Below are 115343 nucleotides of genomic sequence, written 5' to 3'. Positions count from 1 at the left end.
CGACCTCGGCGGGCTCATCGCCGGGCTGTCCAACGACCGGCAGGCGATCTTCGACTCGGTGTCGGCGATGAACGACCTCGCCGGGACGACGTCCGACCTGCTGAAGGACGGCCGGCCGGACATCAAGAACGACATCTCGGGCCTGAACCAGCTCGCCGCGACGCTGGCCGACAACCGCGGCGTCCTCGACAAGGGCCTGCAGCGGACGCCGTCCCGGCTGCGCGGCCTGATCAACATCTCGTCCTACGGCTCCTGGTTCAACATGTACATCTGCGGTCTCGACGCCCGCGTGCGGCTGCCCGGCGGACCGGTGTACCAGACGCCCGCGATCATGAACGAGAACGCGAGGTGCAAGTGATGAGGGTTCCGTTCCGGGCGCGCAATCCCGTCCCCATCGCCGCCGCCGGGTTCGCGGTCATCGTCGCGGCGCTGCTGCTGGCGATGAACCTGAAGAACATCCCGTTCGTCACCGGCGGCAAGACCCACACGGCGTCGTTCGCCGAGGCGGCCGGGCTGAAGTCCGGCGAGGAGGTGCGGATCGCGGGCGTGAAGGTCGGCCAGGTCACCGCGCTCGACCTCGCGGGCGACCACGTCAAGGTCACCTTCCGGGTGGACGACGGCGTGAAGCTCGGCTCGCTGACCCGCGCCGAGATCAAGATCAAGACGATGCTCGGCCAGCACTACCTGTCCCTGGACCCGCGCGGCGGCGGCACCCTCGGCCGCAACATCCCGCGGGACCGGACGGCGACGCCGTTCGAGGTCGTCCCGGCGATCAGCGAGCTGGGCCAGCGCGTCGGCAAGATCGACACGCAGCAGGTGGCGAAGTCGTTCAACACGCTGTCGGAGACGTTCCAGAACTCCCCGGAGGAGATCAAGGCGTCCCTGCAGGGGCTGCGGCGGCTGTCGAACACGGTCGCGTCCCGCGACGACCAGCTCCACGAGCTGGCCGGACGCGCCAAGGACGTCTCCGGGCTCCTCGCCGACCGCAACCAGGACCTCAGCAAGCTCATCGCCGACAGCAACAGGGTGATGCAGGCCGTCCAGGCCCGCCGGGACGTGATCCACCAGCTCCTGGTGAACACCGTCCTGTTCTCCCAGCAGGTCAACGGGCTGATCAACGACAACAACGCCCAGCTCCGGCCGATGCTCGACAACCTGCAGAAGGTCAGCGCGGTCCTGCTGAAGAACCAGGACAACCTGGACAAGACGCTGCAGTACTTCGCGCCGTACGTCCGGCAGTTCACCGACGTCACGGGCACCGGCCGCTGGTTCGACAGCTACATCCAGAACCTGCTGCCCATCCCCGCGTCGATCAAGGACCCCGCGCCCCAGCAGAACGGCGGCGGCACCCGGGGACCCGTCCCGTCCGGCAACCAGCAGTCCGGCAACAAGGACAACCCGTTGCCGTTCCTCCCGTAGCAGGCAGGTCATTCCAGTGCGCAACTCAGCGACCATTCTCCGCGTCGGGGCCGGCGTCCTCGTCCTCGCGGTGCTGGCGGCCGTCCTGGTGGTACTGCTGCGCGAGCCGAAGCAGCGGCACCTGACGGCGTACTTCACCAGCACCGTCGGCCTCTACAAGGGCGCCGACGTCCGGATCCTCGGCATCTCGGTCGGCCGCGTCACCGGCGTCAAGCCGACCGGCGACGCCGTCCGCGTCGACCTCGAGTACGACGCCAAGTACAAGGTCCCGGCGAACGCCCAGGCGGTCATCGTCAACCAGACCCTGGTGTCGGACCGGTACGTCCAGATCACGCCCGTCTACAAGGGCGGCGCGGTCCTCGCCGACAACACGACGCTGCCGGTCAGCCGCACCGTCGTCCCGGTCGAGGTGGACGAGGTCACCGGCAGCCTCAGCGACCTCAGCAAGGCGCTCGGCCCCGAGGGCGCCAACCAGGACGGGTCGCTGTCGCGGCTGCTCCAGGTCGGCGCGAACAACCTCAGCGGCCAGGGCACCGACATCCGGCAGACGATCTCCGACACCGCCAAGATGCTCGACACCTTCAGCGCCGACCGCGGCGACATCGCAAAGACGATCCAGAACCTGCGGATCATCACCGACGCGATGAAGGCCAGCGACGGGCAGATCAAGGAGTTCAACACCCGGCTGAACGGCGTGTCCGCGCAGCTCGCGGGGGAGAAGGAGGAGCTGAGCGCGGCGCTGAACACGCTCGGCCCGACGCTCCGGAACGTCCAGAGGTTCGTCAAGGACAACCGGAACGACCTGTCCACGAGCGTCCGGCAGCTCGCCCAGATCACCGGCGTGCTGGTGAAGGAGAAGGGCGCGCTCACCGAGGCCCTCACCGCCGCGCCCCTCGCCATCAACAACCTCGCCCGCGCCTACGACCCGATCAGCGGCACCATCCACACCCGCGACAACTTCAAGCAGTTCGACAACCTCGCGGACTGGATCTGCTCCCTCGCCTACTCGGTCGGCACCCCGCCCAAGCAGTGCCTGGACTTCGTGACCCCCTACAACGGCATCGGCAAGGCCCTCGCGGGCTTCAGCCTCGACCTGTCCTGGATCACGGCCCTCACCACGCACTACGACCCGGTGCCGATCCCGCCCGACGCCTACGGCCCGAACGGCAAGAAGGCGACGAGCCAGGTCCGCAAGCCCCGCGACATCAACGCCCTTCTCCCCGGAGGTGGCCAGTGATCCGGCGCGCGACCAGGCTCGGCGTCCTCGCCGCGGGGACGGCGGCGGCCCTGTCCGGCTGCGGGTTCAACGGCGTGTCCTCACTGCCGCTGCCCGGCGGGCCGGGACTCGGCGACCACCCGATCACCGTCAAGATCGAGTTCGCGAACGTGCTGGACCTCGTCCCGCAGTCGGTGGTCAAGGTCAACGACGTGTCGGTCGGCAAGGTGTCCAAGGTGCAGCTCGCGGGCGGGGAGGGCGGCTGGCACGCGCTGGTCACCGTCCGGATCCGCAAGGACGCCGACCTGCCCGACAACGCCGTCGCGTCCGTCGACCAGACCAGCCTCCTCGGCGAGAAGTTCGTGTCGCTGTCGCCGCCACCCAACGAGCAGCCGAGCACGAACCGGCTGTCGACCGGCGACCTCATCCCGCTCGCGCGCACGTCGCGCGGCACCGAGGTCGAAGAGGTCCTGTCGGCGATGTCGCTGCTGCTCAACGGCGGCGGCATCGAGCAGGTCTCCACGATCACCCACGAGCTGACCGCCGCGATGAACGGGCGCGAGTCCACGATCAAATCCGTCCTCGGCCGGGTCGACACGTTCGTCGGGACGCTCGACCGCAACCGCGCCGCGATCACCCGCGCGCTCGACAGCATCGACCGGCTCTCGGGCAAGCTGTCGGACGAGCGCGCCACGATCCGCGACACGATCGACAAGACCGGGCCGGCGCTGACCGTCCTCAACCAGAACCGCGCGGACCTCACCAAGATGCTCACCGCACTGGACAAGCTCAGCCGGACGACCACGAACGTGATCAACCGGTCGCGGGACGACCTGCTCGCCAACCTCAAGGACCTGGACGTCACCGTCCGGAACCTCAACAAGGCGGGCGACAAGCTGCCCAAGAACCTCGAAGCACTGATCAACTTCCCGTTCCCGACGACGTTCGGGAACGTCGTCAAGGGCGACTACGGCAACGTCAAGCTCACGATCGACCTGGACTTCGACTCGATCTCCCGGAACCTCCTCGGCGGCACCGACCTGGACCCCGCGCTCGGCGGCAAGCAGATGGCCTCCCAGCTCAAGGTCCCGAACGTGTCGCTGCCGCAGTCGCCGGTCGGCGCGCTGCCGGACGCGCCCGCCACCGGCCCGGGGGCCGCGCCGACACCGTCGGCCACCCCGACGACCAGCCCGTCCCCGACCGGTAAGACGGGCAAGCCCCGCGCCGCCGGACGCGGCGACGTCGGCAGCCTGATGATGGGGGGCCTGTCGTGATCCTCAAGCGCGGCGTCAAGTTCCAGTTGCTCGTCTTCGCCGTCATCACGATCGTGGGCGTCTCGATCGTGGCCGTGAAGTACATCGGCTTCGGACGCGACCTGCTCGGCAAGCAGTACACCGCCTACGTCGACCTCACCGACTCCGGCGGCGTGTTCACCAACGCCGAGGTCACCTACCGGGGCGTCCCGGTCGGACGGGTCGGGCCGATCGAGCTGACCCGGGACGGCATCCGCGTCAAGCTCGTCCTGCAGCGGCAGAAGGGCCGGGAGATCCCCCGCGAGGGGCTGCGCGCGATCGTCGCGAACCGGTCCGCGATCGGCGAGCAGTACATCGACCTCCAGCCGTCGGTCGCGCTCCGCAAGGGCGTCCCGACGCTGGACCGGGGCAGGCCGTACACGATCCCGAAGGAGAACACGGCGCTGCCCGTCTCGACCGCCGACCTGCTGCGGAACGTGAACCAGCTCGTCAGCTCCGTCGACCCCAAGAACCTCGGGACGATCGTGGACGAGCTGGACAAGGCGTTCGCCGGCTCCGCCACCGACCTCCAGAAGATCCTGGACGACACCGACCGCCTCATCGACACGGCGAACCAGGCGTACCCGGACACCAAGAAGCTGCTGGAGAACGGCCGGACCGTCCTCGACACCCAGCGCAGCGAGGGCGCCAACATCGAGGGCTTCGCCAAGAACCTCAACACGCTCACGGCCGCGCTGCGCAAGGACGACCCGTCCCTGCGGAGCACGATCGACGCCGTCCCGGGCGCGGTGTCCCAGACCGACAAGCTGATCAGCGGCCTGGACCCGACGCTGCCGGTCCTGCTCGCCAACCTGACGACGACGGGCCAGATCATCGCGTCCCGCGCCAACGGCCTGCGGTCGCTGCTGATCCTCTACCCGGTGACGCTGGCGGGCGCGTCGACCGTCATGCCGGGCGACGGCACCCAGCACATGGGCCTGGAGCTGAACTTCAACTCGCCGCCCGTCTGCGAGAAGGGCTACACGGCCAAGCGGCGCTGGCCGCAGGACACCTCGGTGCGCGAGCCCGACCTCAAGGCCGGCTGCAAGGCCCCGAAGAGTTCGCAGACCGACGTGCGCGGCCCCCGCAACATCCCGCAGGACGCCCTGCTGCCCTACCCGAACGTCCCCGCCGGGGCCACCGACGGCGCCGGATTCCCGGCGGGCGGCGCCACCGGCGGGACGAAGAAGGCGACCGGCAACAAGGCCGCGACCTCGGCGAACACGGACGGAACGGTCGCGTTCGCCGGGTACGATCCGACCACCGGAACGGCCTACGGGCCGGACGGCACGCGCTACACGATGCCCCGCACCGCCGGGGTCCGCGAGCTGGGGGAGGAGGCCTCATGGAAGTGGCTGCTGGTAGGGCCGCTCAGCCAGTCCTGACCGCGCGCCTCGCGACCATCGGGGTCCTGATCCTCGTGGCCGCCGCGCTCGGGGTGTACGCCGCGGTCGTCGGGCTGCGCGTGAAAGACGGCAGCGACGCCGGGACGCAGCGAGACCGCGCCGTCCAGGCGGCCCGGCAGCTCGGGGTCAACCTCAACACGCTGGACTACCAGAACGGCCAGCGGGACGTCGACCGCATCGTCGCCGGGACGACCGGCAAGCTGAAGGACCAGCTCGGCGGCCAGGCCAAGGCGCTCTTGGACCGGCTCACCCAGACCAAGGCCCGGACGACGGTCAGCGACCCGCAGGCCGCGGTCGTCTCGATCGACGACGACTCCGCCGAGATCATGGTGTCGATGAACACCACCGTCACCAACGAGAAGGTCAAGAACGCCGCCCCCCAGTACTGGCGGGTGCTGATGGACCTCGACCGGCACGGTGACCGCTGGCTCGTGTCGAACCTGGAGTTGGTTCCATGACGACGCTTCGGCGGGGCAAGCGCTCCGGGAAGGACGACGAGGGCACGGCCGTCGAGGAGACGCCGGAGGAGACCGTGGCGGACGAGACGCCCGAGAGCGCCCGCGCGCGGCGGGCCGCCGAGCGCGCCCGCGAGGCCGCGCGCGTGGCGGAACTCGCGGAGGAGGCCGCCGAGCGGGCGCGCGAGGCCGCGCGCCTGGCGCAGGTCGCCGCCGAGGCCGCCGGCCGGGTCGACGAGGACGACCCGCTGGACGACGACGCCCCGGACGCCGCCGACGCTGCGACGGCCGACCCGAAGGCCGCTGAGACCGCCCCGGCCGTCGCGTCCGATGACGAGCCCGCCGCGGCGGACGCCGCCGAGACCGGGACGCCGGACGGGCAGGCCGCCGCCGCGACGGTCGTGGAGACCGACGCCGACGAGAAGGCCGAAGTGGGCGTGCAGCCCGCCGCCGAGGCCGACGACGCGAAGTCCGACGAGAAGTCAGCCGCGACCGGCGTGGGCGCGAAGGCCGACGCCGATCCGGCGGTCGAGACCGGCGACGCCGAGGGCAAAGACGCGTCCGCCGAGGACGAGACGGCGAGCGCCCCGGCCAAGGTCAAGTTCGAGCACGGCAAGTCTTCCGTCAAGAAGACGGACGCCGCGCCGGGCTTCCTCGCGCGCGTGTCGTCGTGGAGCCCGCAGATCATCGCCGCGCTGACCGTCGTCATCGTGGCGCTGGCCGTCGCGAGCGTCGTGCTGACCATGAAGGACCGGGACCAGAAGGCGACCGAGCAGGGCACCCGGGACGCGACGGTCGCGGCGTCGCGGGTCGCGCAGGCCGTCTCGTCGTACGACTACCGGACGCTCAAGGACGACTTCAAGGCCGCGTCCCAGCTCACCACCGGCACGCTGCGCACCCAGTTCGACAAGTTCGCCCAGCAGCTCACGACGATGGCGACGGAGCAGCAGGCCGTCTCCACCACGACGGTGCTGAAGTCCGGCGCGCTGACGACGGGGGCGGACAAGGTGGAGGTCCTCGTCTACGCCAACCGCAACACGACGACCAAGAACGACAAGCAGCGGCGGCTCCCGGAGCCGCTGCGGATCCGGATCACGATGGAGAAGAAGGGCGGCCACTGGCTGGCGTCCAAGCTCGTCGTCCTGTGAGACGGACCCGCTGAGCGGTCCGCGCGTCCGAAGCGGCCGTCCCCGTCGGGGGCGGTCGCTTCACACGTTCCCGGGCGATACCGGGCAGTGGCGGAAGGGCCCGTAAACTATGGCCTTCCTCACTGCAGGTCAGGGCCTGAAAAGTCCAAGTCCGCTCTTGACTAGCGGCGCGGGAGAAGCGATGCTCGCAGGCAACGTGATGCATACTGCGGTGCTGTACTTGCAAGCGGTGTAGCGGTCGGCTACACTGCTCCTTTGCGCTGCCCTCTGACTTTCCCCGTGTGAGAGCAACCCTGCCTGCGCCCGCTTTGGAGCTTTCGTCGGCAGTCTCGCGGCCGGGGACGTCTGGCGTGCGTGTCGTCACCCGCGAGCCCTCGGAAGGACCACTCTTGGCAGCCTCGCGCAACGCCTCGAATACCGCAACCGGTCCGAACCGCGTCTCCTTCGCGCGCATCAAGGAGCCGCTCGAAGTCCCGGACCTCCTTGCTCTACAGACCAACTCATTCGACTGGCTGCTGGGCAACGAGAAGTGGAAGGCCCGGGTCGAGGCGGCCCAGGCGGCAGGAAGCAGAAGCGTCCCGACCCAGTCCGGCCTCGAAGAGATCTTCGAGGAGATCAGTCCCATCGAGGACTTCTCCGGGACCATGTCCCTGTCGTTCCGGGACCACCGCTTCGAGCCGCCCAAGTACTCCGTCGAGGAGTGCAAGGACAAGGACATGACCTACTCCGCCCCGATGTTCGTCACGGCGGAGTTCATCAACAACACCACCGGTGAGATCAAGAGCCAGACGGTGTTCATGGGCGACTTCCCGCTCATGACCAACAAGGGCACTTTCATCATCAACGGCACCGAGCGGGTGGTCGTCTCCCAGCTCGTCCGGTCGCCGGGCGTCTACTTCGACCGCGCGCTCGACAAGGCCAGCGACAAGGACATCTACGGCTGCAAGGTCATCCCCAGCCGTGGCGCCTGGCTCGAGTTCGAGATCGACAAGCGCGACAACGTCGGCGTGCGCATCGACCGCAAGCGCAAGCAGCCCGTCACGGTGCTGCTGAAGGCGCTCGGCTGGGACGAGGCGCGGATCCGCGAGCGCTTCGGCAACTACGAGTCGATCAACGTCACGCTGGAGAAGGACCACACCTCCGGCCAGGACGACGCGCTGCTCGACATCTACCGCAAGCTGCGGCCGGGCGAGCCGCCGACGCGCGAGTCGGCCCAGACGCTCCTGGAGAACCTGTACTTCAACCCGAAGCGCTACGACCTCGCCAAGGTCGGCCGCTACAAGGTGAACAAGAAGCTCGGGCTCGACCTGGACATGAACCAGGGCACGCTCACCGAGGACGACATCGTCGCCACGATCGAGTACCTCGTCCGGCTGCACGCCGGCGAGGAGGAGGGCACGGTCGGCGCCAACCCCGTGCCGATCGAGGTCGACGACATCGACCACTTCGGCAACCGGCGGCTGCGCACGGTCGGCGAGCTGATCCAGAACCAGGTCCGCCTCGGCCTGGCCCGGATGGAGCGCGTCGTCCGCGAGCGGATGACCACCCAGGACGTCGAGGCGATCACGCCGCAGACCCTGATCAACATCCGGCCGGTCGTGGCGTCCATCAAGGAGTTCTTCGGCACCAGCCAGCTCTCCCAGTTCATGGACCAGACCAACCCGCTGGCGGGCCTGACCCACAAGCGCCGCCTGTCGGCGCTCGGGCCGGGCGGTCTGTCGCGTGAGCGCGCGGGCATGGAGGTCCGGGACGTCCACCCGTCGCACTACGGCCGCATGTGCCCGATCGAGACGCCCGAAGGCCCGAACATCGGCCTGATCGGCTCGCTCGCCGCGTTCGGCCGCGTCAACCCGTTCGGGTTCGTGGAGACGCCGTACCGCAAGGTCGTCGAGGGCCGGGTCACCGAGCAGGTGGACTACCTGACCGCCGACGAGGAGGACCGCTACACCATCGCGCAGGCCAACTCGCTCATGAACGAGGACGGCACGTTCGCCGAGTCCAAGGTCCTCGCCCGCAAGAAGGGCGGCGAGGTCGAGCTGGTCCCCCCGGCGGAGATCCAGTACATGGACGTGTCGGCGCGGCAGATGACCTCGGTCGCCACCGCGATGATCCCGTTCCTGGAGCACGACGACGCCAACCGCGCGCTGATGGGCTCCAACATGCAGCGCCAGTCCGTCCCGCTGCTGCGCAGCGAGGCGCCGCTGGTCGGCACCGGCATGGAGTACCGCGCCGCCGTGGACGCCGGCGACGTCATCGTCGCCGAGAAGGCGGGCGTGGTCGAGGAGGTCTCGGCCGACTACGTGACCGTCATGAACGACGACGGCACCCGGACGACGTACCGGGTCGCGAAGTTCAAGCGGTCCAACCAGGGCACGTGCTTCAACCAGAAGCCGATCGTGGACGAGGGCCAGCGCGTCGAGACCGGCCAGGTCGTCGCCGACGGCCCGTGCACCGACCACGGCGAGATGGCGCTCGGCAAGAACCTGCTCGTGGCGTTCATGCCGTGGGAGGGCCACAACTACGAGGACGCCATCATCCTCAGCCAGCGCCTGGTGCAGGACGACGTCCTCTCCTCGATCCACATCGAGGAGCACGAGGTCGACGCCCGCGACACCAAGCTCGGCCCCGAGGAGATCACCCGGGACATCCCGAACGTCTCCGAGGAGGTCCTGGCGGACCTGGACGAGCGCGGGATCATCCGGATCGGCGCGGACGTCCGTCCGGGCGACATCCTGGTCGGCAAGGTCACCCCGAAGGGCGAGACCGAGCTGACCCCCGAGGAGCGGCTGCTGCGCGCGATCTTCGGTGAGAAGGCGCGCGAGGTTCGCGACACGTCGCTGAAGGTGCCGCACGGCGAGCAGGGCAAGGTCATCGGCGTCCGGGTGTTCTCCCGCGAGGAGGGCGACGAACTGCCCCCCGGCGTCAACGAGCTGGTCCGCGTCTACGTGGCGCAGAAGCGCAAGATCACCGACGGCGACAAGCTCGCCGGACGGCACGGCAACAAGGGCGTCATCTCCAAGGTGCTGCCGGTCGAGGACATGCCGTTCCTGGAGGACGGCACCCCGGTCGACATCGTCTTGAACCCGCTCGGCGTGCCCGGCCGCATGAACGTCGGCCAGGTCCTGGAGACGCACCTCGGCTGGGTCGCCTCGCGCGGCTGGAAGGTCGAGGGCGACGACGCCGACTGGAAGCGCCAGCTCAAGGAGCTCGGCGTGGACGAGGCCCCGCCGTGGACGAACACCGCGACGCCGGTGTTCGACGGTGCCCGCGAGAACGACGTCACCGGCCTGATCTCCAGCACCCTGCCCAACCGCGACGGCAACCGCATGGTCGGCCCCGGCGGCAAGGCGCGGCTGTTCGACGGCCGTACCGGCGAGCCGTACAAGGACCCGATCTCGGTCGGCTACATCTACATCCTGAAGCTGCTCCACCTGGTGGACGACAAGATCCACGCCCGGTCCACCGGCCCGTACTCCATGATCACCCAGCAGCCGCTCGGCGGTAAGGCCCAGTTCGGCGGCCAGCGCTTCGGTGAGATGGAGGTGTGGGCGCTGGAGGCGTACGGCGCGGCCTACGCCCTCCAGGAGCTGCTCACCATCAAGTCCGACGACGTCCTCGGTCGCGTCAAGGTGTACGAGGCGATCGTCAAGGGCGAGAACATCCCCGAGCCCGGGATTCCCGAGTCCTTCAAGGTGCTCATCAAGGAGATGCAGTCGCTGTGCCTCAACGTCGAGGTGCTCTCCAGCGACGGCATGTCGATCGAGATGCGCGACACCGACGAGGACGTCTTCCGCGCGGCGGAGGAGCTCGGCATCGACCTGTCTCGGCGCCCGAACGAGGGTGCGTTGAGCGTCGACGAGGTCTGATCAACATCAAGGGGAATCACGTTGCTTGACGTCAACTTCTTCGACGAGCTTCGCATCGGCCTCGCGACCGCCGACGACATCCGCCAGTGGTCGCACGGCGAGGTGAAGAAGCCGGAGACGATCAACTACCGGACCCTCAAGCCGGAGAAGGACGGGCTCTTCTGCGAGAAGATCTTCGGCCCGACCCGCGACTGGGAGTGCTACTGCGGCAAGTACAAGCGCGTCCGGTTCAAGGGCATCATCTGTGAGCGCTGCGGCGTCGAGGTGACCCGGGCCAAGGTGCGCCGTGAGCGGATGGGCCACATCGAGCTGGCCGCGCCGGTCACGCACATCTGGTACTTCAAGGGCGTCCCGTCGCGCCTGGGGTACCTGCTGGACCTCGCCCCGAAGGATCTCGAGAAGATCATCTACTTCGCGGCGTACATGATCACCAGCGTGGACGCGGAGCGGCGCGACCGTGACCTGCCCACGCTGGAGGCGCACATCTCGGTGGAGCGCCAGCAGATCGAGCAGGCCCGCGACGCGCAGGTCGAGGCCCGCCAGCAGAAGCTGGAGGGCGACCTCGCCGAGCTGGAGGAGGCCGGCGCCAAGGCCGACCAGAAGCGCAAGGTGCGCGACGGCGCCGAGCGCGAGATGAAGCAGCTCCGCGACCGTGCCCAGCGCGAGCTGGACCGCCTCGACGAGGTGTGGAGCCGCTTCAAGAACCTCAAGGTCCAGGACCTGGAGGGCGACGAGCTGCTGTACCGCGAGATGCGGGACCGGTTCGGCAAGTACTTCGAGGGCGGGATGGGCGCCGCCGCCATCCAGGCGCGGCTCCAGAACTTCGACCTCGACGCCGAGGCCGAGAAGCTCCGCGAGATCATCCGCACCGGCAAGGGGCAGAAGAAGGCCCGCGCGCTGAAGCGGCTCAAGGTCGTCTCGGCGTTCCTCAACACGCGCAACAGCCCGCTCGGCATGGTGCTGGACTGCATCCCGGTCATCCCGCCGGACCTGCGCCCGATGGTGCAGCTCGACGGCGGCCGGTTCGCGACGTCCGACCTCAACGACCTGTACCGCCGGGTCATCAACCGCAACAACCGCCTCAAGCGTCTGCTCGACCTCGGCGCGCCCGAGATCATCGTGAACAACGAGAAGCGGATGCTGCAGGAGGCCGTGGACGCGCTGTTCGACAACGGCCGTCGCGGACGTCCGGTCACCGGGCCGGGCAACCGCCCGCTGAAGTCGTTGTCGGACATGCTGAAGGGCAAGCAGGGCCGGTTCCGCCAGAACCTGCTCGGCAAGCGCGTCGACTACTCCGGCCGGTCGGTCATCGTCGTCGGCCCGCAGCTCAAGCTGCACCAGTGCGGCCTGCCCAAGCAGATGGCGCTGGAGCTGTTCAAGCCGTTCGTGATGAAGCGCCTGGTCGACCTGAACCACGCGCAGAACATCAAGAGCGCCAAGCGGATGGTCGAACGCGCCCGTCCGGTGGTGTGGGACGTGCTGGAAGAGGTCATCACCGAGCACCCGGTGCTGCTGAACCGCGCGCCGACCCTGCACCGTCTCGGCATCCAGGCGTTCGAGCCGCAGCTCGTCGAGGGCAAGGCCATCCAGATCCACCCGCTCGTCTGCACGGCGTTCAACGCCGACTTCGACGGCGACCAGATGGCCGTCCACCTGCCGCTGTCGGCGGAGGCGCAGGCCGAGGCGCGGATCCTGATGCTGTCCACCAACAACATCCTGAAGCCGTCGGACGGCAAGCCCGTCACCATGCCCACCCAGGACATGGTCATCGGCCTGTACTGGCTGACGACGCAGAAGGACGGCGCCACGGGCGAGGGCCGCGCGTTCGGCTCGATCTCCGAGGCGATCATGGCCTACGACCGTGACGAGCTCACGATGCAGGCCACGATCCAGATCCGGCTCAAGGACGTCCCGCCGCCGCGCGAGTGGACGGCGCCCGAGGGCTACGAGCCCGGACAGCCCTACCGGCTGGAGACGACGCTGGGCCGCGCGCTGTTCAACGAGACGCTGCCCGCCGACTTCCCGTTCGTGAACGCCGAGGTCGGCAAGAAGCAGCTCTCGGCGATCGTCAACGAGCTGGCCGAGACCTACCCCAAGGTCGAGGTCGCGAACGCGCTGGACGCCCTGAAGGCGGTCGGGTTCCACTGGGCCACGCGGTCCGGTGTGACGATCTCCATCGAGGACGTGGTGACCCCGCCGAACAAGCAGGAGATCCTCACCTCGTACGAGATGCGCGCGGACAAGGTGCAGCGCGAGTTCAACCGCGGTCTGATCACCGACGACGAGCGCAAGCAGGAGCTCATCGGGATCTGGAACGACGCCACGCGCGACGTCGCGATGGACATGGAGAAGGCGTTCCCGAAGGCCAACCCGATCTGGATGATGATCCAGTCGGGCGCCCGCGGCAACCCGCTCCAGCTCCGCCAGATCGCCGGTATGCGCGGCCTGGTGTCCAACCCCAAGGGCGAGACGATCCCGCGGCCGATCAAGTCCTCGTTCCGCGAGGGCCTGTCGGTGGTCGAGTACTTCATCTCGACGCACGGCGCCCGCAAGGGCCTGGCCGACACCGCGCTGCGCACCGCCGACTCGGGTTACCTGACCCGTCGTCTGGTGGACGTCGCGCAGGACGTCATCGTCCGCGAGGAGGACTGCGGCACCGACCGCACGATCCCCTTCGAGGTCGCCGAGCGCGCCCCGGACGGCTCGCTGGTCAAGCTCGCCACGAGCGAGACCAGCCTGGTCGGCCGGACGATCGCCGAGGACGTCGAGGTCGACGGGACGGTCCTGTTCCCGGCCGACACCGACCTGTCCGACACGGTCGTGGAGCGCCTGGTCGCGGCGGGCGTGGAGAAGGTCCGCACCCGCAGCGCCCTGGTCTGCGAGGCCAAGATCGGTGTCTGCGCCGCCTGCTACGGCCGTTCGCTGGCCACCGGCAAGCGCGTGGACGTCGGCGAGGCGGTCGGCATCATCGCCGCCCAGTCGATCGGCGAGCCGGGCACGCAGCTCACGATGCGCACCTTCCACACCGGCGGTGTGGCCGGTGGCGACATCACGCACGGTCTGCCCCGTGTGACCGAGCTGTTCGAGGCCCGGATCCCGAAGGGCGTCGCACCGATCTCCGAGGTCGCCGGCCGCGTCAAGATCGACGAGACCGAGAAGACCCGCAAGATCGTCATCGTTCCGGACGACGGCTCCGAAGAGGTCGCCTACCCGGTGCCGATGCGGTCGCGGCTGGAGGAGGGCGTCCGCGAGGGAGCCCACGTCGACGTCGGCCAGCAGCTCATCCGCGGCGCGCAGAACCCGCACGAGGTGCTCCGGATCCTCGGCCCCCGCGCGGTGCAGCTCCACCTCGTCCAGGAGGTGCAGGAGGTCTACCGCTCGCAGGGCGTGTCGATCCACGACAAGCACATCGAGATCATCGTGCGGCAGATGCTCAAGCGCGTGAACATCCTGGAGTCGGGCGACACCGACCTGCTGCCCGGCGACCTCGTGGAGCGTCCCCTCTTCGAGGAGACCAACCGCGGCGTCGTCGCCGAGGGCGGGGTGCCGGCGGCGGGCCGTCCGGTCCTGATGGGCATCACCAAGGCGTCCCTGGCGACGGAGTCGTGGCTGTCGGCCGCCTCCTTCCAGGAGACGACGCGGGTGCTCACCGAGGCCGCGATGCACGCCAAGAGCGACCCGCTGCTGGGCCTCAAGGAGAACGTCATCATCGGCAAGCTCATCCCGGCCGGTACCGGCATGCCGCAGTACCGCAACGTCCGGGTCGAGCCGACCGAGGAGGCGAAGGCCGCGGTCTACTCCGTCGGGTCCTACGACGACGGCGCCGAGTACGCCTTCGGGCAGGGCTCCGGCGAGGCCGTCCCGCTGGAGGAGTACGACTTCGGTCAGTACAACCGCTAGCCCCTGAGGGTGCGGGCTTTCGCACCGTCGCACGAGGCCCCTCCCGGCGCACCGCCGGGAGGGGCCTCGTCGTGTTCCCAGGCGGCGAGGACGGAGCTGAGCGCGGCAGCGCCGTCCAGGAGGGCGCGGGAGCGGCCCGCGACGTCGGCGCTCCGCGCGTCGAGCGCCCGGGCGAGGTCCTCGGGCCGCCGCCCCTGCCGCAGCGCGGGGACGAGGGCGCGCAGGGCGGGCACGCGGTACCCCGCCGTGCGCAACTGGTGGACGATCCGCGCGTCCCGCACCTGGGCGGGCGTGTAGCGCCGGGCGCCCCGCCCGGGATCGCGGTCGGGGACGACGAGCCCCTCCGCGTCCCAGTGCCGCAGCGTCGAGGCGCGCACGCCGAGCGCGCCGGCGAGTTCGGAGACGCTCATGGCGTCCGCTGCCCGGACGTCGGCGAGGGGCTCGCCGGAGATCGCCCCGGCCGCCTCCCGGGCCCGCGCGATCCGGTTCCGCTCCGCGTGGAGCCGGGCGTGCGCCGCGTCCAGGAGCGCGAGCGCCCGCGCGGGGGACCGGTGGACGGCACGGACGATCTCCTTCGCCTCCACCGGCCCCGTCCCCGCCGCGAGCGCCCGGTAGGCCAGCGCCGACCGCGCGTGGACCTCGCGGTAGACGCGGTGGCCCGCGTCGGTCCGCTCCGCGGGCGGCAGGACGCCGTCCCGTTCGAGGTTGCGCACCTGCTGGACGGAGCACCCGGCGTGCCGGGCGACGTCGGCCGTCCGCAGACCCCCCGATTTGAGGCTTTCCACGCCGGAACCCCTTGTCGCGCGCGCCCAAGTCTCCACAAGCACCTGAATGCAACGCTAGAGCACATGACCATGGACGAGATCATCGAGTTCGTCGCCGGCCTCGACGGCGTCCTGACCGTCCGCCCGGCCCCCGGCGACGGTTCCCCCGAGATCAGTTGGGGCGACACGTTCTTCTACTACGCCCCGGACGGCGTCGTCCCGCGCGCCCAGCCATTCGCGACGATCGTCACCAAGGACTATCCGGGCGACGACACGTCGGGCCTGGACCGCCCGGACGCCTTCCGGGTCAACATCGCCGCGGGCGAACAGGAGTTCGCCCGGTGGACGGCCCACGACCCGCACCCACCGGCCGACGACACCGTGACACCCCACCCCGTCTACGGCACCGCCAACTGGCTGGCAGTCACGAACCCCGGCCCGAACGCCGACCCAGCGGTACGCGACCTGCTGCGCACAGCACACCGTCTCGCCCGCACCCGCCGCACCCGCCGCGCCGCCCTGTGACCTGAACCATCGTTCGGGGAGGAGGTCGGGCTGATCGAGCGTCGCTGGTGGTCGGCGGACGAACCGCGGCGGTGCCGCGCCAAGCTCCTGCCCGCCCGCACTGCTGGACGACTACGCGGTCGTATGAGGGCGTTGTGTGAACTGGTTTCGGGTTGGGGCTGAACCGTCTGGGGTTGGGCTGCGTCTATAGAGTTGGTGAATTTGCGCAATACCGAACCTGCGGGGCAGGCTTAAGGCACGCGCAAACAGCCCCGGAACGGCGCGAAGGAGCCCGACGATGACCGAGCAGGACGGCACGCAGGGTCCGCCGTCGCCCGAGGACCCGGAAACGCCGCGGACCGAGGGCGGCGAACCCGGCGGGCGGCAGGCGCCCGAACCCGCGCTGCGCCCGATGGGCGACCGGACGGTCGTCTTCGGCGCGCCGCAGCTCGGCGGCACCGCGGGCGGCCCGCCGGCGCCTCCCGCGCCGCAGGCTCCCGGCGCCGCGCCGCGTGCGCCCGAGCCGCCGCAGCGGCCCGCCTACCAGCCGCCGCAGGCCCCGCCGGCGGCGCCGCCCACGATGATCGAGTCCATTCCGGTCGTCGGCCAGCAGCCGCCCGCGCCCGGTTACGGGCAGCCCGAGCCCTCCTACGGGGACGACGCCACGCAGGAGCAGAGCATCCCGCAGCAGCCCCCGTTCGGCGGGCCGCCGCAGCAGCCCGGCTACCCGCCGCAGGCGCCCGGGTACGGGCAGCCGCCGTCGCCGTTCGACGGGCCGCAGCAGCAGCCCTACGGGGCCCCGGAGCCCCCGGCCGCCGAGCCGCCCGCGTCCGGCGACCCCGTCGCCGAGCGGACGATGATCGTCCCGGGTCCGGGCGCCGCCGCGCCCGAGCCGCAGCGGCCCCCCGTGGACGACCAGGCCACGCTGCACTGGTCGCCGGGTCCGGACGTTCCCGTCGCGCAGGGGCACGAGCGCCGCCCCCAGGCGCCGCAGCCCGCGCCCGGCGAGTCCGGGGGAGACCACGAGCGCACGATGATGGTGCCGCCGCCCGAGTCCGGGTTCGGCGCGCCGCCCGTCGCCGCGCAGGACGAGCAGCCGTTCGGCGCCCCGGCCCGTCCGGCGGACGACGCGCAGCCCACGCAGGCGTTCGACCCGTCCGCCCCGGGCGGCGACACGGGGCCGTCCGCCGAGGCGACCCGCATGGACGTCGGGCAGCAGCAGTGGGGCGCGCCCGCGCAGAACCAGCAGAGCCCGTACGGGCAGCAGCAGGGCCAGTTCGGTCAGCAGGCCCCGTACGGCCAGCCGGAGCAGCAGGGCTACGCGCAGCAGCAGCCGTACGGCCAGAGCCCCTACGGACAGCAGCAGGGGCAGCAGCCGGGCCAGCCGGGCCAGCCGGGCCAGCAGTACGGCGGGCAGCAGCAGGGCTACCCCGGCCAGTACGGGGACCAGCAGCAGCAGTTCCCCGGCCAGTTCCCGCAGGGCCAGCAGCCGCCGTACGGCCAGCAGGCCCCCGGCGCCCCCGCCGCGTACGGGCAGCAGCAGGGCTACCCCGGCGGTGACGAGCCCAAGAGCAACAAGACGCTCTACCTCGTCGTCGGCGGCATCGCGGCCCTCATCGTGATCATCCTGGTGGCGGTCGTCGCGTTCCTCTGACCCCACCGCGACCACATCGACGCCTGCGCGATCCGCAGAGATCGCGCGGGCGTCGGCGTGTCCGGGTTACACTGGTATCCAGACTCGTCTGGGCGGCCATGGGGTTGCGCGCAAGGGTGCCGCTGCGGTAGTGCGGCGTTCGCTTTGACCTTTCGCGGAGTGGTAGGTAGTCTCTGTCCCTGTGCCCGCTGCGTGCGGGTCGTCCGCGTGCGCTCAGGCAAGGTTGTTCGACCAGGTCCAAGGGCCGCGCATCACTCCCCGGCTTGATCTGGCCCCGTGCGGGCCGGGCGGTCACGTGTGGGTCCCCGCGGGAAACGCGTTCCAAGACGCGGAAGCGGAGCGACACGCCCGACCGCGTGGGTCGGAGAGGTCGGGAAACCGGCAGGTCACAGCCTCGGTACGAGGTGGTGATGACGGACTTCGCGTGAGCGGAGTTCAGGCAGAACACAGACTTACCGGCTCGGTACGAGGGAAGACGGAGACGCGGTGCCCACGATCCAGCAGCTGGTCCGAAAGGGCCGCCAGGACAAGGTGACCAAGAACAAGACGCCTGCGCTGAAGGGCAGTCCCCAGCGCCGGGGTGTCTGCACGCGCGTCTACACGACGACGCCCAAGAAGCCGAACTCCGCGCTTCGCAAGGTCGCCCGTGTCCGGCTGACCAGCGGGATCGAGGTCACGGCCTACATCCCCGGCGTCGGGCACAACCTGCAGGAGCACTCGATCGTGCTCGTGCGCGGCGGCCGAGTGAAGGACCTCCCGGGCGTTCGGTACAAGATCATTCGCGGTTCGCTGGACACGCAGGGCGTCCGGAACCGCAAGCAGGCGCGCAGCCGCTACGGCGCCAAGAAGGAGAAGAGCTAATGCCGCGCAAGGGATCACCTGGCAAGCGCCCGCTGATCGCTGACCCGGTGTACAACTCGCCGCTGGTCACCGCGCTGATCAACAAGGTGCTGCTGGACGGCAAGCGGTCCATCGCCCAGGGCATCGTGTACGAGGCCCTGGAGGGCGCTCGCGAGAAGACCGGCAACGACCCGGTCGTCACGCTGAAGCGCGCGCTGGACAACGTCAAGCCGACCATCGAGGTCAAGAGCCGCCGCGTCGGCGGCGCGACCTACCAGGTCCCGGTGGAGGTGCGGCCCGCGCGCAGCACCACGCTGGCCCTGCGCTGGCTGGTGCTCTACGCCCGGCAGCGTCGCGAGAAGACCATGATGGAGCGGCTCATGAACGAGCTGCTCGACGCCAGCAACGGCCTCGGCGCGTCGGTGAAGAAGCGCGAGGACACGCACAAGATGGCGGAGTCGAACAAGGCGTTCGCCCACTACCGCTGGTAACCCCGGCACGAACACGAGGGACGCGAGGACGAAAGTGGCTACCAAAACCGGTGTGGACCTGGCCAAGGTCCGCAACATCGGGATCATGGCCCATATCGACGCGGGCAAGACCACGACGACTGAGCGCATCCTGTACTACACCGGGATGAGCTACAAGATCGGCGAGGTGCACGACGGTGCGGCCACGACCGACTGGATGGAGCAGGAGCAGGAGCGGGGGATCACCATCACCTCCGCCGCCGTCACCTGCAAGTGGCCCGTCGAGGCCGTCGAGCACACCATCAACATCATCGACACCCCGGGCCACGTCGACTTCACCGTCGAGGTGGAGCGCTCGCTGCGCGTCCTGGACGGTGCCGTCGCGGTGTTCGACGGTGTGGCCGGCGTCGAGCCGCAGTCCGAGACCGTGTGGCGCCAGGCCGACCGCTACGAAGTCCCGCGTATCTGCTTCGTGAACAAGCTGGACCGGACCGGCGCCGACTTCATGCGCTGCGTCGACATGATCCGCACGCGGCTCTACGCCACGCCGCTGGTCATGCAGCTCCCGATCGGGGCCGAGTCGGACTTCCAGGGCGTCATCGACCTCGTGTCGATGAAGGCGCTCGTGTGGAACGCCGAGGCGAAGCTCGGCGAGATGTACGACAAGGTCGACATCCCCGCCGACTACGCCGACCAGGCCGCCGAGTGGCGCGACAAGCTGATCGAGACCCTCGGCGAGAACGACGACGAGGTCATGGAGGCCTACCTGGAGGGCGCCGAGCTCTCCGAGGAGCAGATCCACGTCGCCGTCCGCCGCGCGACCCTCGCCGCGAGCCTCACCCCGGTGTTCTGCGGCACCGCGTTCAAGAACAAGGGCGTGCAGCCCCTGCTGGACGCGATCGTCCGCTACCTGCCGTCGCCGCTGGACGTCGAGGCCATCGTCGGCCACGCCGTCCGCGACGAGGAGCAGGCGATCTCGCGCAAGCCGAGCGAGGACGAGCCGTTCTCCGCGCTGGCGTTCAAGATCGCGAGCGACCCGCACCTGGGCAAGCTCACGTTCATCCGCGTCTACTCCGGCGTCCTGGAGGCCGGCACCTCGGTGCTGAACTCCATCAAGGAGCGCAAGGAGCGGATCGGCAAGATCTACCGGATGCACGCCAACAAGCGCGAGGAGATCACGCACGTCGGCGCCGGTGACATCGTCGCGGTGATGGGCCTCAAGCAGACCACCACCGGTGAGACGCTGTGCGACGAGAAGGACCCCATCGTCCTCGAGTCGATGAACTTCCCGGCGCCGGTGATCGACGTCGCGATCGAGCCGAAGACCAAGGCCGACCAGCAGAAGCTCGGCACCGCGATCCAGCGGCTGGCCGAAGAGGACCCGTCCTTCCGGGTCGCCACGGACGAGGAGACCGGTCAGACGGTCATCTCGGGCATGGGCGAGCTCCACCTGGAGATCCTCGTCGACCGGATGAAGCGCGAGTTCAAGGTCGACGCGAACGTGGGTCGCCCGCAGGTGGCCTACCGCGAGTCGATCACGAAGAAGGTCGAGAAGGTCGAGTACACCCACAAGAAGCAGACGGGTGGCTCGGGCCAGTTCGGCCGCGTGATCATCAACCTCGAGCCGCTCGGCGGCGGGTCCGACGCCTACGAGTTCGAGAACAAGGTGACCGGTGGCCGCATCCCCCGGGAGTACATCCCGTCGGTGGACGCGGGCTGCCAGGAGGCCGCGCAGTTCGGCGTCCTCGCCGGCTACCCGCTGGTCGGCGTCAAGGTCACCCTGCTGGACGGCGCCTACCACGAGGTCGACTCGTCGGAAATGGCGTTCAAGGTCGCCGGATCCATGGCGTTCAAGGAGGCTGCCCGCCGGGCCGCCCCCGCGCTGCTGGAGCCGATGATGGCCGTCGAGGTCACGACGCCCGAGGACAACATGGGCGACGTGATCGGCGACCTCAACAGCCGGCGCGGTCAGGTTCAGTCCATGGACGAGCTGCACGGAATGCGCATCGTCAAGGCACTGGTGCCCCTGTCCGAGATGTTCGGCTACGTGGGTGATCTGCGCAGCAAGACCCAGGGCCGGGCTGTGTTCACCATGCAGTTCGACTCCTATGCGGAGGTTCCGGGGAACGTCGCGCAGGAGATCATCGCCAAGGCGCGGGGCGAGTAGCTCCCGGCCTAGTCACAGATCACCAGGCAGCACACATCGAAGCGGCCGGCTTGGACCGGCCGAGGATCGCATCAAGGAGCAACAGTGGCGAAGGCCAAGTTCGAGCGGACCAAGCCGCACGTGAACATCGGCACCATCGGTCACATCGACCACGGTAAGACCACTCTTACCGCGGCGATCACCAAGGTGCTGCACGACGCGCACCCCGACATCAACCCCTTCACGCCGTTCGAGGACATCGACAAGGCGCCGGAGGAGCGCGAGCGCGGTATCACGATCTCGATCGCGCACGTCGAGTACCAGACCGAGTCGCGTCACTACGCTCACGTCGACTGCCCGGGTCACGCCGACTACATCAAGAACATGATCACCGGTGCGGCGCAGATGGACGGCGCCATCCTGGTGGTCGCGGCGACCGACGGCCCGATGCCGCAGACGAAGGAGCACGTGCTGCTCGCTCGCCAGGTCGGCGTCCCCTACATCGTCGTCGCGCTGAACAAGTGCGACATGGTGGACGACGAGGAGATCCTGGAGCTCGTCGAGCTCGAGGTCCGCGAGCTGCTCTCGGAGTACGAGTTCCCGGGCGACGACGTGCCGGTCGTGCGCGTCTCGGCGTTCCAGGCGCTCCAGGGCGACGAGAAGTGGGGCCAGTCGATCCTCGAGCTGATGGCCGCGGTGGACGAGAACGTCCCCGAGCCCGTCCGCGACACCGACAAGCCGTTCCTGATGCCGATCGAGGACGTCTTCTCGATCACCGGCCGCGGCACCGTCGTGACCGGCCGCATCGAGCGCGGCGTGGTCAACGTCAACGAGGAAGTCGAGATCATCGGCATCAAGGACACCGCGGCCAAGACCACGGTCACCGGTGTCGAGATGTTCCGCAAGCTGCTCGACCAGGGCCAGGCCGGTGACAACGTCGGCCTGCTGCTGCGCGGCATCAAGCGCGAGGACGTCGAGCGCGGCCAGTGCGTCATCAAGCCGGGCACGAACACCCCGCACACCTCGTTCGAGGCGCAGGTCTACATCCTGTCCAAGGACGAGGGCGGGCGCCACACGCCGTTCTTCAACAACTACCGTCCGCAGTTCTACTTCCGGACGACGGACGTCACCGGCGTGGTGAACCTTCCCGAGGGCGTCGAGATGGTCATGCCGGGCGACAACACCGAGATGAACGTCGAGCTCATCCAGCCCGTCGCCATGGAAGAGGGCCTGAAGTTCGCCATCCGTGAGGGTGGCCGGACGGTCGGCGCGGGCCGCGTCACCAAGATCAACAAGTAACACCCTCGTCGGACGCGGCGGTCCGGCCGCGCGTGAGCAGGCCGGACCGCCGCGGCACGACCCCAGCAAACACAGCGGCACTACCAGCAAAGGACACCGAGGCCCTCATGGCGGGACAGAAGATCCGCATCCGGCTCAAGGCCTACGACCACGAGGTCATCGACACCTCCGCGAAGAAGATCGTTGAGACGGTGACGCGGACGGGCGCCAAGGTCGCGGGCCCGGTGCCGCTGCCGACCGAGAAGAACGTGTACTGCGTCATCCGCTCGCCGCACAAGTACAAGGACTCGCGCGAGCACTTCGAGATGCGCACGCACAAGCGGTTGATCGACATCATCGACCCGACGCCCAAGACGGTCGATTCGCTGATGCGTCTCGACCTTCCGGCCGGCGTTGACATCGAGATCAAGCTCTAAGGGACGCACCGACAATGAGTACGCAGAGGAAGGGCGTCCTGGGCGAGAAGCTCGGCATGACCCAGGTCTTCGACGATGAGGGCCGGATCGTTCCGGTGACCGTCGTCCAGGCCGGGCCGTGTGTCGTCACCCAGATCCGTACGCAGGAGACGGACGGCTACACGGCCGTCCAGATCGGCTACGGGCAGATCGACCCCCGCAAGGTGAACAAGCCGCGCAAGGGTCACTTCGAGAAGGCGGGCGTGACTCCGCGCCGCTACCTCACCGAACTGCGACTGGACGACACCACCGAGTACGAACTCGGCCAGGAGATCACCGCCGGCGTCTTCGAGACCGGTCAGCGCATCGACGTGACCGGCACCAGCAAGGGCAAGGGCACCGCGGGCGTCATGAAGCGCCACGGCTTCAAGGGCCTCGGCGCGTCGCACGGCACCCAGCGCAAGCACCGCTCGCCGGGTTCCATCGGCGGCTGCGCGACCCCCGGCCGCGTCTTCAAGGGCCTGCGGATGGCCGGTCGTCACGGCAACGCGCGCACGACCGTGCAGAACCTGACGGTCCACGCCATCGACACCGAGAAGAACCTGCTGCTCATCAAGGGTGCGGTTCCCGGTCCGAACGGCGGCCTCGTCCTCGTCCGCGACGCAGTGAAGGGGACGGGCAAGTGACCACCAAGATCGAGATCGAACTGCCCGCGGAGATCTTCGGCGCGCAGACCAGCGTCCCGCTGATCCACCAGGTCGTCGTGGCCCAGCAGGCCGCGGCCCGCCAGGGCACGCACTCGACCAAGACCCGCGGCGAGGTCTCCGGCGGCGGCAAGAAGCCCTACCGGCAGAAGGGCACCGGCCGCGCCCGCCAGGGCTCGACCCGCGCGCCGCAGTTCGCCGGCGGCGGCGTCGTCCACGGCCCGCAGCCGCGCGACTACTCGCAGCGGACGCCCAAGAAGATGAAGGCCGCCGCCCTGCGGGGCGCGCTGTCCGACCGTGCGCGCAACGGCCTGGTGCACGTCGTGGACGGCCTCGTCGAGGGCACGACGCCGAAGACGAAGGCCGCGGTGACCGCGCTGCGCGGCATCACCGACGCCCGGCGCGTCCTGGTCGTCGTCGACCGCGAGGACGAGGTCACCTGGAAGAGCCTGCGCAACGAGCCGTCGGTGCACCTGCTCGTGTCCGACCAGCTCAACACCTACGACGTGATGGTGAACGACGCCGTCGTCTTCACGCAGAAGGCGTACGACGAGTTCATCGCGCGCGCGACGAAGAAGTAAGGCGGGTCACCATGGCCAAGATCGCCGACCCGCGCGACATCATTCTCGCGCCGGTCGTCTCGGAGAAGAGCTACGGGCTGCTGGACGAGGGCAAGTACACCTTCCTCGTCCGTCCCGACGCCAACAAGACGCAGATCAAGCAGGCCGTCGAGGCCATCTTCAGCGTCAAGGTGGCGGGGGTCAACACGCTCAACCGTCCGGGCAAGCGCAAGCGGACCCGGTTCGGTTACGGCAAGCGCAAGGACACCAAGCGCGCCATCGTGAGCCTGGCCGAGGGCGAGCAGCCGATCGACATCTTCGGCGGCGGGGCCTGACGGCCCGCACGACCGAAGAGCGAAATAAGGGATGAACGAAAAAGATGGGCATCCGTAAGTACAAGCCGACGACTCCGGGTCGTCGCGGGTCCAGCGTGGCCGACTTCGTGGAGGTCACGCGCCGCGAGCCCGAGAAGTCGCTGCTGCGTCCTCTTCCGAAGAAGGGCGGCCGCAACAACCACGGCCGCATCACCACCCGGCACCAGGGCGGCGGGCACAAGCGCGCCTACCGGCTGATCGACTTCCGTCGCCACGACAAGGACGGCGTCCCGGCGAAGGTCGCGCACATCGAGTACGACCCGAACCGCACGGCTCGCATCGCGCTGCTGCACTACGCGGACGGCGAGAAGCGCTACATCCTCGCGCCGCACGGCCTCAAGCAGGGCGACCGCGTGGAGAACGGTCCGGGCAGCGACATCAAGCCCGGCAACTGCCTCCCGCTGCGCAACATCCCGACGGGTACGGTCGTCCACGCGATCGAGCTGCGTCCCGGCGGCGGCGCCAAGATCGCCCGCAGCGCGGGCGCGGGCGTCCAGCTCCTCGCCAAGGAGGGCAAGTACGCCACGCTGCGCATGCCGTCCGGCGAGATGCGCATGGTGGACGTCCGGTGCCGCGCCACGGTCGGCGAGGTGGGCAACGCCGAGCAGTCGAACATCAACTGGGGCAAGGCCGGCCGCATGCGGTGGAAGGGCAAGCGCCCGACCGTCCGCGGTGTCGCCATGAACCCGATCGACCACCCGCACGGCGGTGGTGAGGGCAAGACCTCCGGTGGTCGCCACCCGGTCAACCCCAACGGCAAGAAGGAAGGCCGTACTCGCCAGGCGAACAAGGCCAGCGACCGGCTCATCGTCCGTCGGCGCAGCAAGAAGAAGCGGTAGGAGTCGCCAGTCATGCCACGTAGCCTCAAGAAGGGCCCCTTCGTGGACGACCACCTTCAGAAGAAGGTGGACGCCCAGAACGAGAAGGGCACCAAGAACGTCATCAAGACGTGGTCCCGGCGCTCCATGATCGTCCCGGACATGATCGGGCACACGATCGCCGTGCACGACGGGCGCAAGCACGTCCCGGTGTTCGTCACCGACGCGATGGTGGGGCACAAGCTCGGCGAGTTCGCGCCGACCCGCACGTTCCGCAGCCACGTCAAGGAAGACCGTCGCAGCCGTCGCGGCTGAGCGGGCAGTAGATCGTAGGAGAGAGGGAAGCGATGGAAGCCAGGGCCCAGGCGCGGTTCATCCGCGTCACGCCCAGGAAGGCCCGCCGCGTGGTGGACCTCATCCGCGGCCTGCCCGCCGCTGAGGCCCAGGCGGTGCTGCGGTTCGCCCCCCAGGCTGCGAGCGAGCCGGTGGGCAAGGTGCTGGCGAGTGCCATCGCCAACGCCGAGCACAACTTCAAGCTCGAGACCGGCACGCTCGTCGTGAGCCGTGCGTGGGTGGACGAGGGGCCGACGCTCAAGCGTTTCCGCCCCCGCGCCCAGGGCCGGGCTTACCGCATCAACAAGCGGACCAGCCACATCACCGTGGTGGTCGAGTCGCGTGAAGAAGCGGCGGCCGGCGGCAAGAAGACGAGGAGGACCCGCTAGTGGGTCAGAAGATCAACCCGCACGGGTTCCGGCTCGGCATCACCACCGACCACAAGAGCGTGTGGTTCGCCGAGAAGCTCTACAAGGACTACGTCAAGGAAGACGTCCAGATCCGGCGCATGCTGCAGAAGGGCATGGACCGGGCGGGCATCTCCAAGGTCGAGATCGAGCGCACCCGGGACCGTGTCGAGGTCAACATCCACACGGCGCGTCCGGGCATCGTCATCGGCCGGCGCGGCGCGGAGGCCGAGCGCCTGCGCGGCGACCTTGAGAAGCTGACCGCCAAGCAGGTCCGGCTGAACATCCTCGAGGTCAAGAACCCCGAGATCGACGCGCAGCTCGTCGCGCAGGGCGTGGCCGAGCAGCTCTCCAGCCGCGTGGCGTTCCGTCGCGCGATGCGCAAGGCGATCCAGTCCGCGATGAAGTCCGGCGCCAAGGGCATCAAGGTCCAGTGCGGCGGCCGTCTCGGCGGCGCCGAGATGTCGCGGTCGGAGTTCTACCGCGAGGGCCAGGTCCCGCTGCACACGCTGCGCGCCGACATCGACTACGGCTTCTACGAGGCCCGGACGACGTTCGGCCGCATCGGCGTGAAGGTCTGGATCTACAAGGGCGAGGCCGCGCCGACGCGCGCCGAGCGCGAGGCCAAGGCCGCGCAGCAGCGCGCCGCGGGCGGCGGCGGCCGTGACCGCGACCGTCGCGGTGGCGGCGGCGGCGGTGGTGGCGGCGAGCGCCGTGGCGGCGGTGGCCGTGGCGGCCGCGGTGGCCGTGGCGGCGAGCGCGGCGGCGCCCCGCGTCAGCAGAGTTCCGAGCAGCAGGCTCCCGCCTCGGCTGAGGCCGGTGCTCCCGCTGCGAGTGGTGAGGGGAGCTGAATAACCGATGCTGATCCCTCGTAAGGTCAAGCACCGCAAGCAGCACCACCCGAAGCGCCGGGGGATGGCCAAGGGCGGTACGAAGGTCACGTTCGGCGAGTACGGCATTCAGGCCGTCGAGCCGGCGTACGTCACGAACCGGCAGATCGAGGCCGCTCGTATCGCGATGACCCGGCACATCAAGCGTGGCGGCAAGGTGTGGATCAACATCTTCCCGGACCGTCCGCTGACCAAGAAGCCCGCCGAGACCCGCATGGGTTCCGGTAAGGGCTCGGTCGAGTGGTGGGTGGCGAACATCAAGCCGGGCCGCGTTCTCTTCGAGATCTCGTACCCGAACGAGCAGGTCGCGCGTGAGGCGCTCACCCGCGCCATCCACAAGCTCCCGATGAAGTGCAAGATCGTGAAGCGGGAGGTGGAGGCCTGATGTCTAAGGGTCTGATCGCCGACGAGCTGCGGAGCGAGCCCCAGGACGTTCTGGTCACGAAGCTCAAGGAGGCGAAGGAGGAGCTGTTCAACCTCCGCTTCCAGGCCGCGACCGGCCAGTTGGAAAGCCACGGGCGGCTGCGTACGGTGAAGCGCGAGATCGCCCGCATCTACACCGTGATGCGCGAGCGCGAGCTCGGCATCGTCACGGTGGCCGAGGACGCCGCGGAGGGCGAGAGCGATGACTGAGCAGCCGGCCGAGCAGCGGACCACCCGCAAGGTGCTCGAAGGCATTGTGGTGAGCGACAAGATGGACAAGACCGTGGTCGTGTCCGTCGAGGACCGCATCACGCACCGTCGGTACCACAAGGTGATCCGTCGGACGACGAAGTACAAGGCGCACGACGAGAACAACGAGTACGGCGTCGGCGACCGCGTTCGCCTCATGGAGACCCGTCCGCTGTCGGCGACCAAGCGCTGGCGCGTGACGGAGCTGCTGGAGAAGGCGAAGTAGGTCGCGCACCGGGCCGCGAGGCCCTTCGCGGGGCGTCCCCCCGCAGTCCACAGAACGGTTCCACCAGGCTCCGTGGCGACACGGAGAACCGGTGTGACGAACAGGAGTCAACGTGATCCAGCAGGAGTCGCGACTCAAGGTCGCCGACAACACGGGTGCGAAGGAGATCCTCTGCATCCGCGTTCTCGGCGGCTCGGGTCGGCGCTACGCGGGAGTCGGCGACGTCATCGTCGCGACGGTGAAGGACGCCCTTCCCGGCGCTGGCGTCAAGAAGGGTGACGTCGTCAAGGCGGTCGTCGTGCGCACCCGTAAGGAGCGCCGGCGCCCGGACGGCTCCTACATCCGCTTCGACGAGAACGCGGCCGTCCTCATCAAGGACGGCGGCGACCCGCGCGGCACCCGCATCTTCGGCCCGGTCGGCCGTGAGCTGCGCGACAAGAAGTTCATGCGCATCGTCTCGCTCGCGCCGGAGGTGCTGTGATGAAGATCCGCAAGGGCGACGAGGTCATCGTCATCGCCGGCAAGGACAAGGGCAAGACGGGCAAGGTCCTGCGCGTCGACCTGCGTCGCGAGCGCGTCGTGGTCGAGGGCGCGAACCTCATCACCAAGAACATCAAGGCCGACGCGCAGCGAGCCGGCAAGGAGAGCGGCCGCGTGACCGTCGAGGCGCCGCTTCACGTCAGCAACGTGGCCCTGGTCGAGGACGGCAAGCCCGTCCGCGTCGGGTACCGCTTCAACGACGACGGCACCAAGGTCCGGATCTCGCGCCGCAGTGGCAAGGAGATCTGAGATGACCGAAACCGCGACCGAGCGGCCCGTGCCGCAGCCGAGGCTCAAGCTCCGCTACCGCGAGGAGATCGCGAAGGCGATGCAGGAGCAGTTCGGCTACGCCAACGTGATGCAGATCCCCGGCCTGACCAAGATCGTGGTCAACATGGGGGTCGGCGAGGCGGCCAGGGACGCCAAGCTGATCGAGGGCGCCGTCCGCGACCTGACCCTGATCACGGGTCAGAAGCCGATGGTCAACCGCGCGAAGAAGTCCATCGCCCAGTTCAAGCTCCGCGAGGGCATGCCGATCGGCTGCCACGTGACGCTGCGCGGCGACCGGATGTGGGAGTTCCTGGACCGTCTGCTGTCCACGGCGCTGCCCCGCATCCGTGACTTCCGCGGCCTGTCGCCGAAGCAGTTCGACGGCAACGGGAACTACACGTTCGGGCTGACCGAGCAGGTCATGTTCCACGAGGTGGACCCGGACAAGGTCGACCGTCAGCGCGGCATGGACATCACCGTGGTGACGACGGCGAAGACCAACGACGAGGGCCGGGCGCTGCTGAAGCTCCTCGGCTTCCCGTTCAAGGAGAACTGAGCATGGCGAAGAAGTCGCTGATCGCCAAGGCGGCCCGGAAGCCCAAGTTCGGCGTGCGCGCGTACACTCGGTGCTCGCGCTGCGGACGTCCGCGCTCCGTCTACCGGAAGTTCGGCCTGTGCCGTGTCTGCTTCCGTGAGATGGCGCACCGGGGCGAGCTGCCCGGCATCACCAAGTCGAGCTGGTAGTCCGCTGGCCCCCGCGTTCCCGGGGGCCGCGGCTCCGGCCAGGAAATGACCGACCGGGCGCCTGACGAAGGCGTCCATGACCGCGCCACAGGTCCGGAACGGAAACCGTGGCGAGGGAGGGCCAGCAGGCCATGACGATGACCGACCCGATCGCAGACATGCTGACGCGTCTGCGCAACGCTAACTCGGCGTACCACGACTCGGTCGCGATGCCGTACTCGAAGATCAAGGCGCACATCGCCGAGATCCTCCAGCAGGAGGGCTACATCTCGGGATGGAGCGTGGAGGACGCCGAGGTCGGTAAGAAGCTTCTGATCGACCTGAAGTTCGGGCCGACGCGAGAGCGTTCGATCGCGGGCATCAAGCGCGTTTCCAAGCCCGGTCTGCGGGTCTACGCGAAGAAGGACAACCTGCCTAGGGTCCTCGGGGGACTGGGCGTCGCGATCATCTCGACGTCGTCCGGCCTCATGACGGACCGGCAGGCCGGCAAGCGCGGCGTGGGCGGCGAAGTCCTCGCCTACGTCTGGTAGAGGGGAGGGTCAAGACATGTCTCGCATTGGACGTCTCCCCGTGGCCGTGCCCGGCGGCGTCGAGGTGAAGATCGACGGCCGCGAGGTCTCCGTGAAGGGGCCGAAGGGCGCGCTGTCGCACACCGTCGCCGAGCCGATCGCGGTCGCGCTGGAGGACGGTCAGGTCACCGTGTCCCGGCCGAACGACGTCAACACCGTCCGGGCCCTGCACGGGCTCACCCGGTCCCTGATCGCCAACATGGTGGTCGGCGTGACCGAGGGGTACAAGAAGACCCTGGTCATCCAGGGCGTCGGTTACCGCGTGGTGGCCAAGGGCAAGAACCTCGAGTTCTCGCTCGGCTACAGCCACCCGATCCCGTTCGAGGCGCCGGAGGGCATCACCTTCACGGTCGAGCGGCCGACCCAGCTCACTGTCGAGGGAATCGACAAGCAGCTCGTCGGCGAGATCGCCGCGCGGATCCGGAAGTTGCGCAAGCCCGACCCGTACAAGGGCAAGGGCGTGCGTTACGAGGGCGAGCAGATCCGTCGCAAGGTCGGAAAGGCTGGTAAGTAGTCATGGCAGGCACGAAGGCCCTGGCCGCCAAGCCCACGTCGGCGCGGACCAAGTCCCGCAAGCGGCGTCACCTGCGGGTCCGCAAGAAGGTCGTCGGCACCGCCGCGCGTCCTCGCCTCGTCGTGACGCGTTCGACCAAGCACGTGTTCGTCCAGGTCATCGACGACAGCGTCGGCCACACGGTCGCGTGGGCGTCGACGATGGAGGCGGACCTGCGCAACGACGCCGGCGACAAGACCGCCAAGTCCCGCAAGGTCGGCGAGCTCGTCGCCGCGCGGGCCAAGGAGGCCGGGGTGACGGCCGTCGTGTTCGACCGCGGCGGCAACAAGTACCACGGGCGCGTCGCCGCCGTCGCCGACGGTGCGCGCGAGGGGGGCCTGGAGCTTTGACGGCCCCGACGACGAACGAGAAGAGGAACCACTGATGGCAGCGCAGAGGCGCGGCGGCGGTCAGGGTGGCGACCGTCGCGACCGCCGCGACGACCGCCGCGGTGGCGCCGACAAGGGTCAGTCGTACATCGAGAAGGTCGTGGCGATCAACCGTGTCGCCAAGGTCGTCAAGGGCGGTCGTCGCTTCAGCTTCACCGCCCTGGTGATCGTCGGTGACGGCAACGGCACGGTCGGCGTCGGCTACGGCAAGGCCAAGGAGGTGCCCGCGGCGATCGCCAAGGGCGTCGAGGAGGCCAAGAAGCACTTCTTCAAGGTGCCGCGCATCCAGGGCACGATCCCGCACACCGTCCAGGGGGAGGCCGCGGCGGGCGTCGTCCTGCTGCGTCCGGCCAGCCCCGGTACCGGTGTCATCGCGGGCGGCCCGGTGCGCGCGGTCCTGGAGTGCGCCGGCATCCACGACGTGCTGAGCAAGTCGCTCGGCACCGACAACGCGATCAACATCGTCCACGCGACCGTCGCGGGCCTCAAGGCGCTGAAGCGCCCGGAGGAGATCGCGGCCAAGCGCGGCCTGCCGATCGAGGACGTGGCCCCCGCCGCGATGCTGCGGGCGCGCGCCGCCGGCAGCGAGCCTCGGGCGGAGGTCGCGGGCTGATGGCGAAGCTGAAGATCACGCAGACCAAGTCCGTGATCAGTGAGAAGCAGAACCAGCGTGACACGCTGCGCACCCTCGGCCTGAAGAAGATCGGGCAGAGCGTGGTCCGCGAGGACCGTCCCGAGGTGCTCGGCATGATCCGGACGGTGAACCACCTGGTCGCCGTCGAGGAGGTCGACTGACATGGCGAACGACGCCACCGAAGGCGGCCCGCTGAAGGTGCACCACCTTCGTCCGGCCCCCGGCGCCAACCGCGCGAAGACCCGCAAGGGCCGCGGCGAGGCGTCCAAGGGCAAGACCTCGGGTCGCGGCACCAAGGGCACCAAGGCGCGCAGCACCGTCCCCGTCGGGTTCGAGGGCGGCCAGATGCCGCTGATCCGCCGGGTTCCGAAGCTCAAGGGCTTCAAGAACCCGAACCGGGTCGAGTTCCAGGTCGTGAACCTGGACAAGCTCGCCGAGCTGTACCCGCAGGGCGGCGAGGTCACGGCGGAGGACCTGGCGGCGAAGGGCGCGGTGCGCCGGAACCGTCCGGTCAAGATCCTCGGCACCGGTGAGATCTCGGTCGCCGTGCAGGTGAAGGTGCACGCCTTCTCCGGCTCGGCCAAGGAGAAGATCACCGCCGCCGGAGGATCCGCCGACGAGCTGTAAGAAATCGCTCACGTGAGGCCAGGGCCGTGCTCACCGTGTGCCAGGGACCACCGGGTCCGTGCGCGCGGGGGTGCGGCCCTGGTCACACTCGCTGCTAGAGTCGCAGCGGCGGGGGCGGCCCTCCGTCGTCTCCCCGACGTCCACTTGATCTGAAACCGGCCCCACGGCTGTCATGGATTCGTCAGTCGCGCAGGAGGAATGGTGCTGACCGCGTTCGCTCGGGCTTTCCGTACGCCTGACCTGCGTAAGAAAATCTTGTTCACGCTCGCGATGATCGTCGTGTACCGGATCGGCGCGATGCTCCCTGCTCCGGGCGTGAACACCAAGGTGCTGGCGGACACCGCCGACGCGGCCAAGTCGCAGAGCCAGCTCTACGGCCTTGTCGACCTGTTCAGCGGCGGCGCGCTGCTCAAGCTGTCGATCTTCGCTCTCGGTATCTACCCGTACATCACCGCGAGCATCATCCTGCAGCTCCTGACGGTCGTGATTCCGCGCCTGGAGGCCCTCAAGAAGGAGGGCCAGGCCGGGACGACGAAGATCACCCAGTACACGCGGTACCTGACGGTCGGGCTGGCGATCCTGCAGTCGACGGGCATCGTCGCGATGGCGAGCACCGGGCAGCTCTTCCAGGGCATCTCCGGCGCCGACAGCGTCCTCTACAAGACGGACGTCTTCACGATCATCACGATCGTGGTCTGCATGACGGCCGGCACCGCGGTGATCATGTGGCTCGGCGAGCTGGTGACCGACCGCGGCGTCGGCAACGGCATGTCGATCCTGATCTTCACGCAGGTCGTCGCGGTGTTCCCGCAGCAGTTCTGGAGCATCTACCAGCAGAAGGGCGGCTTCGTCTTCGCGATGGTCGTGATCGTCGGTCTGGCGATCATGACGGGCGTCGTGTTCGTGGAGCAGGCGCAGCGGCGCATTCCCGTCCAGTACGCCAAGCGGATGGTCGGGCGGCGGATGTACGGCGGGACGTCCACCTACATCCCGCTGAAGGTCAACCAGGCGGGCATCATCCCCGTGATCTTCGCCTCCTCGCTGCTCTACCTGCCGCTGCTGGCGACCCAGCTCTGGCCGAACACCAAGTGGCTCCAGGACCTCAAGCCGTACCTGGACCAGGGGAATCCCTGGCACATGGCCGTGTTCTTCGTCTTCATCATCTTCTTCACGTACTTCTATGTGGCCATCACGTTCAACCCCACTGAAGTCGCCGACAACATGAAGAAGTATGGTGGGTTCATCCCAGGCATCCGTCCGGGCCGGCCGACCGCCGAGTACCTCGACTATGTGCTGACCCGGATCACCACACCCGGTGCGCTGTACCTGGGGCTCGTCGCACTGATTCCGATGGTCGCGTTCGCACTGTTGAAGGCGACCCAGGACTTCCCCTTCGGCGGGACGAGCATTCTCATCATCGTCGGCGTCGGACTGGATACCGTGAAGCAGATCGAATCTCAGCTCCAGCAGCGCAACTACGAGGGCTTCCTCCGGTAGATGCGCATCGTTCTGGTGGGCCCCCCGGGTGCGGGCAAGGGGACACAGGCCCAGTTCATCGCAGGTCATCTGTCGGTCCCGAAGATCTCGACGGGTGACATCTTCCGCGCGAACGTGAGCGAGGGCACCGACCTCGGCCGCCGGGCCAAGGAGTACATGGACCGCGGCGACCTCGTCCCCGACGAGGTGACGATCGCGATGGTCCGGGACCGGCTCGGCGAGCCCGACGCGCGGAACGGCTTCCTGCTGGACGGCTTCCCCCGGAACGTCCCGCAGGCCGAGACGCTGAAGAAGATGCTCGCCGAGTGGGACGTCCGGCTGGACGTCGTCCTCGAACTGGTGGTGGACGAGGACGAGGTCGTCCGGCGGCTGTCGGGCCGGCGCACCTGCGTGTCCTGCCAGAAGATCTGGCACGTCGACTTCGACGACAAGCGCGACGACGTCTGCGACGACTGCGGCGGGCACCTGTTCCAGCGCGAGGACGACAAGGAAGAGGTCGTCCGGCACCGGCTGGAGGTCTACCAGCGCGAGACGGCTCCGCTGGTGCAGTTCTACGGCGGCGAGGGGATCCTCGTCCGGATCGAGGCGACCGGCACGGTCGAGGAGGTCACCCGGCGCGCGCTGACCGCGCTGGAGTCCCCCGCGGCGTGAGACGGCACGCGGCCCGCCGGGGGTTCCCGGCGCGGCCCGCCGCCGGTCCAGGGGGAGGGGAATGATGTTCAAACGGCGCAGGCCGGCGATCCAGGTGAAGACCGCCGAGCAGGTCGAGCTGATGCGCGCGGCGGGGCTGCTCGTCGGGCGGACGCTGGAGGTGCTGCGGGCGGCGGTGAAGCCCGGCATCACCACGCTGGACCTCGACACGATCGCCGAGCAGCACATCCGCGACCACGGCGGCGTGCCGTCGTTCCTCGGGTACCACGGGTTCACCGGGACGATCTGCGCGTCGGTGAACGAGGAGATCGTCCACGGCATCCCCCGGAAGGGGAAGGTGCTGCGGGACGGCGACATCATCTCGATCGACTGCGGCGCGATCGTGGACGGCTGGCACGGCGACGCGGCGGTGACCGTCCCGGTGGGGGAGATCGACGCCGAGCTGCGGACGCTGCTGGACGTCACCGAGGCGTCGTTGTGGCACGGTCTGGCGGCGGGCGTCGCGGGGGCGCGGCTGACGGACATGTCGCACGCCGTCGAGTCCTACATCCGCGATCAGGGGCCGTACGGGATCGTCGAGGGCTACGGCGGGCACGGCATCGGGACCGAGATGCACATGGACCCGCTGATCCCGAACCACGGCGCGCCCGGGCACGGCCCGGTGCTGGAGCCGGGGATGTGCTTCGCGGTGGAGCCGATGGTGAACCTCGGCACGAAGGAGACCGAGGAGTTGGACGACGGCTGGACGGTCGTCACGGCGGACGGCCGGTCCTCGGCGCACTTCGAGCACACGTTCGCGGTGACGCCGGAGGGGCCGCGGGTGCTGACGGCCCTTGACGAGGGCCGGGAGTGGTTCGCCAGGCTGGGACTCGGCGCGGGGTCCTGAGCGGAGGTGGCGGTTGCCGAATCCTGAGATGCGGGCGTCGGACGCCGACCGGGACCGGGTGGCGGCGAGCCTGCGGGAGCACTGCGCGGTCGGGCGGCTGACGACCGACGAGCTGACGGAGCGGATCGAGGCGGTCTACGCGGCGCGGACGCTCGGGGAGCTGGCGGAGCTGACGGCGGACCTGCCGGAGGAGGATCCGGACGCGCCGGGGTATCCGGTGCCGGTGGCGCAGCGGTACGACCGGGTTCCGGCGGCGCGCGGGGGCCGGGACGTGGCGCGGGGCGGCGGCGGGCGGCTGGCGTGGTCGGGTTGGGCTCTGGTGAGCGGAGTCAGCTTCACCGTGTGGTTGGTGCTGGCGGTGGCGGGCGTGTGGACGTATCCGTGGTGGATCTGGGTGGCGGGGCCGTGGGGTCTGGGACTGCTGCTGTCGGCGGTGGCGCGGCGTCGCTGATTTGTTTGGTTCGTTGGCTTTTGGTGGGGGTTCCGGCGAAATAGTTGCCTATAGCGATTTGTTGTGTTCTCAAGTAAAGGCGGCCTCAAAAAATTGGGGCTTCCGGCGGTCGGGTTGTGGGCTGCGGAGCGGTCGGGTGGCGGGACGTCTGGCGAACTAGCAGGTCATGGGCGATTTTGGCTCGCCGTGGTCGGATTTGGCTTGCTGTCAGGTAAGGCGTTAATGGCTGTTGACGGTGCGTAATCGCCTGGTTAGCCTCGGCGGCGTCAATGGTGCGTCGCGGGCCTGTCCACGACATTCGTCGTGATCGGACCGTGATGGGCGTGGTCGAGGTGGGAGGACGACGTGTCCGGGGGCGACGAGCTGGTCGACGGTTTCCTGCTCGCGTCGGCCGGTGCCGGGGCGGACCGGCCGGCGATCGTCCGGCCGTGCCCGGGCGGCGGGTTCGAGGAGATCGGCTACGGCGAGCTGCGCGACCGGGTGGTGCGCGCGGCGGACGTGCTCGGCGGGCTGGGGCTGGCGGCGGGCGACCGGGTGCTGATCGACTCCGACACGTCGGCGGCGTCGGTCGTGGCGCTGCTGGCGTGCTCGCGCGCGGGGCTGACGTTCGTCCCGGTCAGCCCGGAGATGCCGGTGGAGCGGGTGCGGCAGATCGTGGCGGCGACCTGTCCGGCGCTGGTGCTGGCGGCCCGTCCGGACCGGCTCGGCGTCGCGCCGGACGGCTGCGCGACCGGGCTGCTCGACGACGCGGGGTTACGGCCGCTGCGGGCGGGACCGCGCCGGGGGTCGCCGTTCCGGGCCGTCCCGACCGACCCCGCGCACATCGTGTTCACCTCGGGGACGACCGGGCGGCCCAAGGGCATCGTGATGAGCCACCGCGCGGTCGTCGCGTTCTTCCGGGGGATGCTCGCGCAGTGCGCGCCGGGCGCGGACGGCCGGGTCGCGACGGTCTCGCCGTTCCAGTTCGACATGACGCTGCTGGACCTCGGGCAGGCGCTCGGCGGCGGCGCGGCGCTCGTCCCGGTGCCGCGCGGGCTGCTGCGCCAGCCGCGCCGGTTCGTCCGGTTCCTGGACGCGGCGGGCGTCACGCAGGTGGACGGCGTGCCGTCGGTGTGGCGGCCGGTGCTGCGGCACGCGGCGGACGAGCTGCCGGTGCTGCGCGACCGGCTGCGGCAGATCATCGTGGGCGGGGAGGCGTTCCCCGTGCCGGAGTTCCGGCGGCTGCGCGCACTGCTGCCGCGGACGCGGATGGTCAACGTGTTCGGGCAGTCGGAGTCGATCGCGTGCTCGTTCGGGGAGATCCCCGATCCGGTGCCGGACGCGGGGCTGCCGATCGGCCCGGCGCATCCGGGCGCGGAGCTGATGCTGCTGGACGAGCGCGGCGCTCCGGTGACGACGCCCGGCGCGGTCGGCGAGATCCATTTGCGCGGGACGGCGCTGTTCTCGGGGTACTGGGCGGACCCGGAGGCGACGCGGGCGGCACTGGTGCCCGACCCGCGCTGCCCGGAGTCGGGCCAGCGGGTGTTCCGGTCCGGGGACCTGGCGCGGCTCGGGCCCGACGGCGCGCTGTACTTCGCGGGCCGCCGGGACGCGCAGGTCCAGATCCATGGGAACCGGGTCGAACCGGGCGAGATCGAGCGGCGGCTGCTGGCGGTGCCGGGGGTGGAGGGCGCGGCGGTGCTCGCGGTGGACGACGCGGGCGGCCCGGCGCTGGCGGCGTTCGTGGTGACCGCTCCGGGCCGGGACGTCGCGGCGGCCGGGCTGCGGGAGCGGTGTTTCGCGTCGCTGCCCGCGTACATGGTGCCGCGCGTGGTGCGGTTCGTGGAGCGGATCCCGGTGAACGGCAACGGCAAGGTCGACCGCGACGCGCTGGCCGCGTCGCTCGGGCGCGGGTGACGGCGATGGTGACCAGGGCGGAGTTCTACGCGCGGACGCGGGCCTATCTCGCGGACGCGCGGGAGCGGGCCGACGTGGCGGAGATCGGGGAACGCGACCACCTGCTGGCGCTCGGGATCGTGGACTCGCTGCGGATGGTCGAGCTGATCGCCTTCGCGGAGGACTGCCTCGGCGTCGAGATCCGGGCCGAGGAGCACGATCCGGAGGTCTTCTCGCGGCTGGCGACGATCTACGACGTGTTCGGGGCGGAGTCGTCCGGCGGAGGTGCGCCGTGACGCCGCCGGTGGCGGCGGTGCGTCCGCCGCGTCCCGGGGAGGACCCGTGGCGGTACTACGCGGCGCTGCGGGCGCGCGGGCCGGTCGTGCGGTCGGCCGAGACGGGGATGGTCCAGGTCGTGCGGTACGGGGCGGCTGTGGAGGCGCTGACGCGTCCGGAGATCTCCGGCGCGCACCCGTTCCGGGCGACGCGGCGGGTGTTCGGGCCGAACCTGCTGGACCTGGAGGGCCCGCGGCACCGGGCGCTGCGGCGGGTCGCGGCGCCGGAGTTCCGGACGCGGGCGGTGACGGGGTACGCGGCGGGGCTCGTCCGCCCGGTGGTGGAGCGGGCGGTGGCGCCGCTGGTGGACCGGGGGCCGGTGGACGCGGTCGCGTCGTTCGCGGCGGTCGTGCCCGTGCGGGTCGTCGCGGGCGTGCTCGGGATCCCCGACGGGCGGGCGGCCGAGTTCTACGCGGGGCTCGCCCCGGTGATCCGGTATCTGGACCGTCCGGAGGGGAACCTGCTCGCGGCGCTGGCCGCGCGGGACCGGCTCGACGCGCGGCTGGCCGCGCTGGTCCGCGCGCACCGGGTGGACGTGGGCCTGCTCGGGCGGCTGCTGCACGACCCCGGGCACGGCCTGGACGAACACGGGCTCGTGCGGCTGGTGCTGCTGCTCGTCGCGGCGGGGACGGAGACGACCGTCCGGGGGCTGGCGAACCTGCTCGCCGTGCTGCTGGCCGTCCCGGGACGCCTCGCGGCGCTGCGCGCGGACCGGTCGCTGATCGGCCCGGCCGTGGACGAGACGCTCCGCTTCGAGCCGCCGCTGCACTCCACGCTCCGGCACGCCACCGAGGACACGGTGCTCGGCGGCGTCGCCGTCCCGGCGGGCGCGGCGCTCCAGGTGCTGCTGGCGAGCGCGAACCGCGACGGCCGGGTCTTCGCCGGACCCGACGCGTGGACGCCCGGCCGGGCAGGGCCGCGTGCACTGACGTTCGGCTTCGGCGTCCACACCTGCCTCGGCCGGACGCTCGCCCGGCTGGAGCTGGTGACCGCCCTGGAAGTCCTGCTGGACCGCACGTCCGACGTCCGCGCCGCCGGGCCGCCCGGCCCCCGCGCGGGCACCGCGTTCCAGGGGCCGAGCGCCCTGCCGATCGACTGCCGGAGCTGACCGCACCGCACAGGAGAGGAGACCCGCCATGCCCGCGACCGGAGCCCCCCGCCCGGACGCCGCGTCCGCCGGCCGCCCGGCCGGTGCACCGCCGGACGTCGTGCGGGAGTTGACCGAGGACGCCCTCCTCGCGCTGACGCGGCGGGAGGTCGCGGCGATCCATGTGCGGGAGTTCTACCCGGCGGACGCGGCGCGCGCGGTGGCCGTCCGCGCCCTCGACCATCCCGAGCTGGGCAACTACCACAAGGCCAAGAGCGGGTCGGTGGGCCGCGTGTTCACGCCCCACGTGGACACCGCGTGGGACCCGGCGCGGATCGACGCCTACCACCGGTCCGCGCGGGCCTCCACAGCGGCGGCCCGCGCGGTGTTCGCGCCGTACCCGTCGCCGATCGACCTGCTGCGGGTGCGGCTGGAGGAGCTGTGGCCGGCGGGCGCGGGGCTGTTGCGGTTGCGCGGCCGGGCGTGCTTCGTCGGCGCGCTGCGCGTGTTCCGTCCCGACGACTCGGAGCTTTTCCCGCACAACGACCGCATCGACCAGGAGACCGACGCCCCGGAGATCGCCGGGATCACCGAGCAGCTCACCGCGAACGTCTATCTCGCGACGCCCCGCGCGGGCGGCGACCTGCACCTCTGGCTGCGCGAACCGACCCCGGACGAGAGCGCGACGATCCGGGCTGTGGAGGGCCTGGACCCCGAATCGGTGGGGCCGCCGGCGCTGACGTTCCGCCCCGCCGCCGGGGACCTGATCATGTTCAGCTCCGCGATGCTGCACGCCGTCGCGCCCGCGCGGGACGAGCCCCGGGTCGGCACGGCGGCGTTCGTGGCGTCCCGGGGGCCCGGCGAGCCGCTGGCGTACTGGAGTTGACGATGCCGCGCACCCTGCCTCCGAACCCGTCCGACGTTCCCGCAGCCCCGCCCCGCGCCGCCGCCGGACCCGGCGGCGGCGCGCGGGGACGGCCGGCCGTGTCGCCGAACCTGCGCCTGGACCAGCGGGTGCGCGAGCGAGTCGCGGCGGGCGAGGACGTCCTGCACCTCGGGTTCGGGGAGTCGCGGCTGCCCGTGCCGCCGCTGCTGGTGGAACGGCTCGCGGCGGGGGCCGTCCATCAGGATTACGGGCCGGTGGAGGGGCGTCCGGCCGTCCGCGAGGCGGGGGCGGGGTACTTCGCGCGGCGCGGCGTGCCCACGACGCCCGACCAGGTGATCGTCGGGCCGGGCAGCAAGGCGCTGCTGCTCGCGGTGCTGGCGGCCGTGCCCGGCGACGTCGTGCTGCCCGCGCCGTGCTGGGTGACGTATGCGCCGCAGAGCCGGCTGCTCGGGCGGCGGGTCGTCCCGGTGCGCGTGCCGGACGGCTGCGGCGGCGTCCCCGACCCCGGCGAGCTGGCCTCGGCCGTCCGGCACGCGCGGGCGGCGGGCGCCGACCCCCGGCTGCTCGTCCTGACCCTGCCCGACAACCCGACCGGCGCGCTCGCGCCGCCCGAGCTGGTGCGGCGGGTGTGCGGGGTCGCCGAGCGGCACGGGCTGCTGGTGGTGTCCGACGAGATCTACCGGGATCTCGTCCACGATCCCGTCCGGCCGGTGCTCGGCCCGGCCGAACTGCTGCCCGCGCGGACGGTCGTCCTGACCGGGCTCAGCAAGAGCCTCGCGCTCGGCGGCTGGCGCGTCGGCCTCGCCCGGTTCCCCGACGGGCCCGCGGGCCGGGCGCTGCGCGACCGGGTGACGGCGCTCGCCAGCGAGTCCTGGTCGGCGCTCGCCGGGCCGCTGCAGGAGGTCGCCCGGACGGCGTTCGCCGAGCCGCCGGAGATCCGCGCGCACGTCCGGGCGAGCGCGCGGCTGCACGGCGCGGTGACCGGCGCGGTCCACGATCTGCTGCGGGCGGCGGGCGCGCGCTGCCCGCGTCCGGCCGGAGGCTTCTACGTGTACCCGGACCTGGCGGCGGTCCGTCCGGCGCTGGCCGCGCACGGGATCACCGACGCGCCGTCGCTCCAGGCCCGGCTGCTGGACGGGTTCGGCGTCGCGGTCCTGGCCGGCCACCACTTCGGCGACGATCCCCGCGCGCTGCGCTTCCGCGTCGCGACGAGCCTCCTGCACGGCGACACCCCCGAGGAACGGCTGGCCGTGCTGCACGCGGCGGATCCGGTGACGACGCCGCCGGTGGCGCGCGCCCTGGCCCGGTTGCGCGCGGTGCTGGCCGAGCTGACGGGCGCGTCCGTCGCCGCCGACCTGAGCGGGGTGCGGTGATGGACCTCTCGGCCGGCGCGGCGGGCGTCTGGTACGCGCAGCGGCTCGATCCGGAGAGCACGGTCTACAACGTCGGCGAGTACCGCGAGGTGCGCGGCGTGGACGTGCGGACGTTCGCGGCGGCGGTCCGGTGGGCGGCGGGCGACGCCGAGGTGTTCGCCACCCGCTTCGTGGAGACGCCGGACGGCCCCCGGCAGGTCGCCGGGGGCGCCGAACCGCAGGTGCGGGTCGTGGACGCCGCCGACGAGGACGCCGCCGTCGCGTGGATGCGCGCCGAGCTGGCACGTCCGTTCCCGCTGGAGCGCGGCCCGCTGCTGCGCACCGCGCTGGTACGGCTCGGCGAGCGGACGCTGTGGTTCCAGGGCGCGCACCACAGCGTCGTGGACGGCTTCACGTTCGACCTGCTCGCGCGCCGCGTCGCCGACGTGCACGGCGCGCTCGCGGCGGGGACGCGCGTCCCGGGCAGCCCGTTCGGGTCCCTGGCGGCGCGGGCCGCCGAGGAGGCGGCGTACCGGGCCTCGCAGCGCCGCGCGGACGACCGGCGGTTCTGGCGGGAGCGGCTGGCGGACGCGCCGGACCCGCCGTCGCTCGCCGGAACGTCCGCGCCGCCCGCGCGGACGGCCCTGCGCGCCACCGCGACGCTCCCGCCGCCGCCCGGCCTCGCCCGGATCGCGCGGGCGGCCGAGGCGAGCCCGGCGCGGGTGCTCGTCGCCGCGCTCGCCGCCTACCTGCACCGCGTCACGGGTGCGCCGGAGGTCGTGCCGGGCGTCACCGTGTCGGGCCGGGCGACGCCGCTCTCCCGGCGCGTCCCGGGGATGTACTCGACGATTCTCCCGCTGCGGACGGCCGTCGGGCCGGGCACGACGGTCGCGGAGCTGGCGCGGACGGTGGCGCGCGAGACCGGGCTCCTGCTGCGCCACCAGCGGTTCCGGTACGAGGAGATCCGCCGCGAGCTGGGCGTGCTCGGCAACGACCGCGCGCTGGTCGGGCCGGTCGTCAACGTGGTCGGGTCCTGCGCGCCGCCGCTGCTCGGCGGACGGCCCGCCCCGGCGCGCAACCTGGCGGCGGGCCCGGTGGAGGACCTGCTGCTCACGGTGGACGTCCGGGACGGACTGCACCTCACGTTCGACGCCAACCCCGCGCTGTACTCGGCGGACGACGTCGCCGCGCACGCCGAGCGGTTCACGGCGTTCCTGCGCGCGTTCGGCGGCGCCGACCCCGGCACGCCGATCGGACGGCTCGACGTCGCCCGCGCCCGTCCCGCCGCGTACGCGCCGGATCGCACGACGGCGACGCTGCCCGCTTTGTTCGCCGCCCAGGCCGCGCGCTCCCCGGAGAGAACGGCTTTGACCTGCGGTGACGTGCGGCTCAGCTATGCCGAACTCGACCGCGCGTCGGCGCTGCTGGCGCGGCGGCTCGCGGCGGCGGGCGCCGGGCCCGGACGGCTCGTCGCGCTCGCCCTGCCCCGCTCCGCCGAACTGGTCACGGCGATCCTCGCGGCGCTGCGGACCGGCGCCGCGTACGTCCCGCTGGACCCCGGGTACCCGGCGGAACGGCTCGCGTACATGCTGGCCGACGCGGATCCGGCGCTGCTCGTCCACAGGGGTGTGGACAGTGCGGCGGATGTCCCGATGGTCGATCTGCGCGAGCCGTACGACGGGCCCGGTGCGGACCCGGTGCCGCCGCGCACCGATGATCCCGCGTACGTCATCTACACGTCCGGTTCCACGGGACGGCCCAAGGGCGTGGTGGTGACGCACCGCAACGCCGTCCGGTTGTTCGGCGTCACCCGTCCGCTGCTCGGCTTCGGCGCGGACGACGTGTGGACCCTCTTCCACTCCTGCGCGTTCGACTTCTCCATCTGGGAGCTGTGGGGGGCGCTGCTGCACGGCGGACGGCTCGTCGTCGTCCCGCACGCGGTGTCCCGGTCCCCGGACGACCTGCTGGACCTGCTCGCCGCCGAGCGCGTCACCGTCCTCAGCCAGACACCGTCGGCGTTCTACGAGCTGGCGCGGGCCGACGACGGCCGCGACCTCGCGCTCCGCCTGGTCGTGTTCGGCGGGGAGGCGCTGGACGTCGCCCGGCTCGGCGGATGGCGGGCGCGGCGGCCCGGCCGTCCGGCGCTGGTGAACATGTACGGGATCACCGAGACGACCGTCCATGTGACGTCCCTGCGGCTGGACGGGCGCGTCACGTCCGGCAGCCCGATCGGCGCGCCCCTGCCCGACCTCGGGATCCGCGTGCTGGACGCGGCGCTGCGGCCCGTCCCCGACGGCGCGACGGGCGAGCTGTACGTCGCGGGCGCGGGCGTCGCGCGGGGCTATCTCGGCCGGGCCGCGCTGACCGCGCAGCGGTTCGTCGCCGACCCGTTCGGGCCGCCGGGGACGCGCATGTACCGCACCGGCGACCGCGTCCGGCACGGCCCGCACGGGCTGGAGTTCCTCGGCCGCGCCGACGGCCAGCTCAAGATCCGCGGGCACCGGATCGAGCCCGGCGAGGTGGAGGCCGCGCTGACCGCGCTGCCGGTCGTCGCGGACGCGGTCGTCACGGCGTGGGAGGACGGCGGGCACCGGCGGCTCGTCGGGTACGTCGTCCCGGCGGGGGAGTTCGACGCCCCGGCCGTCCTCGCGGAGCTGCGCCGCACGCTGCCGGACCCGCTCGTGCCCGCCGCGCTGGTGCCGCTCGACCGGTTCCCGCTCACGCCGCACGGGAAGCTGGACCGGGCGGCGCTGCCCGCGCCGTCCGTCCGGGCCGGCGGGGGCCGGGCGCGCACGCCGGGTGAGGAGCTGTTCCGCGGCTGGTTCTCGGCGGTGCTGAACGTCCCGGCGGGCGCCGACGACAACTTCTTCGACCTCGGCGGCGACAGCATCCTCGCGCTCGGCCTGGTGCGCGCCGCCCGCGACGCCGGGCTGACCGTCACGCCCGGCGACGTGTTCGAGCACCGGACGCCGCGCGCCCTCGCCGCCGTCGCCCGCCGCACCGCCGCCGCGCCCGCGTCCGAGGACGACGGCACGGGCGAGATCCCGCCGACGCCGATCCTGCGGTGGCTTCTCGACCGGGACGTCCCGCTCGCCGGTTACCACCAGGCCGTGGAGCTGCGGCTTCCGGCGGACGCCACCGAAGAACGTTTGACCGAGGTGCTGCAAGCGCTGCTGGACCGGCACGCGATGCTGCGCGTCCGCATGGCCGGCGGGACGCTCACCGCGCTCCCGCCCGGCGGCGTGCGCGCGGCCGACTGCCTGCGCCGTGTGCCGGGCCCGCTGCCCGACCCGGCGACCGTGGCGGCGGGGCTCGATCCGCGGACCGGGCCGGTGCTGCGGGCCGTCTGGTCGTCGCGCGGACGGCTGCTGCTCGTCGCCCACCACGTCGCCGTGGACGCCGTGTCGTGGCGGATCATCGCGGCCGACCTGCGCGCGCTCTGGCGGTCCGAGCCGCTGGGCCGTCCGGGCGCCTCGTTCCGGAGCTGGGCGCTGGCCCTCCGGGAGTTCGCCGAGCGCTCCGACGTCACCGCGACGCTGCCCGTCTGGGCGGATCTGGCGGACGGCTCCCCGGACGCCCCCGGCGGCTACCGGACGATCCAGGTCGAGTTGCCCGCCGCCCTGACCGCCCGGCTGTTGAACCGCGCCACGGAGACGTTCCGCGCGACGCCGCACGAGCTGCTGCTGACCGGGCTGGCGCTCGCGCTCACGCGGGGCCGTCCGGGCGGGGCGGTGATCGACCTGGAAGGGCACGGACGCGAGAGCGACCTCGTCGGGCCGGACGTCTCCGGGACGGTCGGATGGTTCACGACGCTGTACCCCGTCCGGCTGGATCCCGGGCCGGGGCCGCTGGACGCCTCGGTGCGGCGGGTGAAAGAGCAGCTCCGGGCCGTCCCGCATCGCGGGCTGAGCTTCGGGGTGCTGCGCGACCGGCTCGGACCGTCCGCGCCGCCGGTCGCGTTCAACTACCTGGGCCGCTTCGCCCCGGCGGACGGAGACTTCGCGCCGGCTCCCCTCACCGGCGGCGGCCTGCCGCCCGCGCACGCGCTGGAGATCGACGCGCTGGTCGACGGCGACCGCCTCACCGCCCGCTGGACGTTCGCCGAGTCCCGGTATCCCGGCGCGGCGGCGGACGTCCTCGCGCACGCCTGGATCGCCGCGCTCGGCGCCCTCGCCGAACGGGCCGGCGAGCCCGGCGCGGACGCCCTGACCCCGTCCGACGTGCCGCTCGCCGGGGTGGACGCGGGCCGCCTCGCCGCGCTCGCCGGGGGCGGCGGCCGGATCCGCGACGTCCTGCCGCTCACCCCGCTCCAGGAAGGGCTGCTGTTCCACCTCGAACACGACGAGCACGACGCCTACACCGTCCAGTTCGCCCTGGACATCGAAGGCGACCTCGACCGCGCCGCGCTGCGCGCCGCCGCCGCCGAACTGCTGCGCCGCCACCCGCACCTGGCGGCGTCCTTCCACTCCGGCTCCCCGCCGGTCCAGGTGCTGCGCGACGACGTCGCGCCGGTCTGGCGGGACGTCGACCTGCGCGGCCACGACGACGACCTCCCGGCGTTGGAACAAGCCGCCCGCACCGAGCCGTTCGACCCGGCACGCCCGCCGCTGCTGCGCTGGACGCTCGTCCGCCGCGACACCGGCCACCGCCTGCTGCTGACCGACCACCATCTCGTCCTGGACGGCTGGTCGATGCCCCTGCTGTTCCACGACCTGTTCACCCTCTACGCAGGCGAGACCCCGCCCCCACGCCCTCCCTACCGCGACCACCTCGCCCACCGCCGCACGAAGGCCGTGCCCGGCGGGCCTGTTCGCGGAGGTGCGGTGCGCGTGGGGGCGACGCTCGTGCCCGAGGGGCGGCGGGCGGGGGTGGTGCGGGCGGCGGAGCACATGGTCGCGCTCGATCCCGCGCTGGCCGAGGCGTTGCGCGCGGTCGCGCGGCGGCGCGGGCTGACGGTGAACACGGTCGTGCAGGGGTTGTGGGGCGTGCTGCTCGGGGTGCTCACCGGACGGGACGACGTGGTGTTCGGCGGCATCACCGCGGGCCGTCCGCCGGGGTGGGAGCAGGCGATCGGGATGTTCGCCGGGACGGTCCCGGTGCGCGTCCGGCTGGATCCGGCGGCGTCGCTCGCGGCGACGCTCGCCGGGGTGCAGGAGCGGCAGGCCCGGGTGCTGGACGCGCCGGACGCCGGGCTCGCCGCGAGCGGCGCGCGGTTCAACACGCTCGCGGTCTACGAGAACTATCCGGCGGACGGGTTCGTCCCGGAAACGGCAGGTCTGCGCGTCACGCGGGTGGAGGGACGGGACGCGTCGCACTACCCGCTGTCGCTGGCCGCGATCCCGGGGCGTCTCGTCGGCGGCGACGGGCTCCGGCTGCGGTTCGGCTACCGGACGGACGCCTACGACGCGGCGGAGGTCGCGACCATCGCCGCCCGGTACGTCCGGTTGTGCCGGACGCTGGCCGCCGATCCTGACCGCCCCCTGCACCGGGTCGATGTGCTGTCGGCGGCCGAGCACCACGAACTGGTCGTCACGCGCAACGCCACGCACCGGGACGTCCCGCGCGCGACGGTCGGGGAGCTGTTCGCCCGGCAGGCGGCGCGCACCCCGGACGCCGTCGCGATCGACGCCCCGGACGGCACGACCACCTACCGCGAGCTGGACGAGCGCACGCACCGGCTGGCCCGCGTCCTCGTCGCGCGCGGCGCGGGGCCCGAGACCGTGGTCGGGGTGGCGCTCCCGCGTTCGGCGGCGCAGCTCGTCGCGGTCCTGGCGGTGCTGCGGGCGGGCGCGGCGTACCTGCCGCTGGACCCGTCCTATCCGGCGGAGCGGCTGGCGTACCTGCGCGCCGACGCGCGTCCGGTGTTCGTGCTGGACGCGCTCCCGGCCGACGAACCGCCCCGGGTGCCGCTGCCGCGCCCGAGCCCGGAGAACGCGGCGTACGTGATCTACACGTCCGGGTCGACGGGACGGCCCAAGGGCGTCGTCGTCACGCACCGCGGCCTGCCCGGTCTCGCCGCCGCGCAGATCGAGCGTTACGGCGTGGACGCGCGCTCCCGCGTGCTCCAGTTCGCGTCGATGAGCTTCGACGCCGCGATCTCCGAGCTGCTCATGGCGTGGCTCGCGGGCGCGGCCGTCGTCGTGGCCGATCCGGACGACCTGCGCGGCGGGGACCTCGCGCGCGTCCTGCGCGAGCGGCGCGTCACCCACGCGACGCTGCCGCCCGCGCTGCTCGCCGTGACCGACCCGGCCGACGCGCCCGGCGTCGTCGTGAACATGGCGGGGGAGGCCGCCCCGGCGGCGACCGCCACCCGCTGGGCGGACGGCCGCCCCCTGTTCGACTCCTACGGCCCCACCGAGACCACGGTGTGCGCGACGATCAGCGACCCGCTCGGGCCGGGCGCGCCGCCCATCGGACGGCCGATCGCGAACACGCGGGTGTACGTGCTGGACGCGATGCTGCGTCCCGTCCCGCCGGACGTCACCGGCGAGCTGTACGTGGCGGGCGCGGGCCTGGCGCGCGGCTATCTCGGCCGTCCCGGGCGCACGGCCGAACGGTTCGCCGCCGACCCGTTCGGCCCGCCGGGGGAGCGCATGTACCGCACCGGGGACCTCGCGCGGTGGAACCGGGACGGCGCGCTGGAGTTCGCCGGACGGGCCGACGACCAGGTCAAGGTGCGCGGCGTCCGGGTCGAGCCGGGCGAGGTGGAGGCGGTGGTCGCGGCGTGCCCGGGGGTCGCGGCGGCGGCCGTCGCCGTCCGGGACGACCGGCTCGTCGCCTATGTCGTGGGCGAAACGGCGAACGTCATCGCGCACACGAGCCGCGTCCTGCCCGAGCACCTGGTGCCGTCGGCGGTCGTCGCGCTGGACGCGCTGCCGCTGTCGCCGAACGGCAAGCTCGACCGCGCGGCTCTGCCGGGCCCGGACCCGGCGGGCGGCGGGCGCGCCGCGTCCGATCCGCGCACCGAGCTGATGTGCGCGCTGTTCGCGGACGTCCTCGGCGCCGCCCGCGTCGGCCCGGACGACGGGTTCTTCGCGCTCGGCGGCCATTCGCTGCGCGCCGCCCGGCTGCTCGGCCGGATCGCGGCGGCGTTCGGCGCGGACCTGCCGATCCGGGCCGTCTTCGAGGACCCGACCCCGGCCCGGCTCGCGGCCCGGCTCGACGCCGCGCCGCCGCGCGCCCCGCTGGCCGCGCGGGAGAGGCCGGACGCCGTGCCGCTGTCGTCCGCGCAGCGCCGCCTGTGGTTCCTGCACCGGCTCGACCCGGCGTCCACGGCGTACACGATCTCGATCGCGCTGACGCTGGACGGCCCGCTGGACGCGCGGGCGCTGGAAGCAGCCCTCAACGACGTCGTCGCGCGGCACGAGGCGCTGCGCACGGTCGTCTCCGACGGCTGCCAGCGGGTGCTGGAGGCGGCGCGCGTCCCGTTCGGCGACGCCCTGCGGGGCTTCGACCTGGCCGCCGAGATCCCGATCCGGGCCCGGCTGACGCGACGCGGCGAAGACCGGCACGAGCTGCTGCTCGTCCTGCACCACATCGCCGCCGACGCGTGGTCGACCGGGCCGCTGCTGCGCGACCTCGGCACCGCCTACGCCGCCCGCGCGGCCGGGCGCGCCCCGGACTGGGCGCCGCTGCCCGTCCAGTACGCCGACTACGCGCTCGCCGAGCAGGACCGCCCGGACGGCCTCGCGTTCTGGACGGACGCGCTCGTGGGCCTGCCCGCCGAGATCACGCTGCCCGCCGACCGCGCCCGGCCGCCCGTCCCGTCCGGACGCGGCGGAACCGTCGTCCTCGACGCGCCCGAACTGCGCGACGACCTGCGCCGGCTCGCCCGCGACCACGACGTCACGCTGTTCATGACCGTCCAGGCCGGGCTGGCGCTGCTGCTCCAGCGGCACGGCGCGGGCCCGGACGTCCCGCTCGGCACCCCGTTCGCCGGCCGCGGCGACCCCGCGCTGGACGATCTCGTCGGGTTCTTCGTCAACACGCTCGTCCTGCGCACCGACCTGTCCGGCGACCCGACGGGCGCCGAACTGCTGCGCCGGATCCGCGCCGCCGACCTGGCCGCGTACTCCCACGCCGACGTCCCGTTCGACCGCGTGGTGGACGCGGTGAACCCCGAGCGGTCCTCGGCCCGCAATCCGTTGTTCCAGGTCATGCTGGCCCGGCAGGACCCGGACCCGCCGCCGGAGGAGTGGGCGGGCGTGCGTGTCGAAGCGCGGACGCTGCGCCCGGACGCGGCCCAGTTCGACCTGACCGTCGCGTTCACCGACGACCTGCGCTTCGAGCTGGCCTACAACGCGGACCTGTTCGACGAGCGCACGATCCGGGCGCTGGCGGCGCGGCTCGTCCGGCTGCTGGCGGGGCTCGCCGCCGCCCCGGACCGTCCGGTGGCGCGGCTCGCCGTGCTGGACGACGCCGAACGCGAAGCCCTCCTCACCGCCCCGAACCGGACCGAACGGGACGTCCCCGCGACGACCGTCCCCGCGCTGCTCGCCGCGTCCGCCGCCCGCCGTCCGGACGCGCCCGCGCTGATCGACGGCGGGACCGTCGTCACCTACGCCGAGCTGGCCCGGCGCGTGGACCGGCTCGCGGCGGCGCTCGTCGCGCGCGGCGCGGGCCCGGAGCGGATCGTCGCGGTCGCGGTGCCGCGCTCGGCGGACCTCGTGATCGGGCTCGCGGCCGTCCTGCGCGCCGGGGCCGCGTTCCTGCCCGTCGACCCCGATGATCCGGCCGAACGGATCCGCGCGACGCTCGCCGACGCGGCGCCCGCGCTGGTCGTCACCCGGCGCGACACGGGCGTCCCCGGCACGTTGTTCCTGGACGATCCACTCGAAACGGACGCGCCGCTGCCCGAGTACCCCGACCCGAGGCATCCCGCGTACGTGATCTACACGTCCGGGTCGACCGGACGGCCCAAGGGCGTCGTCGTCCCGCACGAAGCGCTCACCAACGTGCTGCTGTGGCGGCGGAGCCACTTTCGCCTCACCCCGCGCGACCGGACGCTCCTGCACGCCGCCACCGGGTTCGACGTGGCGGTCGGCGAGACGTTCTGGCCGCTCGTGGACGGCGCCGCGCTCGTCGTCGCCCGGCCCGGCGGGCACCGCGACCCCGCCTACCTGGCCGGGCTGATCCGGCGGGAGCGGGTGACGGCCGCGTACTTCGTCCCGTCCCTGCTGCGGCCGTTCCTCGCCGAGCCCGCCGCGCGCGACTGCGCGTCGCTGCGGCTCGTGCTGTGCGGCGGGGAGGCGGTGGCGGCCGATCTCGTCCGGGAGTTCCACCGCGTCCTGCCGGGCCGCCGCCTGCACGACATGTACGGGCCGACCGAGGCGACGGTCGAGGCGACCACCCACCCGCTGGGCCGCGAGACGCCCGATCCGGTGCCGATCGGACGTCCCGTCGCCAACACCCGCGCGTACGTGCTGGACGAACGGCTGCGGCCCGTCCCCGGCGGCGTCACGGGCGAGCTGTACCTGGCGGGCGTCCAGCTCGCGCGCGGCTACCTCGGCCGTCCGGGGCTGACCGCCGCGCGGTTCGTCGCCGACCCGTTCGGCCCGCCCGGCGCGCGGCTGTACCGGACGAGCGACCTCGCCCGGTGGCGGGGCGGGACCCTCGTCTACCTCGGCCGCGCCGACGACCAGCTCAAGATCCGCGGCTTCCGGGTCGAGCCGGGCGAGGTCGAGGCGCGGATCGCCGCGTGCCCCGGCGTGGTGCGCGCGGCGGTCGCGGCGCGTCCCGGGCCGGGCGGCGACCGGCTCGTCGCCTACGTCGTGGGCGACGCGGACGGCGTGCGGGAGCGGCTGGCGGACGAGCTGCCCGGCCATCTCGTCCCGTCGGCGGTCGTGCCGCTGGACGCGCTCCCGCTCAACGCCAACGGCAAGCTTGACCGGGCCGCGCTGCCCGACCCCGCGCCCGCCGCCGGGACGGGCCGTGCCCCGCGCGGCCCGCGCGAGGAACTGCTGTGCGGGCTGTTCGCCGACGCGCTCGGCGTGCCGGACGCGGGCCCCGACGACGACTTCTTCGGCCTCGGCGGGGACAGCATCGTCGCGATCCAGCTCGTGAACCGGGCACGCCGCGCGGGTTTGGACGTGGCGCTCCAGGATGTCTTCCGGCACCGCACGCCCGCCGCGCTCGCCGCCGTCGCGACGGCTGCCGGGCCGTCCGCCGAGGACCCCGGGCACGGCCGCGTCGCGCCGACGCCGCTGATGAGAGCTCTGGTGGAGCGGGGACCGATGGACGGCGTCAACCAGGCCGTGCTGCTGCGGGCGCCGTCCGGCGCGACGGCGCCGCAGGTCGCGGCGGCCGTTCGGGCGGTGGCCGCGCACCACGCCGTGCTGCGCGCCCGGCTGCTGGACGGCGGCGCGCTCGACGTCGCCCCGTCCGCCCCGCCGCCGGAGCTGCGCCGGGCCACGGCCGGGGTGCGCGCGGAGGCCGAGGCGGCGCGGGCTCGGCTCGACCCGCGCGCGGGGGGAATGTTCCAGGCCGTCTGGTTCGAGCCGGACACGCTGCTGCTCATGGCGCACCACCTGGTCGTGGACGGGGTGTCGTGGCGCGTCCTGCTGGACGACCTGCACGAGGCGTGGCGCGCGGTCGCGGCCGGGCGGCGTTCGGCCCTGCCCCCGGTGCCGACGTCGCTGCGCGCCTGGACCGGCACCCTCGCCGACCGGGCGCGCACGGCCCTGCCCGAGCTGCCGACCTGGGTGAACGTGCTCGGCGGCGGTGACGGCACGCCGTGGGACGGGCGGCTGGACCCGGTCCGCGACACGGCCGCGTCCGCCCGCACGTTCACGCTGACGCTGGACGCCGAGCACACCGCGCCCCTGCTCGGCGACACCGTCACCGAGACGCTGCTGACCGGGCTCGCGCTGGCCGCCGCCCGCGTCCGGGGCCGTCCCGGCGGGGTGCTGGTCGGCGTCGAGCGGCACGGCCGGGACGACGCGCTGGCCCGGACGGTCGGCTGGCTCACGGCGGCGTTCCCCGTCCGGCTCGACCCGGGGCCCGTCCCCTGGGACGCGGTGACCGACGGCGGCCCGGCCCTCGCGGGCGCCGTCGAACGCGTCGCCGCGCAACTGGGCGCGCTCGGCGACGGCACCGGCTACGGCCTGCTGCGGCACCTGAACCCGGCGACCGCGCCGGTCCTGGCCGCCCTCCCGCCGCCCGTGCTCGGGTTCAACTACCACGGCCGGTTCGGCGGGTCCGGCGGGTTCGAGCCGCTGCCCGGCCTGCCCGACGGCCTCGGCCTGGACCCGCGCGCCCCGGCCGGCCACGCCGTCGAGGTGAACGCCGTGACGCGCGGCTCCCGGCTGGCGGCGACCTGGACGTTCTGTCCCGGCGCGGTTGCGGAGGACACCGTCCGGGCGCTCGCCGACGCGTGGTTCGCGGCGCTGCGCGGGCTCGCCGCCCGGCCGCGCGTGCTCGTCCCGCTGCGTCCCGAGGAGCTGGCCCTGCTGGACGACGACGGGGGATTCGCATGACCCGGCCGCGCATCGAAGAGGTCCTGCCGCTGTCCCCGCTCCAGGAGGGGATGCTCTTCCACACCCTGTACGAGCAGGACGGGCCGGACCCGTACGTCACGCAGATCGTCCTCGGCCTGCGCGGCCCGGTCGACGCGGCCCGGCTGCGCGCCGCGCTCGGCGCCCTGCTGGACCGGCACGCCGCGCTGCGGGCCGCGTTCCGGCACGAGGGGCTGGACCGTCCGGTGCAGGTGGTGTACCGGGACGTGCCGGTGCCATGGCGCGCCGTGGACCGTCCCGGCGACCTGGCCGCGCTGCTCGCCGCCGACCGCGCGCGGCGGTTCGTCCCCGCCCGCGCGCCGCTGCTGCGCGCGACCCTGGTGCGGCTCGGCGCCGACGACCACCGGCTCGTGCTGACCAAGCACCATCTCGTCCTGGACGGCTGGTCGCTGCCGACGCTGCTGCGCGACCTGTTCGCGCTCTACGACGGCCGCGACCTGCCCGCCGCCGTCCCGTACCGGCAGTATTTCGCGTGGCTCGCCCGCCGGGACGCGGGCGCCGACGCGGCCGTGTGGCGGGCGGCGCTGGCCGGGCTGGACGGGCCGACGCTGCTCGCGCCGTCCGGGTCGTCGGGGCCGGCGCGCAGCCTGCACTTCGCGCTGGACGCCGCACGGACCGCCGCGCTGGACGCCTTCGCGCGGCGGACCGGCGTCACGGTCAACACGGTCGTGCGGGCGGCGTGGGCGGCGGCGCTCGGCCACGCCACCGGACGCGACGACGTGGTGTTCGGCGCGGTCGTCGCGGGCCGTCCCGCCGACCTGCCGGGCGCGTCCGCGCTGGTCGGGCTGCTGATCAACACGGTGCCCGTCCGGGTGCGGCTCGCGCCGGGGGACACGCCGGCCGCGCTCGCCGGGCGGCTGCACGCCGACCGGCTCGCGGTGCTGGCCGCCGAGCACGCGCCGCTGGCCGAGGTGCGGCGCGCCGCCGGGGCCGGGGAACTGTTCGACGCGCTGCTGGTGTTCGAGAACTACCCGTCCGATCCGTCCGCGCTGGACTGCGCGGGGCTGCGGGTGACGAGCGTCGCGGGGCGCGACGGGGCGCACTATCCGGCGATGCTCGTCGCGATTCCGGGCCCTGAGCTGCGGTTCCGTCTCGACCACCGCGCGCCGGTGGACGGCGCCGCGCTCGCCGCGTGCTTCCGCCGGTTCCTGGAGGCGTTCCCGTCCGGCACGCCGCTCGGGCGGGTCGCGACACTGGAGCCGGACGTCCGCGAGCGCGTCGTGCGCGGCTTCAACGCCACCGCTCGCCCGGTCCCGTCCGGCACGCTGGCCTCGCGTTTCGCGGCACAGGCGGCGCGCACCCCGGACGCGGTCGCCGTCCGCGCGGGCGACCGGACGCTCACCTACCGCGAGCTGGACCGGCGCGCCGAACGGCTCGCCGCCCGGCTGCGCGGCGCCGGGGTCGGCCGGGAGGACCGTGTCGCGATCCACCGCGAGCGGTCGCCGGAGCTGGTCGTCGCGATCCTCGCGGTCGTGAAGGCGGGCGGCTGCTACGTGCCCCTGGACCCGCGCCACCCGCCCGCCCGGCTCCGGGCGATCATGGCGGCGACCGGGGCGCGGGTGCTGCTCGCGGACGGTCCCGTGCCGTTCCCGCACGACGCCCGCACGCCGTCCGACGCGGAGGCGCCCGGCCCGGGGCCGCTGCCGCGCGGGCTCGCCTACATCATGTTCACGTCCGGGTCGACGGGGGCGCCGAAGGGCGTCGCGGCCACGCACCGGGACGTCCTCGCGCTCGTCTCCGACCGGGCGCTGCGCGGGCACCGGCGGGTGCTCGCGCACTCGGCGCCGTCGTTCGACGCGTCCACCTACGAGCTGTGGACGCCGCTGCTGAGCGGCGGCGAGGTCGTCCTCGCGCCGCCGGACCCGGCGCAGCTCGGACGCGCGATCGTCACCGGCCGCGTGGACGCGCTGTACCTGACGGCCGGGGTCTTCCAGGTGCTCGCCGAGGAGTCCCCCGAGTGCTTCGCCGGGGTCAGCGAGCTGTGGGTCGGCGCGGAGCCGCTGCCGGTCGCGGCGGTGCGGCGGGTGCGGGAGCGCTGCCCGGGGCTCACGGTCGTCAACGCCTACGGGCCGACGGAGATCACGGTGTGGTCGACGCGGCACGTCCTCGCGCCCGGCGCGCCCGTGCCGGACACGGTGCCGATCGGACGGCCGCTGGACAACACGTCCTGCCGCATCCTCGACAGCGCGTTGCGCCCGGTGCCGCCCGGCGTCGTCGGCGAGCTTTACAACGCGGGCGAGGGGGTGGCGCGCGGGTACTTCGGCCGTCCGGGGCTGACCGCCGAGCGGTTCGTCGCGGACCCGTTCGGCCCGCCCGGGGCGCGCATGTACCGGACGGGCGACCTCTGCCGCTGGACCGCCGACGGCTCCGTCGTGTTCGCCGGACGCGCCGACGACCAGGTCAAGGTCCGGGGGCTGCGGGCCGAGCCGGGGGAGATCGAGGCCGTGCTCGCGCGGCACCCGTGCGTGGCGCGGGCCGCCGTCGTCGTCCGGGACGGACGCGTCGTCGCGCACGTCGTGCCGTCCCGTCCGGTCGACGCCGCCGCGCTGCGGGCGCACGCCTCCGCGCTGCTGCCCGAGCCGCTGGTGCCGTCGGCGATCGTCCTGGCGGACACGCTGCCGCTGACACCGAACGGCAAGGTGGACCGGCGTGCTCTGCCCGCTCCCGCCGCCGTCGCCGTGACGGGCCGGGCGCCGCGCACGCCGCGCGAGGAACTGCTGTGCGGGCTGTTCGCCGAAGTGCTGGACGTCCCTTTCGTCGGCGTCGACGACGACTTCTTCGCGCTCGGCGGGCACTCGCTGCTCGCGACGCGGCTGGCGAGCCGGGCGCGGTCGGCGCTCGGCGTGGAGGTGCCGGTGCGGACGGTGTTCGACGCGCCGACCGTCGCGGCGCTCGCGGTCCGCCTCGACGCCGCGGCGCCCGCGCGTCCCCCGTTGGCGCCGTGCGCCGGGCCGGGCCCGTGGCCGGCGTCGTCCGCGCAGCGGCGGCTGTGGTTCCTGGACCGGCTCGACGGCGCGTCCGGCGCGTACCACGTGCGGATCGCGGTGCGGCTGACCGGGCCGCTCGACCGTGCCGCGCTCGCCGCCGCGCTGGCGGACGTCGTCGCGCGCCACGAGCCGCTGCGCACGGTCTTCCGCGTCCGCTCCGGGTCGCCCGTTCAGGTCGTGGCCCCGGTGGACGTGCCGCTGCCAGTCGCCGCCGTCGGGCCGCCGGAGGTGGACGCGCGGCTGCGGGCGTTCGCCGCGGAGCCGTTCGCGCTCGACGTCACGCCGTTGCGCGCCGCCGTGTTCGCGCTCGGGGAGTCGTCGCACGTGCTGTGCCTGGTCGTGCACCACATCGCGATCGACGGGGGATCGGCCAGGCCGCTGCTGCGCGACCTCGCCACCGCGTACACGGCGCGTCTCGCCGGGCACGAACCTGTTTTCGCTCCGCTTCCGGTGCGGTACGCCGACTACGCGGTCTGGCAGCGCGACCTGCTGGACGGGCTCGCCGGGGAACAGCTCGCGTTCTGGCGGTCGGCGCTCGCGGGTCTGCCGGACGAGATCGTCCTGCCCGTCGACCGTCGGCGCCCGTCCGTGCCGAGCCATCGCGGCGGCTCGGTGCCGCTGGTGCTCGCCGCCGACCTGTCCGCGGCGGTCGCGGCGCTGGCCCGGGAGCGGCGCGTCACGACGTTCATGGTGGTGCGGGCGGCGGTCGCGGTGCTGCTCGCCGGGCACGGCGCCGGTGCCGACGTGCCGCTCGGGACGGCCGTCGCGGGCCGTCCGTCCGACGCGCTGGACGACCTGGTGGGCCTGTTCGCGAACACGCTCGTGCTGCGGACCGATCTCTCCGGGGACCCGACCTTCGCCGAACTGCTGCGGCGCGTCCGGGACGCGGACCTCGCCGCGCACGCGCACGCGGACGTCCCGTTCGAGCGGCTGGTCGAGGAACTGGCGCCGTCCCGCTCCCCGCACCGGCACCCGTTGTTCCAGGTCATGCTGGTGTTCGAGCCGCCGTCCGGGCCGCCGCCCGCCCTGCCCGGCCTGACCGTGGAGCCGTTCGGCGTCGACCTCGGAACGACGCGCTTCGACCTCACGTTCGCTCTCGCCGATCGCCACGGCGACGGTCTCGCGGGGACGATCGAGTACGCGACCGACCTGTTCGATCGCACCACGGTCGAGGCCATGGCCGCACGGCTCGTGCGGCTGCTGGAGGCCGCCGTCGCGGATCCGGACCGTCCCGTGCGCGCACTGCCGCTGCTGTCGGCGGCGGAACGGGACTCCCTGGCCGCGCTGGGAACAGGCCCGTCGGCGGTCGCGCCCGCGACGATCGGCGCGCTGTTCGCGGCGCAGGTGGCGCTCCGTCCGGACGCGGTCGCGGTCGAGTCCCCGGCGCGCGCGCAGGCCGGCCGAGCGGCGCCGGACACGGTGACGTATGCGGAGCTGGACGCGCGGGCCGGGCGGTTGGCGGACGAGCTGCGGGCGGCGGAGGCCGGGCCGGAACGCCTGGTCGGGGTGCTGCTGCCGCGTTCGGTGGAGTTCGTCGTGGCGTTCCTGGCCGTACAGAAGGCGGGCGCCGTCTACCTGCCGCTGGATCCGAACCATCCGCGCGAGCGGACCGAGGCGCTGCTCGCGGACGCGCGTCCCGTCTGCCTGGTCACAGCCGGGGCGTCGCGGGAGCCGGTCGTCCGTCGGCTGTCCGATGCCGACGCCGCGCCGACCGCCGCTTCGGTGGACGGCGCCGCCTACGTGATCTACACGTCCGGGTCGACGGGGCGGCCCAAGGGTGTGGTGGTGTCGCATCGGGGTGTCGCGGGTTTGGTGGCGGCGCATCCGGTGGGGCCGGGGGATCGGGTGTCGCATGTGGTGTCGCCGGGGTTCGACGTCTCGCTGATCGAGCTGTGCTCGGCGTTGGCGCAGGGCGCGACGCTCGTCCTGCCCGAGCCGGGGCCGCTCCTGGGCGACGCGCTGGCCGCCTTCCTGCGGGACGCGCGGATCACGCACGCGCAGACGCCGACGTCGCTGCTGGCGAGCCTTCCGGCCGGGGAGTTCCCCGATCTGCGTGCGCTCTACGCGGGCGGGGAGACGCTGCCGGACGCACTGGCTGAGCAATGGTCGCGGGGACGCCGGTTGTTCAACGCCTACGGGCCGACCGAGGCGACGGTGTGTTCCACGATGACCGGGGTGTTGTCGGGCGCTGTTTCCATCGGTAGGCCGATAGCCGGGGTGCGGGCGTATGTGCTGGACGATGCGTTGCGTCTTGTCCCGCCGGGTGTGGTGGGTGAGCTTTATGTGGCGGGTGCGGGTGTTGCGCGGGGTTACCTCCGGCAGCCGGGGCTGACTGCTGAGCGGTTCGTCGCGGATCCGTTCGGTGCGGCGGGTGCGCGTATGTACCGGACGGGCGATCTCGTGCGCTGGCGGGGCGAGGAACTGGAGTTCGCGGGGCGTGCCGACGATCAGGTGAAGATCAACGGCGTGCGGATCGAGCCGGGCGAGGTCGAGGCCGTCCTGACCGGGCATCCGCAGGTCAGGCGCGCGGTCGTGCTGGCGCGGGACGGTCGTCTGGTCGCCTACGCCGCCGCGTCCGCGCCGTCCGCCGCGCTGCGCGACCACGTGGTGCGGCGGCTCCCGGCGCCGCTGGTGCCGTCCCAGGTGGTGGTGCTGGACGAGCTGCCGCTGTCCCCGAACGGCAAGATCGACCGCGGCGCGCTCCCCGAACCCGTCCGCGCGCCGAGCGCGAAGCGTCCGCGCACGCCGCGCGAGGAGATCCTCTGCGGCCTGTTCGCGGACCTGCTCGGCCGCGCGGACGTCGGGGCGGACGACGACTTCTTCGCCCTCGGCGGCCACTCGCTCCTGGCCGCGCGCCTGGTCGCCGGGATCCGCGCGGCCTTCGACGCGGACGTCCCGCTGCGCGCCGTCTTCGAGACCCCGACCGTCGCCGCGCTGGCCCACCGCATCGACGGCGCGGCGCCCGCGCCCCCGCGCCTGCTCCCGGCACGACGTCCCGGCACGCTCCCGCTGTCGTTCGCGCAACAGCGCCTGTGGTTCCTCAACCGCCTGGACCCGCGGTCGGCCGCCTACAACATGCCGACCGCCCTGCGCCTGACCGGCCCGCTGGACCGCGCCGCGCTGGCGGCGGCGTTCGGCGACGTCGTCGCCCGCCACGAGATCCTGCGCACCACGTTCCCCGACGCGACGCAACAGGTGCACGCCTCTGGGGACGACCTGGTCGTCGAGGACGGCCCCGGCCGGGTGCGGGCGGCGGCGCGGGCCGGGTTCGACCTCGCCGGGGAGCCCGCCGTCCGGGCGCGGCTGTTCGTCCTCGGCCCGGACGACCACGTGCTGCTCGTCGTCCTGCACCACATCGTCGCCGATGCGTGGTCGATGGGGCCGCTGCTGGGCGACCTCGCCGCCGCCTACACGGCCCGGCGCGCGGGACGCGCCCCCGGCTGGGAGCCGTTGCCCGTCCAGTACGGCGACTACGCGCTGTGGCAGCGGGCCGTGCTCGGCGACGCGTCCGATCCGGGCAGCCCGTTCGCCTGCCAGGTCGCCTACTGGACGGACGCGCTCGCCGGACTCCCCGCCGAGACCGTCCTGCCCGTGGACCGGCCCCGTCCGGCCGAGCCCGGCGGACGCGGCGGCGCCGCCCCGTTCGCGCTGGACGCCGCCGCGCACGCCGCGCTCGTCGGACTGGCGCGCGAGCACGGGGCGACGGTGTTCATGGTCGTCCGCGCGGCCGTGGCGGTGCTGCTGTCCGCGCACGGGGCGGGGACGGACGTGCCGCTGGGCGCGGCCGTCGCGGGCCGTCCGGACGAGGCGCTGGACGATCTCGTCGGCTTCTTCGTCAACACGCTCGTGCTCCGGACGGACCTTTCCGGCGATCCGTCCTTCGCCGACCTGCTGCGCCGCGTCCGCGCCACCGATCTGGCCGCCCATGCGCACGCCGACGTCCCGTTCGACCGGCTCGTGGAGGCCCTCAATCCCGAGCGGGTCGCGGGCCGCAACCCGCTGTTCCAGGTGATGATCGCGTTCCAGCCGCCGTCCGGGGCGCCGCCGGAGCTGCCGGGCGTCCGCACCGCGCCGTACCCGCTCGACCCCGGGGCACCGAAGTTCGACCTGACGTTCGCCGTCGCCGAGCACCACGCCGACGGCCCGGCGGGGATCACCGGCGCCGTCGAGTACGCGGCGGACCTGTTCGACCACGCCACCGCCGAAGCCCTCGCGTCGCGGCTGGCGCGGCTGCTGACCGCCGTCCCGTCCGACCCGGGCCGCCGCCTCAGCCGCCACGACGTCCTCGGCGCGCGGGAACGGGCCCGCCTTCTGGCGCTCGGAACAGGACCGTCCGTCGCCCCCGCCACGATCGCCGACCTGTTCGCCGCCCAGGTCGCCCGCACCCCCGACGCCATCGCCGTGGACGGGCCGGACGGCACCCTGACCTACCGCGAACTGGACGCCCGCGCGGCCGACCTGGCGCAAGCCTTGCCGGGTGCCGGGCCGGAACACCTGGTCGGCGTCCTTCTGCCGCGCTCGGTGGATTTCGTGGTGGCGTTCCTGGCCGTCCAGAAGGCCGGCGCGGTCTACCTGCCGCTCGACCCCGACCACCCCGACGACCGCACCCGCCACATCCTGAACGACGCCCGTCCCACCTACCTGATCAGCAAATCCGCGTCCGCCGTCCGTGTCCACCGGCGGCCGACCGCCCCGCCCGAAGGCACCTCCGCACCCGCCTTCGTCGATGGGGCGGCGTATGTGATCTACACGTCCGGGTCGACGGGGCGGCCCAAGGGTGTGGTGGTCTCTCATCGGGGCATCGCGGGCTTGGTGGCGGCGCATCCGGTGGGGCCGGGGGATCGGGTGTCGCATGTGGTGTCGCCGGGGTTCGACGTCTCGTTGATCGAGCTGTGCTCGGCGTTGTTGCAGGGCGCGACGTTGGTCGTCCCGGACGCGGGCGTGCTGCTCGGGGACGGGCTCGCGGACGTCCTGGAACGCGGGCGCGTCACCCATGCGCAGACACCGACGTCCCTGCTGGCCAGCCTGCCCGAGCGGGCTCTGCCTGAGCTGCGTGCGCTCTATGCGGGTGGGGAGTCGTTGCCCGCGCCGCTGGCGGAGCGGTGGTCGCGGGAACACCGGTTGTTCAACGCCTACGGGCCGACCGAGGCGACGGTGTGCTCCACGATGACCAAGGCCTTGTCGGGCGCGGTTTCCATCGGCCGGCCGATAGCCGGGGTGCGGGTGTACGTGCTGGACGATGCGTTGCGCCTTGTCCCGCCGGGCGTGGTCGGTGAGCTTTACGTGGCGGGCGCGGGCGTAGCGCGGGGCTATCTCGGGCAGCCGAGGCTGACGGGGGAGCGGTTCGTGCCCGATCCGTTCGGCCCGCCCGGCGCACGCATGTACCGGACGGGCGATCTCGTGCGGTGGCGGGGTGAGGAACTGGAGTTCGCGGGGCGTGCCGACGATCAGGTGAAGATCAACGGCGTGCGGATCGAGCCGGGCGAGGTCGAGGCCGTCCTGACCGCTCATCCACAGGTCGGCCGCGCGCTTGTGCTCGCCCGGCACGGCCGTCTCATCGCCTATGCCGCCACCACGGCCACCGCCGCCGAACTGCGCGAACACGCCGCCCGGACGCTGCCCGCGCCGCTGGTGCCGTCCCAGGTGGTGGTGCTGGACGAGCTGCCGCTGTCCCCGAACGGCAAGATCGACCGCGCCGCGCTCCCCGCACCCGTCCGCGCGCCGAGCGCGAAGCGTCCGCGCACGCCCCGCGAGGAGATTTTGTGCGCGCTCGTCGCCGACGTCCTCGGCGTCGACGCGGCCGGCCCGGACGACGGCTTCTTCGCCCTCGGCGGCCACTCGCTCCCGGCCGCCCGGCTGATCGGCGGGATCCGCGCCGCGTTCGGCGTCGAGATCCCGCTGCGCGCCGTCTTCGAGACCCCGACCCTCGCCGACCTCGCCGCCCGCCTGGACGGCGCCGGCCGCGCCCGCCCCCCGCTCGTCCCGGCGCCGCGCCCCGACCCGGTGCCGCTCTCGTCCGCGCAGCGCGGCCTGTGGTTCCTCAACCGCCTCGACCCCGCGTCGACCGCCTACAATGTCCCGATCGCGCTCCGGCTGGACGACCCGGACCCGGACGCCCTCGCCGCCGCCGTCCGCGACGTCGCCGGACGGCACGAGATCCTGCGCACTGTCTTCCCGGAGACGGACGGCGTCCCGCGCCAGGACGTCCGGGAGGCCGCGACCGTCTGCACCCGCCACCGGATCACGGCCGCCGAGCTGGACGACCGCCTCGCCGCCGAACCCGGCTTCGACCTGACCGCCGAGCCACCCTTCCGTACCCGGCTGTTCCGCCTGGATGACGGCACGGACATCCTGCTGCTCGTCCTGCACCACATCGCCGCCGACGCCGCGTCCACCGGCCCGCTCCTGCGCGACCTCGCCGCCGCCTACACCGCCCGCCGCCAGGGGCGGAGCCCGGGCTGGGAACCGCTGCGCGTCCAGTTCGCCGACCACGCGCTGCGGGAGCGCGCCGACCTGGGCGACGAGGACGACCCCGGCAGCCCGCTCGCCCGCCAGATCGCCCACTGGACGGACGCCCTCGCCGACCTCCCCGCGACGATCGACCTGCCCGCCGACCGTCCCGACCCGACCGGCCGCGCCGGACTCGCCGACATCGACATCCCGGACGAGCTGGCGACCGCCGTCGCCGAACTCGCCCGCGATCACCGCGTCACCGTCTTCATGGTCGCCCGCGCCGCCCTCGCCGTCCTGCTCCACCGGCACGGCGCGGGCCGCGACGTCCCGATCGGCGCCCCTATCACCCGGCGCACCGACGACGACCTCATCGGCTTCTTCCTCACCACCGTCGTGCTCCGGACCGACCTCGGCGGCGACCCGGCCGTCGCCGCACTGCTGCGCCGCGTCCGGGACGGCGACCTCGCCGCCCACGCCAACGCCGACGTCCCGTTCGAGCGCCTGGTGAAGATCGTGAACCCGGCCCGCGCGGACGGCCGCACCCCGTTGTTCCAGGTGCTGCTGGCCTTCCAGGAGCAAGGGGACCCGCCGCCGCTCGGAACCCCGGTGCCCGTCCGGTCCACGCAGGCGAAGTTCGCTCTCACGGTCACGCTCGTCCGGACACCGCGCGGCCTCACCGGCACGCTCGAATACGACACGGGCCTCTTCGACCCGGCGACCGCCGACGCGCTCGCCGCCCGGTTCGTCCGGATCCTCACGGCGTTCACCGAAGACCCGGAGCGCGCGATCAGCGGCATCGACGTCCTCACCGAGGACGAGCGCGCCGCGATCCTCGCCCGCCACACGCCACGGCACGTCCCGTTCACCGACGCCGCGACGCTCGTCGCCCGGCAGGCCGCCCGCACCCCGGACGCGCCCGCCGCAGGCACGCTCACCTACCGCGACCTGGACGCCCGCGCCGACCGTCTGGCCCGCGCGCTCACCGCACGCGGCGCGGTCCCCGAACGGCGCGTCGGCGTCCTGCTCCCGCGCTCGGAAGACCTGGTCACCGCGCTGCTGGCGGTGTTGCGGACGGGCGCCGCCTACGTCCCCGTGGACCCGGCGCACCCGGCCGAGCGGGTCGCGTTCGTGCTGGCGGACGCCGCGCCGGATCTCGTCGTCGCCGCGCCGGAGACCGAGCGTCTCGTGCCGCCGGGGATCCCGGTCGTCCGCCCGGACGCGACCGGTGACGGCCCGCCGCCCCTGCCGCCGCGCCCCGCGCACCCCGCCTACGTGATCTACACGTCCGGGTCGACGGGACGGCCGAAGGGCGTGGTCGTCCCGCATGCCGCGCTCGCCAACCTCCTCGCCTGGCACGCCGCGACGTTCGGCGGCGGCCCCGGCGACCGCACCGCGCAGTTCACCGCGCTCGGCTTCGACGTGTCGCTCCAGGAGATCCTGTCCGCGCTGACCACCGGGAAGGCGCTCGCGATCCCCGCCGAGGACGTCCGCCGCGACGCCGACGCGCTCGCCGGCTGGCTCGACCGGAACCGCGTCACCGAACTGTTCGCGCCCGCCCTCGTCCTGGACGCGCTCGCCGCGACCGGCCGCGCGCTCCCGCACCTGCGGCGCGTCGCCCAGGCCGGGGAGGCGCTGCGCCCGGCGCCCGCGCTGCGCGCCCTCGCCGCCGCCCTGCACAACCACTACGGCCCGAGCGAGACGCACGTCGCGACGTCCGCCCTGGTCACCGGGGACGCCGCGCCCATCGGCCGCCCGATCTGGAACACCCGCGCGTACGTGCTGGACGACCGGCTGCGCCTCGTCCCGGACGGCGTGACCGGCGAGCTGTACCTTTCCGGGACGGCACTGGCGCGCGGCTACATCGCCCGTCCCGCCGCCACGGCCGAACGGTTCGTCGCGGACCCGTTCGGCCCGCCCGGCGCACGCATGTACCGGACGGGCGACCTCGCCCGCTGGCACGACGGCGACCTGCACTTCCACGGCCGCACCGACGACCAGCTCAAGATCCGCGGCCACCGGGTCGAGCCGGCCGAGATCGCCGTGCGCCTCACCGAACACCCCGCCGTGACGCACGCCGCCGTCATCGCCCGCGACGGCGCTCTCACCGCCTACGTGGTCGCTTCCCGTCCGACCGACGCGTCCGGGCTGCGCGCCCATTGCGCGGCCCGCCTCCCGGACTTCATGATCCCCGCCGCGTTCGTCGCGCTCGACCGCCTCCCGCTCGGCCCGAACGGCAAACTGGACCGCGCGTCTCTTCCCGCGCCCGGCGCCGTCCGCGCCCGCCCCCCGCGCACGCCCCGCGAAGAGGAACTGTGTCGGGTGTTCGCGGACGTGCTCGGGCTGCCGGCCGTCGCCCCGGACGCGGATTTCTTCCAGCTCGGCGGCCATTCCCTGCTCGCGTCCCGGCTGGTCCGACGCGTCCAGGCCCTTTTCGGCGGCTCCCCGACCGTCCGGACGCTCCTGGCGAACCCCACCCCCGCCCGTCTGGCGCCCCGCCTCGCCACCGACGACGCCGACGACCCGTTCGCCGTGCTCCTCCCACTCCGGACGGCCCCGGGAGCCCCCTTGTTCTGCGTCCACCCCGGCAGCGGCCTGGGCTGGGCGTACGCGGGCCTGCTGCGGCACCTGCCGGACCGTCCGCTCTACGCCCTCCAGGCCCGCGGCCTGAACGCCCCCGAATTGCTCCCGGCGACGATCGAAGAAATGGCCGCCGACTACACGGCCGAGATCCGCCGCGTCCGCCCCCACGGCCCCTATCACCTCGCGGGCTGGTCGTTCGGCGGCCTGGTAGCCCACCAGATCGCCGCGACCCTCAGGGCGGACGGCGAAGAAGTCCCGCTCCTGGCGCTCCTGGACGTCTACCCGCCCACCCACGACACCGCCCCACCCCCGAACGGCGCAGCCCCGTCCGAGCGACCCGAAACCGCCGCAGGCGACGAGTCCCGCCTCCTGAAGGCGATCCTCGACGCCGTCGGCATCACCGCGAGCGAACGCGGCGACGAGCCTCTGACACGCGCCCGAGCACAAGAGCTGCTGACCTCGCACAACAGCGCCCTGGCCAGTCTGGAGCCACGCCACCTCACCGCGATCATGGACATCGGCGCGAACAACTCCCGCATGGCACGCGCCCACACCCCGCCCCGCCTGAACGGCGACATGGTGTTCTTCACCGCCGCCCAAGGCCCCCCGCCTCCCGGCCACACCGCCTGGACCCCCTACGTCGCCGGGACGATCGAGAACCACGACGTCCCCACCGGACACGCCCTCATGACACGCCCGGAACCCCTGGCCCTGATCGCCAAAACCCTGCGCACCCACCTGCCCTGACCTGCGCCTGAGGATCCCGCGCCCACCCGGAACCCGGTCCGGCGACGACCACGACCCGGCCGCCACCCGTCGGCTTCGCTGTCCGGCGGGTGGCGGTCCGGGGTCTGCTGGGACTCGGCCTCGTGTTCGTGCGCTGCCGCGCGGGGCCGGGTCAGTGGCCGGGCGGCGGCGGGGTGTGCTCGCCCGTCGTGCCGTCGTAGGTGCCCAAAGGCTGGGTCGTGGTGAGGGCGTCGGGGTCGGTGACGTGGACTTCTATGTGGTGGGTCCCCGGACCCAGGGACCGGACGTCGAGGGAGCCTCCGGTGGACGAGGAGGGGGAGCCGTCCACCGTCCAGGTGATGGCCGAACCGGTGAGCGGACCGTGCTGGGGGGAGTCGCCCTGGACGAGCAGAAGAGGGCCGTCCGTGGAGATGGGGAGCACGGTCGGGGGACGGAGCGGCAGCGGGAACGAGCCCGTCTGGATGTAGGACGTGTGGTAGCCGTTCGTCGCGAGCACCTGGACGAAGCAGTCCGCGTGGCCCGGCATGTCGCGCAGGTCCAGGTCGAACGTGTCGGCGGTGAGGTTGACGCCGGGACGGGCCGGCGCCGTGCCGTCCGCGTTGGTGAAGCGGACGAAGTACGTCGCGGCCGGGTCGGCGTCGTGGTCTCCGCCGATCTGGCGCCAGCGCAGGTGCATCACCCCGGCCGTGTCGACCTGGGCGCGGTCGTTCGGGGTCAGCAGGACGACGTGCGGCGGGTGCGGCGGTACCGTCAGCGCGCCGACCTCCGCGCCGTCGCGGCGGAGCACCAGGCGCTGGGCGCTCTCCTGGTAGGGCAGGCGGGCGCTGAACGGCGCTTCGGCGGAGTCGTCGAACGGGAAGCGCGCCGCCACGGGCGTGCTGGCGAGCATGCGGCCGTCCAGGGTCTCCAGCGAGACCGTGTAGGGCGTGCCCGCCGCAGGGGCGGACGGCGCGGTCATCGTGCGCAGCGCCGGGTCCCAGCGGACGGCGCCGTTCCGGTTTAGGGCCCCGCGGATCCGCACGTACGGCCCGGGGAACGGGCGCGCGACGGGCACGTGCTCGGGATGCGGCGGGGTGAACGCGAGCGGCCCGAGCGCCGCCCCCGCCGCGGACGCGTCCCGGATCGACTCCCACAGCTTGCGCCAGTGGTAGTAGCCGAGCCACCGGCCCTCGCCGCCGCAGTAGCTCATCAGGTCGCCCGTAGTGGCGCGGAACGCGGTCGGCGTCGTGCCGCGCGGGTCGACGCCGACCTGCCCGATCGACCCGTCCGTCGGCCGGTAGTCGCCGTCGACGTCGGACGGGCCGCCGCACGGGGCGTGGCCCAGCCCGTACAGGTGGCCGAGTTCGTGGGCGCAGGTCGCCCGCAGGTTCTGGGCGCCGAAGCCGACGTGCTGGTCGGGACGGGCGACGCCGGCGATCTTGCCGAGCGGCACCGTCGCGTCGACCATCGCGTACAGCCGCTGGCTCTCCCGGGACGCGTAGTCCTCGTAGGTGTCGTGCAGGTCGTCGAGGAGCTGGTTCTGGCCGTTCTCCTTGCTGAGGTCGTAGTTGACGCTGAGCGGACGCCCGCCGTTGACGGTCCAGAACAGGATGCTCGCGGACGTGTCGTCGGCGATCGGGTAGCGCCGCGGCAGCGTGTTGATCGTTTCGAGGTACTGCCGCGCGGTGGGGGCGGCGATCGTCCCGACGGCCACGCGCATGATGAAGATGTTCAGCACGTCGGTGGGGATGAACTCGACCTCCAGCCGGAACGGGTTGCTCACGTTCGTCCCCACGGTCGCCTGTACGACGAACGTGGCCTTGCCCGCGACGACGCTGGCCGCCGGGATCTGGAAGTTGAGCGTCTGGTGGATGTCGCCGCGGTCCACCTGGGCGATCGGACGGGCCGTGATCGTTTCGACGGGCGCGGCCGTGAACGCGCCGTCGTTCATCGTGAGCGTCCCGCCGACCCCGGCCACGGTGCCGCCGCTCTCGTCCGGTTCGATCCCGGAGTCGATGTAGGCGCGGACGAGCGTGGCCTTCCCGGCGATGAGCGGCAGCCCGTTGTCCGGGATCTCCTGCATGTCGAACGCCTGCACCACCTGGGTGACCTCGACGCCCGTGATCTGGAGGTCCGGCGTGGCGTCCGGCGGCAGCACCTCGGCGCTGAGCGTGACCAGGTACCCGTTGTGCGTCTCGTCGGTCTGGGTGGGGCCGTAGCGCAGACTGCCGAGCGTCTCGGCGTCGGCCGGGTCGACGACGGCCAGGACGCGCCCGAGGAAGTTCTCGTACCGCTCGGCGCTCGGCCACGGGTCGTCGTCGTGGCTGTAGGCCTCGATGAAGATCGACGTCGGCCCGCCGAGGTCCAGGTCGAAGACGGTCGTCGGCGTGCCGACCGAGAGCGAGAACAGCGCCTCGTCGAAGATCCGGTCGCCGTTGTTGTTCCAGCGCAGCAGCTCGGTGTCGATCGCGGGCGCGCCGCCCCGCGCGGGCGCGGACGCCCGGACGTAGACGGCCATGTGCGTGAAGTCGCTGTTCTCGTCGTCGAAGACCAGCAGATCCTTGAAGACGAGCCGCACGTGCGCGTGCTGTGCGGCCGGCACCAATTCCACGGTCGCGGTGACGACGATGCCGGTGTTGCCGTTGTCGGTGGTGGTCGGGCCGAACACGAGCTGCCCGAGCGAACTTCCCTCGCGGCTGTCGATCGAGAGCGTCGCCTCGCCGAGGAAGTTCTCGTGGTGCCCTTCGTCGGGCCACTGTTCGTCGTTGTCGGTGTACGCCTTGACCGTGATCGAGCCGAGCCCGGTCAGGTCGAACGGGACGACGCTCGGTAAGGCGAGGTCGCCGTCCAGGGCGTAGGAGAAGTTGTCCTCGACGGGTCCGTTGCGATGGTTCCAGCGGAATTCGGCGAGGGTCGTCCCGGCGGCGTCCCGGACGGTCGCGTACAGGCCGATGCGGGTGTCACCGGCCTCCTCGTCCTCGAAGACGTGCAGGGTCTCGAATGTCGCGCGCATCAGTGCCAAGGCGATCTCCGGGGGGTCTCGATTGCCTGGCACAAAGCTACTCAGAAAACGCGCGGGCGACCATCCGCATCACCAATTCATTGCCATTATCCGCCAAATGTCACGCGCTCCAAAACGGATGGCAAAAACCGGATAGATCATTCAACATCCATCAATGGGCGATAACTCCCGGTTGGCACGAAATGTGTGGTTGCAGTGCCCGGGGGATCCGTCGTCACCAGGTGCACCGCGAACCCGGCCGGCTCCCCGGTCACCGCCGCGTGCCCCGGCTGCGTCAGGTCCAGGAACAACTGCCGGTACGTGCTCGGGCATGTCGTGCAGACCACCCCGCCGAACGACCCCGCCGACCCCCGGTGGACGTTCCCGCTCATCACCCGGACGACCTGCGGATGCCCCGACACGATCTTGGCGAACACGTCATGGTTCTCGAACCGCATCGCGTCGATGAACCGGATCCCGATCGGATACGGCGGATGGTGCGTCGCCACGACCGTCGGCTTCTCGGGCGCCTCGGCGAGCACCGCGTCCAGCCACTCCAGCCGCTCGTCGTCCATGCACCCCGACGCCCCGCCCTGCACGCTCGTGTCGCAGCACACCAGCCGGACGCCCGCCACATCCGCCGTGTACTGCAACGGAGCCCCCGGACGCGACCCGCTCGCCACCACCGCCGGACGCTCGTCGAACGCGGCGCGCAGCGCGTCCACCACGTCGTGGTTGCCCGCGAGCGGATAGACGGGCATCGGCAGCGGCGACAGCAGCGCGTGCAGCCGCGCGTACTCGGCGGGCAGTCCCGCGTCCGCCAGGTCGCCGGTGAGGACGACCGCGTCGGGACGGGCCGGCAGCGACAGCAGGCTGGACACGGCGGCCCGCAGCGCCCGGACGGGCCCCGAGCCGTCGTCCACGGTCCCGTCCCGGCCCGCCGCCAGATGGATGTCGCTGAGCTGCGCGATGATCGCCATTGATCGTGTACCCCCTAGTCGGGCGTTCCCGCCGCGGGTGCGGTCCGGCTGGGGTGGGGGCGTCGCCGGCGGGAGCGCTGGAACGATCTTTAACCCCGATTGGCCGGGCTGTCGACTCGCCCCGGGGACAAGAAGGGGACCGGGAGCGTCCGACCGCGCCCGGGTGGGGGGAACATGCTGCGTCACTGGACGGCGACGAGACCGTGGCGGACATCACGGGGCGGGCTCCGTGGCTAGGCGCTGCCCGTGGGGGCGCAGCCGGACCGCCGGGCGCGACCGATGCGCTCCGCCCGTCCCGCACGGGCCGCCCGGCTGCCGTCTCGGCCGCGACACCCTGCTCCCGGCGACGGCCGCCGACCTGACGGGCGGCCACGCCGGCCGGACGGCGCCCGTCCCGCTGACCGGCGCCCTCGGCGACGCGCTGCCCAGCACGATCGCGATCCCCGCGATCGGCGTGTCGGCCCCGCTCGCCGGGGTCGGCCGCGGCGCGGGCGGCGTCATCGCGGCCCCGCCCGCCGACGAGCAGGGCCTCGCGGGCTGGTACGCGGCCGGACCGACGCCCGGCCGTCCCGGCGCCGCCGTCATCGTCGGCAACCCGCTCGGCACGCCCGACCAGGGGTTCGCCCGGCTCGGCGAGCTGACGCGCGGCGACATCGTCGGGATCGTCCGGGCGGACGACACCGTCGCGGTGTTCCGCGTGACCGAGGCCGAGAGCGTCCCGTGGGAGGAGTACCCCGAGGCGCGCGTCCACGGCCCGGTCGAGGAGCCCGAGCTGCGGCTCATCGCCGGAACGGGTCATTACGACGCCGCCGCGGGCAGCCACCCCGCCCGCGTCATCGTCTACGCGGTGCTCAACGTGGCCTACCGCCTCGCCGACCTCGCCGCGCTCTGACCCGGTGTCAGGCGACGTGGACGACCGCCGACAGCGCCGTCGTCACGTCGTCGGCGGCGGGCGCGATGTCCGGGACGACGTCCCGCAGCGCCAGCCAGCCGTTGATCGCGCGGGCCGTCGGCCGGGCCTCGCGCAGCACCGGGTCCTCGACGCCGTACCAGGCGGCGACCTTCGACCAGCGCCACAGCCGGTGCCCGCCGGTGGCCATCTCGGCGGCGGGGAACCGCTCGTCCGGGCTCCGGCCGAGGCCGCGCGCGGAACCGCGCGCCCCGGTGATCGACAGCCGTACCGAGTCGATGGAGCGGCCCGTGCGGTCGGCGATGTCCCGCATGGTCAGCAGCGGATCCGCCTCCACCCGCAGGACCCGCGCCCCCGGCGCGCTCTCCTCGACGTGCGCGACCACGTCCATGATCGCCGCGGCGAGCGTCCGGGCCGACCAGGAGCACGAGGCGTTGCCCGGACGGTCCGCGTGCTGCGGCTCGGTCACGATGGAGACGGTGACGTCGCCGCGCGTGCGGTCGAAGAGGGGATCCAGCTCCTCCTCGTAGAACGGACGGCTGAGGATCAGCGCGAAGTCATAGCTCGGCATGCCGATCCTCCTTGGACGTATCTCTCCTGGAAAGGTACAACGCGAGAGCGAGGTATGCTGGTATCGGGAGCGGTCTCCGCCGCCGGGTCATGTGTCGGTTTCGCATTCGGTGGCCCGGTGACGTACACTCCTGTGCCGGTTCGTTTTCGGCCGCCTGCCTTCGTTTCCGCGCCTTCGGCGCGCCTCAGGTCGCGGCCGGTCCCTCGATGGAAGCCCGTTCGGGTCCCGTCGCGGGCGGTCGGACCGGCGTCCCAAGAGCCGATCAGCGAAGCGCGGAGGACATGGCCAAAAAAGAAGGCGCCATCGAGATCGAGGGCAGTGTCATCGAGTCCCTCCCGAACGCCATGTTCCGGGTCGAACTCGACAACGGGCACAAGGTACTCGCCCACATCAGCGGCAAGATGCGGATGCACTACATCCGGATCCTGCCGGACGACCGCGTCGTCGTGGAGTTGAGCCCCTACGACCTCACGCGCGGTCGCATCGTCTACCGCTACAAGTAGAACCCACTGGGGTTGCCTTCCCCGCGCGTGGCGGCGCGGGGGTGACCCTGACTTCCGAGGAGACCCAGTGAAGGTCAAGCCGAGCGTCAAGAAGATCTGCAAGAACTGCCGGATCATCCGGCGCCACGGGCGGGTCATGGTCATCTGCACCGACCCGCGCCACAAGCAGCGCCAGGGCTGAGCGCTCCGGCGCACGTACCACGCATCGCAGCCTTCACCCGTCCGCCGTACGGCCCGTGCAGAGGTCGTACGGCACGGTCGTGTGAAGGGACCACCCTCGGCGACGGAGGCCGGGGCCGCCACCCGGGCAGGGTGTGTGCGGACGCGATGTGCCTATACCTCCGCAAATGAAGGGAACTGCCCACGATGGCACGCCTCCTCGGCGTCGATCTCCCGCGCGAAAAGCGGCTGGAGATCGCTCTCACCTACATCTTCGGCATCGGCCGCACGCGGGCGCACGAGACGCTCGCGGGCACCGGAGTCAGCGGCGACCTGCGGGTCCACCAGCTCACCGACGACGACCTGGTGAAGCTCCGCGACTGGATCGAGGCCAACTACAAGACCGAGGGCGACCTGCGCCGCGAGGTCCAGGCCGACATCCGCCGCAAGATCGAGATCGGCTGCTACCAGGGCATCCGGCACCGTCGCGGCCTGCCCGTCCACGGCCAGCGCACCCAGACCAACGCGCGCACCCGCAAGGGCAAGAAGAAGACCGTGGCCGGGAAGAAGAAGGCCGGCAAGAAGTAGTCCGCCGGACCGATTCGGGTCCGCCGGATCGACGACCTCAACCGTAGAGAGAGCAGATGCCTCCCAAGAGCCGTGTCGGCGCCAAGAAGGTGCGCCGCAAGGAGAAGAAGAACGTCGCTCACGGGCACGCCCACATCAAGAGCACGTTCAACAACACGATCGTCTCGATCACCGACCCCAACGGGAACGTGATCTCCTGGGCCTCCTCCGGCCACGTCGGGTTCAAGGGCTCGCGCAAGTCCACGCCGTTCGCCGCCCAGCAGGCCGCCGAGGCCGCCGCCCGGCGCGCGATGGAGCACGGCATGCGCAAGGTCGACGTCTTCGTCAAGGGCCCGGGCTCGGGCCGCGAGACCGCCATCCGGTCGCTGTCGGCGACCGGCCTCGAGGTGGGCTCGATCCAGGACGTCACGCCCGTCCCGCACAACGGCTGCCGCCCGCCCAAGCGCCGGCGCGTCTGAGGCCAGGGGAGATCTAGGAATCATGGCTCGTTACACCGGTGCCGACTGCAAACTGTGCCGTCGGGAGAAGATGAAGCTGTTCCTCAAGGGCAGCAAGTGCATGGGGCCGAAGTGCCCCATCGAGATCCGGCCCTACCCGCCGGGTGAGCACGGCCGCGGTCGCCCGAAGGAGACCGAGTACCTGCTCCAGCTCCGCGAGAAGCAGAAGGCCAAGCGCATCTACGGCATTCTGGAGCGGCAGTTCAGCAACTACTACGTCGAGGCGAACCGCCAGGGCGGCAAGACGGGTGAGAACCTGCTGTCGCTGCTGGAGCGCCGGCTGGACAACGTCGTGTACCGCGGCGGGTTCGCCAAGTCCCGCGACATGGCCCGGCAGCTCATCCGCCACGGCCACATCCGGGTCAACGGCAAGAAGGTGGACATCCCGTCCTACCTGGTGAACGAGGCCGACATCATCGACGTCAAGGCCAAGTCCCTGGAGAGCACGCCGTTCCAGGTCGCCAAGGCCGAGGCGGGCGAGCGTCCCGTCCCGGCGTGGCTGGGCCAGGACGCCGAGCGCATGCGGATCCTCGTCCACTCGCTGCCCGTCCGGCAGCAGATCGACGCCCCCGTCCAGGAGCAGCTGATCGTCGAGCTGTACTCCAAGTAGGGGTTTCCCCCGCCGGGGCCGGTTCCGTGCCGGCCCCGGCGGGAACGCACGTACGAATACCGAACGCGGTCGTCAAATAGCGGGCACCGCGGGAACAGGGAGCATTCATGCTCATCGCACAGCGTCCCACCCTCACCGAAGAGCAGGTGGACGAGTACCGGTCCCGGTTCACCATCGAGCCGCTGGAGCCGGGCTTCGGCTACACCATCGGCAACTCGCTGCGGCGCACGCTGCTGTCGTCCATCCCGGGCGCGGCGGTCACCAGCATCCGCATCGAGGGCGTGCTGCACGAGTTCTCGACCGTCCCGGGGGTCAAGGAGGATGTCACCGACATCATCCTGAACCTCAAGGAGCTGGTCGTCTCGTCCGAGCACGACGAGCCGGTCGTCATGTACCTGCGCAAGCAGGGCCCCGGTGAGGTCACCGCGGCCGACATCGCGCCGCCCGCGGGCGTCGAGGTCCACAACCCCGACCTGCACATCGCCACGCTGAACAACAAGGCGAAGCTGGAGATGGAGCTGACCGTCGAGCGCGGTCGCGGCTACGTCTCCTCGGTGCAGAACAAGCAGCCCGGCCAGGAGATCGGCCGCATCCCGATCGACTCCATCTACTCGCCGGTGCTCAAGGTCGTCTACAAGGTCGAGGCGACCCGTGTCGAGCAGCGCACCGACTTCGACCGTCTGATCCTGGACGTCGAGACCAAGCAGTCCCTGCTCCCGCGCGACGCCGTCGCGTCGGCGGGCAAGACGCTGGTCGAGCTGTTCGGGCTCGCGCGCGAGCTGAACGTCGAGGCCGAGGGCATCGACATGGGCCCGTCGCCGACGGACGCCGCGCTCGCCGCCGACCTGGCGCTGCCGATCGAGGAGCTGAACCTCACGGTCCGCTCCTACAACTGCCTGAAGCGCGAGGGCATCCACTCGGTGGGCGAGCTGGTGGCCCGGAGCGAGCAGGACCTTCTCGATATAAGGAATTTCGGCGCCAAGTCGATCGAAGAGGTCAAGCAGAAGCTCAACGACATGGGCCTCTCGCTCAAGGACTCCCCGCCCGGGTTCGACCCGTCCGCCGCCGCCGACTCCTACGGCGACGACGACGGCGGCTACGCGGAGACCGAGCAGTACTGAGAACGCACACCCCCGGGGCCGTCCGGCCCCGGGGGTTCGGCTGACACCGGTACCTGACACGGCCGGTGCAGGAAGGAAACACCATGCCTCAGCCCACCAAGGGCGCCCGCCTCGGCGGCGGCGCCGCGCACCAGCGGCTCATCCTCGCCAACCTGGCGACGGCGCTGTTCGAGCACGGCCGGATCACCACGACCGAGGCCAAGGCCCGCCGGGTGCGTCCGCTGGCCGAGCGGCTGATCACCAAGGCCAAGAAGGGCGACCTGCACAACCGTCGCCAGGTGGCCAAGGTCATCCGCGACAAGGGCGTGGTGCACGAGCTGTTCACCGAGATCGCGCCGCGGTTCGAGAACCGTCCGGGCGGCTACACCCGCATCACCAAGATCGGGCCGCGCAAGGGCGACAACGCCCCGATGGCCGTGATCGAACTGGTGCAGGAGCAGCTCGCCGCGGCCACGGCGACGAAGCCCGCCGAGCCCGCCGCCGAGTCCGAGCCCGTCGAGGACACCACGACGGTCACCGCCGAGGAGGAGGCCCCCGAGGCCGCCGCCGAGGAGGAGGCTCCGAAGGCCGAGCAGAGCTGAGCGACGTGACACCGCCAGGCCCGCCGTCCCGATCCGGGGCGGCGGGCCTGGCCGTTCGGGGAGCGGGAATGGACGACGGGACGGCTTCGGTGCGGCTCCGGCTCGACCTCGGCTACGACGGGGCCGGGTTCGCGGGCTGGGCGCGTCAGCCTTCGCAGCGGACGGTCCAGGGCGTCATCGAGGAGGCGCTGGGGCGTGCCCTGCGCCTCGACCCGCCGCCGTCGCTGACGGTCGCGGGACGCACCGACGCGGGCGTCCACGCGCGCGGACAGGTCGCGCACGTCGAGCTGCCCGCGGACGTCCACGCGCGGCTCGGCGACGCGCTGCCGCGCCGGCTCGCGGGCCTGCTGCCGTCCGACGTGCGGATCTGGCGGATCGCCCCGGCGCCGGACGGGTTCGACGCGCGCTTCTCCGCCCTGTCGCGCCGCTACGCCTACCGCGTCTGCGACCACCCGATGGGCGTGGACCCGCTGCGCCGCCACGACGTCCTGTGGCATCCGCGTCCGCTGGACATCGTCCGCATGGACGAGGCGGCGGCGCTGCTGCGGGGCGAGCACGACTTCGCCGCGTTCTGCCGCCGCCGCGAGGGCGCGACGACGATCCGGGAGCTGCTGCGCCTGGCCTGGGAGCGGGACGCCTCGGGCTTCGCCGTCGCGACCGTCGAGGCGGACGCGTTCTGCCACTCGATGGTCCGCGCGCTGGTCGGCGCGCTGCTCACGGTCGGCGACGGGCGCCGCGACGTCGACTGGCCCGCGCGGGTCCTCGCGGCGCGCGTCCGGGACTCGGCGGTGAACGTCGCGCCCGCGCACGGCCTCACGCTGGAGGAGGTCCGCTACCCGGACGCGGCCGGGCTCGCGCTGCGGGCACGCCAGACCCGCCGGGTCCGGACGCTCGCCGCCGACGCCTGAGCTACGCCCGGGCCACGACCGGCCGGACGGCGTAGTCGATGAACTGCCGCGCCACGGTCTTCAGGTTCGGCCCGCCGGACGCCGGACGTCCCTTCAGGTACTGCGCGTAGGCGTAGATGACGTACCGGCCGCGGATCGTCGCGGCGGCGTAGCCCCCGGCCCGGTCGATCTGCCCGGACCGCTTGCCCTGCATGCCGCGGAACCACTCGTAGCGGCTCGGGTCGCCGGCCCGCCCGGTGCGCAGCGCGGCGGCCTTGGACGGCAGGACGGCGACACCGGCCGTGATCGCCAGCGTCTTCGCCCGGTCGACGAACGTGACCCGCACGACGGTCCGGCACTTCTCCCGGACCAGCGCCGTCGCCATCGCCCCGCGCGCCGTCAGCGCGCAGTCGTGGTTGACGGACGAGCGGTCGCGGACGTAACCGCGTCCGCCGAGCGTCACGGCCGCCGTGGGGAACACGGCGGTGAGCGCGAGCGGGCCGGGGTCGGTGCGCTCGTTGTCGATCCGGGACGGCGCGGCGGGCGCGGTCGGGTTCAGCGGCGGCTGGCCGTGGTGGGTGCGCGACGCGGCGGGGGCCGGACGGGTCGGCGCCGCCATCGGCTTCTTCGCGTCGTCCCCGCCGGCCAGCGCGTACCCGGCGGCGCCGACGACGAGCACGGCCGCGACCGCGCCCGCGCCGATCAGCGCGGCCCGGCGCCGGGTGCCCTTCGGCCCGTCCGCCATCGGCCCGGCGGGATGAACGGGCGGCACGTCGTCCGGCGGAAGCCCGGGAATCGGCAGCCCCCCATGCCCGACTGGCACATCCACACCGGGCGGCGGCACGACGGGCTTGGCCGCAGCCGCCGCCAGCGTCCCACCCGGCGGCGTAGGCCCTTCCGCCGCACGCAACGGCCCAGTGCCCTCACCCGGGCGCGGCGCCCGATTGAACGGACGCTCACCCGTCTCGCGCACAGACCGGTGCGCACTCAGCGGCCCAGTGCCCTCGGCCGAACGCGGCGCCTCGCCGCCCTCGCGGGCGGCCTGGCCCTGCGGAAGCGGGCTGGTGCCCTCGGCCGGGCGTGACGGCTCGCTGCTCTCGCCCGCAGCCTGGTTCTGCGCGAACGGGCCAGTGACCCCGGTCCAGCGCGGCGCTTCGCTGCCCTCGCCCGTGGCCTGGTTCTGCGGGAACGAGCCAGTGCCCTCGGCCCGGCTGCCCTCGCCCGCAACCTCGTCCTGCGCGAACGGGCCAGTGCGCTCGGCCGGACGCGGCGGCTCGCTGCCCTCGCCCGCGGCCTGGTCTTGCGGGAACGGGGCAGTGCCCTCGGCCGGGCGTGACGGCTCGCCGGCGTCGCGCTCAGGCTGGCCGACCTGCGGACCAGTGACTCCGGCCGGACGCTCGCCGGTGTCGGGCTCGGCGGGCTCTCGTGTGCTCAGCAGGCCGGCGGACTCGGGGGTCGGCTGAGCGGGCGGCTCGGAGACGTCCGGCAGGCGCAGGGGGCCGGTGGCTTCGGTGGGGCGGGGCGGTCCGGCGGGTTCCTGCGCGGGGAGCGGTTCGGTGTCCTCGGAGTCGCTCGGCGGTTCGGTGGCCGGGGCGAGGAAGCCGGACGGTTCGGGGTCGTCGACGGTCGCGTCGTCGGACGCCCACCAGGGCTTGTCGAGCTTGAACGCCGGGGCGCTCCGGTCCGGGTCGGCGGGGGCCGCCGCGCCGAAGCTCGGGGGCGCGGACGGCCCGGCGCCGTCCGCCGGTTCCTTCGCCGGGCCGTCGGGCCGGGCGGGCTTCCGTCCGTCGTCAGATCCAGACATGGCCAGCAAGGGTATTCATAACGCTCAGTTCCTGAAGGGTCTGCCTTCGGTCTCCCGGTAGGCGAGGGCGAAGCTGAGGTTACTGCCCTTGATGACCTGCTGGCCGAACGTCGTGACGACTTTGTTGTACGTTGTGGGGATTTTCTTCCCGTCGGGCCGCTGCACCCAGGTCAGCACCAGGTAGTGCCCCTTGACCTGCGCGCTTCCGAGCGCCTCGCCCTTGCCGATCTTGGCGGTCAGGCCCGCGCCGGGCAGCGCGACCAGGTGCGCGGCCTTCACGGCGGACGCCCGCTCGGCGTACTTGGCGGCCTTCTCGGTGCGCAGGTTGAAGATGCCGACGGTGCCGATGAGCTTGCCGTCCTTGCGGCTGAACGTCGCGCGGAGCGCCTGCGAGCAGCCGGCCTTCTTGAGCGCGACGGCGAACGCGGGGCCGCCGACGGACGTGGCGCACTTGCCCGCGTTCCAGGCCGTACGGGTGTACTTCTGGCCGCCCGCGGTGAACGTCCGCTTGGCGAAGACCTCGCGGAGCGTCAGCGGCTTGGGGTCGGTGGCGCGGCTGCGGAGCTTGACCGGGTCCAGCGGCGGGACGGGCGGCGTGACCTTCACCCGGCGGGTCGGCGCGGCCTGCGGCGTCTTCGCGACGGACGGCTTGGCGTCGTCGTCCTTGAGCAGCGACGACCCGAAGTAGCCGACGCCGACGAGCACCAGGCACGCGGCGGCCGAGGCGCCGACGACCAGCGGCGTCCGGCCCTTCCCGCCGCTCGGCGGCGCGGGACGGACGGGCTCGTCCGACGGGTGGCCGAACGCGCCCTGCTCGTAATGCTGAGGCTGGTACGGCTGCTCGTACGACGGCTGCTGCGGGGCCTCCGGCGCACCCCCGGCGAACCCGCCGGACGGTGCCGCGAACGTCCGCGTGGCCTGCCCCGCGACGGGGGTGCCGAGGTCGTCCGCGACGGGCGGCGCGCCGAGCGGGGGCGTGCCGCCGCCGTCCCACGGCGCGCCCTGCGCGGGGGACTGCGGCGGACGCCACTGCTCGTCTCCGGCGCCGAAGAAGGGGGCCTGCTCCGGCCCGTGCGGACCGGACTCGTGCGCCCCCGCGGGCGTTCCGCGGTCCGTCGTCCGGCCGCCGGGAACGCCGTGATCACCCGGGTAACCCATGCCGGTGACCCTACTCGACGTGCGCCGTCACCCGGGTGCGAACGACGGGGACATGACCCTTCCCACCGGTCATGACCAGCCGAAATCCTGCGTCCACCACGGCCCGCCGGGCCCGGACGCGAACCCGACCCCGATCGCGCGGAGCCCGCAGTTGACGATGTTCGCGCGGTGTCCGGGGCTCCCCATCCAGCCCCGCACGACGGCCTCGGCGGTGGCGTAGCCGCGGGCGATGTTCTCCGCGCCCGGCGCGCCGTATCCGGCTTTGCGCATCCGGTCCCACGGCGAGTCGCCGTTGCGGGACGCGTGGTCGAAGTAGTTCTTCGCGGCCATCTCGGCGGAATGCGCGCGGGCGGCCGTCCGAAGGTGCGGGTCGGGCCGCAGCGCCCGGCAGCCCGCTTTGGCCCGTTCCCGGTTCGTCAGCGTGATGGCGAGCGCCTCCACCGACCGGGCGTCGGGCGCGGCGGGACGGCTCGTGACGCCGTCCGGACGGGCCGCGCGCGACGGGGCGGCCGACGCCGACGGCCGCAGCCGCTTCAGCGGGGGAGCGTTCTCGCCGAGGTCGCGGCGCGCGGTGCGCGACGGCGCCGGCCGGGCCGTGTCGGGCGCGGCGGCCGTCCTGGACGGCCGGGGCGCGACGGCGGCCACGGGGGTGGGGCTGGGCGGCGGCGCGAGCACGACGCGGTCGAGCGCGACGCCGGCGGCGAGCGCGAGGCCCGCGCTGGTGACGGACGCCGCGATCACTCCGGTTCGGGGGCGGGAGGAGGTCAGCGGAGGCTCCCGGGGGGCGGGCCGGGCGGAGCCGCGGCGGCCGAGGGTTCGGCCGGGACTCTACCGCGAAGTTCGGCCGAAAGTCAGGTGTTTTGTCGGGGAAGGTCCGTTCTTGCGCGGCGGCCGTGCGTTTTGACGCCCCTCGGCGCCCCCGATACCCTGGGAGGCCGTGGTATGTGTCGACGCCTGTCCGCAGGACCGGTGAAGAAGCGCGGCCGGTGCCGGTACACCGCATGATCCTCAGCACTCCGGCGTCCGGCCCCGCACGCGCCTCCGCCGGGTTTCCGCAACCGGTCGGCCGGGCGGGCACTACCGCCGCAAGGCGTTCACCCGTCACGCGAAGGGGTGGGCGGAGGATCGAAGGCAAGCCGACAAACGAAACGAAGGTCTACGACCGTGCGCACGTACACCCCTAAGCCCGCCGACGTGCAGCGTCAGTGGCACGTCATCGACGCCACCGACGTCGTCCTCGGGCGGCTCGCGAGCCAGGCCGCGCAGCTCCTGCGGGGCAAGCACAAGCCGATCTACGCGCCGCACCTGGACACCGGTGACTTCGTCGTCATCATCAACGCCGACAAGGTGGCGCTGTCGGGGAACAAGCGCGAGCAGAAGCGCGCCTACCGCCACTCGGGCTACCCGGGCGGCCTGCGGTCCATCTCCTACGGCGACCTGCTGGACAAGGACCCGCGCAAGGCCGTCGAAAAGGCGATCAAGGGAATGCTGCCGAAGAACACCCTCGGCCGCCAGATGTTCCGCAAGGTGAAGGTCTACGCCGGCCCGGAGCACCCGCACCAGGCCCAGCAGCCCGTTCCCTTCGAGATCTCGCAGGTCAAGCAGATCGCCCACTAGCAGTCCGAGCACAACAGAAAAAGCGGCCGCCGGGGCACCCGAACACGGGTCCGCCGCCCCGGCCAGAAGACGAGCAACAGGAGAGAACGTGACCGAGCAGTCCGGCATCGAAACGCCCGAGGGCGCCGACCTCGACAGCTACGAGGAAGCCCCCTCGGAGTACAGCACCGAGACCCCCGAGACCGGCGACTCCGGCCTCCTCGGCCAGCCCGTCGCGACCGGCCCCGCCGCCGGCACGGGCCGCCGCAAGCAGGCCATCGCCCGCGTCCGGATCGTGCCGGGCACCGGCAAGTGGACGATCAACGGCCGCACGCTGGACCAGTACTTCCCGAACAAGGTCCACCAGCAGATCGTGAACGAGCCGTTCGTCCTGCTCGGCCTAGAGGACCAGTACGACGTCCTCGTCCGCGTCTCCGGCGGCGGCACCACCGGCCAGGCCGGCGCGCTGCGCCTCGGCATCTCGCGCGCGCTGCAGTTCTCGAACATCGACTACCGCCCGGCGCTGAAGAAGGCCGGCTTCCTCACCCGGGACGCGCGCGTTCCCGAGCGGAAGAAGGCCGGTCTCAAGAAGGCCCGCAAGGCTCCCCAGTACAGCAAGCGCTAACCACTACCCTTGCGCAGTGGATTCGATCGCGCGGGGCTGCCGGAGTACGACTCCGGCGGCCCCGCGCGGTCTTTTCGTCTCATCGGGAGTTGAATCGTGGGTCGTCTGTTCGGGACCGATGGCGTACGCGGGCTGGCCAACCGCGACCTGACCGCTCCGCTGGCCATGAACCTGTCCGTCGCGGCGGCGCGGGTCCTGGCGGAGGCGGGCGCGTTCGAGGGGCACCGGCCGACCGCCGTGGTGGGACGCGACCCGCGCGCGTCCGGCGAGTTCCTGGAGGCCGCCGTCGTCGCCGGGCTGGCGTCCGCCGGGGTGGACGTGCTGCGGCTCGGCGTCCTGCCGACGCCCGCCGTCGCCTACCTCACGAGCGCGCTGGACGCCGACCTCGGCGTCATGCTGTCGGCCTCGCACAACCCGGCGCCCGACAACGGCATCAAGTTCTTCGACCGCAGCGGGTACAAGCTCGCCGACGAGATGGAGGACCGCGTCGAGGCCGTCCTGGACCAGGCGTGGGAGCCGCCGACCGGGGCCGGCGTCGGCCGCGTCCGGGACGCGCATGGAGCGGTCGAACAGTACGTCGCCCACCTGATCTCGACCGTGCCGGTGTCGCTGCGCGGCCTGCGCGTCGTCGTGGACTGCGCGCACGGCGCCGCCTCCGAGGTCGCGCCCGAGGCGCTGCGCCGCGCGGGCGCCGACGTCATCACGATCGGCACGGCTCCCGACGGCCTCAACATCAACGAGGGCTGCGGCTCCACGCACCTGGAGGCGCTGCGGGCGGCCGTCCTCGCGCACGGCGCGGACGCGGGCATCGCGCACGACGGCGACGCCGACCGCTGCCTGGCCGTCACCGCGTCCGGCGAGGAGGTGGACGGCGACCAGATCATGGCCGTCCTCGCGCTGGAGCTGCGCGACGCCGGACGGCTCAAGTCCGACACGGTCGTCGCGACCGTCATGTCGAACCTCGGGTTCAAGAACGCGATGCGCGAGGCGGGCATCGCGGTCGTGGAGACGGCCGTCGGCGACCGGTACGTCCTGGAGGCCATGAAGGACGGCGGGTTCGGGTTCGGCGGCGAGCAGTCCGGCCACGTCATCATGCTGGACCACGCGACGACCGGCGACGGCGTCCTCACCGGGCTGCACCTGCTGGCGGCGGTGGCGCGGCGCGGACGTCCGCTGGACGAACTGGTCAAGGCCATGACGCGGCTGCCGCAGGTGCTCGTCAACGTGCGGGACGTGGACAAGGCGCGGGCCAGGACGTCGCCGGAACTGGCCGCCGCCGTCGGCGCCGCCGAGACCGAGCTGGGCGGCGGCGGACGCGTCCTCATCCGGCCGAGCGGCACCGAGCCGATGGTGCGGGTGATGGTCGAGGCGCCGTCGCAGGACCAGGCGCGCGACGTCGCCGAGCGGCTGGCCGGAGAGGTCCGGGCCGCGCTCGGCTGACCGCCGCCGCTCAGCGCTCGGTGATCTCCAGCCGGCCGATGCGCAGGTGCTCGATCTCGACGGTGCCGGCCTCCAGCGCGCCGACCACGGCGCGCCGGACGGTCAGCCGGCCGATCGCGACCGCGCCGAACGCCACGGCGCCGAGCACCAGCGAGCCGATCGCGAGGGAACCGAGGCCGGTGCCGACGCGCAGCGCAACCCCGGTCGCGGTCGCGCCGGTCACCTCGGCGCCCGTGGCGCGCGCGCCGACGGCCCGCTCCGTGCGGACCGCCGGCCGCTCCTCGCCCTGACCTTCTGCTTCCTCGCTCATGGGTTCAACCCTAACCACGGTCAGCAGTGGTCGAGGAAGCCCTGGAGCGCGTCGTGGTCGGCCTGGGTGACCGGGAGGCGGTACTTGTCGGCGATGCCGACGTACTTGACGCCGTACATGCACTGGTACGCCTGCTGCGGCTTCCACTCGCCGGGACCCTTGTCGCTCTTGTCCCGGTTCGGTGGGCCCCAGACGGCCAGGAGGTTGCTCGGGTCGTTGGCGTACTCCTGCCGCCGGTCGGCGGGCCAGCCCGAGGCGCCCATCCGCCACGCCAGCGCGAGCGGGTAGACGTGGTCGATCTGCACCTCGGACGCCTTGGCCTTGGTGAACTCGATCGTCCGGCCGCTGTAGGGGTCCTTGAGGCGTCCCGACTGCACCTTGCACGAGCCGTCGCGCTTGATGTTCGTCAGGTCGCGGGCGAGGACGTCGTTGCGCTGGTCGCAGCCGTTGTGGTCGGTGTCCTTCCAGCGGATGCCGAACTTGGCGCGCGAGTAGCCGTCGTGGGCGCCCTGCTGCTGGATCTTCAGGCCCTTCAGCTTGGCCTTGGCGTCCGTCACCCGGTCCTTCGGGGGCGTCCAGTCCGACGACGCGGACGGGGTGCCGCCGCGCGCCTTGGGCTCGCCGGTGTCCGAACTGTTCGTACAGCCCGCCGCCAGCGCGGTCACCGCGGCCACTGCGGCGATCGTGCCGCGTTTGAGCGTTTCCGTCGCCATGCTCACCACCTTCGATCTGAGGGATGCGTTCCCGGGGGCGGGGCGCGTCATGAGACGCCGGAGAACGTCGTGGCGCAGGAGATACCCTGCCGTATCCCCGGCGCCCGGTGGGCGGCGAGGGTCAACCGGAAGGCGCAGGGGGTCGTCCGCAAGGGGTACCCGACGTTCGGCCGGACGGGGGACGCCGGGAGGCCGTGCGAGGCGTTAGGTTCGGTTCCATGCCGATCATCGCCGCGCAGGGCCTGACGATGCGGTTCCCCCGGGTGACCGCGCTGGACAGCCTCGACGTGTCCGTCGAGGCGGGCGTCGTCGGGCTGGTCGGGGCCAACGGCGCGGGCAAGTCCACGCTCATCAAGATCCTGCTCGGGCTGCTGCCGCCGACCGAGGGACGGGCGTCCGTGCTCGGCCTCGACATCGCCCGCGAGGGCGCGGCCATCCGCGAGCGCGTCGGGTTCATGCCCGAGTACGACTGCCTGCCGCCGGACGTGTCCGCGACCGAGTTCGTCGTCCACATGGCCCGGATGTGCGGGCTGCCGCCGCCCGCCGCCCGCGAGCGCGCCGCCGACGTCCTGCGGCACGTCGGGCTGTACGAGGAGCGGTACCGGCCGATCGGCGGCTACTCCACCGGCATGAAGCAGAAGGTCAAGCTCGCGCAGGCGCTCGTCCACGATCCGCGGCTCGTGTTCCTGGACGAGCCCACCAACGGCCTGGACCCGGCGGGCCGCGACGAGATGCTCGCGCTCATCCGGCGGATCGGGTCGGAGTTCGGCATCAGCGTGCTGGTCACGTCGCACCTGCTCGGCGAGTTGGAGCGCGTCTGTGACCATGTCGTGATCATCGACGGCGGGAAGCTGCTGCGGTCGCAGGCCGTGGAGTCGTTCACCGCCGTGAGCGGCGTCCTGACCGTCGAGGTGCAGGACGGCCGGGACACGCTCGGCGAGCACCTCCACGCTCAGGGCGTCGCGGTCCGTCCGGAGGGGCGCGTGCTCGTCGTGGACATCGCGGGCGAGCAGACCTACGACCTGATCCGCGACGGCGTCGCCGACCTCGGACTGCACCTCGTCCGGCTGGAGCAGCGCCGCCACCACATCGAGGACGTGTTCACCTCATGAGCACCAGCACGATCCACGACATCGGGTACCGGCATTACGACGGGCCTCGGTTGGGGCGCGGTTATCTCGTCCGGTCCCTGTACGTCCACAATGTGCGCGCCGTCTGGGGGCTCGGGCGGCCCGCGCGGGCGAAGGTCATGCCGTTCCTGCTCGCGGCGGTGATGGTCGCGCCCGCGTTCATGGACGTCGGGGCGGTCCTGCTGACGGACCGGGCGGAGGTGCTGATGCGCTACTCCGCCTATGCGATCTACCTCCAGGTGGTCGTGTCGATCTTCGTGGCGTCGCAGGCGCCGGTGCTCGCATCGCGTGAGCTGCGGTTCCACGTGGTGCCGCTGTACTTCTCGCGGCCGATCGCGCCGCTGCCGTTCGTCCTCGCCAAGTTCGCGGCGATGGTGACGGCGCTGCTGACGCTGACGGCCGTGCCGGTGATCGTCCTGTACATCGGCGGGCTCATCGCGAAGGTGCCGCATCCGCTGACGCACCTGCGGGAGTTCCTGCTGGCGCTGGTCGGCTGCGCGCTGTTCGCGCTGGTCATCGCGGCGCTCGGGATGGCGGTGGCGGTGCTGACGCCGCGCCGCGGGTTCGGGGTCGCGGCGGTGATCGCGGTGTTCCTGCTGTCCAGCGCGGTGGTGCTGCTGGTGCAGAACATCGCCGAGTTCCGGACGAACTTCTCGCTCGCGGGCAACGCCGGCTTCTTCGCCCCCTTCAACCTGGTCGACATCGTGCAGGTGCGGCTGCTCGGCGCGGAACGGACGGCCGAGGCCGTGCCGGACGGCCTCCTGTCCGGCGTTCTCGCCCTCCTCCTCTGCGCGGCCCTGGTGGCGGGCGGCGTGACCGTCCTCTACCGCCGCTTCCGGAAGGCGGGTCTCTCGTGAGCGTGCTGGAGTTGACCGGGGTTTCTCGGTGGTACGGGAACGTGGTCGCGGTCAACGGTGTGACGATGACGATCGGGCCGGGGGTGACCGGGCTGCTCGGGCCGAACGGTGCGGGCAAGTCCACGCTCATCCACATGATGGGCGGGTTCCTGGCGCCGTCGTCGGGGACGGTCACGCTGGACGGTGAGCCGATCTGGCACAACCAGGGCGTGTACCGCAAGCTCGGGCTCGTCCCCGAGCCCGAGACGGCGTACGACTTCCTCACCGGGCGGCAGTTCATCGTCGCGATGGCCAAGCTGCACAAACTGCCCGACCCGCGCGCGGCGGCGGAGCGGGCGATCGGCCGGGTGGAGATGGCGCCCGCCGCCGACCGCGCGATCGGCACCTACTCCAAGGGCATGAAGCAGCGGATCAAGATGGCGTCGGCGCTCGTCCACGACCCGCCGGTGCTGCTGCTGGACGAGCCGTTCAACGGCATGGACCCGCGCCAGCGGCTCCAGCTCATGGACCTCATCCGCGCGATGGCCGCCGAGGGCCGGACGATCCTGTTCTCGTCCCACATCCTGGAGGAGGTCGAGCGGCTCGCCGGGCACATCGAGGTGATCGTCTCCGGGCGGCACGCGGCGTCGGGGGACTTCCGGGAGATCCGGCGGCTGATGACCGACCGGCCGCACCTGTTCCTCGTCCGGTCGTCCGACGACCGGGCGCTCGCGGCGTCGATCATCGGCGACGGCGCGGCCCGCAGCGTCCGGCTCGGCAAGGAGGGCCTGGAGGTCGAGGCGGTCGACTTCGCCCGCTTCACCTGGCTCCTGCCCCGGGTGGCGCGCGACGCGGGCGTCCGGCTGTGGGAGGTCGCCCCGTCCGACGAGTCCCTCGAAAGCGTCTTCTCCTACCTAGTGGATAAACAATGAACGCGACGATCGCGGCCATGACGTATCGGGCGATGCTGGGGCGGCGGCGGGCGTTGTTGCTGCTCGGCCTGCCGCTGTTGCTGCTCGTCCTCGCGGTGGTGCTTCGGGCAACGGGCGGGGACGATCTCGACACGTCCGTCCAGGTGCTGGAGAAGCTCGCGGTCGGGACGATCCTGCCGCTGCTGGCGCTGATCGCGGGCACCGGCGTGATCGGCCCGGAGATCGACGACGGCCAGATCATGTACGTCCTGACCAAGCCGATCCCGCGCCGGACGGTCCTGCTCACCAAACTGGCCGTGGCGCTGTCGCTCGTGCTGGCGTTCGCGGTGGTGCCGGGCCTGCTGGCCGGACTGATCCTCACCGGGACGACCGCGAACGTCGCCCCCGCGTTCGGCGCGGCCCTCCTGGTCGGCGCGTTCGCCTACACGCCGGTCTTCACGGCGCTCGCGGTGTTCAGCCGCAACGCGGTCACGATCGGCCTGCTCTACGCGCTGATCTGGGAGTCGCTGCTCGGCAACTTCGCGCCCGGCGCGGGCGCCGCGTCGATCCAGCAGTGGGCGCTGGCCGTCGCGGACGCGCTGACCTCGGCATCCCAGGTGGACGCGACGGTGAAGCTCGCCGCCGCCGTTCCGCTCCTGCTCGCCGCCGCCGTCGGCGGCGCGGCCCTCGGCTCCGCCCGGCTCCGCTCCCTGACGATCACCGGCGCCGAGTGACGACGCGTTCTTCACCCGGCTTCTTCTCCCCGTTCACCTGGGCTTGACGCCGGTGCCGCCTCCGTCCGGGACCGGACGGGGGCGGGCGTTGGTGGTGGCGGGGAGATTGCATAGGCTGGCCGTCATGTGCGGAATCGTGGGCTACGTCGGCGGGCAGCCGGCACTGGACGTCGTGGTCGAGGGCCTGGCGCGCCTGGAGTACCGGGGGTACGACTCGGCGGGCGTGGCGCTGGTGACCGGCGGGGGGCTGGCGACGGCGAAGCGGGCGGGCAAGCTCGTCAACCTGCGGCAGGCGCTGGAGGAGGAACCGCCGCCCGCGGCGACGGTCGGGATGGGGCACACCCGGTGGGCGACGCACGGCGCGCCGACCGACCACAACGCCCACCCGCACACCGACTGCTCGGGGCGCGTCGCGGTCATCCACAACGGCATCATCGAGAACTTCGCGGCGCTGCGGGCGGAGCTGGAGGAGGCCGGGCACAAGCTGCGGTCCGAGACCGACACCGAGGCCGTCGCGCACCTGCTGGAGGACGAGCTGAAGGGCGGCGCGGGCCTGGCCGCCGCGCTGCGCGCCGTGTGCCGCCGGCTGGACGGCGCGTTCACGCTGGTCGTGATGTCGGCCGACGAGCCGGACGTGGTCGTCGGGGCGCGCCGCAACTCGCCGCTCGTCGTCGGCGTCGGGCGGGGCGAGAACTTCCTCGCCAGCGACGTGGCCGCGTTCATCGCCCACACCCGCGACGCGATCGAGCTGGGCCAGGACCAGATCGTGGAGCTGCGCGCGGACGGCGTGACGGTCACCGACTTCGACGGCCGTCCCGCCGAGGTCACCGAGTACCACGTCGACTGGGACGTGTCGGCCGCCGAGAAGGGCGGCTACGACTACTTCATGCTGAAGGAGATCGCCGAGCAGCCGCGCGCGGTCGCCGACACGCTGCTCGGCCGGATCGGCGCGGGCGGCCGGCTGTCGCTGGACGAGATGCGCATCCCCGACGACGCGCTCCGCGACATCGACAAGGTCGTGATCGTGGCGTGCGGGACGGCCTACCACGCGGGCCTGATCGCCAAGTACGCGATCGAGCACTGGGCGGGGCTGCCGTGCGAGGTGGAGCTGGCGCACGAGTTCCGCTACCGCGACCCGATCCTGAGCCGGTCGACGCTGGTCATCGCGATCTCCCAGTCGGGCGAGACGATGGACACGCTGATGGCCGTCCGGCACGCGCGCGAGCAGCGGGCGCGGGTGCTCGGGATCTGCAACGTCAACGGGTCGACGCTGCCGCGCGAGTGCGACGGGGTGCTGTACACGCACGCCGGGCCGGAGATCGCGGTGGCGTCCACGAAGGCGTTCCTGACGCAGCTCGTCGCGGTCTACCTCATCGCGCTGTACCTCGGGCAGGTCCGGGGGACGAAGTGGGGCGACGAGGTCACCGACATGGTCCATCTGCTGGCGGAGATGCCGGACAAGGTGGACAAGGTGCTGGAGACGATGGAGCCGGTGCGGGCGCTGGCACGGTCCCTGGCCGACCAGAACTGCGTCCTGTTCCTCGGACGGCACGTCGGGTTCCCGGTCGCGATGGAGGGTGCGCTGAAGCTCAAGGAGCTGGCGTACATGCACGCGGAGGGGTTCGCGGCGGGCGAGCTGAAGCACGGGCCGATCGCGCTGATCGAGCAGGACCTGCCGGTCGTGGTGGTGGTGCCGCCGCGCGCCCGCGAGGTGCTGCACGACAAGATCGTGTCGAACATCCAGGAGATCCGCGCCCGCGGCGCCCGGACGATCGTGATCGCGGAGGAGGGCGACACCTCGGTGCTGCCCTACGCCGACACGCTGATCAGTGTTCCGGCGGTGCCGACGCTGCTTCAGCCGCTGGTGACGACGGTCCCGTTGCAGGTGTTCGCGTGCGAGCTGGCCACCGCGAAGGGCCATGACGTGGACCAGCCCCGCAACCTGGCGAAGTCGGTCACGGTCGAATAGGGCGGACGCTCCTGTTCCGGCGGTCCGGCCGCCGGAACAGGAGCACTGTTTTTATGCCCGGTGGTCGTAGTCGCCGTTCCTGATGCTGGTCAGGAACGTATTCCAGGTGTTCGGGGTGAGGAAGAGCGCCGTCGCGGTTTCTGTCTCCGCCGTATCACGGACGCCCACGCCGGGGATAGAAAAAAGTCGCGCTACGGCGACACAAGTGTGACTTGCCCCACAACGACTGCTTGTGAGCCAGCGGACCGGGGACGGCTGTTCTTCGCGCATCCCATCTCCTCGTTCGGTTCGGCGCGAAAGAAGACGGCGTCATTGCCGGAGGAGGTTCTACCCGTGTTGAGCGGAAATCAATGCGGTTGATCTGAAATGTCGGGTCTCCGGCGCCGCGGCTCGTGGCGCGGCGGGACGAGGACCCGGCGGAGCGTCCCCGGTGAGGTCGTCATCGGGACGCCCGGATGCGCGGGGTCAGAGGTCGAAAGCGCCCGCGCGGACGCGGGACACGAAGGACGCCCAGCCCGCGGGCCGCACGGCGAGGGCCGGCGCGGCCGGTCCCTGCTTGCTGTCGCGCGCGCCGACCAGGCCGGCGGCGAGGGCCGCCACCTCGACACAGGTCGCGCTGCCGCCGCAGCGGACGCTCTTGCGCCAGGCGGTCGTCGGTGTGGTCATCTGGGCCATAAGAGTACTCCGTCGGTTTTGTCTGATTTATCCGCCGCAGCGTGGCACGCTGAAATTCTCAATTCCGGGCCGGACGTTCCCGCAAACGGAACATCCAAAAGGCGGATTAGGTGCTTGAACTTTATCAGGAGACCGCAGGTCTTCCACGCTCCGCGAGCGGGATGTGAGCTGTGCCGCTCAGTCCGCCCGGCGCCACCATTCCGTCATTTCGGCCAGCACTTCGAGCGAGTCCGGCGCGTCGAGCGCCTCGGTGCTCATGCGTTCGTAAGCCAGCCGGTAACGATGGGTCTCGGCCTCACTTGTCAGGTAACTGAAGGTGAGACTTTCGGTGTGGACCACGTCCGGGAACGGGACATAATACTGATCCGCGAATTCCAGCAGCGTGAACGACGAGCCGAGGATGCGGTGGTCGCGGTCCAGCGGCAGGACCCGCAGCGACACGTGCCGCTCGCGCGCGGCACGCGTCAGGTGCTCGATCTGCTCGGCCATCACGGCGGGCTCGTGGATGCGGCGGCGGAGCACCGACTCGTCCAGGACGACGTCCAGCGCCAGCGGACGCGGCCCGCGCAGCACCTGCTGGCGCAGCATCCGCACCTGCGTGAGCCGTTCCAGCTCGGCGGGCGGGACGGTCGCGACGACCTCCCAGCCCCGGATCACCGCCCGCGCGTACGCCTCGGTCTGGAGCAGGCCCGGGACGACCAGGTTCTCCCAGCAGTACGCGCGGCTCGCGTCCGCCTCCAGCGCGATGAGCTGGGCGTAGTCGGCGCCGATGGACGGGAAGTCCTCCCACCAGCCCTTCTCGGCGGCGTCCTCGGCGAGCGTCATCAGCTCGTCCCGCTGCGCGCCCGCGACCCCGTACAGCTCCAGCAGCGCCGCGACGTCCCCGACGCGCGCCCCGGTGCGGGCGTTCTCCAGCCGGCTCACCTTCGCGGTGGACCACGACAGCCGGACGGCGACCTCGTCCCCGGTGAGCGAGCGCCCCTCCCGCAGGCGCCGCAGCTCGATGCCGAGCCGCCGCTGGCGGACGGTGGGACCGCGGGACGAACTCATCGCTGCCGATCTCTGGGGGCGCGGTGAAACTTGCAGGGCAAATCGACGGTAGCGCACTGGCAGGGACGCGGCCAGTGCGCGTCCGGGACCGTCCGGGAACGGTCTCGGTGACCGTGACGCCCGAGTAACCCCGTGACGGACGTGATCATCGTGGCACCCTGGGTATGTGATCGTGGGAGTGGGCATCGACGTGGCGGACATCGCGCGGTTCGAGGCGTCCCTGCGGCGGACGCCCGGCCTGCTCGCGCGCCTGTTCACCGCGGACGAGCGCGTGCTGCCAGCCCGGTCGCTGGCCGCCAGGTTCGCCGCGAAGGAGGCGCTCGCCAAGGCCCTCGGCGCGCCCGGCGGGCTGCGCTGGACCGACGCCGAGATCCGCAGGGAGCCGGGCGGACGGCCCGTCCTGCACGTCACCGGGACGGTCGCGGCGGCGGCGGCCGAACGCGGCGTGACGGACTGGCACGTCTCGCTCAGCCACGACGGCGGCATCGCCACGGCGGTCGTGATCGCCGAGGCGCGGAATCCACAGGGAGCGGGGTAGGCCATGCGGTACGCGCACGAGGTGGACAAGGTCCGCGCGGCGGAGCAGGCCCTGATGGCGCGGCTGCCCGACGGCACGCTGATGGCGCGTGCGGCGGCGGGGCTCGCGGCGGTCTGCGCCCGGCTGCTGCCGCGCGTGTACGGCGCGCGGGTGGTGCTGCTCGTCGGCGGCGGCGCCAACGGCGGCGACACCCTCTACGCGGGCGCGCTGCTGGCGCGGCGCGGGGCACGGGTCGTGGCGCTGCGCGCGGGGACGTCCGTTCACGAGGGCGGCGCGGCGGCGCTGCGCGCGGCGGGCGGACGGCTCCTGCCCCCCGACGCGACCGGCGAGATCGACACCGCCGACCTGGTCATCGACGGGCTGACCGGCATCGGCGGGTCCGGCGGGCTGCGCGAGCCGCACGCGACGCTGGCCCGGCGCGCGTCGGCGGCGCCCGCGACGCTCGTGGCGTGCGACGTCCCGAGCGGCGTGGACGCCAGCACCGGCGCGGTCGCGGGCACGGCCGTCCACGCGGACGTGACCGTCACGTTCGGCACCCACAAGCCCGGCCTGATCATCGACCCGGGCGCGGCGCACTGCGGCGTCGTGGAGCTGGTCGACATCGGGCTCGGCGCCGACCTGCCCGACCCGGACGTGGTGGCGGCGCGGCCCGACGACGTCCGGCCGCCCGAGCCGGGACCCGAGTCCGACAAGTACCGGCGCGGCGTCGTCGGCGTCATCGCGGGCAGCGGAACGTTCCCGGGCGCGGCGGTGCTCGCGGCGGGCGCCGCGGTGCGCGGCGGCGCGGGCATGGTGCGGTTCGCCTCCGACGCGCACGCCGTCGAGCTGGTGCGGCAGCGCTGGCCGGAGACGGTGACGCGCGTGGTCGAGCCGGGGCCGGACGTGCTGGCGGAGATCGGCCGCGTCCAGGCGTGGGTCGTCGGGCCGGGCCTCGGCGGCGGGGAGCGGGCCGAGGCGCTGGTGGGGGCGGTGCTGGCGTCCGACGTCCCGGTGCTCGTGGACGCCGACGGCCTCAACGCGGTGTCCCGCTCGGACGCGCTGCGCCGCGCGCTGCTGTGCCGCGACGTGCCGACCGTCCTGACCCCGCACGCGGGCGAGCTGGCAAGGCTGCTGCGGGTCGACCGCGACGCGATCGAGGCGCGGCGGCTGGAGCACGCCCGCCGCGCCGCCGTGGAACTCGGCGCGACCGTGCTGCTCAAGGGGTCGACGACGCTGGTCGCCGAGCTGGACCGGCCCGTCCGCGTCAACCCGACCGGGACGGCGTGGCTGGCGACCGCCGGGACGGGCGACGTCCTGTCCGGCCTGGTCGGCGCGCTGCTGGCGGGCGGGATGGCGGCGCTGGAGGCCGCGGCGGCGGGCGCGTACCTGCACGGGCTCGCGGCGCGGCTGGCGTCCGGGCGGGAGGGCCGGGAGGCGCCGATCAGCGCGGAGGACGTGCTGCGGGCCATCCCGGACGCGTTCCGCACCCTGGACTGACGTCGAGGTAACCCCTACATGTCTTGACATGGCCGTTCGGACGGCACACTGGGGACCATGAGCAGTCCTGCACAGGCGCGTGTGGACCTCGGCGCCGTCCGCGGCAACGTGGCGCTGCTGCGCGAGCGCGCGGCGGGCGCCGAGGTGATGGCGATGGTCAAGGCCGAGGCGTACGGGCACGGCCTGGTCCCGGTGGCGCGGGCGGCGCTGGCGGGCGGCGCGACCTGGCTGGGCGTCGCGAGGGTCGCCGAGGCGCTCGCGCTGCGCTCGGCCGGGGTCACGGGCGTGCCGGTGCTGGTCGGGCTGAGCGTGCCGGGCGAGCCGTACGCCGAGGCCGTCGCGGCGGACGTGGACCTCGTCGTCGGCGCCGCGTGGATGCTGGACGAACTGGCCGCCGCAGCGCCGCGCGCGGGCCGTCCCGCCCGCGTCCACCTCAAGGCCGACACGGGCATGACGCGCGGCGGCACCGGCCCGGACGGCTGGCCCGCGCTGGTCGACGCGGTGCTCGCGGCCGAGGCGGCGGGGACGGTCGAGGTCGTCGGCGTGATGTCGCACTTCGCCTGCGCGGACGAGCCGGGGCACCCGTCGATCGCCCGGCAGCTCACCGCGTTCACCGACATGGCCGGGCACGCCGAGAAGGCGGCCGGGCGGCGGCTGGTGCGGCATCTGGCGAACTCGGCGGCGACGCTGACGCTGCCCGAGGCGCGGTTCGACGTCGTCCGGCCGGGCATCGCGATCTACGGACTGTCGCCGATCCCCGAGCGCGGCGGGTTCGGGCTGCGGCCCGCGATGACGCTGACGGCCGACGCCGCGTTGGTGAAGCGCGTCCCGGCGGGCTCAGGCGTGTCCTACGGCCACACTTTCGTGACCGAGCGTGAGACGACTCTCGCGGTCGTCCCGGCCGGATACGGCGACGGCGTGCCCCGGCACGGCTCCAACCTGCTGGAAGTCCTCGCCGCCGGGCGCCGCCGCCGCATCGCCGGACGCGTGTGCATGGACCAGTTCGTCATCGACCTCGGGGACGATGTCCTGGAGGCGGGCGACGAGGTGGTCCTGTTCGGACCCGGCGACCGGGGCGAGCCGACCGCGCAGGACTGGGCGGACGCGCTCGGCACCATCTCGTACGAGATCGTCACCCGCGTCGGGTTCCGGGTGCCCCGTGTCTACGTCGGAGGGACCGATGGCTAGCAAGCGCGCGGCGGGGAGCCGCCGCCGGAGACTGGGCGTGGCCGGTGCGGTCGCGGGCGCCGGCGCCGCCGGGATCGGCGCGGCGGTCGGGCTGCGGCGGATCGCGGTCGGCCGGGTGCGGCTGCGCCCCGACCCCGACGCCGAGGAGGAGTTCGGCCTGCGGCGCGGCACGCCGGTGCCGGTGCTCGCGCCGGACGGGCTGCCGCTGCACGTCGAGGTCGAGGGCCCCGACGACGCGCCGCTCACGATCGTCTTCTGCCACGGCTACTGCCTGAACCTGCACACCTGGCACTACCAGCGCCGGGACCTGCCGCGCCAGCTCGGCGACGGCGTCCGGTTCGTCTACTGGGACCAGCGCAGCCACGGCCGGTCCGGCCGCGCGGACCCGCTGTCGGCCACGATCGACCAGACCGGCGAGGACCTGGCGGCCGTGCTCGCCGCGACCGTCCCGTCCGGCGGCCGGGTACTGCTCGTCGGGCACTCGATGGGCACGATGACGATCATGGCGCTGGCCGCCGCGCATCCCGCGCTGTTCGCCGAGCAGGTCGCGGGCGTCGTGCTGGTCAACACGTCGGCGGGGGACCTGAAGGAGATGACGCTCGGGCTGCCGCTGGTGCTCGCGAAGCTGCTGCGTCCGATCACCCCGGGCACGCTGCGCGGCCTCGGCCGCCGCGCCGACCTCGTGGACCGGGTGCGCGGCGCGGGCGCCGACCTGGCGTTCTTCGTCACGCGGAAGATGGCCTTCGCGGACCGGTACGTCAGCCCGTCCGTGGTGGACTTCGTGGAGCAGATGATCCGCCGCACGCCGATCGACGTGATCGCCGAGTTCTACCCGACGCTGATGGACCACGACAAGACGGCGGCGCTGCCCGTCGTCGCCGGACGTCCGGCGGTCGTGCTCGTCGCCGGGGCGGACCGGTTCACCCCCGCCGCGCACGGCCGGGCGGTCGCGGCGGCGCTGGACGCGGAGCTGATCGAGATCGAGGAGGCCGGGCACGTGCTGCCGCTGGAGTTCCCGGGCGCGGTGACCGGGGCGGTGCGGCGGCTGGCCGAGCGCCTGCTCGCCGAGCCGAAGGAGCGGAGTGCGTGAGATGGACGTGACGGAGGCGCTGGCGGTCCCGACCGCCGCCGACATGCGGGCGCTCGGGATCCGGCTGGCCGGGCTGCTGCGGGCGGGCGACCTGCTCGTCCTCACCGGCGACCTCGGCGCGGGCAAGACGACCCTCACCCAGGGGATCGGCGAGGGGCTGAACGTGCGGGGGCCGATCACGTCGCCGACGTTCGTGATCGCCCGGGTGCATCCGTCGCTCGGGGACGGTCCCGCGCTCGTCCACGCCGACGCCTACCGCCTCGGCGGCGTCGCGGAGCTGGACGACCTGGACCTCGACGCGTCCCTCGCCGACGCCGTCACGGTCGTGGAGTGGGGCGAGGGGCTCGCCGAAGGTCTCGCCGACGACCGGCTGGAGGTGACGATCGCGCGCGGGCCCGCCGGGACGGACGAGGAACGCGTCGTCCGGCTGACCGGCGTGGGGGAGCGCTGGGCCGGCCAGTTTGTTGGGGAATGACAAGTCCGCCGGTCATTCTTGTCAGCGCGGGGCGATGAGGTTTCGCGTCCATGTCGTACTCTTTGCCGGAACATGGCTGGACTGCACAAATCGCATGATTTGCTGCTCGGCGGGAGCGAGGACGCGTGAACGGCGGCCAGCGCGGCGGCTATCCCGGCGCGGACGATCGGCGCCTCCAGGGCGCGGGTGATTCCGGTCCTTACGGACGGCCGTACGGGGCCCAGGAGTCCGGTCCCTATTTCGCGCCGTCCGCCCCCGCGCGGGCGACGGGCGGTTCCCGGCACGCGGCGCGGTCGTCCCGGCAGACCCGGCGCGCCGGCACGGGCAGCCACCGGGTCGCGGGCCGCCGGCGGCAGCGGGGCGGCCGGCGCGGCACGGTGATCGCCGGGATCACGGTCGGCGTCGCCGCCTGCGCGGGCGCCGCGATCGCGCTGCTGTCCGGCACGCACGTCCTGGACGGCGGCCGGGTCGGCGGCGACAGCGTGGCCGCCCGCACGCCGCTCGCCCACGCCGACCGCGCCGACGTCCCCGACGCCTGCACGGTGTTCCCGGCCGCTCTCGCGGGCCGGCTCGCGCCCGGCGCGGACCGCACGCCCGCGGACAACTACCAGGCCAGCGACCGCCAGAACCAGTGCGTCTGGGGCGCCTACACCGGCAACCGGAAGCGGCTGCTGACCGTCGAGCTGCGCGCGATCGCCCCGTCCGGCGCGGGCTCGGCCGCCGAGCGGGCCGCCGCGACGTTCCGTGCCGAGCGCACGGCCGACGAGTCCGGACGCTCCCTGGTCGACGGGCAGCGGCTGACCGGAAAGTCGCGGGTCGGCGGCCTCGGCGAGGAGAACTACGTCGTCACCAGCCAGGACTCCGGGGACGGCTCGGCGTCGGCGGTGACGAACGTCCGGGTCGGGAACCTGCTCGTGACCGTCCGCTACGGCGGGGCCGACCGGGGCCGTCCGCTGGCCGCCGCGCAGGCCGTGTCCGGCGCCGAGCAGGCCGCCCGCGCCATGATCGGCGAACTCGGCGCCCGCTGAGCGCGGACGGCGCGGGCCCCCGCTGGACTACGCTGTCCCTTCGTGCTGGTCCTGGCTTTCGACACCGCCACCGCGGCGGTCACCGTCGCGCTGTACGAGTGGGTTCCGGGCGCGGCGGTCCGCGCCCGCGCGTCGGCCGAGGCCGTGGACGCCCGCCGCCACACCGAGCTGCTGACCCCGTCCGTCCAGCGGGTGCTGGCCGAGGCGGGCGCGGCGCCCGCCGACCTCGGCGCGATCGCGGTCGGCGTCGGCCCCGGCCCCTACACGGGGCTGCGCGTCGGGCTCGTCACCGCGCGGTCGCTCGGCGAGGCGCTGCACGTGCCGGTGCACGGCGTGTGCACGCTCGACGTGATCGCGTGGGCGTCCGGCCGGACGACCCCGTTCGCCGTCGCCACCGACGCGCGCCGCAAAGAGGTCTACTGGGCCCGGTACGCGTCGGCGGGCGTCCGCGTGACCGGCCCGTCCGTCGGCCCCGCCGCCGACGTCCTGGCCGGCGCCCCCGACGGCCTGCCCGTGATCGGCGAGGGCGCGGTCCTCTACTCGGGCGTGCTCGCGGGCGCGTCCGCGCCGGACCCGCTGCGCCCGTCGGCGACGGCGCTCGCCGACCTGGTGATCGCGCGCCTGTCCGGCCGTCCCGGCCCCGAACTCCTCCCGCCCGAACCGCTCTACCTGCGCCGTCCCGACGCCGTCGCCCCGGGCCCCCGCAAAAAGGTCACGCCGCGATGAGCGCGCCTGCGGCGCGCGCCGGGCGCTGGACTGAGGAGCGGCGGGAGCTTGCGACCAGAGCGACGAGGGAAGCGCGCGGCTTGAGGCGCGTCGCGGGCGTGCGGGGAGCACGGCGCGCGCCTGCGGCGCGCGCCGGGCGCTGGACTGAGGAGTGGCGGGAGCTTGCGACCAGAGCGACGAGGGAAGCGCGCGGCTTCTCGGCGCGCCGCAGGCGGGCGGGGGACACATGAGCGGGGTGGTGTTGCGGGGGATGCGGGAGAAGGACGTGTTCGCGGTGCACGCGCTGGAGGAGGAGATCTTTCCCGAGGACGCGTGGTCGGCGGCGATGTTGAGTGCGGAGCTGGAGGGGCAGCCGGGGACGCGGCACTACCTTGTCGCGGAGATCGGCGGGGAGATCGTCGGGTATGCGGGGCTTGCGGCGGCGGGTGGGCAGGCCGACGTGCAGACCATCGGGGTGCGTGCGGACCGGCGGGGGGCGGGGGTCGGCGCCACGTTGCTCACCGCGTTGCTGGACGAGGCGGAGCGGCGGAAGTGTGAGGCCGTGTTCTTGGAGGTCCGCGCTGATAATGCGTCTGCGCAGCGGCTTTATGAGCGGTTCGGGTTTCAGCGGATCGGGCTGCGGCGGGGCTACTACCAGCCGTCCGGCGTGGACGCCGTCGTGATGAGCCGCCGCGCGGGACGGCGCGGGCCGGTCGGGTTCAGCCGGAGGGGAACATGATCATCGACTCGGAGCCGATCGTGCTCGGCATCGAGACGTCCTGCGACGAGACCGGGGTCGGGATCGTGCGGGGGACGACGCTGCTCGGCGAGTCGATCGCGTCCAGCGTCGAGCAGCACTCGCGGTTCGGCGGCGTCGTGCCCGAGGTGGCGTCGCGCGCCCACCTGGAGGCGATGACGCCGACGGTGGAGCGGGCGCTGCGCGGGGCGGGGCTGACGCTCGCCGACGTGGACGCGTTCGCCGTCACAGCGGGCCCCGGGCTGCCCGGTGCGCTGATGGTCGGGGTCGCCGCCGCGAAGGCGTACGCGCTGTCGCTCGGCCGCCCGCTGTACGGCGTCCACCACCTCGCCGCGCACGTCGCGGTGGACCAGCTCGAACACGGCCGGCTGCCCAAGCCGTGCGTGGCGCTGCTGGTGTCGGGCGGGCACTCGTCGCTGCTGCTCGTCCCGGACGTCGCGACGGACGTGCGGTCCCTCGGCGCGACCGTGGACGACGCGGCCGGCGAGGCGTTCGACAAGGTCGCCCGCGTGCTGGACCTCGGCTTCCCCGGCGGCCCGCTCATCGACCGCGAGGCGAGCAAGGGCGACCCGGCGGCGATCGCGTTCCCGCGCGGCAAGTACGCCGACGGCACCTACGACTTCTCGTTCTCCGGGCTGAAGACGGCCGTCGCGCGCTGGGTCGAGGCGCGCGAGCGCGCGGGGGAGCCGGTGCCGGTCGCGGACGTCGCCGCGTCGTTCCAGGAGGCCGTCGTGGACGTCCTGACGCACAAGGCGATCAAGGTGTGCCGCGACAACGGCGTCGGGGACCTCGTGATCGGCGGCGGCGTGGCGGCGAACTCGCGGCTGCGGGCGCTGGCGCAGGAGCGGTGCGACGCGGCGGGGGTGCGGCTGCGGATCCCGCGGCCGAAGCTGTGCACCGACAACGGCGCGATGGTCGCGGCGCTCGGCGCGGAACTGGTCGGGGCGGGGCTGGCGCCGTCCGCGCTGGACCTGCCCGCCGACTCCAGCCTGCCGATCGAGACGGTGTCGCTGTAGGTCAGCCGGTAGCGGCGGCGCCCAGGCGGGCGAGCGCGGCGCCGAGGAACGCCTCGTGCAGCAGGACGTGGGCCTCGTCCAGGACGCCGACGCCGCCGGGCAGGGCGTCCAGTGCGACCCGGACGTCCCAGTACGGGTCGTGGGCGTAGCCGCCCGAAACCTGGTCGAAGATCTCCACGAAACTGTCGGCGACGGGCAGGCCGTAGCGCAGCCCGAGGTGCAGCCGCATCACCGCGACGTCCACCGCCGCCGGGCCGCACGACACCTCCGACCAGTCCACGACGCCGCTCAGCGCGCCGAACGCCCAGAGCGTGTTGTCGGGCTGGTAGTCGCAGTGGATGAAGCGGGCCGGCGCGTCGGGGGCGCGGCCCGCGGCGATCTCGGCGGCGCGCTCCCACACGTCCGGACGGGTCGCGCGCGGGGGCGGCGCGGCGTCCTCGGCGGCGATGCGCGGGACGTAGTGCGGCATGGACGACGCGCCGCGCACCGCGTGGATCGGCAGCAGCGCCGCCGCCGTCTGGATGAGCACGACCGGCAGGTCGTTCGGAGTCGGGCGGGGCGGATGGCCCGGCAGCCGCTCCAGCAGCAGCGCGGGCGCGTCGGTGTAGGCGCCGGACGGGTCGGCGGCGACGAGCGGCGGCGCGGCCACCCCGTTGCCCGCCAGCAGGGTCAGCGCGGCGATCTCCCGCTCGGGGGAGAACTCGGCGGCGATGGCGCAGGCGTTCTCGTCGGCGGGACGGGGCCAGCGGCGCAGGACGAGCGTGCGCACCGAGCCCGCGCCCGTCTCCACGACGACCGCGTGGTTGACGTGCCCGCAGCCCGGCAGCGGCCGGATCGCGCGGACGGTCGAGCCGAGCCCGCAGCATTCCTCGATCCAGCGGAGCGTGCGCCTGCCCGGCGGGCGACGGGACGGGTCCGAGTCGGTCACGAGATCCATCAAAACGGATTCGGGCGGGCATGGGGAGTGATTTTGCGAAGACGGAACGTCACGAGCAGCACGTCACGTCGGTGAATGACTGACGAAGCCGGTCATCGCCGGGGGATTAAAGCGGAGAAAATAGGACTTGTCGGATGAACCGGCCGACTTTCTCGGTCACTCCCCACCATCGTGCCGCGGGCGCAACAGGGCCTCGGCCAGCGTGATCATCATCTCCTCCAGCGCGGCGAGCCGCTGGACGACCTCCGCGTGGTCGCCCGCCGTCCGGACGGTGGCCTCCAGTCCGGTGAACCGGCCGTCCACGCCGTCGAGCCGGCCGGTGAGCCCGGCGAGGCGCCCGTCCAGGCCGTCCAGGCGCCCGGCGACGCCCTCCATCCGCCCGGCGACGGCGTCCAGGCCCTTCTCGACGCGTCCGGCCAGATCGCCGAGGGACCGGTCGACCCGCGCGGACACCTCGCCGACCGCGTGCTCCAGCCGGTCGTTCCGGTGGCCCTGCTCGGCGAGCGCCTTGTCCAGCCGGTTGAAGCGGACCGACGACGCCTCCATCCCGCCCTGGAGCCGGTCCAGCCGCCGCGCCAGGTCCGTGACGCGCTGCGCGGCCTCGTCCACGCGGCCGATGCCGTCCTCGATCTGCGCGGCGAGCGCGGCCAGCTCCCGGTCCCGCACTTCGCGCAGCAGCCATTCCATGCCTTCGAGCCGCTGCCGGAACTCGTCCAGCACCTGGCCGTGCGAGCGCTGCTCGTAGACCTGGTCGCGCGCCGTGCGGGCGAGCAGCTCCCGCATCCGGTCGGTGACCGGCTGGCCCGCCGTGCGCGGGACGGCGTGATCGGTTTCCACCCGCTGCTCCTTCGTGCGCCGGAAATGGCTGCGCGGCCCACTGTAGGGACGGGCGGAACGGCGTTCCCCGGCCGTCCGGAAACGCTTTTCGCGCCGCCCCTGAATTCATGGGGACCGCGATACCGGAACGCGCGGAAGGATTTGCGCGGGCATGGCGCGCCGCCCGGCCCGGCTTGGCCCGCCGGACGGCTGCGAAGATCTTCGGCCTCGATGCGGGCGGGTCAGGACGTCCCGGCGGGTCCCGGCGCGAGCGGCGCGACGATCAGCGCGACCGGCGCGTCCCCGACCCGCGTCAGCACGACCGTCACCGGCGGGGCCCCGCGCGGCGCGCGGCGGGCGAAGCCGAGGTCGCGGCGCAGCCGGTCCACGTCCACGGCCGAGCCGCGCTTCTTCAGCGTCAGCGCCCCGGCGCCGCGCCGCCGCAGCTCGGCGCGCAGCCGCTTGAGCGAGAACGGCAGGACGTCCTCGACCGCGTAGGCCGCCGCGAACGGCGTCGCGTGCTCCTCGTCGGACGTGACGTAGGCGATGCGCGGATCGGCGAGCCCGCCGCCGACGAGCGCCGCGACCTCCGCGACGAGCCCCGCCCGGATCACCGCGCCGTCCGGTTCGTAGAGGAAGCGGCCGAAGTCGCGCTGCACCGGTTCCCCGAGCGCGGGGTCCGGGGTGAGCGTCGCGCCGGACGGCAGCAGCGTCGCCCGCCGCGCCGTCCCGCCCGCCAGGCCGCCCAGCCACAGCGCGGCCTCCTTCACCTCGCCGCCCACCGAGATCCACTCGGCCTCCGCGCCGTCCGGCACCGCGTCGTGCGGGACGCCCGGCGCGACCTTCACGCACGCCGCCGGGACGCGCCCCGCCAGCTCCAGGACGGTGTCCAGCGGCGGTTCGTAGGAGCGCGGATCGAAGACGCGGCCCCGCGCCGTCCGGCGTGCCGGGTCGGCGAACACCGCGCCGAAGCCGGACGGGTCGGCGCGCGTCGCGTCCCCGACGACGACGTTCGCCGCGACGCCGAACGCGGCCAGGTTGGCGCGGGCGACCTCGGCGGTCAGCGGGTCGCGTTCGACGCCCGTCCCGGCGATCCCGGCGCGGGCGCGGAACAGCAGGTCCGCGCCGATGCCGCAGCCGAGGTCCAGCACCGGGCCGGGCACCGCCGCGAACCGGCGCGCCCGGTGGACGGCGACCGCCGCGCGCGTGGACTGCTCCAGGCCGTCCGGGGTGAAGAACATGCGGGCGGCGTCCGCGCCGAACTTCGCCCGCGCCCGCTCGCGCAGCCTGACCTGCGTCAGCGCGGCGGACACCAGCTCGGGCGGGTACGCCTCGCGGAGCTTGGCGGCCGTGGCGAGCAGGCCGGATTCGGACACGTCGGCGTTCGAGGCCGCGTCCAGGACGTCCCGTCCGACGTCCGAGCGAAGCGCACGGAAACCTTCGATGTCCATGCCACAGGAACGTAGTGGGGATGTTGACGCGTCCGGGAAGGACCCATAGTTTTCATGCTTGGCACTCTCCACGGTAGAGTGCCAAGCACAGCGACAAGGTCGGTCTGGCACCCGCGACGGCAGGCCGGTCCAGGGTCGCCTCTCTGTCAACGTTGACGCCGGCTGGTGCCGGCATGCAAGCAAAGGGGAGGTCAGATCGTGACGACCGCCACCAAGGTTGTTCTCAAGCCGCTCGAAGACCGCATCGTCGTCCAGCCGCTCGAAGCCGAGACCACCACGGCCTCCGGCCTGGTCATTCCGGACACGGCCAAGGAGAAGCCCCAGGAGGGCACCGTCATCGCCGTGGGCCCGGGCCGGGTCGACGACAAGGGCGAGCGCGTGCCCGTCGACGTCAAGGTCGGCGAGGTCGTGCTGTACAGCAAGTACGGCGGCACCGAGGTCAAGTACAACGGCGAGGAGTACCTCGTCCTCTCCGCCCGCGACGTCCTCGCGGTCATCGAGAAGTAGTCACGCCGTGACCAGCCGCCCCGGTCCCGTCCCGCGAGGGGCGCGCCCGGGGCGGCTCGCGTAGCGGCACCGAGCACGGAGAGGTGGAGTTTTCCTCATGGCGAAGATCCTGGAATTCGACGAGGGCGCACGCCGGGCGCTGGAGCGCGGCGTCAACGCCCTCGCGGACGCCGTCAAGGTGACGATCGGCCCGCGCGGCCGCAACGTCGTCATCGACAAGAAGTTCGGCGCGCCGACGATCACCAACGACGGCGTGACGATCGCGCGCGAGGTGGAGCTGGAGGACCCGTACGAGAACCTGGGCGCCCAGCTCGCCAAGGAGGTCGCGACCAAGACCAACGACGTCGCCGGCGACGGCACGACGACCGCGACCGTCCTGGCGCAGGCGCTGGTCCGCGAGGGCCTGCGCAACGTCGCGGCCGGCGCGTCCCCGCTGAGCCTCAAGCGCGGCATCGACGCGGCGGCGCGGTACGTCTCCGACCAGCTCCTCAAGACGGCCCGCGAGGTCGGTGAGAAGAGCGAGATCGCGCACGTCGCGACGATCTCCGCGCAGGACGCCAAGATCGGCGAGCTGATCGCCGAGGCGTTCGACAAGGTCGGCAAGGACGGCGTCATCACGGTGGAGGAGGCCCACACGATGGGCCTCGAACTGGAGTTCACCGAGGGCCTCCAGTTCGACAAGGGCTACCTGTCGCCGCAGATGGTCACCGACACCGAGCGCATGGAGGGCGTCCTGGAGGACGCCTACGTGCTCATCGTCGACGGCAAGGTCTCCAACGTGCAGGAGTTCCTGCCGATCGCGGAGAAGGTCGCCCAGACCAAGAAGCCGCTGCTGGTCGTCGCCGAGGACGTCGAGGGCGAGGCCCTGGCGCTGCTGGTCGCCAACAAGATCCGCGGGACGTTCACGTCCATCGCGGTGAAGGCGCCCGGCTTCGGCGACCGCCGCAAGGCGATGCTCGGCGACATGGCCGTCCTGACCGGCGGCCAGGTCATCTCCGAGCAGATCGGCCTGAAGCTCGACGGTGTCGAGCTGGAGCACCTCGGCCGCGCCCGCCGCGTCACGGTCACCAAGGACGCCACCACGATCGTGGACGGCGCCGGTTCGGCCGACGACATCCACGGCCGGGTCGCGCAGATCAAGGTCGAGATCGAGAACAGCGACTCCGACTGGGACCGCGAGAAGCTCCAGGAGCGTCTGGCCAAGCTGTCGGGCGGCGTGTGCGTGCTCCGCGTCGGCGCGGCCACCGAGGTCGAGCTGAAGGAGAAGAAGCACCGCCTGGAGGACGCCATCTCGGCGACCCGCGCGGCCATCGAGGAGGGCATCGTCTCGGGCGGCGGCTCGGCGCTGGTCCACCTGGCCAAGGCCGACTTCGACGCGCTCGGCCTGTCGGGCGACGAGGCCACCGGCGCGGAGGCCCTGCGCCGCGCGCTGGTCGAGCCGCTGCGCTGGATCTCCGAGAACGCGGGCCAGGAGGGCTACGTCGTGGTCTCCAAGGTCCGCGAGCTGGACGCGGGCCACGGCTTCAACGCCGCGACCGGCGAGTACGGCGACCTGGTGGCGCAGGGCGTCATCGACCCGGTGAAGGTGACGCGTTCGGCCGTCACCAACGCCGCGTCGATCGCCGGGATGCTGCTCACCACCGAGGCGCTCGTGGTGGAGAAGCCGGCCGAGTCCGAGGAGGCCACTGGCGGCCACGGGCACGGTCACGGGCACGGTCACTGACCAGGTTCTGAACCCGGTTCAGGAACGGGGCCTCCGCTTTTCGGGCGGAGGTCCCGTCGTTTTCGGCCCGCCGTTCCGCACAGTGCGGCGCGAGGCGGCGACTATGCGTGATTTTTAGTATTCTTCCGCGGCACTGTGACCATTCCGTTGTCGACGAGCGGGGCGACAGGCCCCTCCCGGCTGGGCATCATCATCCATGTGACCGAGGGATGCATCGCCGGGACCACGTCCACGAGCGTCACCGGGCCCTCGGGGGGGCCGCCGGTTCCTCCGCCCCGGGGCGCGGCGCGCGTCCGGCTGCTGCGCGCCGCCGCCGAGCACCGCGCCGACGAGTCGGACATGCGCGCCCTGACACGGCTGGCCGTCGAGGGCGACGAGGGCGCGATCGAGGCCCTGATCGGCCAGGTCCGGCCGATGATCGTCCGCTACTGCCGCGCGCGGCTCGGCCGGATCTCCGGCCAGTACCACATCGCCGACGACGTGGCGCAGGAAGTCTGCATCGCCGTTCTGTCGGCTTTGCCCAGGTACCGGGACATGGGACGGCCCTTCGCGTCGTTCGTCTTCGGCATCGCCGCGCACAAGATCGCCGACGCGATGCGCAGCGCCGTCCGCGCCGCCGTGCCCACCGCCGACCTTCCCGACGGCCCGGACGAACGGCCAGGTCCGGAAGAGACGGTGGTGCGCAACATCGAGGCCGAACGGGCCCGTGACCTGCTGACCCGGCTGCCCGACCACCAGCGGGAGCTGGTCCTGCTGCGGGTGGTGGCCGGGCTGTCGGCGGAAGAGACCGGTAATGTTCTGGGCATGTCCGCGGGGGCGGTACGGGTGGCCCAGCATCGGGCGCTCACCCGGCTGCGGGCGATGGCCAGAGAGGAGTCGATCGCTTGACGGGACGGAGCCCTGGCGCCCCGGATCCGCCCGAGCCCCCGAGTTCCGGATTCCCGGGCGCGCGTCGTGCGCCCGGCGGCGTCGTGATCCAGCTCGCCGGCACCGAGGCGGCCGAGATGGCGCGCACCGACGCCCTGCTCGACGCGCTCGCCGGCGGGTCCGCGGGCGATCTCGCGGCCTTCGACGACCCCGCCGTGCGGCTGCTCGGCGCGCTCGTCGCCGACGTGACCGGGCAACCGCCGCTCCAGGCCGTGCCGGATCCGTCCGCGGTCGACCAGTCCGCGCAGGCGCCGAGCGTCCAGGAGGTGTTCCCGGAGCTGTTCGCGGGAGCCGAGCCCGGTGCGGACCCGCTGGACGTCCTCGGGCCGCTGCCGGACCCGCCGCGCGACGGCGCGGTGCCGTCCCGGCGGCCGGAACGGGCGGACGGGCCGTCCCCCGACGGCGCGGCCGACGGCGACGACGGGGAGCGCGCGAAGGACCCTGCCGTCGTGGAACCGGTGGACCTGCGCCGGCGACGGCGCGGCGGGCCGAGCGCGATCGTGGCGTTCGGCGTCGCGACGACCCTGCTGGCGAGCACCGGCGTGGCGGCGGCGGCCGGACGGCTCACGCTCGAACACGGCTTCGTGCCCGTCATCACGGGCGAGGCGCCGCACCGGACGACGGCGGGCGCGGCCCCCGGCGACAGCGTGGCCGGGACGATCAAGCTCGGGGTGCCGCCGCAGCCGGACCGGCCGCCGCGGACGCTGCCGCGCAAGCCCGCCCGGCCGAACCCCAAGGGCGGGGCGCCCGACCCGGTCGGCGGCCTGCGCGACGGCCTGGGCGGACTGCTGAACCCGCGTCCGTCCCGCAAGCGCGACCAGCGCGTCGAGCCGCCGCCCATCGTGCGCGACCCGATCGGGACGGTCGACGACCTGCGCCGCCAGTTGCAGCGCGGCCTCGGGCTGCCCGAGTTCCCGTGACGTGTCCCGGCCGGCCCACGCGGCCGGCCGGGAAACACCACGTCAGGCGTGCCGCGTCAGGCGTGCGTGCCGCGTCGGACAGGCCGCGTCAGGACAGGCCGCGTCAGGACAGGCCGCGTCAGGACAGGCCGCGTCAGGACAGGCCGCGTCAGGACAGGCCGCGTCAGGACAGGCCGCGTCAGGACAGGCCATGTCAGGCGTGCCGCGTGGGGACAGGCTGCGTCGGGACAGGCCGAGTCGGGCGTGTGCCGTGTCGTCCGCGTGTCGCGTCGGGACGGGGCGTGTCAGGGCGTGTCGCGTCCCTCTTCGCTGTCGATCACGCCGTCCACGTAGCCGCGCGCGTACTCCCAGCTCACGTAGTCGACGGGGTCGGGGGACAGGGCGGGCTCGTGGACGCGCGGCAGCCCGCGGTCCAGCAGGTGGCGCAGGTTGCCGTGCAGGAGCTCCCAGTCGATGTAATGGGTCTTGCCGCAGTCGCCGCACTCCACGGTGAGGCCCCGCACGCCGAGGGGTTCCAGCAGCGCGCGGAACACCTCCAGGTCGGCGAGGTCGGCGAGGACGTCCTCCCGCTCGGTCAGGCTGAGCGGGGCCGTGTCGCCGCCGGGGTCGCCGAGCGAGGCGGCCGGGTCCTCCGGGTCGCCGGCGAACGGGTCGGGCGGAGCGTCGTCATGCACCCCACCACGCTAACCCGACCGACCCCTCCCGGCGCACCCCCCGGCGTGTTTCCGGACGCGAACGATTTTCGGATCGTGCGGCCCCGGAACGCCGGGAATGCGCCTTCCGATGCCCGTGTTGCCCCCCGAAACGGGCTTTCCCGATGTCGCGAAGGCCACTCGGGCGGCTCGGCGAACGCGGGGCCGAGTCGCCGGGAACGTCCTACGATGTGGGGTAGCCGCCGTGACCTGGCCCGATGCCCGCCGCCGCGCGTCGCTCTCCCGCGCCGTGCCGGGTCGCCGCGAGGCACCACCCCACCGCCGCCTACGGGAAGGTCGTCATGAACACGCCAGCCGAGCCCACCCCGATCCTCCCGCCGGGTCTGACGTTCGACGACGTCCTCCTGCTCCCCGGCTACTCCGACCTGCAGCCCGGCGAGGCCGACACCACGACCCGGCTGACGCGCGAGATCGAACTGCGGATCCCGCTGGCGTCGGCCGCGATGGACACCGTCACCGAGGCGCGCACCGCCGTGGCGATGGCCCGCCAGGGCGGCATCGGCGTCCTGCACCGCAACATGTCGATCGAGGAGCAGGCCGCGCACGCCGACCGCGTCAAGCGCTCCGAGGCCGGGATGATCACCAACCCGGTGACGTGCCTGCCCGACGCGACGCTCGCCGACGTCGAGGAGCTGTGCGCCCGGTACCGCATCTCGGGCGTCCCGGTCACGGACGTGCGGGGCGTGCTCGTCGGGATCGTGACCAACCGGGACATGCGGTTCGAGACGGACCTGACGCGTCCGGTGCGCGAGGTCATGACCGCGATGCCGCTGATCACCGCGCCGGTGGACGTGTCCCGCGACGAGGCGTTCCGGCTGCTGGCCGGGCACAAGATCGAGAAACTGCCGCTGGTGGACGCCGACGGACGCCTGCGCGGCCTCATCACCGTCAAGGACTTCACCAAGAGCGAGCAATATCCCCTCGCCACCAAGGACGCCGACGGACGGCTGCTCGTCGCCGCCGCCGTGGGTGTCGGCGAGGACGCGCTGCGCCGCGCCGCCGCGCTGGTCGAGGCGGGCACCGACGTGATCATCGTGGACGTCGCGCAGGGCCACTCCAAGGGCGTCGCCGACACGATCGCGGCGATCAAGGCCAACAGCCGCGCCCAGGTCGTCGGCGGCAACGTCGCGACCTACGCGGGCGCGAAGTCGCTGGTCGAGGCGGGCGCGGACGCGGTCAAGGTCGGCGTCGGGCCCGGCTCGATCTGCACCACGCGGGTCGTCGCCGGGGTGGGCGTGCCGCAGATCACCGCGATCGTGGAGGCGTCCCGGGCGGGCCGCGAGGGCGGCGTCCCGATCATCGGCGACGGCGGCCTCCAGTACTCCGGCGACATCGCCAAGGCGATCGTCGCGGGCGCGGACACGGTCATGCTCGGCAGCCTGCTCGCCGGAGTGGAGGAGTCGCCCGGCGAGCTGATCTTCGTCCACGGCAAGCAGTACAAGTCCTACCGGGGCATGGGGTCGCTCGGCGCGATGCGCAACCGCGAGCGTGGCGGGTCGTCGTTCTCCAAGGACCGCTACGCCCAGGCCGGCGTCGAGGCCGAGGAGAAGCTGATTCCCGAGGGCGTCGAGGGCCAGGTGCCCTACCGGGGGCCGCTGTCCAACGTCGCGCACCAGCTCGTCGGCGGCCTGCACCAGTCGATGTGGTACGCGGGCACCCGGACGATCCCCGAACTCCAGCGGCGGGGGCAGCTCATGCAGATCACGTCCGCGGGCCTCAAGGAGAGCCACCCGCACGACATCCAGATGACGGTCGAGGCCCCCAATTACCAGGGCCGCTGACCTGACATAGGCTCTGCGGGGCCTTTGGATCGGCCGCCGGGCGGGAATGGCTCCGCCCGGAACCCCGCACGGGAAGAGGGATAGAGGGCAGTGGCTGCTGAGGTGGAGATCGGGCGCGGCAAGAGCGGACGCCGGGCGTACCGGTTCGACGACATCGGCATCGTGCCGTCCCGGCGCACGCGCGACCCCGAGGAGGTCAGCGTCGCCTGGCAGATCGACGCCTACCGGTTCGAGATGCCGATCCTGGTCGCGCCGATGGACAGCGTCGTCAGCCCGGCCACCGCGATCGCCGTCGGGCGGCACGGCGGGCTCGGCGTCCTGGACCTCGAAGGGCTGTGGACGCGGTACGAGAACCCCGAGCCGCTGCTCGCCGAGATCGCGTCCCTGGACGACACCCGCGCCACGCAGCGGCTCCAGGAGATCTACGGGGCGCCGATCCGCGAGGAGCTGATCGGCCGCCGCATCGAGGAGATCCGGTCGGCGGGCGTGACGGTCGCGGCGGCGCTGTCGCCGCAGCGCACGGCGCAGTTCCACAAGGCCGTCATCGACGCGGGCGTGGACCTGTTCGTCATCCGGGGGACGACCGTGTCGGCCGAGCACGTGTCCTCGCGGGCCGAGCCGCTGAACCTCAAGCAGTTCATCTACGACCTGGACGTCCCGGTGATCGTCGGCGGCTGCTCGACGTACACGGCCGCGCTGCACCTCATGCGGACGGGCGCGGCGGGCGTCCTCGTCGGCTTCGGCGGCGGGTCGGGCCACACGACCCGCACGGTGCTCGGCGTGGCGGTGCCGATGGCGACGGCCGTCGCGGACGTCGCCGCCGCCCGCCGCGACTACATGGACGAGTCCGGCGGCCGGTACGTCCACGTCATCGCCGACGGCGGCATGACCAACAGCGGCGACATCGCCAAGGCGTTCGCGTGCGGCTCCGACGCCGTCATGGTCGGCTCACCGTTCGCGCGCGCCACCGAGGCGCCCGGACGCGGCTACCACTGGGGCAGCGAGGCGCACCACCCGGACGTCCCGCGCGGCACCCGCCTGGACCTCGGCACGATCGGCACGATGGACCAGATCCTGCACGGCCCGTCCCGCGTGGCCGACGGCTCGATGAACCTGATCGGCTCGCTGCGCCGCGCGATGGCGACGTCCGGGTACACCGAGCTGAAGGAGTTCCAGCGCGTCCAGGTCGTCGTCGCGCCGCGTTAGGCGGTGGCCTTGGCCTGGATGCCGGGCTGGAGGTAGGGGGCGATCTTGGCGTACGGGACGGGGTCGCTCCACAGGCGGTAGCCGCACTCGCCGGAGTTCGCGAAGCCGAAGCGCACGCCCGCTCTCGTGAGGAGGGCGGGCAGGCCGGTCGAGCCGAACTGCTCCGGGACGGTGCCGGTGGGGTAGTCCCCGGCCAGGGACGGGACGCAGTGGCCCGGCTCGGGGTAGTCCGGCGTGCTGGACGGCATCGGTGGGACCAGCGGTGAGAGCCGAGTGATGCCCGCTCTCGTCAGGGTGCTCGGGAGCAGGACGTCCTTGGTGGGCAGCGTCCTGCCGGTGGCCAGGTCCACGGTGACGACGACGGGCTCGTAGTCGTGGCCGCCGCCCGCGTTGACGGGGTTGGCGACCATGTAGCCGACGGACAGGAGCTTCGGGCCGCGCACGCCGATCTCGGTGGAGATCGTGAGGGTCATGCGCTCCGGCGAGGTGGTGGGCAGCGTGCGCTGCCGGGCGATGAAGTCCGGTCCCTGGCCCGGGGCGTTCGCGTGCTGGGCGTAGCGGGCGATGGCGTCGTCCACGGGCTTGCGCAATGCGGCGTTCACCTTGCGCGCGACGGCCGGGTCCTTCACGTTGCTGACGGTCACGTATTGCGCTTTGTCCACCACCAGGCCGTTCTGGTTGTTGACCAGGGACGTGGACGCGACCTGGAGCGCGATCGGGCGGGGCGGGGGCGGGTCGGACTGGGCCGCCTCGTAGGCCGCGACGCCGCCGCCCGCGACGGCCGCCGCGCCGACGACGGCCGCGACGACCTTCACGCCGCCCGCCTTGGCGAGGAAGCCCGCGCCCGTCTGCGCCGCCCCGCTGCCCGCCGAACCCGCCGCGCCCGCACCGGCCGAGCCCGCGCCGGCGGAACCCGCCGCGCCGGCACCGGCCGAGCCCGCCGCGCCTGCCGCGCCGGCTGAGCCCGCGCCGGCGGCGCCGGACAGGCCCGCGGCGGCGAGCGGGAACAGGGCGGCGAGCGCGGCGGCGGCCACGGCGGCGGCGCGCAGGCCGCGCTGCTCCCAGTCCGTCCCGTAGGCGCGGCGGGCCGCGTCCTCCAGTTCGGCGACGAACGCCGCCGCGCCCGGCGGGCGCCGCGCCGCCTCCTTGGCCATGCCGTGCGCGACGAGCGGACGCAGCGGTTCGGGGACGTCCTCCAGCGGCACCGGCGCGGTCCCGTGCTGCGCCATCAGCGCCGCCCCCGACGCCTCGAACGGCCGGTGCCCGGTGACGCACTCGTAGAACACGCAGGTCGCGGCGTACACGTCCGTGGCCGGGCTCGCGGGGTGCCGGTTCCACTGCTCGGGCGCCATGTAGAACGGCGTGCCCGACCCCGACGCGGCGCCGGACGGCGTGGCGATGCCGAAGTCGATGAGCTTGCTGCGCCCGTCCGCGAGCACCATCACGTTCGCGGGCTTGTAGTCGCGGTGGACGACCCCGACGGCGTGCGCGGCGGCGAGCCCGAGCAGCGACCCCTTGAGGACGGTCAGCGCCGCCTCGGGCTCCAGCGCGCCGTGCCGGACGAGGATCTCCTTGAGCGACGCGCCGTCCACGGCCTCCATGACGAGCGCCGCGCCGTCCTCGTTCTCCACGAGCCGGTACAGGCGCGTGACGTGCGGGCTGGTGACGCGGCCGAGCATCCGCGCCTCGTGGCGGAAGCCCTCGCGGTCCCCGGCGGTGGCGGCGGCGGTCAGGTACTTGATCGCGACGGGCGTGCCGTCCCCGGCGTGGCGGGCGAGGACGACCCGGCCCTGCGCGCCCCGGCCCAGCTCGCGCACCTCGTCGAAGTCGGGGATCCGCCAGTCCGTCATGCCGCTCCTTCGTTCACCGGCGGCTGCCATCATGGCCGTCGTGTCCGCCGAACGTGGTGAATTGTCCACTGTGCGGAAGGTGGACGCCTACCTACCGCTGGGTAGGTACCGGGCCGAGTGACGCCTACGGGGAGACTTCACTATGACGGGATCACCGGTGAGCGGGCTGGGCAGCGCACGGCTCGGCCCCGCCGAGCGGGCGGCGGCGCTGGAGCGGATGGCGAGCGGCGAGGAGTTCGACGTCGTCGTGGTCGGCGCGGGGATCGTCGGCGCGGGCGCGGCGCTGGACGCGGCGACGCGCGGGCTGTCGGTCGCGGTCGTGGAGGCGCGGGACTTCGCGTCCGGGACGTCCTCGCGGTCGTCCAAGCTGATCCACGGCGGGCTGCGCTATCTGGAGCAGTTCAATTTCGACCTCGTCCGGGAGGCGCTGACCGAACGCGGCCTGCTGCTCCAGCGGATCGCGCCGCACTTGGTGCGCCCGGTGCCGTTCCTGCTGCCGACGACGCACCGCGTCTGGGAGCGCGGCTACTTCGGCGCCGGGGTCGCGCTGTACGACGCGCTGGCGTTCCAGATGGGCAGCACGCGCGGCGTCCCGCACCACCGGCACCTGACGCGGCGCGGCGCGCTGCGGCTGGCGCCGTCGCTGCGCAAGGACGCGTTCACCGGCGCGATCCAGCTCTGGGACGCGCAGGTGGACGACGCCCGCTTCGTCATGACCGCGCTGCGGACGGCGGCGCAGTTCGGCGCGCGGATCGCGTCCCGCACCCAGTGCGTCGGGTTCCTGCGCGAGGGCGAGCGGGTCACCGGCCTGCGGATCCGCGACCTGGAGAGCGACGCGGTGAGCGAGGTGCGCGCCAAGCAGGTCGTCAACGCGACCGGGGTGTGGACGGACGAGATCCAGCAGCTCGTCGGGGGGCGCGGGCGGATCCACGTGAAGGCGTCCAAGGGGATCCACCTGGTCGTCCCGAAGGACCGGATCCACTCGGCGACCGGGATCCTGCTGCGCACCGAGAAGTCCGTGCTGTTCGTCATCCCGTGGGGCCGCCACTGGATCATCGGGACGACCGACACCGCGTGGGACCTGGACCTCGCGCACCCGGCCGCGTCCCGCGCCGACATCGACTACGTCCTGGAGCACGTGAACACCGTGCTCAACACGCCGCTGACGCACGACGACGTCGAGGGCGTCTACGCGGGGCTGCGCCCGCTGCTGCGCGGGGAGCGGGAGGAGACGTCGCAGCTCTCCCGCGAGCACGTCGTCGCGCACCCGGTGCCGGGGCTGGTGCTCGTCGCGGGCGGCAAGTACACGACGTACCGGGTGATGGCCAAGGACGCGATCGACGCGGTGGCGCACGGCCTGGACGGCAAGGTCGCCGAGTCCTGCACCGACCGGGTCGCGCTCGTCGGCGGCGAGGGCTTCCCGGCGATGTGGAACTCCCGGCACCGGCTCGCCGCGCGCTCGGGCCTGCACGTCGCGCGGATCGAGCACCTGCTGCGCCGCTACGGGACGCTCGTGGACGACCTGCTCGCGATGGTCGCCGAGCGGCCCGACCTCGGCCGGCCGCTGACCGGCGCGGACGACTACCTGCGCGCCGAGATCGTCTACGCGGCGTCGCACGAGGGGGCGCGGCACCTGAACGACGTCCTCGCGCGGCGGACGCGGATCTCCATCGAGACGTGGGACCGGGGCGTGGGCGTGGCGGAGGAGGCGGCGGACCTGGTCGCGCCCGTCCTCGGCTGGTCCGCCGCGCAGCGCGACCGGGAGATCGAGTACTACCGCAAGCGGATCGAGGCCGAGCGGGCGTCGCAGTCGCAGGACGGCGACCACGAGGCGTCCGCGTCGCGGCGCGGCGCTCCGGACATCGTCCCGACGCTCTGACGTTTCCCGGTCGCAGTCCGTGGCCGTTTCACCCTGACATTTCCCGCAGAGTCATGGACTCGTGTGAAATATGTGACCGGAACTGTCTTGCGGCGCTCTCGGTGGTAACGTCCGTCTCCTTGTCGGGGGACGAGACGTACTGAACTGAGCGAAGGGGTCGCGCGTGCGGGGGTTGTCCATCGTCGCCGGAGGACTGCTGGCCGGAGCCGGGCTGATCGTGCTGGAGCTGGCCGCCGCGGGCGGCGCTTCGGCGGCCGTCCCGGCGAAGCCGAGGCCGATGTCGCTGAAGCCCGCGACGACGCCGTGGGCCGTCAAGCGCACGTACGTCCCCCAGGGGCCGCTGTTCAACAACCCGACCGGGAACACCGACCAGGCCGGGTCGCTCGACCTCTACCTCAAGCGGCTGATCCGGAACACGCCGAAGGGCGCCGAGATCGACGTCGCGCTGTTCCGGCTCCAGACGACGGGCATGGCGAACGCGCTGGTCGACGCGCGCAAGCGCGGGGTGAACGTCCGGATCGTCCTGGACAACGACAGCCTCAGCAAGCGGCCGGAGAACTACGCGCTGCTGAAGAAGAACCTCGGCACGGACATGTCCAAGGCGTCCTGGATCACGGTGTGCCCGAAGAACGAGGGCTGCATCGCGCGGACGTCGTCGTCCGGCCAGTGGGCGAAGAACCACAACAAGTTCTACGTCTTCTCGAAGACGTACGACTCGAAGAACGTCGTGGTGCAGACGTCCGGGAATGCCACGGGCGGCATGTACAACCAGTTCAACGACGCTTACACGATGACCGATACGGCGCTGCACAACGCCTACCGGACGTACTTCTACGACCTGTCCCGCAAGAAGGCCGACCCGAACTACTGGCGGACGATCAAGTCGGGGTCCCGGTCGGTGAGCTTCTACCCCAAGTCGTCCCAGCCGGACCCGATCGTCGCGACGCTCCAGATGGTCACCTGCACGCCGGGGACGAAGATCGGGCTGTCCAGCGGCCTGTTCACCCGCAAGGGCGTCGCGGACCAGCTCGCGTGGATGGACGCGCAGGGCTGCGACGTCCGGATCGCCAGCGGCAGCCTCGGCGAGGACGTCGAGCAGGTCCTCAGCAGGAGCAGGGCGAAGGTGCGGTTCTTCCGCGCCAGCAGCTCGCACCCGGCGCACTCCAAGTACCTGCTGATCGACGGGACCTACGGCGGGCGGCAGCGCAAGCTCGTCCTGACGGGCAGCCACAGCTACACCTACGACGCGCTGCGGCGCAACGACGAGGCCGTCCTGACGCTGGACGACGCCAAGACCTACGCCGCCTACGCCGCGAACTTCGACAAGGTGTTCAAGTCGGCGGACGGTGAGCTGGCGGTCGGCAAGCTCGTCCAGCCGCAGATCGTCCCGAACGGCACGCTGGACGACGACAACCCGGTGCCGTCCGTCGGCATCCGGTCGGTGACGCCGCCGGAGGAGCGCCCGGTGCCCGAGGCGACGCTGCCGCCGCTCACCGAGCAGCCCGACGACGGCCCCACCGCCCTCCCCACCCGCTGACGGGCCGGTCCGGGCGCGAGAACTCCCGCGCTCGGCCACGGCCTCACCGCCCGGCGCTCTCCGGGCCGACGTCAGAGGAGGCGGACGGCGCGGTCGTACA

The 115343-nt window shown here is 72.8% G+C and carries 99 protein-coding genes (2 of these 99 only partly in view); 81 read left to right on the top strand and 18 right to left on the bottom strand.

Annotated features, from left to right (window positions below; genetic code table 11):
• The 9 genes from BTM25_RS20325 to BTM25_RS20285 form a co-directional block, all read left to right on the top strand.
• On the top strand, nt 1–358 hold the 3' end of the coding sequence (locus BTM25_RS20325) for an MCE family protein (protein WP_103564764.1). It extends 665 nt beyond the left edge of the window; the window shows 358 of its 1023 coding nt (coding positions 666–1023); its start codon lies off the left edge, out of view; it ends in the stop codon at nt 356–358.
• Nucleotides 358–1419 (top strand): MCE family protein, encoded by a 1062-nt coding sequence (locus BTM25_RS20320; RefSeq protein ID WP_103564405.1) that lies wholly within the window; start codon nt 358–360, stop codon nt 1417–1419. The genes BTM25_RS20325 and BTM25_RS20320 overlap by 1 nt, the downstream gene beginning before the upstream one ends.
• Before the next feature lie 16 nt (nt 1420–1435).
• Nucleotides 1436–2656 (top strand): MCE family protein, encoded by a 1221-nt coding sequence (locus BTM25_RS20315; protein WP_168212170.1) that lies wholly within the window; start codon nt 1436–1438, stop codon nt 2654–2656.
• Nucleotides 2653–3909 (top strand): MCE family protein, encoded by a 1257-nt coding sequence (locus tag BTM25_RS20310; protein WP_103564404.1) that lies wholly within the window; start codon nt 2653–2655, stop codon nt 3907–3909. Before BTM25_RS20315 ends, BTM25_RS20310 begins: the two co-directional genes overlap by 4 nt.
• Nucleotides 3906–5312: an MCE family protein gene (locus BTM25_RS20305; protein WP_103564403.1), complete on the top strand. Its 1407-nt coding sequence runs from the start codon at nt 3906–3908 to the stop codon at nt 5310–5312. Before BTM25_RS20310 ends, BTM25_RS20305 begins: the two co-directional genes overlap by 4 nt.
• Nucleotides 5273–5791, top strand: coding sequence for a hypothetical protein (locus BTM25_RS20300; protein ID WP_235828500.1), 519 nt, complete (start codon nt 5273–5275; stop codon nt 5789–5791). The genes BTM25_RS20305 and BTM25_RS20300 overlap by 40 nt, the downstream gene beginning before the upstream one ends.
• Nucleotides 5788–6936 (top strand): hypothetical protein, encoded by a 1149-nt coding sequence (locus BTM25_RS20295; RefSeq protein ID WP_103564402.1) that lies wholly within the window; start codon nt 5788–5790, stop codon nt 6934–6936. The genes BTM25_RS20300 and BTM25_RS20295 overlap by 4 nt, the downstream gene beginning before the upstream one ends.
• A 389-nt stretch (nt 6937–7325) precedes the next feature.
• Nucleotides 7326–10802, top strand: coding sequence for a DNA-directed RNA polymerase subunit beta (rpoB, locus tag BTM25_RS20290; RefSeq protein ID WP_103564401.1), 3477 nt, complete (start codon nt 7326–7328; stop codon nt 10800–10802).
• Nucleotides 10803–10823: 21 nt separating this feature from the next.
• A complete protein-coding gene (locus BTM25_RS20285) occupies nt 10824–14702 on the top strand; it encodes a DNA-directed RNA polymerase subunit beta' (RefSeq protein ID WP_103564400.1) in 3879 nt (1292 codons plus the stop codon).
• Here BTM25_RS20285 and BTM25_RS20280 read toward each other — a convergent pair.
• The gene (locus tag BTM25_RS20280; RefSeq protein ID WP_103564399.1) at nt 14699–15487 is read right to left on the bottom strand and encodes a MerR family transcriptional regulator; all 789 of its coding nucleotides are present in this window, start codon (nt 15485–15487) and stop codon (nt 14699–14701) included. The genes BTM25_RS20285 and BTM25_RS20280 overlap by 4 nt on opposite strands.
• A gap of 63 nt (nt 15488–15550) precedes the next feature.
• Between BTM25_RS20280 and BTM25_RS20275 the strand changes: the two genes are divergently transcribed.
• The 38 genes from BTM25_RS20275 (at nt 15551) to BTM25_RS20090 (ending at nt 65385) form a co-directional block, all read left to right on the top strand.
• On the top strand, nt 15551–15991 hold the full coding sequence (locus tag BTM25_RS20275) for a DUF6194 family protein (protein WP_103564398.1): 441 nt from the start codon (nt 15551–15553) through the stop codon (nt 15989–15991).
• Between the two features lie 277 nt (nt 15992–16268).
• Nucleotides 16269–17624: a hypothetical protein gene (locus tag BTM25_RS20270; protein WP_103564397.1), complete on the top strand. Its 1356-nt coding sequence runs from the start codon at nt 16269–16271 to the stop codon at nt 17622–17624.
• Nucleotides 17625–18110: 486 nt separating this feature from the next.
• The gene (gene rpsL, locus BTM25_RS20265) at nt 18111–18485 is read left to right on the top strand and encodes a 30S ribosomal protein S12 (RefSeq protein ID WP_019632621.1); all 375 of its coding nucleotides are present in this window, start codon (nt 18111–18113) and stop codon (nt 18483–18485) included.
• The gene (rpsG, locus tag BTM25_RS20260; RefSeq protein ID WP_019632620.1) at nt 18485–18955 is read left to right on the top strand and encodes a 30S ribosomal protein S7; all 471 of its coding nucleotides are present in this window, start codon (nt 18485–18487) and stop codon (nt 18953–18955) included. Before rpsL ends, rpsG begins: the two co-directional genes overlap by 1 nt.
• Nucleotides 18956–18989: 34 nt before the next feature.
• A complete protein-coding gene (gene fusA, locus BTM25_RS20255; RefSeq protein WP_103564396.1) occupies nt 18990–21101 on the top strand; it encodes an elongation factor G in 2112 nt (703 codons plus the stop codon).
• 84 nt (nt 21102–21185) lie between these two features.
• Entirely contained in the window at nt 21186–22379 is a 1194-nt protein-coding gene (tuf, locus tag BTM25_RS20250; protein ID WP_103564395.1) for an elongation factor Tu, read from the top strand.
• Nucleotides 22380–22486: 107 nt separating this feature from the next.
• On the top strand, nt 22487–22795 hold the full coding sequence (gene rpsJ / locus BTM25_RS20245; RefSeq protein ID WP_018657599.1) for a 30S ribosomal protein S10: 309 nt from the start codon (nt 22487–22489) through the stop codon (nt 22793–22795).
• A gap of 14 nt (nt 22796–22809) precedes the next feature.
• Nucleotides 22810–23460, top strand: coding sequence for a 50S ribosomal protein L3 (gene rplC / locus BTM25_RS20240; protein ID WP_103564394.1), 651 nt, complete (start codon nt 22810–22812; stop codon nt 23458–23460).
• Entirely contained in the window at nt 23457–24059 is a 603-nt protein-coding gene (gene rplD / locus BTM25_RS20235) for a 50S ribosomal protein L4 (protein WP_103564393.1), read from the top strand. Before rplC ends, rplD begins: the two co-directional genes overlap by 4 nt.
• Nucleotides 24060–24070: 11 nt before the next feature.
• Complete coding sequence (gene rplW, locus BTM25_RS20230; protein WP_103564392.1) at nt 24071–24373, top strand: 50S ribosomal protein L23; 303 nt, start codon at nt 24071–24073, stop codon at nt 24371–24373.
• A gap of 44 nt (nt 24374–24417) precedes the next feature.
• Nucleotides 24418–25251, top strand: coding sequence for a 50S ribosomal protein L2 (gene rplB / locus BTM25_RS20225; RefSeq protein WP_103564391.1), 834 nt, complete (start codon nt 24418–24420; stop codon nt 25249–25251).
• 12 nt (nt 25252–25263) lie between these two features.
• The gene (rpsS, locus tag BTM25_RS20220; RefSeq protein WP_067487253.1) at nt 25264–25545 is read left to right on the top strand and encodes a 30S ribosomal protein S19; all 282 of its coding nucleotides are present in this window, start codon (nt 25264–25266) and stop codon (nt 25543–25545) included.
• 32 nt (nt 25546–25577) lie between these two features.
• Complete coding sequence (rplV, locus tag BTM25_RS20215) at nt 25578–25952, top strand: 50S ribosomal protein L22 (protein WP_103564390.1); 375 nt, start codon at nt 25578–25580, stop codon at nt 25950–25952.
• A complete protein-coding gene (rpsC, locus tag BTM25_RS20210; RefSeq protein ID WP_103564389.1) occupies nt 25952–26821 on the top strand; it encodes a 30S ribosomal protein S3 in 870 nt (289 codons plus the stop codon). The genes rplV and rpsC overlap by 1 nt, the downstream gene beginning before the upstream one ends.
• A gap of 7 nt (nt 26822–26828) precedes the next feature.
• Complete coding sequence (rplP, locus tag BTM25_RS20205; protein ID WP_103564388.1) at nt 26829–27245, top strand: 50S ribosomal protein L16; 417 nt, start codon at nt 26829–26831, stop codon at nt 27243–27245.
• Complete coding sequence (gene rpmC / locus BTM25_RS20200) at nt 27245–27493, top strand: 50S ribosomal protein L29 (protein ID WP_103564387.1); 249 nt, start codon at nt 27245–27247, stop codon at nt 27491–27493. The genes rplP and rpmC overlap by 1 nt, the downstream gene beginning before the upstream one ends.
• Complete coding sequence (gene rpsQ / locus BTM25_RS20195; protein ID WP_103564386.1) at nt 27486–27758, top strand: 30S ribosomal protein S17; 273 nt, start codon at nt 27486–27488, stop codon at nt 27756–27758. The genes rpmC and rpsQ overlap by 8 nt, the downstream gene beginning before the upstream one ends.
• A 112-nt stretch (nt 27759–27870) precedes the next feature.
• Nucleotides 27871–28239, top strand: coding sequence for a 50S ribosomal protein L14 (gene rplN / locus BTM25_RS20190; RefSeq protein WP_103564385.1), 369 nt, complete (start codon nt 27871–27873; stop codon nt 28237–28239).
• On the top strand, nt 28239–28547 hold the full coding sequence (gene rplX / locus BTM25_RS20185; RefSeq protein WP_103564384.1) for a 50S ribosomal protein L24: 309 nt from the start codon (nt 28239–28241) through the stop codon (nt 28545–28547). The genes rplN and rplX overlap by 1 nt, the downstream gene beginning before the upstream one ends.
• Before the next feature lies 1 nt (nt 28548).
• Nucleotides 28549–29124 carry a 50S ribosomal protein L5 gene (gene rplE / locus BTM25_RS20180; RefSeq protein WP_103564383.1) on the top strand — a complete coding sequence of 192 codons (576 nt, stop codon included), beginning with the start codon at nt 28549–28551 and terminating at the stop codon, nt 29122–29124.
• 2 nt (nt 29125–29126) lie between these two features.
• Nucleotides 29127–29312: a type Z 30S ribosomal protein S14 gene (locus tag BTM25_RS20175; RefSeq protein ID WP_018657585.1), complete on the top strand. Its 186-nt coding sequence runs from the start codon at nt 29127–29129 to the stop codon at nt 29310–29312.
• A gap of 131 nt (nt 29313–29443) precedes the next feature.
• On the top strand, nt 29444–29842 hold the full coding sequence (rpsH, locus tag BTM25_RS20170; RefSeq protein ID WP_103564382.1) for a 30S ribosomal protein S8: 399 nt from the start codon (nt 29444–29446) through the stop codon (nt 29840–29842).
• A gap of 16 nt (nt 29843–29858) precedes the next feature.
• A complete protein-coding gene (gene rplF / locus BTM25_RS20165; RefSeq protein ID WP_103564381.1) occupies nt 29859–30395 on the top strand; it encodes a 50S ribosomal protein L6 in 537 nt (178 codons plus the stop codon).
• Nucleotides 30396–30397: 2 nt separating this feature from the next.
• A complete protein-coding gene (rplR, locus tag BTM25_RS20160) occupies nt 30398–30784 on the top strand; it encodes a 50S ribosomal protein L18 (RefSeq protein ID WP_103564380.1) in 387 nt (128 codons plus the stop codon).
• A gap of 34 nt (nt 30785–30818) precedes the next feature.
• Nucleotides 30819–31436: a 30S ribosomal protein S5 gene (gene rpsE / locus BTM25_RS20155; protein ID WP_378186573.1), complete on the top strand. Its 618-nt coding sequence runs from the start codon at nt 30819–30821 to the stop codon at nt 31434–31436.
• Nucleotides 31436–31618, top strand: a complete 183-nt coding sequence (rpmD, locus tag BTM25_RS20150) for a 50S ribosomal protein L30 (RefSeq protein WP_019632601.1) — start codon at nt 31436–31438, stop codon at nt 31616–31618. Before rpsE ends, rpmD begins: the two co-directional genes overlap by 1 nt.
• Nucleotide 31619: 1 nt before the next feature.
• Entirely contained in the window at nt 31620–32084 is a 465-nt protein-coding gene (gene rplO, locus BTM25_RS20145; protein ID WP_103564379.1) for a 50S ribosomal protein L15, read from the top strand.
• Between the two features lie 201 nt (nt 32085–32285).
• Nucleotides 32286–33581, top strand: a complete 1296-nt coding sequence (gene secY, locus BTM25_RS20140; RefSeq protein WP_103564760.1) for a preprotein translocase subunit SecY — start codon at nt 32286–32288, stop codon at nt 33579–33581.
• The gene (locus BTM25_RS20135; protein ID WP_103564378.1) at nt 33582–34232 is read left to right on the top strand and encodes an adenylate kinase; all 651 of its coding nucleotides are present in this window, start codon (nt 33582–33584) and stop codon (nt 34230–34232) included. It abuts the gene before it with no gap.
• Between the two features lie 64 nt (nt 34233–34296).
• A complete protein-coding gene (gene map, locus BTM25_RS20130; protein ID WP_103564759.1) occupies nt 34297–35118 on the top strand; it encodes a type I methionyl aminopeptidase in 822 nt (273 codons plus the stop codon).
• A gap of 13 nt (nt 35119–35131) precedes the next feature.
• The gene (locus BTM25_RS20125; protein ID WP_328589653.1) at nt 35132–35569 is read left to right on the top strand and encodes a DUF1707 SHOCT-like domain-containing protein; all 438 of its coding nucleotides are present in this window, start codon (nt 35132–35134) and stop codon (nt 35567–35569) included.
• A 345-nt stretch (nt 35570–35914) separates the two neighbouring features.
• Nucleotides 35915–37465 carry an AMP-binding protein gene (locus BTM25_RS20120; protein WP_103564376.1) on the top strand — a complete coding sequence of 517 codons (1551 nt, stop codon included), beginning with the start codon at nt 35915–35917 and terminating at the stop codon, nt 37463–37465.
• 5 nt (nt 37466–37470) lie between these two features.
• Nucleotides 37471–37740: an acyl carrier protein gene (locus BTM25_RS20115; RefSeq protein WP_103564375.1), complete on the top strand. Its 270-nt coding sequence runs from the start codon at nt 37471–37473 to the stop codon at nt 37738–37740.
• Nucleotides 37737–38888 (top strand): cytochrome P450, encoded by a 1152-nt coding sequence (locus BTM25_RS20110; protein ID WP_103564374.1) that lies wholly within the window; start codon nt 37737–37739, stop codon nt 38886–38888. The genes BTM25_RS20115 and BTM25_RS20110 overlap by 4 nt, the downstream gene beginning before the upstream one ends.
• 28 nt (nt 38889–38916) lie before the next feature.
• Entirely contained in the window at nt 38917–39753 is an 837-nt protein-coding gene (locus BTM25_RS20105) for a 2OG-Fe(II)-dependent halogenase WelO5 family protein (protein ID WP_146059089.1), read from the top strand.
• A gap of 2 nt (nt 39754–39755) precedes the next feature.
• Nucleotides 39756–41126, top strand: coding sequence for a pyridoxal phosphate-dependent aminotransferase (locus BTM25_RS20100; protein ID WP_103564373.1), 1371 nt, complete (start codon nt 39756–39758; stop codon nt 41124–41126).
• Nucleotides 41126–52579, top strand: a complete 11454-nt coding sequence (locus BTM25_RS20095; protein ID WP_103564372.1) for a non-ribosomal peptide synthetase — start codon at nt 41126–41128, stop codon at nt 52577–52579. Before BTM25_RS20100 ends, BTM25_RS20095 begins: the two co-directional genes overlap by 1 nt.
• On the top strand, nt 52576–65385 hold the full coding sequence (locus BTM25_RS20090) for a non-ribosomal peptide synthetase (RefSeq protein ID WP_103564371.1): 12810 nt from the start codon (nt 52576–52578) through the stop codon (nt 65383–65385). Before BTM25_RS20095 ends, BTM25_RS20090 begins: the two co-directional genes overlap by 4 nt.
• A 151-nt stretch (nt 65386–65536) precedes the next feature.
• Here the strand turns inward: BTM25_RS20090 and BTM25_RS20085 are convergent, their stop codons facing one another.
• On the bottom strand, nt 65537–68377 hold the full coding sequence (locus BTM25_RS20085) for a hypothetical protein (protein ID WP_103564370.1): 2841 nt from the start codon (nt 68375–68377) through the stop codon (nt 65537–65539).
• A 146-nt stretch (nt 68378–68523) separates the two neighbouring features.
• Complete coding sequence (locus BTM25_RS20080) at nt 68524–69345, bottom strand: phosphodiesterase (protein ID WP_103564369.1); 822 nt, start codon at nt 69343–69345, stop codon at nt 68524–68526.
• Nucleotides 69346–69574: 229 nt separating this feature from the next.
• On the opposite strand from BTM25_RS20080, the gene BTM25_RS20075 reads away from it, so the two are divergent.
• Nucleotides 69575–70237, top strand: a complete 663-nt coding sequence (locus BTM25_RS20075; RefSeq protein ID WP_168212169.1) for a sortase domain-containing protein — start codon at nt 69575–69577, stop codon at nt 70235–70237.
• Nucleotides 70238–70244: 7 nt separating this feature from the next.
• On the opposite strand, the gene BTM25_RS20070 is transcribed toward BTM25_RS20075, so the two are convergent.
• The gene (locus BTM25_RS20070) at nt 70245–70826 is read right to left on the bottom strand and encodes a hypothetical protein (protein WP_103564367.1); all 582 of its coding nucleotides are present in this window, start codon (nt 70824–70826) and stop codon (nt 70245–70247) included.
• 281 nt (nt 70827–71107) lie between these two features.
• Between BTM25_RS20070 and infA the strand changes: the two genes are divergently transcribed.
• From infA to truA, 8 genes are all read left to right on the top strand, one after another.
• Entirely contained in the window at nt 71108–71329 is a 222-nt protein-coding gene (gene infA, locus BTM25_RS20065; RefSeq protein ID WP_103564366.1) for a translation initiation factor IF-1, read from the top strand.
• Nucleotides 71330–71396: 67 nt separating this feature from the next.
• The gene (gene rpmJ / locus BTM25_RS20060; protein WP_019632585.1) at nt 71397–71510 is read left to right on the top strand and encodes a 50S ribosomal protein L36; all 114 of its coding nucleotides are present in this window, start codon (nt 71397–71399) and stop codon (nt 71508–71510) included.
• 185 nt (nt 71511–71695) lie between these two features.
• Entirely contained in the window at nt 71696–72076 is a 381-nt protein-coding gene (gene rpsM / locus BTM25_RS20055; RefSeq protein WP_103564365.1) for a 30S ribosomal protein S13, read from the top strand.
• A gap of 56 nt (nt 72077–72132) precedes the next feature.
• Nucleotides 72133–72534, top strand: coding sequence for a 30S ribosomal protein S11 (rpsK, locus tag BTM25_RS20050; RefSeq protein WP_018657564.1), 402 nt, complete (start codon nt 72133–72135; stop codon nt 72532–72534).
• A 22-nt stretch (nt 72535–72556) separates the two neighbouring features.
• On the top strand, nt 72557–73183 hold the full coding sequence (gene rpsD, locus BTM25_RS20045) for a 30S ribosomal protein S4 (protein WP_103564364.1): 627 nt from the start codon (nt 72557–72559) through the stop codon (nt 73181–73183).
• Nucleotides 73184–73290: 107 nt separating this feature from the next.
• Nucleotides 73291–74304, top strand: coding sequence for a DNA-directed RNA polymerase subunit alpha (locus tag BTM25_RS20040; protein WP_103564363.1), 1014 nt, complete (start codon nt 73291–73293; stop codon nt 74302–74304).
• An 83-nt stretch (nt 74305–74387) separates the two neighbouring features.
• Nucleotides 74388–74885 (top strand): 50S ribosomal protein L17, encoded by a 498-nt coding sequence (gene rplQ, locus BTM25_RS20035; protein WP_103564362.1) that lies wholly within the window; start codon nt 74388–74390, stop codon nt 74883–74885.
• A 68-nt stretch (nt 74886–74953) separates the two neighbouring features.
• Nucleotides 74954–75793 carry a tRNA pseudouridine(38-40) synthase TruA gene (truA, locus tag BTM25_RS20030; protein ID WP_103564361.1) on the top strand — a complete coding sequence of 280 codons (840 nt, stop codon included), beginning with the start codon at nt 74954–74956 and terminating at the stop codon, nt 75791–75793.
• 1 nt (nt 75794) lies between these two features.
• Here truA and BTM25_RS20025 read toward each other — a convergent pair whose 3' ends face one another.
• From BTM25_RS20025 to BTM25_RS20015, 3 genes are all read right to left on the bottom strand, one after another.
• Complete coding sequence (locus BTM25_RS20025) at nt 75795–77576, bottom strand: hypothetical protein (protein ID WP_103564360.1); 1782 nt, start codon at nt 77574–77576, stop codon at nt 75795–75797.
• Between the two features lie 24 nt (nt 77577–77600).
• A complete protein-coding gene (locus tag BTM25_RS20020) occupies nt 77601–78734 on the bottom strand; it encodes a hypothetical protein (protein ID WP_103564359.1) in 1134 nt (377 codons plus the stop codon).
• A 69-nt stretch (nt 78735–78803) separates the two neighbouring features.
• Nucleotides 78804–79475, bottom strand: a complete 672-nt coding sequence (locus tag BTM25_RS20015) for a CAP domain-containing protein (protein ID WP_168212168.1) — start codon at nt 79473–79475, stop codon at nt 78804–78806.
• A gap of 423 nt (nt 79476–79898) precedes the next feature.
• On the opposite strand from BTM25_RS20015, the gene rplM reads away from it, so the two are divergent.
• The 3 genes from rplM (at nt 79899) to glmM (ending at nt 82395) form a co-directional block, all read left to right on the top strand.
• A complete protein-coding gene (gene rplM / locus BTM25_RS20010; protein ID WP_103564357.1) occupies nt 79899–80351 on the top strand; it encodes a 50S ribosomal protein L13 in 453 nt (150 codons plus the stop codon).
• Between the two features lie 88 nt (nt 80352–80439).
• Nucleotides 80440–80955 carry a 30S ribosomal protein S9 gene (gene rpsI, locus BTM25_RS20005; protein ID WP_103564356.1) on the top strand — a complete coding sequence of 172 codons (516 nt, stop codon included), beginning with the start codon at nt 80440–80442 and terminating at the stop codon, nt 80953–80955.
• Between the two features lie 96 nt (nt 80956–81051).
• The gene (glmM, locus tag BTM25_RS20000; RefSeq protein WP_103564355.1) at nt 81052–82395 is read left to right on the top strand and encodes a phosphoglucosamine mutase; all 1344 of its coding nucleotides are present in this window, start codon (nt 81052–81054) and stop codon (nt 82393–82395) included.
• A 10-nt stretch (nt 82396–82405) separates the two neighbouring features.
• Here glmM and BTM25_RS19995 read toward each other — a convergent pair whose 3' ends face one another.
• Both BTM25_RS19995 and BTM25_RS19990 read right to left on the bottom strand, forming a co-directional pair.
• On the bottom strand, nt 82406–82705 hold the full coding sequence (locus BTM25_RS19995; protein WP_103564354.1) for a hypothetical protein: 300 nt from the start codon (nt 82703–82705) through the stop codon (nt 82406–82408).
• A 20-nt stretch (nt 82706–82725) separates the two neighbouring features.
• Nucleotides 82726–83418: an HNH endonuclease family protein gene (locus BTM25_RS19990; protein WP_103564353.1), complete on the bottom strand. Its 693-nt coding sequence runs from the start codon at nt 83416–83418 to the stop codon at nt 82726–82728.
• Nucleotides 83419–83636: 218 nt separating this feature from the next.
• On the opposite strand from BTM25_RS19990, the gene BTM25_RS19985 reads away from it, so the two are divergent.
• From BTM25_RS19985 to glmS, 5 genes are all read left to right on the top strand, one after another.
• Nucleotides 83637–84530, top strand: coding sequence for an ABC transporter ATP-binding protein (locus tag BTM25_RS19985; protein ID WP_205648161.1), 894 nt, complete (start codon nt 83637–83639; stop codon nt 84528–84530).
• Nucleotides 84527–85405, top strand: coding sequence for an ABC transporter permease (locus BTM25_RS19980; protein WP_103564352.1), 879 nt, complete (start codon nt 84527–84529; stop codon nt 85403–85405). The genes BTM25_RS19985 and BTM25_RS19980 overlap by 4 nt, the downstream gene beginning before the upstream one ends.
• Nucleotides 85402–86316: an ABC transporter ATP-binding protein gene (locus tag BTM25_RS19975; RefSeq protein ID WP_103564351.1), complete on the top strand. Its 915-nt coding sequence runs from the start codon at nt 85402–85404 to the stop codon at nt 86314–86316. Before BTM25_RS19980 ends, BTM25_RS19975 begins: the two co-directional genes overlap by 4 nt.
• Entirely contained in the window at nt 86313–87029 is a 717-nt protein-coding gene (locus tag BTM25_RS19970) for an ABC transporter permease (protein WP_103564350.1), read from the top strand. The genes BTM25_RS19975 and BTM25_RS19970 overlap by 4 nt, the downstream gene beginning before the upstream one ends.
• Nucleotides 87030–87153: 124 nt before the next feature.
• Nucleotides 87154–88998, top strand: coding sequence for a glutamine--fructose-6-phosphate transaminase (isomerizing) (gene glmS / locus BTM25_RS19965; protein ID WP_103564349.1), 1845 nt, complete (start codon nt 87154–87156; stop codon nt 88996–88998).
• Between the two features lie 51 nt (nt 88999–89049).
• Here the strand turns inward: glmS and BTM25_RS30970 are convergent, their stop codons facing one another.
• The 3 genes from BTM25_RS30970 to BTM25_RS19950 form a co-directional block, all read right to left on the bottom strand.
• Nucleotides 89050–89268, bottom strand: coding sequence for a DUF397 domain-containing protein (locus tag BTM25_RS30970; protein WP_103564348.1), 219 nt, complete (start codon nt 89266–89268; stop codon nt 89050–89052).
• 195 nt (nt 89269–89463) lie between these two features.
• Nucleotides 89464–89664: a DUF397 domain-containing protein gene (locus BTM25_RS19955; protein ID WP_235828499.1), complete on the bottom strand. Its 201-nt coding sequence runs from the start codon at nt 89662–89664 to the stop codon at nt 89464–89466.
• A 186-nt stretch (nt 89665–89850) separates the two neighbouring features.
• Complete coding sequence (locus BTM25_RS19950; protein ID WP_103564346.1) at nt 89851–90723, bottom strand: helix-turn-helix domain-containing protein; 873 nt, start codon at nt 90721–90723, stop codon at nt 89851–89853.
• A gap of 166 nt (nt 90724–90889) precedes the next feature.
• Between BTM25_RS19950 and BTM25_RS19945 the strand changes: the two genes are divergently transcribed.
• From BTM25_RS19945 to tsaD, 9 genes are all read left to right on the top strand, one after another.
• A complete protein-coding gene (locus BTM25_RS19945) occupies nt 90890–91261 on the top strand; it encodes a holo-ACP synthase (RefSeq protein ID WP_103564345.1) in 372 nt (123 codons plus the stop codon).
• 3 nt (nt 91262–91264) lie between these two features.
• Nucleotides 91265–92737 (top strand): NAD(P)H-hydrate dehydratase, encoded by a 1473-nt coding sequence (locus BTM25_RS19940; protein ID WP_103564344.1) that lies wholly within the window; start codon nt 91265–91267, stop codon nt 92735–92737.
• Nucleotides 92738–92794: 57 nt separating this feature from the next.
• Nucleotides 92795–93925 carry an alanine racemase gene (gene alr / locus BTM25_RS19935; protein WP_103564343.1) on the top strand — a complete coding sequence of 377 codons (1131 nt, stop codon included), beginning with the start codon at nt 92795–92797 and terminating at the stop codon, nt 93923–93925.
• Nucleotides 93918–95015: an alpha/beta fold hydrolase gene (locus BTM25_RS19930; RefSeq protein WP_103564342.1), complete on the top strand. Its 1098-nt coding sequence runs from the start codon at nt 93918–93920 to the stop codon at nt 95013–95015. Before alr ends, BTM25_RS19930 begins: the two co-directional genes overlap by 8 nt.
• A 1-nt stretch (nt 95016) precedes the next feature.
• Nucleotides 95017–95490, top strand: a complete 474-nt coding sequence (gene tsaE / locus BTM25_RS19925; protein WP_103564341.1) for a tRNA (adenosine(37)-N6)-threonylcarbamoyltransferase complex ATPase subunit type 1 TsaE — start codon at nt 95017–95019, stop codon at nt 95488–95490.
• Nucleotides 95491–95615: 125 nt separating this feature from the next.
• On the top strand, nt 95616–96518 hold the full coding sequence (locus BTM25_RS19920; RefSeq protein WP_103564340.1) for a hypothetical protein: 903 nt from the start codon (nt 95616–95618) through the stop codon (nt 96516–96518).
• A 42-nt stretch (nt 96519–96560) separates the two neighbouring features.
• Entirely contained in the window at nt 96561–97244 is a 684-nt protein-coding gene (tsaB, locus tag BTM25_RS19915) for a tRNA (adenosine(37)-N6)-threonylcarbamoyltransferase complex dimerization subunit type 1 TsaB (protein WP_103564339.1), read from the top strand.
• A 226-nt stretch (nt 97245–97470) separates the two neighbouring features.
• Nucleotides 97471–97962 (top strand): ribosomal protein S18-alanine N-acetyltransferase, encoded by a 492-nt coding sequence (rimI, locus tag BTM25_RS19910; RefSeq protein ID WP_103564756.1) that lies wholly within the window; start codon nt 97471–97473, stop codon nt 97960–97962.
• Nucleotides 97959–98996, top strand: coding sequence for a tRNA (adenosine(37)-N6)-threonylcarbamoyltransferase complex transferase subunit TsaD (gene tsaD, locus BTM25_RS19905; RefSeq protein WP_103564338.1), 1038 nt, complete (start codon nt 97959–97961; stop codon nt 98994–98996). Before rimI ends, tsaD begins: the two co-directional genes overlap by 4 nt.
• A 1-nt stretch (nt 98997) precedes the next feature.
• On the opposite strand, the gene BTM25_RS19900 is transcribed toward tsaD, so the two are convergent.
• From BTM25_RS19900 to BTM25_RS19890, 3 genes are all read right to left on the bottom strand, one after another.
• Complete coding sequence (locus BTM25_RS19900) at nt 98998–99933, bottom strand: phosphotransferase family protein (protein ID WP_235828498.1); 936 nt, start codon at nt 99931–99933, stop codon at nt 98998–99000.
• 156 nt (nt 99934–100089) lie between these two features.
• Nucleotides 100090–100770 carry a hypothetical protein gene (locus BTM25_RS19895; RefSeq protein ID WP_205648160.1) on the bottom strand — a complete coding sequence of 227 codons (681 nt, stop codon included), beginning with the start codon at nt 100768–100770 and terminating at the stop codon, nt 100090–100092.
• Nucleotides 100771–100991: 221 nt separating this feature from the next.
• Entirely contained in the window at nt 100992–102200 is a 1209-nt protein-coding gene (locus BTM25_RS19890) for a class I SAM-dependent methyltransferase (RefSeq protein ID WP_103564337.1), read from the bottom strand.
• Between the two features lie 198 nt (nt 102201–102398).
• Here BTM25_RS19890 and groES point away from each other — a divergent pair, with 198 nt between their 5' ends.
• The 4 genes from groES (at nt 102399) to BTM25_RS19870 (ending at nt 106277) form a co-directional block, all read left to right on the top strand.
• Entirely contained in the window at nt 102399–102707 is a 309-nt protein-coding gene (gene groES / locus BTM25_RS19885; RefSeq protein WP_019632552.1) for a co-chaperone GroES, read from the top strand.
• A gap of 97 nt (nt 102708–102804) precedes the next feature.
• On the top strand, nt 102805–104430 hold the full coding sequence (gene groL / locus BTM25_RS19880) for a chaperonin GroEL (RefSeq protein ID WP_103564336.1): 1626 nt from the start codon (nt 102805–102807) through the stop codon (nt 104428–104430).
• A gap of 297 nt (nt 104431–104727) precedes the next feature.
• The gene (locus BTM25_RS19875) at nt 104728–105318 is read left to right on the top strand and encodes a sigma-70 family RNA polymerase sigma factor (protein ID WP_328589659.1); all 591 of its coding nucleotides are present in this window, start codon (nt 104728–104730) and stop codon (nt 105316–105318) included.
• A gap of 83 nt (nt 105319–105401) precedes the next feature.
• The gene (locus BTM25_RS19870; RefSeq protein ID WP_103564335.1) at nt 105402–106277 is read left to right on the top strand and encodes a hypothetical protein; all 876 of its coding nucleotides are present in this window, start codon (nt 105402–105404) and stop codon (nt 106275–106277) included.
• 284 nt (nt 106278–106561) lie between these two features.
• Here BTM25_RS19870 and BTM25_RS19865 read toward each other — a convergent pair whose 3' ends face one another.
• The gene (locus tag BTM25_RS19865; RefSeq protein ID WP_103564334.1) at nt 106562–106951 is read right to left on the bottom strand and encodes a DUF5319 domain-containing protein; all 390 of its coding nucleotides are present in this window, start codon (nt 106949–106951) and stop codon (nt 106562–106564) included.
• Between the two features lie 320 nt (nt 106952–107271).
• Here BTM25_RS19865 and guaB point away from each other — a divergent pair, with 320 nt between their 5' ends.
• On the top strand, nt 107272–108771 hold the full coding sequence (guaB, locus tag BTM25_RS19860; protein WP_103564753.1) for an IMP dehydrogenase: 1500 nt from the start codon (nt 107272–107274) through the stop codon (nt 108769–108771).
• A gap of 102 nt (nt 108772–108873) precedes the next feature.
• Nucleotides 108874–109977, top strand: coding sequence for a GuaB3 family IMP dehydrogenase-related protein (locus BTM25_RS19855; protein ID WP_103564333.1), 1104 nt, complete (start codon nt 108874–108876; stop codon nt 109975–109977).
• On the opposite strand, the gene BTM25_RS30035 is transcribed toward BTM25_RS19855, so the two are convergent.
• Nucleotides 109974–111827, bottom strand: a complete 1854-nt coding sequence (locus tag BTM25_RS30035; RefSeq protein ID WP_205648159.1) for a protein kinase domain-containing protein — start codon at nt 111825–111827, stop codon at nt 109974–109976. The two genes, BTM25_RS19855 and BTM25_RS30035, sit on opposite strands and share 4 nt — an antisense overlap.
• A gap of 142 nt (nt 111828–111969) precedes the next feature.
• On the opposite strand from BTM25_RS30035, the gene BTM25_RS19845 reads away from it, so the two are divergent.
• On the top strand, nt 111970–113706 hold the full coding sequence (locus BTM25_RS19845) for a glycerol-3-phosphate dehydrogenase/oxidase (protein ID WP_103564332.1): 1737 nt from the start codon (nt 111970–111972) through the stop codon (nt 113704–113706).
• Between the two features lie 163 nt (nt 113707–113869).
• Nucleotides 113870–115243, top strand: coding sequence for a phospholipase D-like domain-containing protein (locus BTM25_RS19840; protein WP_103564331.1), 1374 nt, complete (start codon nt 113870–113872; stop codon nt 115241–115243).
• A 71-nt stretch (nt 115244–115314) separates the two neighbouring features.
• On the opposite strand, the gene BTM25_RS19835 is transcribed toward BTM25_RS19840, so the two are convergent.
• A protein-coding gene (locus BTM25_RS19835; protein WP_103564330.1) for a TetR/AcrR family transcriptional regulator crosses the window boundary here: on the bottom strand, nt 115315–115343 show its final stretch. 619 nt of this gene lie beyond the right edge of the window; the window shows 29 of its 648 coding nt (coding positions 620–648); its start codon lies off the right edge, out of view; it ends in the stop codon at nt 115315–115317.

The sequence above is a fragment of the Actinomadura rubteroloni genome, assembly GCF_002911665.1.
Classification (GTDB): domain Bacteria; phylum Actinomycetota; class Actinomycetes; order Streptosporangiales; family Streptosporangiaceae; genus Spirillospora; species Spirillospora rubteroloni.
This window is presented reverse-complemented; position numbering and strand designations above follow the sequence as displayed.

Bases quoted from the DNA above. Each gene is read 5' to 3' on its own strand.
- BTM25_RS20320 (WP_103564405.1), top strand. From the start codon at position 358: ATGAGGGTTCCGTTCCGGGCGCGCAATCCCGTCCCCATCGCCGCCGCC.
- BTM25_RS20300 (WP_235828500.1), top strand. From the start codon at position 5,273: ATGGAAGTGGCTGCTGGTAGGGCCGCTCAGCCAGTCCTGACCGCGCGC.
- BTM25_RS20295 (WP_103564402.1), top strand. From the start codon at position 5,788: ATGACGACGCTTCGGCGGGGCAAGCGCTCCGGGAAGGACGACGAGGGC.
- BTM25_RS20275 (WP_103564398.1), top strand. From the start codon at position 15,551: ATGACCATGGACGAGATCATCGAGTTCGTCGCCGGCCTCGACGGCGTC.
- BTM25_RS20270 (WP_103564397.1), top strand. From the start codon at position 16,269: ATGACCGAGCAGGACGGCACGCAGGGTCCGCCGTCGCCCGAGGACCCG.
- rpsG (WP_019632620.1), top strand. From the start codon at position 18,485: ATGCCGCGCAAGGGATCACCTGGCAAGCGCCCGCTGATCGCTGACCCG.
- rpsJ (WP_018657599.1), top strand. From the start codon at position 22,487: ATGGCGGGACAGAAGATCCGCATCCGGCTCAAGGCCTACGACCACGAG.
- rplC (WP_103564394.1), top strand. From the start codon at position 22,810: ATGAGTACGCAGAGGAAGGGCGTCCTGGGCGAGAAGCTCGGCATGACC.
- rplW (WP_103564392.1), top strand. From the start codon at position 24,071: ATGGCCAAGATCGCCGACCCGCGCGACATCATTCTCGCGCCGGTCGTC.
- rplB (WP_103564391.1), top strand. From the start codon at position 24,418: ATGGGCATCCGTAAGTACAAGCCGACGACTCCGGGTCGTCGCGGGTCC.
- rpsS (WP_067487253.1), top strand. From the start codon at position 25,264: ATGCCACGTAGCCTCAAGAAGGGCCCCTTCGTGGACGACCACCTTCAG.
- rplV (WP_103564390.1), top strand. From the start codon at position 25,578: ATGGAAGCCAGGGCCCAGGCGCGGTTCATCCGCGTCACGCCCAGGAAG.
- rplP (WP_103564388.1), top strand. From the start codon at position 26,829: ATGCTGATCCCTCGTAAGGTCAAGCACCGCAAGCAGCACCACCCGAAG.
- rpmC (WP_103564387.1), top strand. From the start codon at position 27,245: ATGTCTAAGGGTCTGATCGCCGACGAGCTGCGGAGCGAGCCCCAGGAC.
- rpsQ (WP_103564386.1), top strand. From the start codon at position 27,486: ATGACTGAGCAGCCGGCCGAGCAGCGGACCACCCGCAAGGTGCTCGAA.
- rplX (WP_103564384.1), top strand. From the start codon at position 28,239: ATGAAGATCCGCAAGGGCGACGAGGTCATCGTCATCGCCGGCAAGGAC.
- rplE (WP_103564383.1), top strand. From the start codon at position 28,549: ATGACCGAAACCGCGACCGAGCGGCCCGTGCCGCAGCCGAGGCTCAAG.
- BTM25_RS20175 (WP_018657585.1), top strand. From the start codon at position 29,127: ATGGCGAAGAAGTCGCTGATCGCCAAGGCGGCCCGGAAGCCCAAGTTC.
- rpsH (WP_103564382.1), top strand. From the start codon at position 29,444: ATGACGATGACCGACCCGATCGCAGACATGCTGACGCGTCTGCGCAAC.
- rplF (WP_103564381.1), top strand. From the start codon at position 29,859: ATGTCTCGCATTGGACGTCTCCCCGTGGCCGTGCCCGGCGGCGTCGAG.
- rplR (WP_103564380.1), top strand. From the start codon at position 30,398: ATGGCAGGCACGAAGGCCCTGGCCGCCAAGCCCACGTCGGCGCGGACC.
- rpsE (WP_378186573.1), top strand. From the start codon at position 30,819: ATGGCAGCGCAGAGGCGCGGCGGCGGTCAGGGTGGCGACCGTCGCGAC.
- rpmD (WP_019632601.1), top strand. From the start codon at position 31,436: ATGGCGAAGCTGAAGATCACGCAGACCAAGTCCGTGATCAGTGAGAAG.
- rplO (WP_103564379.1), top strand. From the start codon at position 31,620: ATGGCGAACGACGCCACCGAAGGCGGCCCGCTGAAGGTGCACCACCTT.
- BTM25_RS20135 (WP_103564378.1), top strand. From the start codon at position 33,582: ATGCGCATCGTTCTGGTGGGCCCCCCGGGTGCGGGCAAGGGGACACAG.
- map (WP_103564759.1), top strand. From the start codon at position 34,297: ATGTTCAAACGGCGCAGGCCGGCGATCCAGGTGAAGACCGCCGAGCAG.
- BTM25_RS20115 (WP_103564375.1), top strand. From the start codon at position 37,471: ATGGTGACCAGGGCGGAGTTCTACGCGCGGACGCGGGCCTATCTCGCG.
- BTM25_RS20105 (WP_146059089.1), top strand. From the start codon at position 38,917: ATGCCCGCGACCGGAGCCCCCCGCCCGGACGCCGCGTCCGCCGGCCGC.
- BTM25_RS20100 (WP_103564373.1), top strand. From the start codon at position 39,756: ATGCCGCGCACCCTGCCTCCGAACCCGTCCGACGTTCCCGCAGCCCCG.
- BTM25_RS20095 (WP_103564372.1), top strand. From the start codon at position 41,126: ATGGACCTCTCGGCCGGCGCGGCGGGCGTCTGGTACGCGCAGCGGCTC.
- BTM25_RS20090 (WP_103564371.1), top strand. From the start codon at position 52,576: ATGACCCGGCCGCGCATCGAAGAGGTCCTGCCGCTGTCCCCGCTCCAG.
- BTM25_RS20085 (WP_103564370.1), bottom strand. From the start codon at position 68,377: ATGCGCGCGACATTCGAGACCCTGCACGTCTTCGAGGACGAGGAGGCC.
- BTM25_RS20080 (WP_103564369.1), bottom strand. From the start codon at position 69,345: ATGGCGATCATCGCGCAGCTCAGCGACATCCATCTGGCGGCGGGCCGG.
- BTM25_RS20070 (WP_103564367.1), bottom strand. From the start codon at position 70,826: ATGCCGAGCTATGACTTCGCGCTGATCCTCAGCCGTCCGTTCTACGAG.
- infA (WP_103564366.1), top strand. From the start codon at position 71,108: ATGGCCAAAAAAGAAGGCGCCATCGAGATCGAGGGCAGTGTCATCGAG.
- rpsM (WP_103564365.1), top strand. From the start codon at position 71,696: ATGGCACGCCTCCTCGGCGTCGATCTCCCGCGCGAAAAGCGGCTGGAG.
- rpsK (WP_018657564.1), top strand. From the start codon at position 72,133: ATGCCTCCCAAGAGCCGTGTCGGCGCCAAGAAGGTGCGCCGCAAGGAG.
- rpsD (WP_103564364.1), top strand. From the start codon at position 72,557: ATGGCTCGTTACACCGGTGCCGACTGCAAACTGTGCCGTCGGGAGAAG.
- BTM25_RS20040 (WP_103564363.1), top strand. From the start codon at position 73,291: ATGCTCATCGCACAGCGTCCCACCCTCACCGAAGAGCAGGTGGACGAG.
- rplQ (WP_103564362.1), top strand. From the start codon at position 74,388: ATGCCTCAGCCCACCAAGGGCGCCCGCCTCGGCGGCGGCGCCGCGCAC.
- truA (WP_103564361.1), top strand. From the start codon at position 74,954: ATGGACGACGGGACGGCTTCGGTGCGGCTCCGGCTCGACCTCGGCTAC.
- BTM25_RS20025 (WP_103564360.1), bottom strand. From the start codon at position 77,576: ATGTCTGGATCTGACGACGGACGGAAGCCCGCCCGGCCCGACGGCCCG.
- BTM25_RS20020 (WP_103564359.1), bottom strand. From the start codon at position 78,734: ATGGGTTACCCGGGTGATCACGGCGTTCCCGGCGGCCGGACGACGGAC.
- BTM25_RS19995 (WP_103564354.1), bottom strand. From the start codon at position 82,705: ATGAGCGAGGAAGCAGAAGGTCAGGGCGAGGAGCGGCCGGCGGTCCGC.
- BTM25_RS19990 (WP_103564353.1), bottom strand. From the start codon at position 83,418: ATGGCGACGGAAACGCTCAAACGCGGCACGATCGCCGCAGTGGCCGCG.
- BTM25_RS19985 (WP_205648161.1), top strand. From the start codon at position 83,637: ATGCCGATCATCGCCGCGCAGGGCCTGACGATGCGGTTCCCCCGGGTG.
- BTM25_RS19980 (WP_103564352.1), top strand. From the start codon at position 84,527: ATGAGCACCAGCACGATCCACGACATCGGGTACCGGCATTACGACGGG.
- BTM25_RS19970 (WP_103564350.1), top strand. From the start codon at position 86,313: ATGAACGCGACGATCGCGGCCATGACGTATCGGGCGATGCTGGGGCGG.
- glmS (WP_103564349.1), top strand. From the start codon at position 87,154: ATGTGCGGAATCGTGGGCTACGTCGGCGGGCAGCCGGCACTGGACGTC.
- BTM25_RS30970 (WP_103564348.1), bottom strand. From the start codon at position 89,268: ATGCGCGAAGAACAGCCGTCCCCGGTCCGCTGGCTCACAAGCAGTCGT.
- BTM25_RS19955 (WP_235828499.1), bottom strand. From the start codon at position 89,664: ATGACCACACCGACGACCGCCTGGCGCAAGAGCGTCCGCTGCGGCGGC.
- BTM25_RS19950 (WP_103564346.1), bottom strand. From the start codon at position 90,723: ATGAGTTCGTCCCGCGGTCCCACCGTCCGCCAGCGGCGGCTCGGCATC.
- BTM25_RS19940 (WP_103564344.1), top strand. From the start codon at position 91,265: ATGCGGTACGCGCACGAGGTGGACAAGGTCCGCGCGGCGGAGCAGGCC.
- alr (WP_103564343.1), top strand. From the start codon at position 92,795: ATGAGCAGTCCTGCACAGGCGCGTGTGGACCTCGGCGCCGTCCGCGGC.
- BTM25_RS19930 (WP_103564342.1), top strand. From the start codon at position 93,918: ATGGCTAGCAAGCGCGCGGCGGGGAGCCGCCGCCGGAGACTGGGCGTG.
- tsaE (WP_103564341.1), top strand. From the start codon at position 95,017: ATGGACGTGACGGAGGCGCTGGCGGTCCCGACCGCCGCCGACATGCGG.
- rimI (WP_103564756.1), top strand. From the start codon at position 97,471: ATGAGCGGGGTGGTGTTGCGGGGGATGCGGGAGAAGGACGTGTTCGCG.
- tsaD (WP_103564338.1), top strand. From the start codon at position 97,959: ATGATCATCGACTCGGAGCCGATCGTGCTCGGCATCGAGACGTCCTGC.
- BTM25_RS19900 (WP_235828498.1), bottom strand. From the start codon at position 99,933: ATGGATCTCGTGACCGACTCGGACCCGTCCCGTCGCCCGCCGGGCAGG.
- BTM25_RS19890 (WP_103564337.1), bottom strand. From the start codon at position 102,200: ATGGACATCGAAGGTTTCCGTGCGCTTCGCTCGGACGTCGGACGGGAC.
- groL (WP_103564336.1), top strand. From the start codon at position 102,805: ATGGCGAAGATCCTGGAATTCGACGAGGGCGCACGCCGGGCGCTGGAG.
- guaB (WP_103564753.1), top strand. From the start codon at position 107,272: ATGAACACGCCAGCCGAGCCCACCCCGATCCTCCCGCCGGGTCTGACG.
- BTM25_RS30035 (WP_205648159.1), bottom strand. From the start codon at position 111,827: ATGACGGACTGGCGGATCCCCGACTTCGACGAGGTGCGCGAGCTGGGC.
- BTM25_RS19845 (WP_103564332.1), top strand. From the start codon at position 111,970: ATGACGGGATCACCGGTGAGCGGGCTGGGCAGCGCACGGCTCGGCCCC.